This window comes from Streptococcus sp. HMSC062B01, assembly GCF_001811085.1.
GTDB classification, from domain to species: Bacteria; Bacillota; Bacilli; order Lactobacillales; family Streptococcaceae; genus Streptococcus; species Streptococcus gordonii.
Genome location: NZ_KZ672786.1, coordinates 1 through 106,970, shown reverse-complemented (window position 1 = coordinate 106,970; position 106,970 = coordinate 1). Strand labels below are relative to the sequence as shown.

General features: G+C 40.5%; 103 protein-coding genes and 1 pseudogene. 87 read left to right on the top strand and 17 right to left on the bottom strand.

Annotated elements, in window-relative coordinates:
- Window positions 1-401 precede the first annotated feature (401 nt).
- Window positions 402-1,058: a CBS domain-containing protein gene (locus HMPREF2780_RS06980; RefSeq protein ID WP_060970182.1), complete on the top strand. Its 657-nt coding sequence runs from the start codon at window positions 402-404 to the stop codon at window positions 1,056-1,058.
- Between the two features lie 62 nt (window positions 1,059-1,120).
- On the opposite strand, the gene HMPREF2780_RS06975 is transcribed toward HMPREF2780_RS06980, so the two are convergent.
- Genes HMPREF2780_RS06975 through HMPREF2780_RS06960 form a run of 4 tightly spaced genes read right to left on the bottom strand, consistent with a single transcriptional unit; the run spans window position 1,121 to window position 5,697 of the window.
- Window positions 1,121-2,356 carry an aminoacyltransferase gene (locus HMPREF2780_RS06975; RefSeq protein ID WP_060970183.1) on the bottom strand — a complete coding sequence of 412 codons (1,236 nt, stop codon included), beginning with the start codon at window positions 2,354-2,356 and terminating at the stop codon, window positions 1,121-1,123.
- 14 nt (window positions 2,357-2,370) lie between these two features.
- On the bottom strand, window positions 2,371-3,585 hold the full coding sequence (locus tag HMPREF2780_RS06970) for an aminoacyltransferase (protein WP_061595992.1): 1,215 nt from the start codon (window positions 3,583-3,585) through the stop codon (window positions 2,371-2,373).
- The gene (gene yidA, locus HMPREF2780_RS06965) at window positions 3,585-4,394 is read right to left on the bottom strand and encodes a sugar-phosphatase (protein WP_105026400.1); all 810 of its coding nucleotides are present in this window, start codon (window positions 4,392-4,394) and stop codon (window positions 3,585-3,587) included. The genes HMPREF2780_RS06970 and yidA overlap by 1 nt, the downstream gene beginning before the upstream one ends.
- Before the next feature lies 1 nt (window position 4,395).
- Entirely contained in the window at window positions 4,396-5,697 is a 1,302-nt protein-coding gene (locus HMPREF2780_RS06960) for an HD domain-containing protein (RefSeq protein ID WP_045503982.1), read from the bottom strand.
- 104 nt (window positions 5,698-5,801) lie between these two features.
- Between HMPREF2780_RS06960 and HMPREF2780_RS06955 the strand changes: the two genes are divergently transcribed.
- From HMPREF2780_RS06955 to icd, 9 genes are all read left to right on the top strand, one after another.
- Complete coding sequence (locus tag HMPREF2780_RS06955; protein ID WP_082307448.1) at window positions 5,802-6,188, top strand: YwiB family protein; 387 nt, start codon at window positions 5,802-5,804, stop codon at window positions 6,186-6,188.
- Between the two features lie 220 nt (window positions 6,189-6,408).
- Window positions 6,409-9,105, top strand: coding sequence for a cation-translocating P-type ATPase (locus tag HMPREF2780_RS06950; protein WP_105026399.1), 2,697 nt, complete (start codon window positions 6,409-6,411; stop codon window positions 9,103-9,105).
- Window positions 9,106-9,642: 537 nt separating this feature from the next.
- Entirely contained in the window at window positions 9,643-11,187 is a 1,545-nt protein-coding gene (locus HMPREF2780_RS06945) for a peptide chain release factor 3 (RefSeq protein ID WP_061595989.1), read from the top strand.
- Window positions 11,188-11,501: 314 nt separating this feature from the next.
- Window positions 11,502-11,750, top strand: a complete 249-nt coding sequence (locus HMPREF2780_RS06940) for a hypothetical protein (protein WP_008809542.1) — start codon at window positions 11,502-11,504, stop codon at window positions 11,748-11,750.
- A 31-nt stretch (window positions 11,751-11,781) separates the two neighbouring features.
- Window positions 11,782-12,528: a CPBP family intramembrane glutamic endopeptidase gene (locus HMPREF2780_RS06935; RefSeq protein WP_008809541.1), complete on the top strand. Its 747-nt coding sequence runs from the start codon at window positions 11,782-11,784 to the stop codon at window positions 12,526-12,528.
- 228 nt (window positions 12,529-12,756) lie between these two features.
- Window positions 12,757-13,665, top strand: coding sequence for a magnesium transporter CorA family protein (locus tag HMPREF2780_RS06930; RefSeq protein WP_008809540.1), 909 nt, complete (start codon window positions 12,757-12,759; stop codon window positions 13,663-13,665).
- A gap of 215 nt (window positions 13,666-13,880) precedes the next feature.
- The gene (acnA, locus tag HMPREF2780_RS06925; RefSeq protein ID WP_061598437.1) at window positions 13,881-16,544 is read left to right on the top strand and encodes an aconitate hydratase AcnA; all 2,664 of its coding nucleotides are present in this window, start codon (window positions 13,881-13,883) and stop codon (window positions 16,542-16,544) included.
- 2 nt (window positions 16,545-16,546) lie between these two features.
- Window positions 16,547-17,665, top strand: a complete 1,119-nt coding sequence (locus tag HMPREF2780_RS06920) for a citrate synthase (protein WP_008809538.1) — start codon at window positions 16,547-16,549, stop codon at window positions 17,663-17,665.
- Window positions 17,652-18,863: an NADP-dependent isocitrate dehydrogenase gene (icd, locus tag HMPREF2780_RS06915; protein ID WP_061595987.1), complete on the top strand. Its 1,212-nt coding sequence runs from the start codon at window positions 17,652-17,654 to the stop codon at window positions 18,861-18,863. Before HMPREF2780_RS06920 ends, icd begins: the two co-directional genes overlap by 14 nt.
- 28 nt (window positions 18,864-18,891) lie before the next feature.
- Here the strand turns inward: icd and HMPREF2780_RS06910 are convergent, their stop codons facing one another.
- On the bottom strand, window positions 18,892-19,290 hold the full coding sequence (locus HMPREF2780_RS06910) for an Asp23/Gls24 family envelope stress response protein (protein ID WP_008809536.1): 399 nt from the start codon (window positions 19,288-19,290) through the stop codon (window positions 18,892-18,894).
- Window positions 19,291-19,647: 357 nt separating this feature from the next.
- Between HMPREF2780_RS06910 and HMPREF2780_RS06895 the strand changes: the two genes are divergently transcribed.
- Window positions 19,648-21,219 (top strand): degradosome RNA helicase CshA, encoded by a 1,572-nt coding sequence (locus HMPREF2780_RS06895; RefSeq protein WP_105026398.1) that lies wholly within the window; start codon window positions 19,648-19,650, stop codon window positions 21,217-21,219.
- Window positions 21,220-21,523: 304 nt separating this feature from the next.
- On the top strand, window positions 21,524-22,270 hold the full coding sequence (locus HMPREF2780_RS06890; protein WP_061410449.1) for a DeoR/GlpR family DNA-binding transcription regulator: 747 nt from the start codon (window positions 21,524-21,526) through the stop codon (window positions 22,268-22,270).
- A 17-nt stretch (window positions 22,271-22,287) separates the two neighbouring features.
- On the opposite strand, the gene HMPREF2780_RS06885 is transcribed toward HMPREF2780_RS06890, so the two are convergent.
- The 3 genes from HMPREF2780_RS06885 to HMPREF2780_RS06875 form a co-directional block, all read right to left on the bottom strand.
- The gene (locus HMPREF2780_RS06885; RefSeq protein ID WP_012130671.1) at window positions 22,288-22,554 is read right to left on the bottom strand and encodes a GIY-YIG nuclease family protein; all 267 of its coding nucleotides are present in this window, start codon (window positions 22,552-22,554) and stop codon (window positions 22,288-22,290) included.
- The gene (locus HMPREF2780_RS06880) at window positions 22,544-23,290 is read right to left on the bottom strand and encodes a tRNA1(Val) (adenine(37)-N6)-methyltransferase (protein WP_048777520.1); all 747 of its coding nucleotides are present in this window, start codon (window positions 23,288-23,290) and stop codon (window positions 22,544-22,546) included. Before HMPREF2780_RS06880 ends, HMPREF2780_RS06885 begins: the two co-directional genes overlap by 11 nt.
- A 104-nt stretch (window positions 23,291-23,394) precedes the next feature.
- Window positions 23,395-25,764 (bottom strand): cation-translocating P-type ATPase, encoded by a 2,370-nt coding sequence (locus HMPREF2780_RS06875; protein WP_048777519.1) that lies wholly within the window; start codon window positions 25,762-25,764, stop codon window positions 23,395-23,397.
- 129 nt (window positions 25,765-25,893) lie between these two features.
- Between HMPREF2780_RS06875 and HMPREF2780_RS06870 the strand changes: the two genes are divergently transcribed.
- From HMPREF2780_RS06870 to HMPREF2780_RS06795, 16 genes are all read left to right on the top strand, one after another.
- A complete protein-coding gene (locus HMPREF2780_RS06870) occupies window positions 25,894-26,634 on the top strand; it encodes a lysophospholipid acyltransferase family protein (RefSeq protein ID WP_041789898.1) in 741 nt (246 codons plus the stop codon).
- Window positions 26,635-26,672: 38 nt separating this feature from the next.
- Window positions 26,673-27,200: an HXXEE domain-containing protein gene (locus HMPREF2780_RS06865; protein WP_048777518.1), complete on the top strand. Its 528-nt coding sequence runs from the start codon at window positions 26,673-26,675 to the stop codon at window positions 27,198-27,200.
- A gap of 96 nt (window positions 27,201-27,296) precedes the next feature.
- The gene (locus tag HMPREF2780_RS06860) at window positions 27,297-27,962 is read left to right on the top strand and encodes a helix-hairpin-helix domain-containing protein (protein WP_048777517.1); all 666 of its coding nucleotides are present in this window, start codon (window positions 27,297-27,299) and stop codon (window positions 27,960-27,962) included.
- Window positions 27,946-30,186, top strand: a complete 2,241-nt coding sequence (locus tag HMPREF2780_RS06855; RefSeq protein ID WP_048777516.1) for a DNA internalization-related competence protein ComEC/Rec2 — start codon at window positions 27,946-27,948, stop codon at window positions 30,184-30,186. The genes HMPREF2780_RS06860 and HMPREF2780_RS06855 overlap by 17 nt, the downstream gene beginning before the upstream one ends.
- Window positions 30,187-30,276: 90 nt before the next feature.
- On the top strand, window positions 30,277-31,314 hold the full coding sequence (gene holA / locus HMPREF2780_RS06850; protein ID WP_061602179.1) for a DNA polymerase III subunit delta: 1,038 nt from the start codon (window positions 30,277-30,279) through the stop codon (window positions 31,312-31,314).
- A gap of 72 nt (window positions 31,315-31,386) precedes the next feature.
- Complete coding sequence (locus tag HMPREF2780_RS06845) at window positions 31,387-31,992, top strand: superoxide dismutase (RefSeq protein WP_048777514.1); 606 nt, start codon at window positions 31,387-31,389, stop codon at window positions 31,990-31,992.
- Window positions 31,993-32,103: 111 nt separating this feature from the next.
- Entirely contained in the window at window positions 32,104-33,180 is a 1,077-nt protein-coding gene (locus tag HMPREF2780_RS06840; protein WP_048777513.1) for a serine hydrolase, read from the top strand.
- Window positions 33,181-33,385: 205 nt separating this feature from the next.
- Entirely contained in the window at window positions 33,386-34,174 is a 789-nt protein-coding gene (locus HMPREF2780_RS06835) for a YhfC family intramembrane metalloprotease (RefSeq protein ID WP_048777512.1), read from the top strand.
- Entirely contained in the window at window positions 34,152-34,436 is a 285-nt protein-coding gene (locus tag HMPREF2780_RS06830) for an autorepressor SdpR family transcription factor (protein WP_008809522.1), read from the top strand. Before HMPREF2780_RS06835 ends, HMPREF2780_RS06830 begins: the two co-directional genes overlap by 23 nt.
- Window positions 34,423-34,920, top strand: a complete 498-nt coding sequence (locus HMPREF2780_RS06825) for a DUF1648 domain-containing protein (protein WP_008809521.1) — start codon at window positions 34,423-34,425, stop codon at window positions 34,918-34,920. Before HMPREF2780_RS06830 ends, HMPREF2780_RS06825 begins: the two co-directional genes overlap by 14 nt.
- 76 nt (window positions 34,921-34,996) lie before the next feature.
- The gene (locus HMPREF2780_RS06820) at window positions 34,997-35,683 is read left to right on the top strand and encodes a Crp/Fnr family transcriptional regulator (RefSeq protein ID WP_008809520.1); all 687 of its coding nucleotides are present in this window, start codon (window positions 34,997-34,999) and stop codon (window positions 35,681-35,683) included.
- A gap of 259 nt (window positions 35,684-35,942) precedes the next feature.
- Entirely contained in the window at window positions 35,943-37,172 is a 1,230-nt protein-coding gene (gene arcA / locus HMPREF2780_RS06815) for an arginine deiminase (protein ID WP_012130657.1), read from the top strand.
- A 50-nt stretch (window positions 37,173-37,222) separates the two neighbouring features.
- The gene (gene argF, locus HMPREF2780_RS06810) at window positions 37,223-38,239 is read left to right on the top strand and encodes an ornithine carbamoyltransferase (RefSeq protein WP_008809518.1); all 1,017 of its coding nucleotides are present in this window, start codon (window positions 37,223-37,225) and stop codon (window positions 38,237-38,239) included.
- Between the two features lie 176 nt (window positions 38,240-38,415).
- On the top strand, window positions 38,416-39,363 hold the full coding sequence (arcC, locus tag HMPREF2780_RS06805; protein WP_061598741.1) for a carbamate kinase: 948 nt from the start codon (window positions 38,416-38,418) through the stop codon (window positions 39,361-39,363).
- 168 nt (window positions 39,364-39,531) lie between these two features.
- Entirely contained in the window at window positions 39,532-41,046 is a 1,515-nt protein-coding gene (locus HMPREF2780_RS06800; protein WP_045635089.1) for a YfcC family protein, read from the top strand.
- Window positions 41,047-41,063: 17 nt separating this feature from the next.
- Complete coding sequence (locus HMPREF2780_RS06795) at window positions 41,064-42,398, top strand: dipeptidase (protein ID WP_008809515.1); 1,335 nt, start codon at window positions 41,064-41,066, stop codon at window positions 42,396-42,398.
- Between the two features lie 36 nt (window positions 42,399-42,434).
- On the opposite strand, the gene HMPREF2780_RS06790 is transcribed toward HMPREF2780_RS06795, so the two are convergent.
- Entirely contained in the window at window positions 42,435-42,905 is a 471-nt protein-coding gene (locus tag HMPREF2780_RS06790; RefSeq protein ID WP_008809514.1) for an arginine repressor, read from the bottom strand.
- Window positions 42,906-42,916: 11 nt separating this feature from the next.
- The gene (queA, locus tag HMPREF2780_RS06785) at window positions 42,917-43,945 is read right to left on the bottom strand and encodes a tRNA preQ1(34) S-adenosylmethionine ribosyltransferase-isomerase QueA (RefSeq protein WP_008809513.1); all 1,029 of its coding nucleotides are present in this window, start codon (window positions 43,943-43,945) and stop codon (window positions 42,917-42,919) included.
- A 307-nt stretch (window positions 43,946-44,252) separates the two neighbouring features.
- Between queA and nagB the strand changes: the two genes are divergently transcribed.
- From nagB to HMPREF2780_RS06770, 3 genes are all read left to right on the top strand, one after another.
- The gene (gene nagB, locus HMPREF2780_RS06780; RefSeq protein WP_008809512.1) at window positions 44,253-44,960 is read left to right on the top strand and encodes a glucosamine-6-phosphate deaminase; all 708 of its coding nucleotides are present in this window, start codon (window positions 44,253-44,255) and stop codon (window positions 44,958-44,960) included.
- Window positions 44,961-45,099: 139 nt separating this feature from the next.
- Window positions 45,100-46,482 (top strand): DUF1958 domain-containing protein, encoded by a 1,383-nt coding sequence (locus HMPREF2780_RS06775; protein WP_020992583.1) that lies wholly within the window; start codon window positions 45,100-45,102, stop codon window positions 46,480-46,482.
- A gap of 97 nt (window positions 46,483-46,579) precedes the next feature.
- On the top strand, window positions 46,580-47,752 hold the full coding sequence (locus HMPREF2780_RS06770; RefSeq protein WP_008809510.1) for an MFS transporter: 1,173 nt from the start codon (window positions 46,580-46,582) through the stop codon (window positions 47,750-47,752).
- 47 nt (window positions 47,753-47,799) lie between these two features.
- Here the strand turns inward: HMPREF2780_RS06770 and HMPREF2780_RS06765 are convergent, their stop codons facing one another.
- Window positions 47,800-48,165 carry a hypothetical protein gene (locus tag HMPREF2780_RS06765; protein WP_048777509.1) on the bottom strand — a complete coding sequence of 122 codons (366 nt, stop codon included), beginning with the start codon at window positions 48,163-48,165 and terminating at the stop codon, window positions 47,800-47,802.
- Between the two features lie 199 nt (window positions 48,166-48,364).
- On the opposite strand from HMPREF2780_RS06765, the gene HMPREF2780_RS06760 reads away from it, so the two are divergent.
- The 26 genes from HMPREF2780_RS06760 (at window position 48,365) to HMPREF2780_RS06635 (ending at window position 71,376) form a co-directional block, all read left to right on the top strand.
- Window positions 48,365-49,798: a 6-phospho-beta-glucosidase gene (locus HMPREF2780_RS06760; protein ID WP_048777508.1), complete on the top strand. Its 1,434-nt coding sequence runs from the start codon at window positions 48,365-48,367 to the stop codon at window positions 49,796-49,798.
- 89 nt (window positions 49,799-49,887) lie between these two features.
- Window positions 49,888-50,127 carry a SemiSWEET transporter gene (locus HMPREF2780_RS06755; RefSeq protein ID WP_048777507.1) on the top strand — a complete coding sequence of 80 codons (240 nt, stop codon included), beginning with the start codon at window positions 49,888-49,890 and terminating at the stop codon, window positions 50,125-50,127.
- A gap of 109 nt (window positions 50,128-50,236) precedes the next feature.
- Window positions 50,237-50,551: a PTS cellobiose transporter subunit IIB gene (locus tag HMPREF2780_RS06750; RefSeq protein WP_048777506.1), complete on the top strand. Its 315-nt coding sequence runs from the start codon at window positions 50,237-50,239 to the stop codon at window positions 50,549-50,551.
- A gap of 90 nt (window positions 50,552-50,641) precedes the next feature.
- On the top strand, window positions 50,642-52,594 hold the full coding sequence (locus HMPREF2780_RS06745; protein WP_061596024.1) for a BglG family transcription antiterminator: 1,953 nt from the start codon (window positions 50,642-50,644) through the stop codon (window positions 52,592-52,594).
- Between the two features lie 17 nt (window positions 52,595-52,611).
- Window positions 52,612-52,929 (top strand): PTS cellobiose transporter subunit IIA, encoded by a 318-nt coding sequence (locus tag HMPREF2780_RS06740; RefSeq protein WP_048777505.1) that lies wholly within the window; start codon window positions 52,612-52,614, stop codon window positions 52,927-52,929.
- A 27-nt stretch (window positions 52,930-52,956) separates the two neighbouring features.
- Entirely contained in the window at window positions 52,957-53,442 is a 486-nt protein-coding gene (locus HMPREF2780_RS06735) for a hypothetical protein (RefSeq protein WP_048777504.1), read from the top strand.
- A 20-nt stretch (window positions 53,443-53,462) separates the two neighbouring features.
- A complete protein-coding gene (gene celB / locus HMPREF2780_RS06730) occupies window positions 53,463-54,818 on the top strand; it encodes a PTS cellobiose transporter subunit IIC (protein WP_061595980.1) in 1,356 nt (451 codons plus the stop codon).
- Between the two features lie 92 nt (window positions 54,819-54,910).
- The gene (locus HMPREF2780_RS06725; protein ID WP_048777502.1) at window positions 54,911-55,864 is read left to right on the top strand and encodes a competence protein CoiA; all 954 of its coding nucleotides are present in this window, start codon (window positions 54,911-54,913) and stop codon (window positions 55,862-55,864) included.
- Window positions 55,865-56,016: 152 nt separating this feature from the next.
- A complete protein-coding gene (locus HMPREF2780_RS06720; protein ID WP_048777501.1) occupies window positions 56,017-56,412 on the top strand; it encodes a DUF1310 family protein in 396 nt (131 codons plus the stop codon).
- 9 nt (window positions 56,413-56,421) lie between these two features.
- Window positions 56,422-56,619, top strand: a complete 198-nt coding sequence (locus HMPREF2780_RS06715; RefSeq protein ID WP_075202960.1) for a hypothetical protein — start codon at window positions 56,422-56,424, stop codon at window positions 56,617-56,619.
- Window positions 56,549-56,935 carry a DUF1310 family protein gene (locus HMPREF2780_RS06710; RefSeq protein WP_048777500.1) on the top strand — a complete coding sequence of 129 codons (387 nt, stop codon included), beginning with the start codon at window positions 56,549-56,551 and terminating at the stop codon, window positions 56,933-56,935. Before HMPREF2780_RS06715 ends, HMPREF2780_RS06710 begins: the two co-directional genes overlap by 71 nt.
- 188 nt (window positions 56,936-57,123) lie before the next feature.
- Window positions 57,124-58,926, top strand: coding sequence for an oligoendopeptidase F (gene pepF / locus HMPREF2780_RS06705; RefSeq protein ID WP_105026396.1), 1,803 nt, complete (start codon window positions 57,124-57,126; stop codon window positions 58,924-58,926).
- Window position 58,927: 1 nt separating this feature from the next.
- Window positions 58,928-59,614, top strand: coding sequence for an O-methyltransferase (locus HMPREF2780_RS06700; protein ID WP_048777498.1), 687 nt, complete (start codon window positions 58,928-58,930; stop codon window positions 59,612-59,614).
- 203 nt (window positions 59,615-59,817) lie between these two features.
- Window positions 59,818-60,747 (top strand): peptidylprolyl isomerase PrsA, encoded by a 930-nt coding sequence (prsA, locus tag HMPREF2780_RS06695; RefSeq protein ID WP_048777497.1) that lies wholly within the window; start codon window positions 59,818-59,820, stop codon window positions 60,745-60,747.
- Between the two features lie 228 nt (window positions 60,748-60,975).
- Window positions 60,976-61,461: an LURP-one-related/scramblase family protein gene (locus HMPREF2780_RS06690; RefSeq protein ID WP_048777496.1), complete on the top strand. Its 486-nt coding sequence runs from the start codon at window positions 60,976-60,978 to the stop codon at window positions 61,459-61,461.
- Between the two features lie 34 nt (window positions 61,462-61,495).
- A complete protein-coding gene (gene alaS / locus HMPREF2780_RS06685) occupies window positions 61,496-64,114 on the top strand; it encodes an alanine--tRNA ligase (protein ID WP_048777495.1) in 2,619 nt (872 codons plus the stop codon).
- A gap of 242 nt (window positions 64,115-64,356) precedes the next feature.
- The gene (gene argC / locus HMPREF2780_RS06680; RefSeq protein ID WP_048777494.1) at window positions 64,357-65,379 is read left to right on the top strand and encodes an N-acetyl-gamma-glutamyl-phosphate reductase; all 1,023 of its coding nucleotides are present in this window, start codon (window positions 64,357-64,359) and stop codon (window positions 65,377-65,379) included.
- A gap of 17 nt (window positions 65,380-65,396) precedes the next feature.
- Window positions 65,397-66,590, top strand: coding sequence for a bifunctional glutamate N-acetyltransferase/amino-acid acetyltransferase ArgJ (gene argJ / locus HMPREF2780_RS06675; RefSeq protein WP_048777493.1), 1,194 nt, complete (start codon window positions 65,397-65,399; stop codon window positions 66,588-66,590).
- Between the two features lie 11 nt (window positions 66,591-66,601).
- Complete coding sequence (gene argB, locus HMPREF2780_RS06670) at window positions 66,602-67,339, top strand: acetylglutamate kinase (RefSeq protein WP_048777492.1); 738 nt, start codon at window positions 66,602-66,604, stop codon at window positions 67,337-67,339.
- A gap of 2 nt (window positions 67,340-67,341) precedes the next feature.
- On the top strand, window positions 67,342-68,484 hold the full coding sequence (locus tag HMPREF2780_RS06665; protein ID WP_046165287.1) for an acetylornithine transaminase: 1,143 nt from the start codon (window positions 67,342-67,344) through the stop codon (window positions 68,482-68,484).
- A 146-nt stretch (window positions 68,485-68,630) separates the two neighbouring features.
- Window positions 68,631-68,960, top strand: a complete 330-nt coding sequence (locus HMPREF2780_RS06660) for a hypothetical protein (RefSeq protein WP_046165288.1) — start codon at window positions 68,631-68,633, stop codon at window positions 68,958-68,960.
- 11 nt (window positions 68,961-68,971) lie between these two features.
- Window positions 68,972-69,175: a helix-turn-helix transcriptional regulator gene (locus tag HMPREF2780_RS06655; protein WP_008809497.1), complete on the top strand. Its 204-nt coding sequence runs from the start codon at window positions 68,972-68,974 to the stop codon at window positions 69,173-69,175.
- Window positions 69,172-69,414, top strand: coding sequence for a hypothetical protein (locus HMPREF2780_RS06650; protein ID WP_048777491.1), 243 nt, complete (start codon window positions 69,172-69,174; stop codon window positions 69,412-69,414). The genes HMPREF2780_RS06655 and HMPREF2780_RS06650 overlap by 4 nt, the downstream gene beginning before the upstream one ends.
- Window positions 69,411-70,151 (top strand): DUF3169 family protein, encoded by a 741-nt coding sequence (locus HMPREF2780_RS06645; RefSeq protein WP_048777490.1) that lies wholly within the window; start codon window positions 69,411-69,413, stop codon window positions 70,149-70,151. Before HMPREF2780_RS06650 ends, HMPREF2780_RS06645 begins: the two co-directional genes overlap by 4 nt.
- An 18-nt stretch (window positions 70,152-70,169) precedes the next feature.
- Entirely contained in the window at window positions 70,170-70,703 is a 534-nt protein-coding gene (locus HMPREF2780_RS06640) for a DUF3267 domain-containing protein (protein ID WP_048777489.1), read from the top strand.
- 4 nt (window positions 70,704-70,707) lie between these two features.
- A complete protein-coding gene (locus HMPREF2780_RS06635; RefSeq protein WP_061595978.1) occupies window positions 70,708-71,376 on the top strand; it encodes a CPBP family intramembrane glutamic endopeptidase in 669 nt (222 codons plus the stop codon).
- Between the two features lie 97 nt (window positions 71,377-71,473).
- On the opposite strand, the gene nrdF is transcribed toward HMPREF2780_RS06635, so the two are convergent.
- The 3 genes from nrdF to nrdH all read right to left on the bottom strand — a co-directional run bounded on the left by nrdF (window position 71,474) and on the right by nrdH (window position 75,063).
- The gene (gene nrdF / locus HMPREF2780_RS06630) at window positions 71,474-72,433 is read right to left on the bottom strand and encodes a class 1b ribonucleoside-diphosphate reductase subunit beta (RefSeq protein ID WP_061595977.1); all 960 of its coding nucleotides are present in this window, start codon (window positions 72,431-72,433) and stop codon (window positions 71,474-71,476) included.
- A 166-nt stretch (window positions 72,434-72,599) separates the two neighbouring features.
- Window positions 72,600-74,759 (bottom strand): class 1b ribonucleoside-diphosphate reductase subunit alpha, encoded by a 2,160-nt coding sequence (nrdE, locus tag HMPREF2780_RS06625; protein WP_061595976.1) that lies wholly within the window; start codon window positions 74,757-74,759, stop codon window positions 72,600-72,602.
- A gap of 85 nt (window positions 74,760-74,844) precedes the next feature.
- The gene (nrdH, locus tag HMPREF2780_RS06620; RefSeq protein WP_008809491.1) at window positions 74,845-75,063 is read right to left on the bottom strand and encodes a glutaredoxin-like protein NrdH; all 219 of its coding nucleotides are present in this window, start codon (window positions 75,061-75,063) and stop codon (window positions 74,845-74,847) included.
- Window positions 75,064-75,508: 445 nt separating this feature from the next.
- Between nrdH and HMPREF2780_RS06615 the strand changes: the two genes are divergently transcribed.
- The 16 genes and pseudogenes from HMPREF2780_RS06615 to HMPREF2780_RS06540 all read left to right on the top strand — a co-directional run bounded on the left by HMPREF2780_RS06615 (window position 75,509) and on the right by HMPREF2780_RS06540 (window position 93,408).
- Window positions 75,509-75,772, top strand: a complete 264-nt coding sequence (locus HMPREF2780_RS06615; protein WP_006596636.1) for a phosphocarrier protein HPr — start codon at window positions 75,509-75,511, stop codon at window positions 75,770-75,772.
- A gap of 1 nt (window position 75,773) precedes the next feature.
- On the top strand, window positions 75,774-77,507 hold the full coding sequence (gene ptsP / locus HMPREF2780_RS06610; protein ID WP_060970226.1) for a phosphoenolpyruvate--protein phosphotransferase: 1,734 nt from the start codon (window positions 75,774-75,776) through the stop codon (window positions 77,505-77,507).
- Window positions 77,508-77,764: 257 nt separating this feature from the next.
- Window positions 77,765-79,666, top strand: a complete 1,902-nt coding sequence (gene glgB / locus HMPREF2780_RS06605; RefSeq protein ID WP_045503874.1) for a 1,4-alpha-glucan branching protein GlgB — start codon at window positions 77,765-77,767, stop codon at window positions 79,664-79,666.
- A 184-nt stretch (window positions 79,667-79,850) separates the two neighbouring features.
- The gene (locus tag HMPREF2780_RS06600; RefSeq protein WP_061583058.1) at window positions 79,851-80,993 is read left to right on the top strand and encodes a glucose-1-phosphate adenylyltransferase; all 1,143 of its coding nucleotides are present in this window, start codon (window positions 79,851-79,853) and stop codon (window positions 80,991-80,993) included.
- On the top strand, window positions 80,983-82,122 hold the full coding sequence (glgD, locus tag HMPREF2780_RS06595) for a glucose-1-phosphate adenylyltransferase subunit GlgD (RefSeq protein WP_061583057.1): 1,140 nt from the start codon (window positions 80,983-80,985) through the stop codon (window positions 82,120-82,122). The genes HMPREF2780_RS06600 and glgD overlap by 11 nt, the downstream gene beginning before the upstream one ends.
- Window positions 82,119-83,549 (top strand): glycogen synthase GlgA, encoded by a 1,431-nt coding sequence (gene glgA, locus HMPREF2780_RS06590; RefSeq protein ID WP_061583056.1) that lies wholly within the window; start codon window positions 82,119-82,121, stop codon window positions 83,547-83,549. Before glgD ends, glgA begins: the two co-directional genes overlap by 4 nt.
- 214 nt (window positions 83,550-83,763) lie before the next feature.
- Window positions 83,764-86,160: pseudogene (locus tag HMPREF2780_RS06585) on the top strand (glycogen/starch/alpha-glucan phosphorylase).
- Window positions 86,161-86,312: 152 nt separating this feature from the next.
- Window positions 86,313-86,813 carry a phosphatase PAP2 family protein gene (locus tag HMPREF2780_RS06580; protein WP_061595975.1) on the top strand — a complete coding sequence of 167 codons (501 nt, stop codon included), beginning with the start codon at window positions 86,313-86,315 and terminating at the stop codon, window positions 86,811-86,813.
- Window positions 86,814-87,118: 305 nt separating this feature from the next.
- On the top strand, window positions 87,119-87,319 hold the full coding sequence (locus HMPREF2780_RS06575; protein WP_045503865.1) for a F0F1 ATP synthase subunit C: 201 nt from the start codon (window positions 87,119-87,121) through the stop codon (window positions 87,317-87,319).
- Window positions 87,320-87,354: 35 nt separating this feature from the next.
- Entirely contained in the window at window positions 87,355-88,071 is a 717-nt protein-coding gene (gene atpB, locus HMPREF2780_RS06570; RefSeq protein WP_045503863.1) for a F0F1 ATP synthase subunit A, read from the top strand.
- A gap of 18 nt (window positions 88,072-88,089) precedes the next feature.
- Window positions 88,090-88,584 (top strand): F0F1 ATP synthase subunit B, encoded by a 495-nt coding sequence (gene atpF, locus HMPREF2780_RS06565; RefSeq protein WP_045503861.1) that lies wholly within the window; start codon window positions 88,090-88,092, stop codon window positions 88,582-88,584.
- Window positions 88,584-89,120, top strand: a complete 537-nt coding sequence (locus tag HMPREF2780_RS06560; RefSeq protein WP_105026395.1) for a F0F1 ATP synthase subunit delta — start codon at window positions 88,584-88,586, stop codon at window positions 89,118-89,120. The genes atpF and HMPREF2780_RS06560 overlap by 1 nt, the downstream gene beginning before the upstream one ends.
- 14 nt (window positions 89,121-89,134) lie before the next feature.
- A complete protein-coding gene (atpA, locus tag HMPREF2780_RS06555) occupies window positions 89,135-90,640 on the top strand; it encodes a F0F1 ATP synthase subunit alpha (protein WP_061585654.1) in 1,506 nt (501 codons plus the stop codon).
- Window positions 90,641-90,655: 15 nt separating this feature from the next.
- Window positions 90,656-91,537, top strand: a complete 882-nt coding sequence (locus HMPREF2780_RS06550; protein WP_008809478.1) for a F0F1 ATP synthase subunit gamma — start codon at window positions 90,656-90,658, stop codon at window positions 91,535-91,537.
- A gap of 37 nt (window positions 91,538-91,574) precedes the next feature.
- Window positions 91,575-92,981, top strand: coding sequence for a F0F1 ATP synthase subunit beta (atpD, locus tag HMPREF2780_RS06545; RefSeq protein WP_008809477.1), 1,407 nt, complete (start codon window positions 91,575-91,577; stop codon window positions 92,979-92,981).
- A 7-nt stretch (window positions 92,982-92,988) separates the two neighbouring features.
- Window positions 92,989-93,408: a F0F1 ATP synthase subunit epsilon gene (locus tag HMPREF2780_RS06540; protein ID WP_008809476.1), complete on the top strand. Its 420-nt coding sequence runs from the start codon at window positions 92,989-92,991 to the stop codon at window positions 93,406-93,408.
- A gap of 43 nt (window positions 93,409-93,451) precedes the next feature.
- Here HMPREF2780_RS06540 and HMPREF2780_RS06535 read toward each other — a convergent pair whose 3' ends face one another.
- The gene (locus HMPREF2780_RS06535) at window positions 93,452-94,315 is read right to left on the bottom strand and encodes a YitT family protein (protein ID WP_046165304.1); all 864 of its coding nucleotides are present in this window, start codon (window positions 94,313-94,315) and stop codon (window positions 93,452-93,454) included.
- Window positions 94,316-94,568: 253 nt separating this feature from the next.
- On the opposite strand from HMPREF2780_RS06535, the gene tmk reads away from it, so the two are divergent.
- From tmk to nth, 8 genes are all read left to right on the top strand, one after another.
- Window positions 94,569-95,207, top strand: a complete 639-nt coding sequence (gene tmk / locus HMPREF2780_RS06530; protein WP_105026394.1) for a dTMP kinase — start codon at window positions 94,569-94,571, stop codon at window positions 95,205-95,207.
- Window positions 95,204-96,103 carry a DNA polymerase III subunit delta' gene (locus tag HMPREF2780_RS06525; protein WP_082307475.1) on the top strand — a complete coding sequence of 300 codons (900 nt, stop codon included), beginning with the start codon at window positions 95,204-95,206 and terminating at the stop codon, window positions 96,101-96,103. Before tmk ends, HMPREF2780_RS06525 begins: the two co-directional genes overlap by 4 nt.
- A 14-nt stretch (window positions 96,104-96,117) precedes the next feature.
- Window positions 96,118-96,441 (top strand): DNA replication initiation control protein YabA, encoded by a 324-nt coding sequence (yabA, locus tag HMPREF2780_RS06520; protein ID WP_008809472.1) that lies wholly within the window; start codon window positions 96,118-96,120, stop codon window positions 96,439-96,441.
- Between the two features lie 2 nt (window positions 96,442-96,443).
- Window positions 96,444-97,298: a 16S rRNA (cytidine(1402)-2'-O)-methyltransferase gene (gene rsmI / locus HMPREF2780_RS06515; protein ID WP_061602155.1), complete on the top strand. Its 855-nt coding sequence runs from the start codon at window positions 96,444-96,446 to the stop codon at window positions 97,296-97,298.
- Between the two features lie 47 nt (window positions 97,299-97,345).
- Window positions 97,346-97,849 carry a methylated-DNA--[protein]-cysteine S-methyltransferase gene (locus tag HMPREF2780_RS06510; protein ID WP_082307476.1) on the top strand — a complete coding sequence of 168 codons (504 nt, stop codon included), beginning with the start codon at window positions 97,346-97,348 and terminating at the stop codon, window positions 97,847-97,849.
- Window positions 97,850-97,852: 3 nt separating this feature from the next.
- Window positions 97,853-98,206, top strand: coding sequence for an arsenate reductase family protein (locus HMPREF2780_RS06505; RefSeq protein WP_008809469.1), 354 nt, complete (start codon window positions 97,853-97,855; stop codon window positions 98,204-98,206).
- A 492-nt stretch (window positions 98,207-98,698) separates the two neighbouring features.
- Window positions 98,699-99,154 (top strand): hypothetical protein, encoded by a 456-nt coding sequence (locus tag HMPREF2780_RS06500; RefSeq protein ID WP_082307477.1) that lies wholly within the window; start codon window positions 98,699-98,701, stop codon window positions 99,152-99,154.
- Window positions 99,155-99,605: 451 nt separating this feature from the next.
- The gene (nth, locus tag HMPREF2780_RS06495; RefSeq protein ID WP_045773167.1) at window positions 99,606-100,235 is read left to right on the top strand and encodes an endonuclease III; all 630 of its coding nucleotides are present in this window, start codon (window positions 99,606-99,608) and stop codon (window positions 100,233-100,235) included.
- 180 nt (window positions 100,236-100,415) lie between these two features.
- Here nth and HMPREF2780_RS06490 read toward each other — a convergent pair whose 3' ends face one another.
- Window positions 100,416-100,802 carry a bleomycin resistance protein gene (locus HMPREF2780_RS06490; RefSeq protein WP_045773168.1) on the bottom strand — a complete coding sequence of 129 codons (387 nt, stop codon included), beginning with the start codon at window positions 100,800-100,802 and terminating at the stop codon, window positions 100,416-100,418.
- An 11-nt stretch (window positions 100,803-100,813) separates the two neighbouring features.
- Entirely contained in the window at window positions 100,814-101,641 is an 828-nt protein-coding gene (locus tag HMPREF2780_RS06485; RefSeq protein WP_045773169.1) for an exodeoxyribonuclease III, read from the bottom strand.
- 140 nt (window positions 101,642-101,781) lie between these two features.
- Here HMPREF2780_RS06485 and HMPREF2780_RS06480 point away from each other — a divergent pair, with 140 nt between their 5' ends.
- The 6 genes from HMPREF2780_RS06480 to HMPREF2780_RS06455 all read left to right on the top strand — a co-directional run.
- On the top strand, window positions 101,782-102,048 hold the full coding sequence (locus HMPREF2780_RS06480; protein WP_052702425.1) for a YetF domain-containing protein: 267 nt from the start codon (window positions 101,782-101,784) through the stop codon (window positions 102,046-102,048).
- 127 nt (window positions 102,049-102,175) lie between these two features.
- On the top strand, window positions 102,176-104,176 hold the full coding sequence (metG, locus tag HMPREF2780_RS06475) for a methionine--tRNA ligase (protein ID WP_105026393.1): 2,001 nt from the start codon (window positions 102,176-102,178) through the stop codon (window positions 104,174-104,176).
- A 209-nt stretch (window positions 104,177-104,385) separates the two neighbouring features.
- Window positions 104,386-104,922, top strand: a complete 537-nt coding sequence (locus HMPREF2780_RS06470) for a hypothetical protein (protein ID WP_061595968.1) — start codon at window positions 104,386-104,388, stop codon at window positions 104,920-104,922.
- Window positions 104,923-105,337: 415 nt separating this feature from the next.
- Entirely contained in the window at window positions 105,338-106,093 is a 756-nt protein-coding gene (locus HMPREF2780_RS06465; RefSeq protein WP_061595967.1) for a DeoR/GlpR family DNA-binding transcription regulator, read from the top strand.
- Window positions 106,094-106,293: 200 nt separating this feature from the next.
- Window positions 106,294-106,719, top strand: coding sequence for a galactose-6-phosphate isomerase subunit LacA (lacA, locus tag HMPREF2780_RS06460; protein WP_012130598.1), 426 nt, complete (start codon window positions 106,294-106,296; stop codon window positions 106,717-106,719).
- 16 nt (window positions 106,720-106,735) lie between these two features.
- A partial coding sequence (locus HMPREF2780_RS06455; protein ID WP_199774051.1) for an RpiB/LacA/LacB family sugar-phosphate isomerase occupies window positions 106,736-106,970 on the top strand: 235 nt, incomplete at its 3' end.

Genomic DNA, 106,970 nt, shown 5'->3' with positions numbered 1-106,970 from the left:
AGTTTTCGTCAAGATACTCGGTGGATTGTTTCAGGTTGAAGATCTCGGTTGTTAGGATAGAAATGACAGTATATCTTTCATATTCTGCTTTTTATTAATTAGATTTGAATAAGTAGGAGAAATCACAAAACTTTAAGGGACTCTAATACATTAGAAGAGGTATGTTAGTTATAAGATTATTCATAATAGAAAACATGATTTTAATAGGATAAGTGATAGCTTAACAGGATAATTTTTAGAAAGTCGATCATTCTCCAGTAGATTTTCGTTGAGTATCTCAAATTTTGCCAATAGCTGGATTTTTCTTAATTTTGAAAAAGTAAGAAAAATGATGAAAGCGTTTGAAATTGCGAAAAAAAAACAGTATAATAAAAGAAAGAAAAAATAGAGGAGAGACTCTTATGGCAGTAAAAGATTTTATGACGCGCAAAGTCGTTTATATTAGTCCTGATACGACGGTTGCTCACGCAGCAGATATTATGCGGGAGCAAGGTTTGCACAGATTGCCAGTTATTGAAAATGATAAATTGGTTGGTCTTGTGACAGAAGGGACAATTGCTGAAGCTAGCCCATCTAAAGCAACTAGTCTATCCATTTATGAGATGAACTACCTCCTCAACAAAACAAAGATTAAGGATGTCATGATTCGAAAGGTCATCACGGTATCCCAATATGCCAGTCTAGAAGATGCGATTTACCTGATGTTGAAAAATAAAGTCGGCATTCTTCCAGTCGTGGACAATGAGCAAGTTTATGGTGTGATAACGGATCGAGATATCTTTAAAGCCTTTTTAGAAGTATCTGGTTACGGAGAAGAAGGAGTTCGAGCGCGCTTTGTTACTGAAGATGAAGTCGGTGTTTTGGAACATATTGTTCGCTTATTGGTGGAAGAAAACCTGAACATTTCAAATACAGTTAATATACCGAGAAAAGATGGTAAAGTTGTCATTGAAGTTCAAATTGATGGCAAGGTGGATTTAGAATCGCTCAAGAAAAAATTTGAAGACAATCAGATTCATGTGGATAGCATCGTTCATACAGAAGCGAAAGCCTTATAAAATATACAAAAGGACTGGGAATCATGTTCCCGGTCCTTTTGTATATTTTAGATTTACGCATCTTAACGTCTTAAAATTTTCTTTATGAGCTGAATGATTTTAAATTTAAGAGGGTTAGGATAATAACGGAAAGTTCCCATTTTTCGGACGATGAAGCCGTTGAAGTTCTGCTTGAAGCGCAGAACTCCATCAGAACCATCGAAAATTCCCATAATGCCGAGGAAATTATAAAATGGAATGCCTCGCTTGATGCTTTCAGTCATAACGTATTCCTGCAGCAGAGCAGGAGCGTAGAATTTGTTAAACTCAGGATAAGAGCCGCTGAAGAGATAGGTCGCTTCCTGAGGGGTGTAGATAAATAGGCTGGCAGCCAGAACTTGGTCTTTGTCACCGTATTTGTCAATCAGATCTTGAGCCTCTGCTTTACGGGTTTCAAAGCTGTCAAACTGACTGGAAAGCTCTCGCAACTGGTTTTGCTTCTTTTCAGATTGAGGATTGTTTTCCAAGTCAGCCTGTAGTTTCTGGATTTTCTGGCCCAGTTTCTCTTGGTCTTTTTGTAAGTTCTGAAGATAGTCCTTGAAGTTAAGGCTGGCTACCATAAAGTCCGCCTGCTGTCCAAAGCTATCATAAAAATCTTGATAGTAGTCTAGTGGCTTGTCGTCATATTCCCGTCGGTCAGAAGTGGTAGCTGTGATGTCTTTAAAAATGCTGAGTTGGTCACGTTCCAGCCTTGTTAGCTTGATACCAAAGGTGTTAGCCTTTTTGACGGTCGCCTTGCCGTTTTTACTGAAGGACTTGAGCAAGTCTTTCTCCGTCAGACCAGCTAGGTCTTTGACATAATGCCAATCAGGCTCCCCGCCTGGATAGCCTGTCTGCAGGCCGTCAAAGTCAAAGCCCAAATCAGTCAGTTGCTGGATAAGCTCGACCTTTTCATCAGATGTGGGCTGGCCATTGCTGTCAAAGGTCTGATAAGTCTCGTAGGGCTTGATGATGAGCTCTAGGGCACCTTCTTTTTTAGCATAGGCTTGCAAAGCTTGATAGAAAGGAGGCAGGTATTGAGCGTCAGTAGAGACAGGACCGCAGTTGATTTCCATATGAAGGCCACCAGTCATAGGCATGCTGTAGAGGACAGCTGACACCACTACCTGTCCCTGTGGGTCAGTGTAGCCGACATACTGGGTGCTGAAGCCCCTCTTGCTCAGTAGCTCTGCCATTTCCACGGTCTGCATAAAAGAGCGTTGGGAGCTAGCTGAGGTATGCTGGATGAATTCTTCTTGACTGAGAAGTTTAAAGGTCATAGGCTTCCTTTCTTTTAATGCTTGCTACGCAGTTTCTTTCTGATAGTGTAGGCCAGATTGGAGAGGTGGTAAAGAGGATTGGTTGGCAGGTTAAACTCACCAGCAAATTCCTCAATGGTCGGATTGAACTTGGATTTAAAGCTGTAGAGACCGCCCTTAAGATCGTTTTCGATTCCACCCATATTTTGCCAATCTGCTCCGCGCTCAAAAGCATGTTTGGCTGTTTCGTACCAAGTGATGATGGCAGGCTGATAACGACGGTATTCCTCGTCCATTCCGGCATAGATATTTTCAGAGGTTTTGCCGTATTCCAAGACCAGTGTACCAGACAGGGGAACGACAGTAGCACCTTGGCTAATTTTGTCCTGCAGAAAGTCAATCTCTTCTTGGAGGCGTTTCTGTTCTTGCTGGTTATTCTCAATCTTGCCAGGCTTGGTTTTCTCGGTAAATTTCTCTGCTTCCTTGAGTGTCTTGGTCAGCTGAGCCTGCAAGTCTTCCAATCGTGCCTTTAGATCAATACTGGACAAGGTGATGTAGGAGTGGTCAGGATAAGTATCCAAGAGTTTTTGATAATAGTTTTTGCCACGCAGGTGGATGTTTTTTCTGTTTTCTGTCTTTTTCATCAGGGCTGAAAAGTCATCCAGTAATTCTGCTCCGCCAAATTGGATTTGAATACCTTTGTTACGGGCTGTACGAATAGCCTGGCGAGTACTTTTAGAAAGCAAATCCTCACTGAAATCTTCTTTATGGATGTTAGCCTGCAAGCGAGGCTGGATGGTTTCGTCCAGAGACTCAGTCCGTCCGACCCAGACAGCTCCAGCATGCTGCAGCTCTTGAATCAGCTTTACCGTCTCGGCTTTGTCTTGCAATTCGCCACCCATCTTGCTTTCTGCCAGAAAGAGGCTAGGGTCAAACTTGACAAAGAGCGCTTTTTTCTCCTTGGCAAATTTCTTGAGCGACGCCAAAACAAAGGTCAGCAGCTCCTTGTCACCATAGTCCATGATGGGACCCCGAGGGATATAAAGCATGGTCATTCCCAAGGGCAGTGGTTTGATCAGGACACTGGCTACAGCAACCAAGTGGTCGTCTTTATAGAAGCCCAAGCGCTCATTAGCCCAGTTATCTTTGATCTGAGCCCAGGCTGAACTCTGCAGGAGATTGGCCTGGGGATGAGCCGTGACAAAATCGTCGTGTTCTTGAGCTGAAATTCCAATTTTGTAACTAAACATTATTTTAAAACCCACTCTCTAATGGCGTATGCTACGCCGGATTCGTCGTTTGATTTGGTGATGTATTTGGCGATTTTCTTGAGTTCTTCCTTGCCGTTTTCCATGACAACAGGAGAGCCGACAGCTTCTAGCATGGCGCGGTCGTTTTCTTCATCGCCGATTGCCATAGTTTGCCCTTTGTTTAAGCCAAGTTTTTCAGCCAGATGCAGGACAGCAGCCCCTTTATTGACAGTCTTTTTGACAATTTCCAGATAGAAAGGAGCTGACTTAACCAGTGTATATTTTTCGGCTAATTCCGGTGGTAGCTTAGCAATGGCTGCATCCAGAATTTCTGGCTCATCAATATACATACATTTGACGATTTCTTTATCAGCCATTTCTTCAGGCGTACGATAGAAGATCGGCATGCTGACCAGATTGGACTCGTAAACAGTGTACTTGCCGATGTTGCGATTGGCTGTATAAATGCCGTCCTTGGTGATGGCATGCATGTGGACACCTAATTTTCGCCCGAGCAGTTCGATATCCAGATAGTCGTCATAGGTCAGTGTTTCTTTGATTAATTCTTGACCTGTAACAGTATCCTGCACCAGTCCGCCGTTGAAGGTAACGACATAGTTATCTGGTTGATTAAGCTCTAGTTCCTCGAGGAGTCTTTGAACGCCACCAATAGGACGACCGGTTGCAATGACAATTTTGACTCCAGCAGCTTTGGCATCCTGGATAGCAGAAAAGACTTCTGGTGTGATTTCTTTTTTGCTGTTTAACAAGGTGCCATCAATATCGATGGCGACTAGTTTAATGGACATCTTATTCTCCGTAAATAAAAGTATCGTTTTTCATATAGCTTAGAAAAGCTTGGCTATTTTCATTGAACAAACCAGCATCTGTCAGCATTTCTTTAGGAAAATAGAAACGGTTGTCCCCTTGACGTGTACCCGTAAGAGACTGGACAATTGGGGAAAGGCTAGACAGTTCAGCTAAACTACCGTCTTTTTGAATGATTTCAATCTGAGTACGTGGCTTTTCAACGTCTGGACGATAAAAATCATAAGGAAGGTCAAAATTACGGTGAATAGCGGTGTAATAATCAGGTTCAAAACCAACTTGTTTGACGAGTTGCCGTAGGACATCCAGATGTTTTTCATTTTCCTCTGAGAAAATCATGGATTTAAAAACTTTTCGGTTGACATATCGCTGAGCAAGGTCAGATAAGATGGTGTCAGGGCTGGTCATCCAGCTTTGGAAGTAGGTATTCATGACTCCATCATCCAAAGCTAAATAGTCTTGCAAACTAAATCTCTTTTCAAAGAAAGGTAGTAAATTGGGTGAAGTCAATTTGAAGAAATCCTTCTGATCTTCGTAAAGGAATTTGGCTCTTTTTAGTAAGTTTTGCAACAAAACTTCCATGGCTCGACTAGCTGGATGGAAATAAACCTGCATGTACATCTGATAACGACTGACCACATAATCCTCCACGGCATGCATACCATTACGTTGAAAAGCAATTCCGTTCTCAACTGGTCGTATAACCCGTAAAATTCTTGTCAAGTCAAATTGACCATAAGAAGCGCCGGTATAAAAGGAGTCCCGTAAGAGATAGTCCATCCGGTCCACATCAATCTGACTGGAAATCAGCTGGACCACTTGCTTGTTAGGATAGGTGTGGTTAATGACGCTGGCCACTTTTTCAGGAAAATCTGGTGAAACCTGAGTCAATACACGATTAATCTCGGTTTCAGGACTTGTGATAATCTGGCGTGTGATTTCTTCATGATCGGTATCAAATAAACGCTCAAAGCTATGAGAGTAGGCTCCGTGTCCTACATCGTGTAAAAGAGCGGTGACCATTACCAAAAGAGACTCGTGATTGTCCCAGGTTTGAAGATATTTCTCATCGAAGATTTTGGTAATCCGTCGAGCGATTTCATAGGCCCCCAGACAATGCGAAAAACGGCTATGCTCACCACCATGGAAAGTGTAACCAGATGTTCCCAGTTGCTTGATGCGGCGTAGTCGTTGAAATTCTTTAGTATTAATTAAGTCGTAAATAACTTGGTGGTCCACATGGATATAGGTGTGAACTGGATCACGAAATACTTTTTCAATCATGCTTCTATTATAACACAAATGGCTTTGTAGAGAGTAGAAGAAGAAAAAACCGATAAAATTTGTTAAAATAGAAAGGAAAAAGACTAGATTGAGAGATAAAACTTATGAAGATTCGGATGAAAAACCAGATTCAATTAGATGGTCAGACAGAATTAATTGATCAAATTTACGATGCTGAATGGACTCAAAAAGGTAATCATCATTACTTACTGTTTAAAAACGAGGAAGACGAGAAAGTGGTGCTTAAATTTCATGATACGGAATTGACCATGACCCGCTTTTCTAATCCTAAAACTCTGATGCGGTTCATCAAAGATGACAGAGCCTTGGTTGGGGTGCCTACTCCTATGGGGATGCAGACCTTGATGACGGATACTCAACGATATTATCTGGATCTAGATAAGCAAATCATTTGTCTAGATTACCAGCTTAAAACACCTGATGGAGAACGATTATTTGCTGATTACCAGATGGAGATTTCTTGGTTGTAAAAAATGTGAAATTTTTTCAAAGAAGCTAGAAGATTTTCTTGCGAAAAAAGAGAAATTTTGATACAATGATAAACAACTCAAGGGAGTAGCTAACGGAATAACCGTTACATGGTCGTCAATACGAAAGCAATTTCCGGCCTTGTATGAAATAGCGAGACTTGTTTAATAAACAGGTCTCTTTTTCTATTTTAAAGAGACCCTATAAAAAGGAGGAGACAATTTGTCTAAAGAACAGAAACGTCAGGCTTTCTATACTCAGGATCAAGACTTAGTCTTGCAAGAGATGGAGACGTCTAAAGAGGGATTGACCAGCAGTGAGGTTGCAAAACGCTTATCTGAATATGGTCGCAATGAATTGGATGAGGGTGAAAAGAAATCTCTCCTCGTGAAATTTATCGAGCAGTTCAAGGATTTGATGATTATTATCTTGCTAGTAGCTGCTGTTCTTTCAGTTGTTACATCTGGTGGAGAAGATATTGCGGATGCCATTATTATCCTGGCCGTTGTTATCATCAACGCTGCTTTTGGTGTCTACCAAGAAGGTAAGGCTGAGGAAGCTATTGAAGCCCTCAAATCTATGTCTAGTCCAGCAGCGCGTGTTCTTCGTGATGGACATGTAGCCGAAGTGGATTCAAAAGAACTGGTCCCTGGTGATATTGTCATTTTGGAAGCTGGAGATGTTGTTCCTGCGGATTTGCGACTCTTTGAAGCCAATTCTCTTAAAATCGAGGAAGCTGCACTGACAGGTGAATCCGTTCCTGTTGAAAAAGACTTGTCTGTAGAACTTGCTGAAGATGCTGGTATCGGTGATCGTGTCAATATGGCCTTCCAAAACTCTAACGTCACTTATGGACGCGGGATTGGTGTGGTCGTAAACACTGGTATGTATACTGAAGTAGGTCATATCGCAGGTATGCTACAAAATGCTGACGAGACTGATACCCCACTCAAACAAAATCTAAATAACCTTTCTAAAGTTTTGACCTACGCTATCTTGGTGATTGCAGCGGTGACTTTTGTAGTCGGTGTCTTCATTCAAGGGAAAAATCCACTGGGTGAATTGATGACGTCTGTTGCGCTTGCTGTTGCAGCCATTCCTGAAGGGCTTCCTGCTATCGTAACCATCGTTCTTGCCCTCGGTACTCAAGTTCTAGCTAAGCGAAATTCGATTGTACGTAAGCTACCAGCAGTAGAAACACTTGGTTCAACAGAAATTATTGCTTCTGATAAGACTGGTACTCTTACTATGAATAAGATGACGGTTGAAAAAGTCTTCTACGATGCAGTTCTACATGACTCAGCTGATGAGATTGAACTGGGCTTGGATATGCCTCTTCTTCGTTCAGTTGTTTTGGCCAATGATACCAAGATTGACCAGGAAGGGAAGCTAATTGGTGACCCAACAGAAACAGCTTTTATCCAATATGCTCTGGACAAGGGCTATGATGTGAAGGCCTTCTTAGAGAAATATCCTCGTGTGGCTGAGTTGCCATTTGACTCTGACCGCAAGCTCATGTCAACAGTTCACCCGTTGCCAGATGGCAAATTCCTTGTGGCAGTAAAGGGTGCTCCAGATCAACTCTTGAAACGCTGTGTTACCCGTGATAAGGCTGGAGATGTTGCAGCGATTGATGATGCAACTTCGCATCTGATTAAGTCTAACAACTCAGAAATGGCTCACCAAGCTTTGCGTGTGCTGGCTGGTGCCTACAAGATTATTGACAGTATTCCAGAAAACTTAACTTCTGAAGTACTTGAAAACAATTTGATTTTCACTGGTTTGATTGGGATGATTGACCCTGAGCGTACAGAGGCAGCAGAAGCGGTTCGCGTGGCTAAGGAAGCGGGAATCCGTCCAATCATGATCACTGGTGACCACCAAGACACAGCAGAAGCGATTGCCAAACGTTTGGGAATCATTGATGAAAATGATTCTGAAGACCATGTCTTGACAGGTGCTGAGCTCAACGAACTTTCAGATGAAGAATTCGAAAAAGTAGTTGGCCAATACTCTGTTTATGCGCGTGTATCTCCAGAACACAAGGTTCGTATCGTCAAAGCTTGGCAAAATCAAGGTAAGGTTGTTGCTATGACAGGTGATGGTGTCAACGACGCTCCTGCTCTGAAGACAGCGGATATTGGTATCGGTATGGGGATTACAGGTACAGAAGTATCTAAGGGTGCCTCTGATATGATCCTAGCTGACGATAACTTTGCTACTATTATTGTTGCCGTAGAGGAAGGGCGCAAGGTCTTCTCAAACATTCAAAAGACCATTCAATACCTTCTTTCTGCCAATACTGCTGAAGTCCTGACAATTTTCTTGGCAACTCTCTTTGGATGGGATGTCTTGAAGCCAGTTCACTTGCTTTGGATTAACTTGGTAACAGATACCTTCCCAGCAATCGCTCTTGGTGTTGAGCCAGCTGAGCCTGGTGTCATGTCTCATAAACCACGTGGGCGCAAGTCAAGTTTCTTCTCAGGTGGTGTCTTGAGTTCTATCATTTATCAAGGTGTCTTACAAGGAGCATTGGTTCTGTCTGTTTATGGTTATGCCATTGCGAATCCAGTTCATGCGGGAGATCATATAGCTATTCACGCAGATGCGCTTACAATGGCCTTTGCAACTCTTGGATTGATTCAGCTCTTCCATGCTTATAATGTAAAATCTGTTTACCAGTCTATTTTGACAGTTGGTCCATTCAAATCTAAAACTTTTAACTGGTCAATCTTGGTATCCTTCATTTTACTAGCAGCAACGATTGTTATCGATCCATTAGAAAGCATCTTCCATGTAACCAAGCTTGACTTATCACAATGGGCGGTTGTTCTCTTGGGCAGCTTCTCTATGATTATCATTGTAGAAATTGTTAAGTTTGTTCAACGTAAAATGGGATTAGATAAAAACGCGATTTAAAACTTGCTTTAATAATAAATATCATTGAGGGGGAATCGGAAAGGTTCCCTCTCTTTACATTGTATTTTGTTGCAATATACTTTAAGATAAAATCACGGAATGAGAAAATTTTTTTACATGATTTGTCCATGATGTAAGTCAATGTCAAAAAAATAGATTTTAGGCAGGAAAAGAGTGAAATGAAGATAGAAGATTTTATCCTCTATCCCTTAAAACGGAACAAAGCTGTTTTATCATGACAATCGAAGAAAAAGAAGAACTGGAAACCAGAAAAAAACGCCTGCTCTATTTACTGGGTTTAATCTTACTCTTTGCAATTTTCCTCTTTAGTAGTTTCATTGTCAGGTTTTAAAGGAAATTTTATTGACAAAATGGATAGAATCGCTCGAAAGGGCGATTTTTTATCTTTTCTAGATAATTGAAAAAAAGGCTTAAATCCGCTATAATAGGTAGGTTGAAAGGATTGGGCTATTCCGATGTAAAATAGAAGAAAAATGAACATTCACCATTATCCTAAAATGAGAGAAAGAGAAGAAAATGAATTTACAAGAAGAAATTAAGAAACGCCGTACCTTTGCCATCATCTCCCACCCGGACGCGGGGAAAACGACCATTACGGAGCAGTTGCTCTATTTTGGGGGAGAGATTCGTGAGGCTGGTACTGTAAAAGGGAAGAAAACAGGGACTTTTGCCAAGTCTGACTGGATGGATATCGAGAAACAACGTGGGATTTCGGTTACTTCATCTGTTATGCAGTTTGACTACGACGGAAAACGCGTCAACATCCTAGATACACCAGGGCACGAGGACTTCTCAGAAGATACCTATCGTACCTTGATGGCGGTGGATGCTGCGGTCATGGTCGTGGACTCTGCCAAGGGTATCGAGGCCCAAACCAAGAAATTGTTCGAGGTTGTTAAACACCGTGGCATTCCAGTCTTTACCTTTATGAACAAGCTGGATCGTGATGGACGTGAGCCACTGGACCTCTTGCAAGAACTGGAAGAAGTCTTGGGCATTGCGAGCTACCCTATGAACTGGCCAATCGGGATGGGGAAAGCCTTTGAAGGCTTGTATGACCTTTATAACCAGCGCTTGGAACTTTATAAAGGTGATGATCGTTTTGCTAGTCTGGAAGATGGGGACAAACTTTTTGGTAGCAATCCATTTTATGAACAAGTTAAGGAAGATATTGAACTTCTAAATGAAGCAGGTAATGAGTTTTCTGAGGAAGCTATCCTTTCAGGTGAGCTGACACCAGTCTTCTTTGGGTCAGCCCTGACAAACTTTGGGGTGCAGACCTTCCTTGAGACTTTCCTTAAGTTTGCTCCAGAACCACATGGTCACAAGAAAACAGATGGAGAAATTGTGGATCCTTATGACAAGGATTTCTCAGGATTTGTCTTTAAAATCCAAGCCAACATGGACCCTCGTCACCGTGACCGTATCGCCTTTGTTCGGATCGTATCTGGTGAATTTGAGCGAGGTATGAGTGTCAATCTGCCTCGTACTGGGAAGAGCGCTAAACTATCGAATGTCACTCAGTTTATGGCGGAAAGTCGTGAGAATGTGACCAACGCTGTAGCAGGAGATATCATCGGGGTTTACGATACCGGTACTTATCAGGTTGGGGATACCCTGACTGTTGGAAAAAACAAGTTTGAATTTGAACCACTTCCAACCTTTACACCTGAGATTTTCATGAAGGTTTCAGCTAAGAATGTCATGAAGCAAAAATCCTTCCATAAGGGGATTGAGCAGCTGGTACAAGAGGGAGCCATTCAGCTTTATACCAATTACCAGACGGGCGAGTATATGCTGGGTGCTGTTGGTCAACTCCAGTTTGAAGTCTTTAAGCACCGGATGGAAGGCGAGTACAATGCTGAGGTGGTCATGACACCAATGGGCAAAAAGACTGTTCGTTGGATTTCTCCAGATGACCTGGACGAGCGTATGTCATCTAGTCGAAACATCCTGGCCAAAGACCGCTTTGACCAACCAGTCTTCCTTTTTGAAAACGACTTTGCCCTACGTTGGTTCGCGGACAAGTATCCGGATGTCAAGTTGGAAGAGAAGATGTAACGTACTAAGATTGCTTGGCTACATAGTAGTCTAAGCAATCTACGCCATGTCCTATGGGACCATGGCTAAGTACCTTACTAACTGCATTTGGCAAATAAAATCGATTTGCCAAACTCCGTGTCGTAACGCATTGTTTACCTGATTTAGGCTGATTCATTGACTGAATCTGAATCAAAAGTTGCTAATCAGTTGATGGCAATCGCTATGGTGATTGTCTAGCTATCTTACTAATTTTGGCGAGTAATTTGCCTCTATTTGTTTGATTTCATGTTGTAATTAATAGAAGGAATATAATTAGTGAAGTCAACTACATTGTGGATAATGAGGAAAAAGAAATTATATGGAAAATGCCTTTTAATCCATTAAAAGACAAGGCAGCTAAAGAATATATGATTAAAGAAAATGCAGAAATGCAATTATCTTACAATATAACAGAGCAGATAGGTGGACAGTTGAAGGCAGGGTTCACTTTACTTGATATATATGAAGATACGAATGGCTCTGGTAGGCTTCATGAACTGAATATTAAAACCTATATTGCAATTAAATCAGTTAAAAGATAGAAATGGGTAAATTAAAATTTAGGGGAAATTTATGAGTCGAAAAAAAGCGATCTTCCTTTATTTATTAGGGACCCTAGGTCAAATATGGCTTATATCTATTATAGTTTTTGTATTGCGTCATTTGGGAATGGTTGTAGATTATAGGACGCCAATGGGAATGCTTGCTATTGGCATAGGTGGCCTTTCCACTGCTCTATGGGGAACTATTATTGCAGTTAGATACAAAAAGTACAGTACGAAGAAAATATTAAAGGATTTTTTCGCTATAAAGCAAAACAGGGGCAGTTATTTATTTGCTATTGTGTTCTTGTTTTTGGATTTTTGCTATGTTGCATTTGATGGGGAATTAGCGTTTAATACGTGGTATATTCCTATTATCTTATTTCTTAAAGCAATCCTTTTTGGTGGAATTGAAGAAGTAGGGTGGAGATATGTTTTTCAACCAATTATGATGGAACGCCATAGTTATATTAGTTCAACTATATTTACTTTTGTTCCATGGGGAATATGGCATTTTTCTTATTTCTACATTGAAGGCACATTGCCGCAGGTACAGGCATTGGGATTTTTGCTTGGATTGTTGACTAATTGCTTTATTTTATCCGCATTATTTATAAAGACAAACAGTTTGTGGATATGTGTGATGACACATTCGGTAATAAATGTTTTCTCACAATTAGCGGTAGGTGGTAATCAAAATATATCTTATGCTTGTAGAATAATTATTATAGTAATGGCAACTGTTCTTTCGATTAGAGAGCAAAATAAAAATGACTAGCACTAAATTCTACTGGGCTCTGACTAGCCGCTTCACTAATCAACTTTTTAGGGTAATTTTAATTCATAACAATTTATATCGTAATAGATAAGATAGGCAAACTAGCCACTTTATCAATCGTACTGAGCAAGGAAGTTGTTTTGACATAGCATATTTGAATGCAAGAACAGTTTAGGGAGTTAGGCACTTGTTCTTAAAAATCATTCTAGATGTTAAGAAAGGAGTTTCATGTTTCTGGAAAGAAAACTAAAAGGTCAGGATGTCTGGATTAATATTGATTCTGATGATGTTAAGCAGACTGCGCAGATCTATCAAGATTATGAAATTGACAAAGAAACCATTGAGTATGCTCTGGATAAAAATGAACGGGCTCACATGGACTATAATCGCGAGAATGGTACAGTTGTCTTTATCTACAATGTCCTTAATCTAGCGACAGATAAGGAACATTATGAGACGATTCCGATGACCTTTGTGGCTCAGGAGGGGAGGCTCATTACTATCAGTAATCAGGACAATGCCTATGTTGTTGATATGATGAAGGCCTATACTGAGCGCCATGAGCCAGTATCGGTCTATAAATTTCTCTTTGCGAGTCTGGAGTTGATCTCCAATTCTTACTATCCAGTCGTTGAGCGGATGGACAAGCGTAAGGATGAAATTAATACTCTTCTGCGCCAGACAACTACTAAAAAGCATTTGTTTGCCCTGTCAGACTTGGAAACCTCAATGGTCTATTTAGTTGCTGCGGCTAAGCAGAACCGCATGCTTCTAGAGCATATCAAAAGCCATGGTATTTACCGCCGTTTTGACGATTTAGAAACTGAACAGTTTGAGGATGCAATGATTGAGGCTCGTCAGCTCGTTTCGATGACTGATCTGATTGCTCAAGTTCTCAGTCAGCTCTCTGGCTCCTACAATAATATCCTGAACAACAATCTGAATGACAATTTGACTGTCCTGACTATTATTTCAGTTCTTTTGGCAGTACTTGCAGTTATCACTGGTTTCTTTGGTATGAATGTTCCTTTGCCATTGTCTAATGATAAGAATGCCTGGATTTATATTGTTATCATTAGTCTAGTCATTTGGGGACTTTTGACCAAGCTGCTAAAATGGTTGGCTAATAAGAAGTAAATTTCTGAAATCAAATTATTTTTCTATAACAAGCACCGGGATGGTGCTTGTTTTTTTCTTGATTGCTAAAGAAAATAATTAGTACAGTTTGTCTTTGTTTAAAAAACTGTATTTCTATGTTAGAAAATATAACGTATTGTCAAGAAATCTTATTGCATAAAATTACATAATAAAGTATAATATAAAACAATTTAAAATAAGTGAGGGGTAGAAATATGGCAGAATACCTAAGCGATTTAAATTACAAAGGCAATGTATACCGATATATAGATTTGAAGAAAGCCTCGGCTTTGCTAGGAGGAGATATAAAAAAACTTCCTTATTCTATACGCATATTATTCGAAAGTGTCCTTCGTAAGGAAGATGGTATAGACGTTAAAAAAGATAACATTAATTCTTTGGTGCATTATCAAGCTAAATCACCAAGCGGAGAAGTTCCTTTTAAGCCTAGTCGAGTCATTCTCCAGGATTTTACAGGTGTCCCTGTCGTGGTGGATTTGGCCAGTATGCGTGATGCTATTGTTGGCCAGGGAGGTCAGGCCGATCAAATTAATCCAGAGATTCCGGTTGATTTAGTCATTGACCACAGTGTTCAGGTGGACTTTTATGGCTGTGACACAGCTCTGGAGGCCAATATGAACCAAGAGTTTCTCCGCAATAATGAGCGTTACGAATTTCTCAAGTGGGCAGAAAAATCGTTTGATAATTATCGAGCAGTTCCCCCTGCTACTGGGATAATCCATCAGGTCAATATCGAATTTCTCAGTGATGTCATCATTGAAAAGGATGGGCAACTCTATCCAGATAGTATGTTTGGGACGGACAGTCATACGACTATGATCAATGGTATTGGTGTTCTGGGCTGGGGTGTTGGTGGGATTGAGGCTGAGGCTGCCATGTTAGGTGAGGCTTCTTATTTCCCAGTTCCTGAGGTGATTGGTGTTCGTCTCTTGGGAAAGCTGCCTAAGATTGCGACAGCGACAGATTTGGCTTTAAAGGTCACGCAAATTTTGCGGCAGGAAAATGTTGTTGGTAAATTTGTCGAGTTCTTTGGGCCTGGCTTGTCTAATCTAAGTCTGGCTGACCGGGCTACAGTGGCCAATATGGCGCCAGAATACGGAGCTACCTGTGGTTATTTTCCGATAGATGAGGAAACGCTCAATTACATGCGTCTGACCAATCGGTCAGAAGATCATATTGAGCTGACCCGTCTCTATGCTCAAAAAAATTACCTTTTCTATGATGAAAAGGTTGAGCCAATTTATACCAAGGTAGTCGAAATTGATTTGTCCAGCATTGTGCCGAGCATCTCAGGGCCCAAGCGGCCCCAAGATTTGATTGAATTAACAGCTGCTAAAGAGGAGTTTCAAGCTAGTCTAGTCAGAGAAGCGGGGGTCCGAGGCTTTGGTCTAGATGAGAGCGAGCTAGAAAAGTCAGCAGTGGTTCAATTTTCTGATCATGAGGAGAAGATTAAGACGGGCCATGTGGCTATCGCTGCCATTACTAGCTGTACCAATACATCTAATCCCTATGTCCTGATGGCGGCAGGGCTTTTAGCCAAGAAAGCAGTAGAAAAAGGCTTACGCGTTTCAAAGACTGTCAAGACTTCATTAGCTCCGGGCAGCAAGGTGGTCACAGGCTATCTCAAGAAGAGTGGTCTTCAGACCTATCTGGATCAGCTTGGTTTCAATGTGGTCGGCTATGGCTGCACTACTTGTATTGGAAATTCAGGAAATCTTCGACCGGAAGTGGCTCAAGCGATTACGGATACTGACTTGCTGGCTAGTGCTGTTCTTTCAGGGAATCGGAATTTTGAAGGACGGATCAATCCACTGGTCAAGGCCAATTTCCTAGCTAGTCCGCCCTTGGTAGTTGCCTATGCTCTGGCTGGAAATACCAATGTCGATCTGACCAGCGAGCCACTAGGTTATGATCAAAAAGGGCAGCCTGTTTATTTGATGGATTTGATGCCAGAGCACGACTTGGTTGCAGACTATGTTCAAAAATATGTGACACGCCAGCTTTTTGAAAAAGAATATGCCCATGTGTTTGATGACAATGAAAAATGGAATCAGATTCCGACAGCCTCTTCTCAAAATTATCAGTGGAATCAGGCTTCTACCTATATTCAAAATCCACCTTACTTTGATGGTTTAGCGGATGATTTAGCTATTCAGCCACTGAAAAATCTTGCAGTGCTGGCAAAATTTGGGGATACGGTCACGACAGACCATATCTCCCCAGCAGGAAATATTGCCAGAAACAGCCCAGCAGCTTCCTATTTGCTAGAACACGGAGTGGATTACCAAGAGTTTAATTCCTATGGTAGCCGTCGGGGTAATCACGAGGTCATGATGCGGGGGACTTTTGCCAATATTCGGATTAAAAATGAACTGGCAGATGGAAAGATTGGTGGTTACACAGATTATAAAGGAGAGTTGTTATCCATTTATGAGGCGGCCATGCGCTACAAGGAAGAGCAAATTGACACCATTGTCCTAGCCGGTAAAGACTATGGTATGGGGTCCAGTCGTGATTGGGCAGCTAAGGGAGCTAATCTTTTGGGTGTCAAGGTGGTGCTGGCAGAGAGTTTTGAGCGTATCCACCGGTCCAATCTGGTCATGATGGGGATTCTTCCTCTGCAGTATCTAGAGGGTGAAAATGCGGCTAGTCTAGGCTTAACAGGCAAGGAGACTTTCGACATTAATCTGCCACAGAACCCGCAAGTTGGCCAGCTGGTTGATGTGGTAGCTCGAAAAGGTGCTGAAGAAATAGCTTTTCAAGCTCGGCTGCGTTTTGATGCAGAGGCGGATATCCGTTACTACGAAAACGGAGGAATTTTGCCCATGGTCGTTAGAAAGAAATTAGAGGAGGTGTGAGCATGAGTCAGACGGACGGTTTGAAAGATACCATTGCCTGTGATACCAGGATTAGCCAGATTGTGGATGATTCTTTGTCTTATGCAGGCTACAATATCTCTGAATTGGTAGAGCACCATGCAAGCTTTGAAGAGGTGATTTATCTGCTGTGGCATTTGCATTTGCCAACTCAGATTGAGCTCAAGCATTTTGAAGAAGATCTGCGAGATAATTATGCCATTAGCGATGCGGTGGAGCAGTGCATCCTTATCCAGTCACGTAAGCACCTTCATCCCATGAGCGTCTTGCGCTCAACGGTCAGTCTTTTGGGTGTTTATAATGTCCATGCTGAGGAAACTTCTCTAGAAGCGACCTATGAGCAGAGCATCCAGCTTATGGCAAAGATGCCGACTATTATTGCGGCTTTTGCCAGACTGAGGTCAGGTCAGACTCCGGTAGAGCCGCGGGAGGATTTGGGCTTTGCGGCTAATTTCCTCTATATGCTCAAAGGACAAGAGGCTAGTGAGCTTGAAGTCAAAGCCTTTAACTGTGCCTTGGTGCTCCATGCTGATCATGAACTCAATGCATCAACCTTTGCGGCTCGTGTCTGCGCCTCAACCTTGACCGATATTTATTCCTGCGTGACAGCAGCTGTTGGAGCGCTCAAGGGCTCGCTTCATGGCGGTGCTAATGAATGTGTCTTTGATATGCTGAAAGAGATCAGAGAGGAAGGGAATTGCCAGGCCTATCTAGACCGCAAACTGGCCTCTCATGAGAAGATTATGGGTTTTGGTCATCGAGTTTATAAGACTCAGGATCCGCGTGAAAAATACCTGCGTCAAATGGCTAAGGACTTGACACAGGGGACCAAGGATGAGGTTTGGTATCAGCTTTCAGTGGAAATTGAAGCCTATATGAAGCATACCAAGCACCTGATACCGAATGTCGATTTTTATTCGGCTACGGTTTACCATGTGTTGGGCATTGACAGCAGTATCTACACCCTGATTTTTGCCATGAGCCGGGTGGCTGGCTGGATTGCTCATATTCAGGAACAGCGCAAGAACAATAAACTGATTCGTCCACGTTCTAACTATATTGGTGCTCAAGGTTTGGAGTATCTTCCCATTGGAAGGAGATAAAATGGCAGATAAGATTTTGTTTGAGAAAAGGCGGTTGCAGGTACCAGCTTCTCCTATTATTCCATACATCCAGGGTGATGGGATTGGGGTTGATATCTGGAAAAATGCCCAGCTGGTCTTTGATAAGGCTTTAGAAAAGGCTTATGGTGGCCAGAGAAAGGTTGTTTGGAAGGAAGTTTTAGCTGGGAAAAAAGCAGCAGACCAGACAGGTGACTGGCTACCGGACGAAACGTTGGCAACGATTAAGGATTGTCTGGTGGCTGTTAAGGGGCCGCTAGAAACCCCAATCGGAGAAGGACTTCGTTCCTTGAATGTGGCCTTGAGACAGGAATTGGACCTTTACGCCTGCCTGCGGCCAGTTCGTTATTTCAAGGGAGTTCCCAGTCCGCTCAAGCACCCAGAGAAGACAGATATCACGATTTTTCGGGAAAATACAGAAGACATCTATGCAGGGATTGAGTGGGAGAGTGGAACGACTGCAGTACAAAAAGTTATCGATTTCCTGCAGAAGGATATGCAGGTTGACAAGATTCGTTTCCCAGAAAGCTCTGCTATTGGGATCAAGCCTATTTCTAAGCAGGGAAGCGAGCGGCTGATACGGGCAGCCATTGACTACGCGTTAGCAAAAGGCCTAAGGCGTGTCACTCTGGTTCACAAGGGCAATATCCAGAAATTTACAGAGGGTGGTTTTCGGAAATGGGGCTATGAACTAGCTCAAAGAGAGTATTCGGATGAGTTGGCTTCTGGAAAACTAGTTATTCAGGATGTCATTGCAGATAATTTTTTGCAGCAGATTTTGCTCTATCCCGAGAAATTTGATGTTGTTGCCTTGACCAATTTAAATGGTGACTATGCCAGCGATGCCTTGGCTGCTCAGGTGGGCGGGATTGGTATTGCGCCAGGAGCCAATATTAATTTCGAGACTGGTTATGCTATTTTTGAAGCTACTCATGGGACGGCGCCAGATATAGCGGGTCAAAACAAGGCTAATCCTTCTTCTCTTCTCTTATCGGGGGCCATGCTCTTTGATTACATTGGTTGGTCAGAGGTCTCTCAGCTCCTGACTAAGGCTATTGAGAAGGCTCTCTTTGAGCAAAAAGTGACAGGCGATTTTGCCAGTCAGCTGGAAGGAGTAGCACACTTGACCACTAGTCAATTTGCTGAGGAGCTGGTAGCTAATATAGAAAAGTGTCCATAATGAAAAAAATGATGAAGAATCTGCCTATCTAGACAGTCTCTTCATCACTTTTTTGTCTTTTTCGATATTCCAGTCCCCAGCCGATGATCCAGCAAAAGACTAGCAGATAATTTTCAATCCAGCCCAGTAGATTCGCTTGATTCGCCTTTGCCAGATAGCCTAGCAGATGGTTGGTACCAAAGCCCAGCCCGCCCAGAATCAGTGCTAGCAAGGTCATACGCAGATAGAACCAATCATACTTTATGTTGGCGGCAATGGCTAAAGGCAGAATAGCCAGATTCCAGAAACCAATTTCCCGCTGCCAGTAGGGAGCTAGACCATAGATGGACTCATTGCCCAAGAGCTGGGGCTGGAATATCTGGATCATAGCCGCGCCTAGCATAGCTAAGATAAGTAAAATGAAAATCACTCGTAAAAATTTGTTCATACCTGTCTCCTTTCTTCTTTGTAGATTATAATGCTTTTGAAAATGATTTTCAAGTTTTCATTTTTTACAAAAGAAATCTCTAATAAAATATTTTACAGTCAAGTCCTATCTTTTTAACCTTATTTATGGTATACTAGATAGGTTGCAAAACTTACAGTTTTTCTATTCAGTGGGAACTAGCGACCGAGTCGGCGCTTTTTTAGTGCCTGGACTTGAGAGACCATATTTATGAAGAGAAGAGCGAATACTCTCAGAGAATCGAGATTTATCAAGCGAAAGCACTTGTCATGTTTCGATAGATGAGTATCAAAAGCCTTATAAGGTGGCTTCGCACCGCCTTTAGAAAGAAGAAGAACATTGAAATTTAATGAATTACATTTATCTGCTGAATTATTAGCAGAGATTGAAAAAGCTGGCTTTGTAGAAGCGAGCCCTATTCAAGAGCAGACGATTCCACTTGCTATGGCAGGTAAGGATGTTATTGGTCAGGCCCAGACAGGGACAGGAAAGACAGCGGCCTTTGGCTTCCCAACTATGGAGAAGATTGATACAGATAATCCTGCAGTGCAGGCCTTGGTTATCGCTCCAACCCGCGAATTGGCCGTGCAGAGTCAGGAAGAGCTTTTCCGTTTTGGCCGCAGCAAGGGCGTCAAGGTGCGTTCTGTCTACGGTGGCTCCAGCATCGAAAAGCAAATCAAGGCCCTCAAATCTGGTGCTCATATCGTCGTAGGAACACCTGGCCGTCTCTTGGACTTGATCAAACGCAAGGCGCTTAAGTTGAACCAGATTGAAACTTTGATCTTGGACGAAGCGGATGAAATGCTTAACATGGGCTTTTTGGAAGATATTGAGTCGATCATTTCCCGTGTGCCAGAAGAACGTCAGACCTTGCTCTTTTCAGCGACCATGCCGGATGCTATCAAGCGTATCGGTGTCAAGTTTATGAAAGAGCCTGAGCATGTTAAGATTGCTGCTAAAGAGCTGACAACGGAGCTGGTGGATCAGTATTATATCCGTGTCAAAGAAAATGAAAAATTTGATACCATGACTCGCCTGATGGATGTGGAGCAGCCTGAGCTGTCAATCGTCTTTGGTCGGACCAAGCGCCGGGTGGATGAGCTGACTCGCGGTCTGAAAATCCGTGGTTTCCGAGCAGAGGGTATCCATGGTGATTTGGACCAAGGCAAGCGCCTTCGCGTCCTGCGCGACTTTAAAAACGGCAATTTGGATGTCTTGGTGGCGACAGATGTGGCAGCGCGTGGATTGGACATTTCTGGTGTGACCCATGTCTACAACTACGATATTCCTCAGGATCCAGAAAGCTATGTTCACCGGATTGGTCGGACTGGTCGTGCTGGTAAGTCAGGTCAGTCTATCACTTTTGTTGCGCCAAATGAAATGGGCTATTTGCAGATTATCGAAAATCTGACCAAGAAGCGCATGAAAGGCCTTAAGCCTGCGACTGCAGAGGAAGCTTTCCAAGCTAAGAAAAAAGTTGCTCTTAAGAAGATTGAACGTGATTTTGCGGATGAAAGCATCCGTTCTAACTTTGAGAAATTTGGCAAGGATGCTCGTAAACTGGCAGTGGAATTCAGTCCAGAAGAGCTGGCTATGTATATCCTCAGCTTGACAGTGCAAGATCCAGAAACCCTTCCTGAAGTAGAAATTGCCCGTGAAAAACCATTGCCATTTAAACCATCTGGCGGTGGCTTTGGCGGAAAAGGCAAGGGTAGTCGTGGCGGAAATAGCAACCGTCGTAGCAATGACAACCGCCGTGACCGAGGTGGCCGTCGCGACCAATTTAAGAAAGGTCGTAAAGAAGAGCGTTTTGACAAAGAAAATCGCTACCGCAAGGACCACAAGAAGCCACGCAATACTTCTAGTGAAAAGAAAACCGGCTTTGTTATCCGTAATAAGGGTGATAAATAAACAATTTGAAAGACTGCTAGCAAGAACTAGTGGTCTTTTCTTATGAAAATTTATTCGAATTTTGTATTGGCTTTTTGTTTTTTGTGGGAAATGAGTCTACATTCTATGACAATTCACAACATTTTTTAACAAAAATAACTAAATTTCATATTTTTATGTGTATCTTTTTCAAAAAGTGTAGTATAATAGGCGTAGAAGACCTACTCATATTAAGATAGGCATTACATTGAATACGGATTAAACAATAATGTTAAAGATTAGGCGCTGCCATCTCATTTTAACAATAAACAAAAGGAGCAGGTAAATGAAGGAAGGTAGACATAGAATTATTCTGCAGGAGCTTGACCGGGCGGGTTTGGTATCAGTTAGGAAATTAAAGGATCTTTTGGATGTAACGGATATGACCATTCGTCGCGATTTAATTGATCTTGAGAAGCAAGGCTTTTTAGTTCGGGTTCATGGAGGGGCACATAAAAAAGTTAGAGATGGCTTAGTGGAAGTTCCTCATACTGAAAAAATCATGATCAACACGGAAGAAAAAGAAGTGATTGCTAAAAAATGTGCAGATCTCATTTCTTCAGGAGATACAATTTTTATCGGTTCAGGTACTACAACAGCTTTGATTGGAGATTTCCTTGATGATAAGACTGTTAATATTGTTACCAATTCCTTGCCAATTTTTGAAAAACTAAAGGATAATCCTCACTATGATATCCTTTTGATTGGTGGTCGTTATCGGGTTAAAACGCAAACTTTTGTAGGACAATTTGCCGTTAATTTACTCAAAGAAATCAAGGTTTCTAAGGCTTTTATTGGGGCTAATGGAATTGATGGTCACAATGTTACAACAGCTAATGAAGAAGAGGGAAATGCGGATGCTATTATCCTTAACAATGCGATTGAAAAATACATTGTTGCTGATAATAGTAAATTTGATAGTTATTCTTTCTACACTTTTTATCGCTTAGATGACGTGAATGCTATTGTAACGGATGACAATATTTCGCAGAGAATGAAAGATAAGTATCAATCTTATACAAAAGTTTTATAAAAAACAAAAATGCCAAACTAGTGTTGGGCATTTTTTTGTGCTTCAATATAAGCCAATTTTTCTTGGCGAGTTTTCTGTTTGAAGAGAGCTTCTGCTGACATGGCAGAAGATTTGTCAGGGTATTCTTCCTGATAAAGCAGTTTAACAGGAAGTCTGGCACGAGTATACTTTGCACCTTTTCCTGCATTGTGGACAGCCAAACGCTTTTGCACGTCCGTGCTATAACCGGTGTAGAGAGTACCATCAGTGCACTCTAAGACATACATATAGGCTTTAGTTTCCATGGTAGATCTCATATATTTCTGGAGTATAGCTACCGTCTTCCTCGTGAAGAATCAGAGGTGGTAGTATCTTTAAGCCGTCCCTTGAGCCATCTTTAATAGCCTCAATCAAAAGCATATTGGCTCCTTTACCCATCTTGGGATAGACAAATTGGATTCTTTTTGGTGCCAGGTTATGAGCTTTCATAGTATCCAAAATATCTAAGAAGCGGTCGGGTCTATGAACCATAGCAAGGCGACCGTTTGATTTGAGGACACGCTGGGCGACAGTACAGATTTCTTCAAGATTAGTTGAAATCTCATGTCGGGCCAGAAGATAGTGCTCGCTTTCATTGAGATTGGAATGTTTGTCAACCTTGAAATAGGGGGGGTTACAAAAGATCATATCCACCTTACTACAAGGAATATAGTGAGGGAGATTTTTTAAATCATCGTGAATGACTTGCATTTGCTGGTCAAGTTGATTGAGCTGGATGGAGCGTTGCGCCATATCTGCCAGCCGTTCCTGGATCTCAACTGCAATAATCTTAGCCTGAGTGTGGGCACTGGCAAATAAGCCGACAGCACCATTGCCGGCACAGAGGTCTACAATCAAGCCATTCTTGGGTAATTTTGGAAAGCGAGAGAGCAGAACACTATCAACAGAATAGCTGAAGACCTCTCGGTTTTGAATGATTTTAACGTCAGTAGAAAAGAGCTGATCCAGCCGTTCTCCTTCTTTTAATACTGCTTTTTCCATAGTGTTATTATAGCACGAGTCAAAGGACGAATTCAATCTTGAATAGAAAAAAGTTCTAACTAGAAAAAAGTTAGAACTTTAATGAATGTTTCTTAATTCTATCTTCAATTGCTGAATTGGCCATTATCGGATTTTTCATTTTTTTCTTGGAGATAATTGACCAAGATAAAAATAAGGCTGAAAACAAAAGCTAGGATAAGGAAGATAGGGGTAGTTTGACTGGTCAAGGTTCCAATTTCGATAAAGGAACGAAGGAGGTAGGCTGTTCCGAAAAATCCTCCAATAGACCAGATGATGAGAAGAATTCTCCAAAGATTGAGCGGAATACAAGCGCGTGCTACAGAAAGAAAACCAATGGTTCCTAGTAAGTAGTAAGAGACTGTAGACATATCAAGAGAACTCCAGCCATTATAAGAACCGAAAATTCGGACAAATAGTACACTGAAGACAACCATGAGTCCGCTTGGCAGGGCTTTGAAAATTGCTTTTTTAAGGAACTTAGGCTCTACCGGACGGATATTGCGCTCGAATGTCAGCACAAATGGAGGGAATCCTTCAACAAATTGGTCAAAGAGAGTGATTTGCACTGGAATGAAAGGAAAGACAAGAAGCCATTCTTTATTTCCTAACAAGACACTGGCGATACAAATCATGGTCAAGATAAAGGAGTAGATGGTCTTCACCAAGAAAATAGGAGCGATACGGGCAATGTTATTTACCACGCGCCGACCTTCAAAGAGAATCTCAGGAACATCATTGAAATCTGAGTTGAGAAGAACGAGATTAGCAATCTGCCGTGTCGCAGGATCTCCTTCAGCCATAACAATCGAGCAGTCTGCTTCGCGCAGGGCTAGAATATCGTTTACCCCGTCTCCAGTCATGGCTGTTGTATGACCTGCTTTTTTCAGGGTTTGAATAATGAGCTTTTTCTGATGAGGAGATACACGGCCAAAGATAGCTGTTTCTTCAGCAGTAGCAATCAAGTCAGTATCTGAGACAGTCGAACAGTCAAGATAGCTTTGATAATTCTCAAAGCCTGCCTTGGCGGCAATATTTGAAACAGTAATTGGATTATCACCAGAGATGATTTTCAGATTAACGTCTTGGGATCGCAAGTATTCGAGTGTATCAGCAGCCCCTTGCCGGATAGGATCTGTAATTTCTAAGACAGCCAGAACTTCAATCTGTTGTGGCAGAGTCATGTGCTGGTGGTTAAGTTTATCAGTGCTAGAAGCTAGGGCCAGAACCCGCGAGCCACGTTCTTGGGCTTCTTGAACTGATTTTAGATTTTGCTGATGGAGCAAGATTTCGGGTGCTCCTAGGAAGATAGTCCCAAAGGGTTCCATTTCCATAGCTCCCCATTTTCGATCACTGGAGAAGGGGATGGTATTTGACGTTTGGTATTTTGTTTGGCCTGAAGGAAATCTTTTACGAATGGCCTGAGCAGTAGGGTTTTTATCATCGCTGTTGGCCATATAGTTAGCTAAAATATTTGAGATAGTCTCTGCTGAAATAGATTCTGACAAGGGATAAACTTGCTCGACTTTCATCTTACCTTCAGTAATGGTTCCTGTTTTATCCAAGCATAAAGTATCCACATGAGCCAGGGTTTCAACTGAGTACATTTCTTGTACCAGGACTTTGCGCATCCCCAGTTTAATAACAGCTGTTAAGAGCGAAGTGATAGTCAACAGTGCAATTCCTTTTGGTAGCATACCCAAAAGGGCTGTTGATGAATTGATAACAGAGTCTTTGACAGGAAGCTGTTTGATGAGTAAGGCTTCAAAGAAGAGCGCTAAACCGCAGGGAATGATGATTTTTCCAGTAAAAGCAGCGATTTTATTCAAAGAATCCAAGATGCGAGAGTTGAGTGGCTTAAGGGTCTTGGCTTCTAACATTAGTTTTGCAGCGTAGTTATTAGCCCCTACTTGAGATACTTGGGCTAAGACTTGCCCGCTAGCTAAGAAACTACCCGACAGCAATTGATCGCCAACTTCTTTAAGCACAAGATCACTTTCACCAGTAAGCATGGCTTCATTGGCTTCTGCAAAGCCATCTAGTACAATGGCATCACTGGGAACCTGTTCTCCAGCTGACAACTGAATTACGTCCTCTAAAACGATTTCTTCAGGATTTATCTTTTCTTCCAGTCCATTTCGAATCACGCTAATCTTTTCTCTAGTCATAAGATTCAGCTTGTCGATCATCCTTTTAGCCCGAAGCTCAGTCATAATACCGGTTAAGGCATTGAATGATATGACTGCAAAGAATACCATATTACTCCAGGCTTGAACAAAAGCCAGTGCAACAGCAATAACAAAGTTTAGGGCGTTAAATAGTGTGAAGACATTGCGTTTAATAATATCCCAAGTACTGGAGCTGGTCTTAGCCGTAAAATCGTTGGTTAAGCCTTGTTGGATTTTTTCAGACACCTGGTTAGATGTTAAACCAGTAAATTTTTTCATATTTTCCATGTCGCTATCATATCATTTTTTAGGGAAAATTTCTAATGGAATCCGCCTCCAAGCAAAAATGAAAAACATTGCAGTTGATAGAAGGTTGAGGTATAATGGAAAAGTGAATGTATAGAAAGGTTTATGATTATGTTTTATACCTATTTAAGAGGATTAGTAATGTTTATTCTATGGGCTTTAAATGGAAATGCCCATTATCATAATTTGGATAAAATTCCTTCTAAGGATGAAAATTATATTTTAGTTGCACCACACAGGACCTGGTGGGATCCTGTTTATATGGCTTTTGCAACCAAGCCAAAGCAATTCATCTTTATGGCTAAAAAAGAATTGTTTAAGAATCGTATTTTTGGCTGGTGGATTCGGATGTGTGGTGCCTTCCCTATTGACCGTGAAAATCCTGGACCTTCAGCTATCAAATACCCAGTTAATATGCTGAAAAAGAGCAATCGTTCCTTAATCATGTTTCCAAGTGGTAGTCGCCATTCAACAGATGTAAAGGGCGGTGTCGCTGTTATTGCCAAGATGGCAAAGGTTCGGATTATGCCCGCTATTTACGCTGGCCCCATGTCTCTTAAGGGACTAGCTTCTGGTCAACGGGTGGATATGAATTTTGGTAATCCAATTGATATTTCTGATATTAAACGGATGGATGATGCCGGTATTGAAGAAGTGGCAAGACGGATTCAAGCTGAATTTGACCGGTTAGATGCTGAGGTAGTGCCTTATCAAAAAGCTAAAGCGCCAAACATCTTATGGCGCGTATTGCGCTTGTTGGCCTTTGTTCCAGCAGCCATCATTGGTCTTTTAACCATTCTTTTTAGCTTCCTAGCTAGCTTCGTCTGGGATCCGGATAAACATAAAAAGTAGGTTTAGTTATCATTTTCTTTTAGGAGAAAGGAGAGGCTATGTCACTAGCCTTGTTATCTTTTATCGTCCTATCGCTTTTTATGATACATGAGTTTGATGAAATTATACTTGTCAAACCTTGGATCAAACAGAATCAAGATTACCCTGCTTATCAGAAGGAAATGTTCATTGCAGGAAAGTCAAGTTATCCTTCGACCGAGAGCTTAGCCTTGATGATTGCTGAGGAATTTATTTTAGCTTTCCTCCTGCTCTTAGTAGCAATTCTCTGCCGATTTTCTGAGTTAGCCTTAGCAATTACCATCTGTCATACCTTGCATTTGTTAGGCCATATTAGTCAGGTTATAAAATTTCGCTCTTTGGTTCCAGGTGGACTAACAGCAGTTCTAACCTTTCCAATCTTGTTAGTGATTTTAGCAGTCTATTTATCTCGGAATTCGTTTTCTTGGACTTTACTTATTCTGCTTAGCATTCTTGTCATGCTGGCTCTCTTAAGTAATCTGCTTTTTCTACATAAACAGGCTCCAGAGATTCATGCCTGGATTTATAGAATCAGTAAAAGGAATTAATAAGTATCTTAAAATGATCAAAAGTCAAGTTTACTTGGCTTTTTTTCTTCTTTTACGAATAAATAGGTGATACTTAATTTTGTTAAAGGAGAAATGATGATAGAAGATTTGATAGAAAAAGCAAAGCAATATAAAATAGCTTTAGGTCTAGGCTTATTAGGAGCGATTGTAGCAGGCTTTATTTTACTACAGGGAAGAGACCAAGGGGGGACAGATGTCCAGCAATTGACAGAGCAAACTTCTTCCTCTAGCTCATATAAGGATGAAAAAAGTAACAAGAGCAATGAGATCAGTCAAGCCGATACAGAAGATCAGTTGGTTACAGTTGATGTCAAGGGGGCGGTAAAAAAGCCGGGTGTTTATCAGTTACAATCTAATAGTCGTGTTCATGATGCTTTAGAGAAGGCAGGTGGCATGACGGAAGAGGCTGACTTAAAATCCATCAATCAGGCTCAGAAACTGAGCGATGAGGCGGTAGTATATGTAGCCAAGGTCGGAGAAAATGCTGTAGATGTTACGACGAGTGCCCCTGCAAATGCAACATCGGGCACCGGTCAGACAAAGTCAGCACTTGTCAATCTTAATACAGCAACAGAAGCAGACTTTCAAACTATTTCTGGTATCGGCCAAAAACGTGCTCAGGATATTATTGCTTACCGAGAAGCCAATGGCAGATTTAAGTCTGTAGATGATCTGAAAAATGTATCAGGTATTGGGGCCAAAACTCTAGAAAAATTAAAAGAATATGTCACAGTGGATTAAAAAACTTCCCCTTTCACCAATCTACTTGTGCTTTCTTTTGGTTTGGCTATACTTTGCTATTTATAGTGGTGAAAGGCTCGCTTATCTAGGTTTTTCCCTGCTTATAGCTCGCCTAATCTGGCATTATCCAAGAAAGAAATGGTTGCCAACTTTAGCTATTCTAATTGCTTTCTCTATCTTTTTTTATGCTAGACGTGAGTTGACGGAACAAGCTTTTCAGACTCAACCAGCTCCAGCAAGGCAAGTTCTTGTTTTACCAGATACAATTAAAGTGAATGGAGATTCCCTGTCTTTCCGTGGTAGAATGGACGGAAGACTTTATCAGCTCTACTACAAATTAGCAAGTTCAAGAGAGAAAAAATCATTTCAGAAACTAGCAGACTTGGTCACTTTAGAAATAGAAGCAGAGTTTAATCTAGCAGAAGGTCGGCGAAATTTTTCTGGTTTTGACTATCAGGCTTATTTAAAAAGTCAGGGAATATATCGGACAGTTAAAATCAGTAGGATTATGTCCAGTCACTCTGGTCAATCTATCAATCCATTTGATTGGCTGTCTGTTTGGCGTAGGAAGGCCTTGGTTTTCATTAAGACTACGTTTCCAAGTCCAATGAGTCACTACATGACAGGACTTTTGTTTGGAGATTTGGATATTGACTTTGCAGAGATGAATGACTTGTACTCAAGTTTAGGAATTATCCATCTTTTTGCTTTATCAGGAATGCAGGTTGGATTTTTTATGGATGCCTTTCGGAAAATTCTTCTGCGCATAGGCTTAAGGATGGAAACGGTAGATTGGTTGCAATTCCCGTTGTCCTTTATTTATGCAGGTTTGACTGGATTTTCTGTGTCAGTAGTGAGAAGTTTAGTGCAAAAATTATTGTCTCAATTTGGAGTGAAGCGCTTGGATAATTTTGCGATGACCATGATAGTCTTGATGTTTCTCATGCCGAGTTTTCTCTTGACAACAGGTGGAGTTCTATCTTGTGCTTATGCATTTATCATCACTATGTTGGATTTTGAGGATTTTAGTGGCTTTCGTAAAGCCGTGCTAGAGAGTTTAAGTATCTCGTTAGGCATTTTACCGATTCTTATCTACTATTTTGCAGAATTCCAACCTTGGTCTATCCTCTTGACCCTCCTTTTTTCAATCGTCTTTGATACATTTATGTTGCCTCTCTTGAGTCTAATTTTTCTCATTTCGCCTTTGTTTGTCTTCACTCAAGTTAACATCTTCTTCCAATGGCTGGAAATGGTGATTCGTTGGGTAGCTAGTTTGTCAACAAGGCCGATAATTTTAGGACAGCCAAATCTGCATTTGCTTATTATTCTCCTGCTGGTCTTAGCCTTGCTCTATGATTTTAGAAAGCAAAAAAAGATTAGGGTTGGCCTGAGTCTCTTAGCAATCTTACTATTTTTCCTAAGTAAACATCCTTTACAAAATGAAATCACAGTGGTAGATATTGGACAGGGAGACAGTATATTTCTTAGAGATGTCAGAGGTAGGACTATCGTGATTGATACAGGAGGACGGGTGGAGATTGGTAAAAAAGAGGCTTGGCAAGAACGAGTTAGAAAAAGCAATGCGGAAACGACCTTAATCCCTTATCTAAAAAGCCGAGGAGTGGATCGATTGGATAAATTGGTCTTGACTCACACCGATACAGACCATATGGGAGATATGTTGGAGTTAGCTAAGCACTTTTCTATCCGAGAAATTTATGTTTCCAAAGGAAGTATGACTCAAGCTGATTTTGTAGACAAGTTAAAGAAGATGAAAGCTAAAGTTCATGTGGTCGAGGTAGGAGATCGGCTTCCTATTTTTGATTCTGCCCTTGAAGTGCTCTATCCACTCGGTCAAGGAGATGGTGGTAATGATGACTCGATTGTCTTGTATGGTGAATTTTTCCAAACAAAGTTTCTTTTCACAGGAGATTTAGAAGCTCCAGGTGAAGGTCAGATGGTGACAGCCTATCCAGATTTAAGGGTAGATGTACTCAAAGCTGGGCATCATGGTTCTAAAGGATCTTCTAGTCCAGAATTTCTAGAGCATATTAAGCCTAAGTTGGCCTTGATTTCAGCTGGTAAAAACAATCGCTACCAACATCCCCATAAGGAAACTTTAGATAGATTCGAAAAAATCCAGACCAAGATTTTACGAACAGATGAGCGGGGTGCTATTCGATTTAAAGGCTGGAATTCTTGGAAGATAGAAACGGTTCGTTAGTCACTTGAAGAGGAGTCGTGGCAGGCATTATCCTAAGCTCTGTGGTATAATATAGAAAACTAAAATCAGACAGACTAGGAGAAGGATTTCTTGTTAGCAATTGAAGCCATCAAAAAAATAAATTTATCCAATCTACCTCCCCTTTCGCTATTAACAGGAGATGATTTGGGACAGTTCGAATTGCTGAAAGAACAGTTGTTGAAGCAAATTGAATTTAATGCAGCTGACTTGAATTATGCGCTATTTGATATGAAGGAAGCGGATTATCAGCAAGTGGAATTAGACTTGGTGAGTCTTCCTTTTTTCTCAGATGAAAAAATTATTATTCTAGATCATTTTATAGATATCACAACTGCTAAAAAGCGAAATTTATCAGATGATGAATTGAAGTCTTTTGAGGCGTATTTGGAGCATCCGGTTGAGACAACCAAGCTAATTATCTTTGCGGAAGGAAAGTTAGACAGCAAACGTAGAATTGTTAAGCTTTTAAAACGAGATGCAGAGATTTTTGAAGCATCAGAGCCGAAAGAACAGGATTTAAGGTCCTATTTTAGTAAAGTGGCTCAAGTAGATAATCTTCAGTTCGCTCCGACAGTGTTTGATCAGCTCTTGATTAAATCGGGGTTTCAATTTAGTGAAATTAGTAAGAACTTATCTTTTTTAAAGGGGTATAAGCCAGATGGTCAAATTGAGCTTGAAGATATTACAGAAGCTATTCCAAAGACCCTGCAGGACAATATTTTTGACTTGACTCAGTTAATCCTAAAGCAAAGGGTTGATGAAGCTAGAAGTCTTGTTAGTGACCTAAGGCTACAAGGAGAGGATGAAATCAAACTGATTGCTATCATGTTAGGGCAGTTCCGTATTTTTACCCAGGTCAAGATTTTGTCGGAAAATGGCAAGGCAGAAAGCCAGATTGTATCGGACTTATCTGATTATCTGGGACGCAAGGTCAATCCTTATCAAGTCAAGTTTGCCTTAAAGGATGCCCGTCCCTTGGATCTATCCTTTTTGAAAAAAACGATGGCTTGCTTGATTGAAACAGATTATCAGATTAAATCTGGACTTTACGAAAAGGATTATCTATTTGATCTTGCATTGCTTAGGATTGCAACTGGAAATCTGTAAGCAAAATAGTTGAAAAAAAAACATGATTGCGTTATCATTTTCATAATAAATAAAGAAAAAGAGGTTTTGCAAATGGCAATTATTTTACCTGATCTTCCTTACGCTTATGATGCATTGGAGCCATATATCGATGAAGAAACTATGCACTTGCACCATGACAAACACCATAATACTTATGTAACAAATGTCAATGCGGCACTTGCAAAACACCCTGAAATTGGCGAAGATTTAGAAAAATTATTGGCTGATGTCGAGTCTATTCCAGCTGATATCCGTCAAGCAGTTATCAACAATGGTGGTGGACACCTTAACCACGCTCTTTTCTGGGAATTGATGACAGCAGAAGAGACTGCTCCTTCTGCAGAATTGGCAGCTGACATTGATGCTACTTTTGGTTCATTTGAAGAGTTCCAAGCAGCTTTCTCAGTTGCAGCAACAACTCGTTTTGGATCAGGCTGGGCTTGGTTGGTTGTTAATAAAGAAGGAAAATTAGAAGTGGTTTCAACTGCAAACCAAGATACTCCAATCTCAGAAGGTAAGACTCCAATCTTGGGCTTGGATGTTTGGGAACATGCTTATTATGTAAAATACCGTAATGTTCGTCCTGATTACATCAAAGCTTTCTTCTCAGTGATCAACTGGAATAAAGTTAACGAACTTTATGCAGCAGCTAAATAATAGAAACTAGGAGCGAATCACTTAGATTCGCTTTTTTAGTCACTTTTTTGCCTTTTAGACTTGTTATTTTTCTCATATTTTTTTATAATACTAAAAATTAGGAGAAAAAATTTGTCTAAAAAATATATAACAATTGCCGTTGCTGTCATTTCCAGCCTCTGCCTGATCGGTTTGTTTATCTTCTTTGCTATTGAGTGGAAGATGGCCTATGAAAAACAAAGTCGGATGAATGCTGAAGCTACAAGCTCTGCTAGTCATCAGAGTCAAAAAGAGAAAGAAGAGGCGACAAAAGAAAAGCCAGAAGAAACCAAGCTTGTTCAAAAAAGTCCTGAAGAAAAGCAAAAAGTCATGGAGGCGGATGGGCCAACTATGGATGCTTTAGGTTTACGTTATGACTATGCCAATTTAGATTTGACTCAGGTAGTTCAGGCTTATTTAGCAGAAGCGGGAATTGAACAATCGCAGATTGCCTTTTCTTATAAGGACTTGACGACAGGCCAAACATTTGCCATGAATGATACCCAGCCTATGACAGCCGGCTCAACTTATAAACTACCACTCAATATGTTGGTAGTAGATGAAGTGGCTGAAGGGAAATTGTCTATGGAAGAGCGCTTTGATATTACCCAAACTCACTTTGAGTATCAAGGAGAGCATGATAATTATGTTGCAGCCTTTAATGGTGCTATGTCGATTCCTGATATGCAAGAGTATTCCTTGGTTTATTCTGAAAATACACCGGCTTATGCTTTGGCAGAGCGTCTGGGCGGGATGGACAAGGCTTATGAGATGTTCAGCCGATATGGTCAGTCCAAGGGTGATCTGAAAACTATTAGTCGTGAAAATAATAAGACCACAACGGATTACTATATCCAAGTACTAGAATATCTGTCCAAAAATCAAGAGAAATATAAGGATATTCTTTACTATATTGGCGAATCCTTCCCTGGTGAATATTATAAGCGCTATCTACGTGATATTACTATTTACCAAAAGCCAGGTTATGTTCGTGAAGCGCTAAATGTTGATGCTCTAGTTATGGAGGAGAAACCCTATATTGTAGCTCTCTATACGGCTTACTTAGGGGGCAGTACTGAATCTAGTGATGAAATCAGCGGACTTGGAATTGAGCAGGTGGGCCAACTAGCCTATGTTATCAATGAATGGCATCGGGTTAATAAGAATTAATTGACAATGAATTATAAAATTTTAAAAGTATGCTTAGATACAGATCTGAGCATATTTTTTCTTATAATGAATGATACTTTAAATAGTATAAGTAAAACTCATAAAAGAATCTATTTAGAAAAACATCGAAATATCCTTGACGCTTAAAAGATAGAGGTGTATAATTCTATTTAGAAAATAATCAAAATAGTTTGGGAGAATGACTATGATTACTACACATATTATGATTTCCATGTTGCTTATTCTAGTGGCAGTCTTAGTTCCTGTTATTTATTTCAAAAAGAGCAAGCACATTTCTCTAGTAGTCTTTTTTTTAGGAGGAGTTGGTTTTTATTTATCGAGCCAAGTTCTTGAAAAAATCTTGCACAGGATTGTTTTACAGCCTAAGGCTGATGGGAGTATAGCTTTGCAAACGGAAAATCCTTGGCTATATGTCCTTTATGGTGTTGCTGTGGCAGCTATTTTTGAAGAAACAGCCCGATGGATCGTCTTTTATTTGTTACAAAAGAAGCGCCCGATGACAGTTAGCGATGGCCTGGCTTATGGCTTGGGGCATGGCGGTATTGAGGCTCTGTTTATTGGCATTGTCAGCCTCTTAAACTTTTGGATTATAGCTCAAGCAGTGACTCAGGGGAATGCGCAGTTAGTGACTAAAATTCCTCAAGCAACGATTGACTATATTAAGTCTCTGAGTGCTGGAAGCATCTATCTTTTGGTTTTTGAACGTATCGTGGCAGTAATCTGTCAAGTCTTACTAAGCTTTTGGGTTTGGAAGTCAGTCAAAGAAAAGGCCCTGATTTATTTTCTAGCTGCTCTAGGACTCCATGCTTTGATTGATCTAGCTCCTGCATTGGGACAGATTCAGTTGCTTTCACCTCTAGTTGTTGAAGCGATATTCTTTGTTGAAGTAGTTGGTCTAGCTTATCTGACCAAGAAAATAATGAAGAGTTATCTGAAAGAAGGTTCTTATCATGGGAATCAATCAAACACTTAAAGCCTTAGCGGATCCAGTCCGGAGAAATATTTTAGAAATGCTTAAACAGGGCCCTAAGTCGGCGGGAGAGATAGCTCAAGCTTTTGAGTTAACTCCTGCCACAGTGTCCTACCATTTATCGCAACTGAAAAAGGCTGGCATATTATTAGAAGAAAAAAAGAAAAACTTTATTTATTATAGTTTAGATATCACAGTTTTTGAGGAAATTTTAGTTTGGTTCCAATCTCTCGGAGGAGGAGGAAATGGAAATGAAAAAAAATAACAGACAAGAATTGATCCTGGCATCTGCTCTTATGTTACTACCTGTTTTATATGCTATCTATTTCTATCAAAGATTGCCAGAAAATATGGCTATTCATTTTGATTTGTCTGGGAGGGCTGATGCTTTCTTACCCAAATTTTTGGTAGTTTTTATTTTTCCTATTATAATGATGGTTCTTGAAGCAATTATTTATTGGTCGACAATGGTTAAAGATATAGTCAATAGCAACTTTAAACAGATCATCCGCTGGTTCATTCCCTTCATCTTTGTTTTGTTGTATATGGCTACAATTTATCGGAGCATAGATGAAAACTTTAATATTCGTAAAATAGTACTTATTATAGTTGCTTTCGTTTTACTGATTATAGGAAATTATTTGCCTAAAAAAGTACAAGAAAACAGACGACCCCTGAATAGAAAACTGGCTTATCTTTTTGTTGGAATAGGATTTTTATTGTTTGTAATTGCTATCTTCTGTTTGTAAGCAGAATACATAGATATATCTTTATTTGTAAGCGTATTTATGATATACTGTCATTATCAAATATAAAAGGGTTATTATGATTAATAAGGAACATTATCAGTTTATCCGCCAGCATCCTGCATTTGAGAATTTTCCAGTAGAGTCTTTTGATAAATTAGCCATTGAAATTCAATTTCATAAGGTTTCGAAAGGTCAAATTATCTTTTTTTCTGGAGATCGGCGTGATCGCCTTTTCCTTCTCTATCAAGGATATGCTCGAATAGAACAGTATGATGCTACCGATACTTTTTCTTATACTGATTATATAAAAAAGGGGAATGTTTTCCCTTATGGTGGCATCTTCTTTGATGAGCGCTATCATTATACTGCAAGTGCTGTGACACAGGTGGAATATTTTAGTATTCCTATGAAATTGTTTGAAGATTTTTCTAAGAAAAATGTGAATCAGCTGTTGTTTATTACGCAGAAACTATCCAGAATCTTGGAGTTTCAAGAATTACGCTTGCGAAATGTTGTTGCGGTCAGTGCAACAGACAGAGTTGTTCAGTCTCTTTCAATCTTATGTATGGATTTATGCAAAACAGGGGATGTTTTGCCATTTCCAATTAGTATGAAGGAGTTGGCTAAACTAGGAGCTACAACCCGTGAAACAGTTAACCAGGTTCTCAAAAGGTTGAGAGAAGAAGGACGTATCAGCTATGAGCACAAACAGTTGGTTTTTACTGATAGAGAATATTTTATGAAATATTTCAAAGAAAGTTAGTCTACTGGACCGACTTTCTTTTTTTAGCAAAAACAAAGATTTTATAAAAAAATAAATATTCGCAAAAATCATAAAAGATATAAAATATGCAAAGAAAACGCTTCAAAACATAAAAATATTTAAAAAAAATCTAAAAGTGATAAAAATTTGGCATTTAGAGTGTCAGTTTTTTTGTGTAAGTGTTTTCAAAAAATGCTAGAATAATATATGTAAACGGGCTTAGGAAAACCTAAACCGCAAAGAACAAGGAGGAAAGTAGATGTCTACACATCCAATTCATGTTTTCTCAGAAATCGGAAAACTGAAAAAAGTTATGTTACATAGACCTGGTAAAGAGTTGGAAAACTTGATGCCAGACTATCTCGAACGTCTTCTCTTTGATGATATTCCGTTTTTGGAAGATGCACAAAAAGAACACGACAACTTTGCTCAAGCGCTTCGCAATGAAGGTATTGAAGTGCTATATCTAGAAAAACTGGCTGCTGAGTCTTTGACTTCACCAGAAATTCGCGACCAATTCATCGAAGAATATCTTGATGAAGCAAATATCCGCGGACGCCAAACTAAAGTGGCTATTCGTGAGTTGCTTCAAGGTATTAAAGATAACCAAGAATTGGTTGAAAAAACAATGGCTGGTGTACAAAAAGCTGAATTACCAGAAATTCCAGAAGCAGCAAAAGGCTTGACTGACTTGGTAGAATCAGATTATCCATTCGCTATTGATCCAATGCCAAACCTTTACTTCACACGCGATCCATTTGCTACAATTGGTAACGCAGTATCACTCAACCACATGTATGCAGATACACGTAACCGCGAAACTTTGTATGGTAAATATATCTTCAAATACCATCCAGTTTATGGTGGAAATGTTGAGCTTGTTTACAATCGTGAAGAAGATACTCGTATCGAAGGTGGAGATGAGTTGGTTCTTTCTAAAGATGTATTGGCAGTTGGTATCTCACAACGTACTGATGCTGCATCAATTGAAAAATTGTTGGTAAACATCTTCAAGAAAAACGTTGGCTTCAAGAAAGTATTGGCTTTCGAATTTGCTAACAACCGTAAATTCATGCACTTGGATACAGTCTTCACAATGGTAGACTACGATAAATTTACTATTCACCCAGAAATCCAAGGCAATCTTCGCGTCTTCTCTGTAACTTACGAAAACGAACAATTGAAGATCGTTGAAGAAAAAGGTGATTTGGCAGAACTTCTTGCTGAAAACCTTGGTGTTGAAAAAGTAACATTGATTCCATGTGGAGATGGCAATGCTGTTGCTGCAGCACGCGAACAATGGAACGATGGTTCAAACACTCTTACAATCGCTCCAGGTGTTGTTGTTGTGTATGACCGCAATACAGTTACTAATAAGAAATTAGAAGAATACGGCTTACGTTTGATTAAGATCCGCGGAAGTGAATTGGTTCGCGGTCGTGGTGGACCTCGTTGTATGTCAATGCCATTCGAACGTGAAGAAATCTAAATGTTCAATATCTTAAGAAATTCTAATAGATAGAAAGAGGAAATAAAAGAATGACAAATTCAGTATTCCAAGGACGTAGCTTCCTTGCAGAAAAAGACTTTACCCGTGCAGAGTTAGAATACCTTATTGGTCTTTCAGCTCATTTGAAAGATTTGAAAAAACGTAACATTGAGCATCGTTACCTTGCTGGTAAAAATATCGCTCTCTTGTTTGAAAAAACATCTACTCGTACGCGTGCAGCCTTTACTACAGCAGCTATCGACCTTGGCGCACATCCAGAATATCTTGGTGCTAATGATATTCAGCTTGGTAAAAAAGAATCAACTGAAGATACAGCTAAAGTTTTGGGCCGTATGTTTGATGGTATTGAATTCCGTGGTTTCAGTCAACGTATGGTTGAAGAATTGGCAGAATTCTCAGGTGTTCCAGTTTGGAATGGTTTGACTGACGAATGGCACCCAACTCAAATGTTGGCTGACTACTTGACAGTTCAAGAAAACTTTGGTCGCTTAGAAGGCTTGACATTGGTATACTGTGGTGACGGACGTAACAACGTTGCTAATAGCTTGCTAGTGACTGGTGCTATTCTTGGTGTTAATGTTCACATCTTCTCTCCAAAAGAACTCTTCCCAGAAAAAGAAATCGTTGAATTGGCAGAAGGATTTGCGAAAGAAAGTGGCGCTCATATCTTAATCACTGAAGATGCTGACGAAGCTGTGAAAGGTGCTGATGTACTTTACACTGACGTTTGGGTATCAATGGGTGAAGAAGATAAATTTGCAGAACGTGTTGCTCTTTTGAAACCGTACCAAGTAAACATGGATTTGGTTAAGAAAGCTGATAACGAAGACTTGATCTTCTTGCACTGCTTGCCTGCTTTCCACGACACAAATACTGTTTATGGTAAGGATGTTGCTGAAAAATTTGGCGTAGAAGAAATGGAAGTAACTGACGAAGTGTTCCGCAGTAAATATGCTCGTCATTTCGACCAAGCAGAAAACCGTATGCATACAATTAAAGCAGTTATGGCTGCAACCTTAGGTAATCTTTACATTCCAAAAGTATAACCTTAAAAACAATTAAACTGTAATACCAACAGCTATGAGGGCTGCGACTAATAGCTTTAGTCCGCCCTCATTTTTAATAGTCAAACAGTTTGTCTTTTCTAAATTGAAAAACAAACTGGAGGACATTATTATAATCAAAATTAAAACGCATTTACTTTGCGTTGAAGGAGAATTATATGGCAAATCGTAAAATCGTTGTAGCCTTGGGAGGAAATGCCATCCTTTCATCTGATCCGTCAGCAAAGGCCCAGCAGGAAGCCCTGGTAGAAACTGCCAAGCATTTGGTGAAACTGATTAAAAATGGAGATGACCTTATCATTACTCACGGGAATGGTCCTCAAGTAGGAAATCTCTTGTTGCAACATTTGGCAGCTGACTCTGAAAAGAATCCTGCTTTTCCACTCGACTCTCTCGTAGCCATGACAGAAGGAAGCATTGGCTACTGGTTGCAAAATGCTTTGCAAAACGCTATCTTGGATGAAGGAATTGACAAAAACGTTGCTTCAGTTGTAACACAAGTAGTTGTAGATAAGAACGACCCAGCTTTTGTTAACCTCAGCAAACCAATCGGTCCTTTCTATTCAGAAGAAGAAGCAAAAGCAGAAGCTGAAAAGAGCGGAGCAACTTTCAAAGAAGACGCTGGACGTGGTTGGCGTAAAGTCGTTGCTTCACCAAAACCGGTTGACATTAAGGAAATCGACACAATTCGTACTCTTTTAAATGACGGCCAAGTGGTGGTAGCTGCTGGTGGTGGCGGTATTCCTGTCATTAAGGAAGACAACGGTCATCTTTCAGGAGTTGAAGCTGTTATCGATAAAGACTTTGCATCTCAACGTTTGGCTGAGTTAGTTGAAGCTGACCTCTTCATCGTGTTGACAGGAGTAGACTATGTCTTTGTAAACTACAATAAACCTGATCAAGAAAAATTAGAACATGTGAATGTTGCTCAGTTGGAGGAATATATCAAACAAGATCAATTTGCTCCAGGAAGTATGCTTCCAAAAGTCGAAGCAGCTATTGCCTTCGTTAACGGTCGTCCAGAGGGTAAAGCAGTTATTACTTCACTAGAAAATCTGGGTGCTTTGATTGAGTCTGAAAGCGGAACAATTATTCAAAAAGACTGAAATCAATTTTGAACTATAGACTAGTTTAAAAGATTTGCTCTAAAAAACACTGGTATTTTTCATGTCAATATGATAAAATATTGGTGATAAATAAACATTTTCTTGGATATTTATTCAAGAAGAGAGCTTGGTTTTTTGCACTTTGTTAGATTTTAGGAGGAGAAAACAATGAGTGAAGAAACAAAAAAAGGGTTTAGGATGCCTTCTTCCTATACCGTGTTGATTATTATCATTGCTGTTATGGCAGCACTAACTTGGATTATTCCAGCTGGTCAGTATGATGTCAACAAAGAAGGAAACCTGATTGCTGGAACATATAAACAGGTTGCTTCTAACCCTCAAGGGATTTGGGATGTTCTCATGGCACCGATTCGTGCGATGCTTGGACACGAACCTACAAAGGCAGCGATTGACGTTTCCTTCTTTATCCTGATGGTAGGTGGTTTCCTTGGTGTTGTTAATGAAACTGGAACCTTAGATGTAGGGATTGCTTCTATCGTGAAGAAATACAAAGGCCGTGAAAAAATGTTGATTGTCATCCTTATGCCTCTGTTTGCCCTTGGTGGTACAACTTATGGTATGGGTGAAGAAACTATGGCTTTCTACCCACTTCTTGTTCCTGTTATGATGGCGGTTGGTTTTGATAGTATTACAGCCGTAGCCATTATCTTACTTGGATCTCAAATTGGATGTTTGGCATCCACTCTAAATCCATTTGCAACAGTTATCGCTTCGGATACAGCAGGCGTGCCGACAGCAGATGGTATTGTGCTACGTCTTATCTTCTGGTTTGTAATGGTTGCAATGAGCACTTACTTTGTTTATCGTTATGCGGATAAGATTCAAAAAGATCCTACCAAATCTTTGGTATATAGCCAAAGAGAAGAAGATTTGAAACACTTCAATGTAACAGATAACGATGATGCACCTTCTGTCTTGAGTAAGAAACAAAAACATGTTTTATATCTCTTCATTGCAACATTTGTTATCATGGTTGCCAGCTTTATCCCTTGGACAGACCTTCATATCAATCTTTTTGAAAACTTTAATTCTTGGTTAACAGGTCTTCCTGTAATTGGTAAAATTATTGGTTCTTCAACTGGGGCTTTAGGTACTTGGTACTTCCCAGAAGGCGCAATGCTCTTTGCCTTTATGGGTATCTTGATTGGTATCGTTTATGGTCTTAAAGAAGACAAGATTATCTCAGCCTTCATGAATGGTGCTGCTGACTTGCTCAGTGTTGCCCTTATCGTAGCGATCGCGCGTGGTATCCAAGTTATCATGAACGATGGTATGATTACTGCAACTATCCTTCACTGGGGTGAACAAGGACTTAAGGGTCTGTCATCTCAACTATTCATTATCTTGACTTACATTTTCTACTTGCCAATGTCATTCTTAATCCCATCTTCATCTGGTCTTGCCAGTGCAACAATGGGTATCATGGCACCTCTAGGAGAGTTTGTCAACGTTAAAGGAAGCTTGATTATCACTGCTTACCAATCAGCTTCAGGTGTTCTTAACTTGGTAGCACCAACTTCAGGTATCGTTATGGGAGCTCTTGCTCTTGGACGTATCAGTCTTGGTACTTGGTGGAAATTCATTGGTAAATTGATTGTAGCCATTATCGTTGTCAGCATTTTGTTGCTTCTCTTGGGTACCTTCATTCCAGCTATTGGTTAAGTGATTGAGGTGCTTCCATGAAAAATTATCTAACAGAACAAGTAAAAAAAGAATTTCTCGAATCTTTGAAAACTCTTATTTCCTACCCATCTGTTCTTAATGAAAATGAAAATGGAACACCTTTTGGACAAGCTATTCAAGATGTCCTAGAAAAAACTTTAGAAATTTGTCGAGGAATAGGCTTTACAACCTATCTCGATCCTAAAGGTTATTATGGATATGCAGAAATCGGTCAGGGAGAAGAACTCCTGGCCGTTCTCTGTCATTTGGATGTTGTTCCATCAGGTGAAGAAGCAGATTGGCAAACACCGCCGTTTGTGGCAACTGAAAAAGATGGCTATCTCTTTGGACGCGGTGTTCAGGATGATAAAGGACCGTCAATGGCAGCTTTGTATGCTGTTAAAGCATTGCTAAATAGTGGTGTTCGCTTTAAAAAACGAGTGCGTTTTATTTTCGGGACAGATGAGGAGACACTCTGGCGTTGCATGGGTAGATACAATGAATTGGAAGAAAGGGCGACTCTTGGTTTCGCTCCTGATTCATCCTTCCCATTGACCTATGCTGAAAAGGGGCTTTTACAGGTCAAGTTGCATGGACCCGGGTCCGATTTTATCAAACTTGAAGCTGGTGATGCTTTTAATGTTGTACCAGCTAAAGCTAGTTACCAAGGCCCTTTCTTAGAGAAAGTAATTGCGGGTCTAAGAGCGACAGGCTTTGATTACGAAGTATCGGCTAATCAGGTGACGGTCCTTGGTGTTCCAAAACATGCTAAAGATGCTGCTGAGGGAGTCAATGCAATTGTTCGACTGGCTAAAGTACTCCAAGTTCTTGCTCCCCATCCTACTTTAGCTTTTATTGCTGAAGCGGTAGGAGAAGATGCAACAGGAGCCCACTTATTTGGACCAGTTTCGGATGAACCATCCGGAAGTTTATCCTTTAATATTGCCGGATTGACAGTCGGTGCCGAAGAATCTGAAATCCGAATTGATATTCGAATACCTGTTTTAGCAGACAAAGAAAAATTAGTTCAAACATTGACCAACAAGGCATCTGATTATTGCTTGGCTTATGAGGAGTTTGATTATCTAGCACCTTTATATGTACCAAAAGATAGTGAGTTGGTCAGTACTTTGATGAGTATTTATCAAGAAAAAACTGGTGACGATAGTGCAGCTATGTCATCAGGAGGAGCAACCTTTGCTCGTACCATGCCAAACTGTGTTGCCTTTGGTGCTCTTTTCCCTGGTGCTGAGCAGACGGAACATCAGGCTAATGAACGAGCTAAACTAGATGATCTTTACCGAGCGATGGATATCTATGAGGAAACGATCTTCCGTTTGGCTGGAGAATAAAAATAAAAAGGAGTTGAAATTTTCAACTCCTTTTGCTTATTTACTAAAGAAAAATGGTGGGGCAAATTCTTTAAGCTTATCAAAACATTCAATGGCAGATGAATTGTCTTCGCAGATGATCAAACAGACATCATCTCCACAGACAGTTGCAACGATTTGAGGTAATTCCAGTGCATCCAGAATCGCGCCAAAAGACTGGGCTAGTCCGGGGAGAGTTTTCATGACCACTTGATTCTGAACCGGTCGTAGCATGATGAGGGCATCTTCCATATAAAAACGCAGGCGCTTCTCCCAGCGGGAAGGAGCAATACTATTTATAACATAGTAAGAAATATTGTTCTCAGTGACCTTGACCAGGTTGAGGGCCTTCATATCACGAGACAAGGTTGATTGGGTAACAATAACGCCGTTGGCTTCAAGGAGTTCCTGAAGTTCTTGTTGAGTATGGACTTTTTTCTCCATAATCAGGGAACGAATTAAACGATGTCTACTTTCTATTTTGTTCATAAAATTACCTACTATTTGATAAACATAGCGTCTCCAAAACTGAAGAAGCGGTAACGCTCAGCAATAGCGTGTTCATAAGCCTTTAAGGTTAGGTCTCGTCCAGCAAAGGCTGAGACTAGCATAACTAAAGTTGATTTAGGTAAGTGGAAATTGGTTGAAAAGGCGTCAACAATTTGCCACTGGTAGCCTGGTTTGATAAAAATATTGGTCCACCCAGAATCAGCTTGAATGTCGCCTTGGAACTTATTTCCGATGGTTTCTAGAGTTCGGATTGAAGTTGTTCCGACAGCGATAACACGGTGACCATTTGCCTTAACCTCACGGAGGGTAGCGGCAGCTTCTTCAGACAAAGTGTAAAATTCAGAATGCATTTCGTGGTCATCTAAATTGTCAACAGAAACTGGTCGGAAGGTGCCAAGTCCAACGTGAAGGGTCAGATAAACCAACTTAACTCCCTTGGCTTCAATTTGTGCAAGCAGTTCTTTGGTGAAATGAAGTCCAGCTGTTGGGGCAGCAGCAGAGCCATTCTCTTTAGCATAGACAGTTTGATAACGTTCGCGATCTGCTAATTTTTCATGGATATAAGGAGGCAGGGGCATTTCACCCAAGCTCTCTAGCACTTCTAAGAAGATCCCTTGATAGTCAAAGCGGACAATCCGTCCACCGTGTTCTAGTTCTTCTACAACTGTAGCTGTCAGTCGACCATCCCCAAAGGAAACTTGAGCACCAACTTTCAGACGTTTAGCTGGTTTTGCTAAGACCTCCCAATGATCTCCCTCAATGTTCTTTAAAAGTAAGAGTTCAACGTGACCACCAGTCCCAGGTTTCTCACCGTAGAGACGAGCAGGCAGGACCCGAGTGTTATTCATGACAAGGGCGTCGCCAGGCTGAAGTTGATCAATAATTGAGTCAAAATGCTGGTCAGAAAATTCTCCGCTTGATCGGTCTACAATCAATAAACGGGAGGCATCGCGTTTTTCAAGAGGAGTTTGGGCGATAAGCTCCTCTGGTAAGTGAAAGTCAAAATCGGCAGTGTTCATTATTTCTCCTTAAACAGTCCATATAATCCATAAAAAGTAAGCACAACATAAAATCGGAAGGCTAGTTAGTAAAATCCCAATACAAAGAGCAATCATTCTTAATGTTTTGATGGCTCTAAAAAATAGGCTGAGTACGAGAAAGACAACACCCAGTAAAAATAAAAGTAATAAATACAGTAACATTCTTATATTATATCACGATTTTATCTTTCTTTGCTGGCAAAATTTAAAATATGAAAATTTCTATCTTGACAAAAATTGGTCTATACCATATAATAATATTAGAGAAAAGTTCAGGAGGATTCTGATGAAAATTATTCAAGTAGCTGACCAAAATGAAGGCGGGAAAGTAGCAGTAGAAATCTTAAGAAGCAAGCTAGCAGAAGGCGCTAAAACACTTGGTTTAGCTACTGGTAGTAGTCCGCTTAGTTTCTATAAGGAATTAATTGAAAGCGATATTGATCTCTCTGATTTAGTCAGTGTAAATCTAGATGAGTATGTTGGCTTAGAGGCTGATGATCCCCAATCTTACCATTACTTTATGAATGAAAACCTTTTTTCTCATAAACCTTTTAAAAAGAGTTTTTTACCAAATGGCAAAGCTGAGGATGCTGAAGAAGAGACAGCAGCTTACAACAGAATTTTAGCGGAGAATCCAGTAGATTTCCAAATTTTAGGAATTGGAACTAATGGTCACATTGGTTTTAATGAGCCAGGAACAAGTTTTGAGAGTCAAACCCACCTGGTTGATTTGACTCCATCCACAATCGAGGCAAATGCTCGTTTCTTTGAAACAATCGACCAAGTTCCGACCCAGGCAATTTCCATGGGGATTGCAAATATTATGGCTGCCAAGTCAATTGTCTTGTTTGCTTATGGGAAAGGAAAAGCTCAGGCAATTGCTGGAACAGTAGCAGGACCTGTTACTGAGGAGTTGCCAGCCAGCGTACTCCAGAGACATGAGGATGTTACGATTATTGCAGATGCAGAAGCACTTAGCCTATTAGATAACTAAAAATTCCTGCCTGTTTATCAGGTGGGATTTTTTTGAAAAAATATATCTACTTTTCAGATGTATTTTCTAAAATATTTTCTATTTTGTTTGGGAAATATGATATACTAATTAGTAACGATGAAAAATTAGGAGGCTTCTGGTGAAGAAGAAATGGTTAGCACTTGTTTGCTTGGTAACATTATTATTTGGGGCAGCCACAGTTAGTGCAGATGAGCTCATGGATATTACTCGGAAAGCTTATCCAGACGTAAAAGATATCAACCGTCCCAGATCTTCACTGATTATAGATGGGAACACGGGAGATGTCCTTTGGCAGGATAACATTGATGAAGTTCGAGATCCAGCGAGCATGAGTAAATTGATGACACTTTATCTTTTGTTTGAGGCTATGGGGCAAGGAAAGCTTTCAGAAGATACCATCATCAAAGCTAGCCAGACAGACCAGAATATTGCTGGAATTTATGAAATTTCCAATAACAAAATTGTAGCGGGTGTAGATTATACAATATCTGAGTTGATTACTATGACAGTCGTTCCTTCTTCTAATGCAACGACAGTTATGATCGCAAATTACTTATCTAATAATGATCCAGACGCTTTTTTGGACCAAATGAATAGTAAGGCTAAAGAACTTGGAATGACCAATACACATTGGTACAATGCGAGTGGAGCTGCGGCTTCATCTTTTAAAGGCTTGTATACTCCTCAACGATATGATAATAATGCGGCCAACCAGACAACAGCTCGTGATCTAGCGATCCTTGCTTATAATTTTGTTAAGAAATATCCTGGTATTCTAAAATATACAAACAAGCCAGTAGTTACTGTCAAAAAAGGAACACCTTATGAAGAAACTTTTGAGACTTACAATTACTCAGTTCCAGGAGCCAAGTATGGATTGGAAGGAGTAGATGGCTTAAAAACAGGTTCCAGTCCTAGAGGAGCCTTCAACTATATTGCAACTGTCAAACGTGGTGAACAACGTATTATCAGTGTGATTATGGGGGTTGGAGATTGGTCTGATCAGGATGGTGAGTACTATCGTCATCCATTTGGAAATGCTTTGATTGAAAAAGCCTACGCAGATTACGAATATAAGAAACTCCTGACTGCAGGAGAGCACAAAATTGATGGAAAAACCTATAAACTTGAAAAAGATTTTTATGGGACTGTCAAAAAAGGAACAAATCCAAAGCTAGTTGTGAAGGATGGCGTTTTGGAAGTTGATAATGGACTTTTAACCCTGTCTACATTAATTAGCGATGGAATGAAAGTAGAACTGGCTGACGATGGAGACTCACCAGTTATGGATTCTAAAAATGATCAAGGAGCAAATTCTTCAAATAAGGCAAAATCTGGACTTTTATTAGATCCCAAATTGCTTTTATTAGTTCCAGTCTTGGTACTTTTTGCGATTGTTTTTCTTGAATCTGGTCGAAGAAAAAAACGGAATCGACCTCTTGCTGGACGCGATAACCTGGAAGATGATTCTCAGAATTATTCGCGTCGAAATGGGCGATAATGTATAGTGGCTGGGATTTCCCAGCCCTTTTGTAATGTTAGAAATACACTCCAATGTTTTTTAATAAGATTTAATATTAGTAAAGAATGAGAGAACGATGTTTAAAAAGTTTTATAATAGCTATCTAGCTTATGTCCTGGTTTATACTTTTTATTTTTTATCCTTTGCCTTGTTTTCAAGCTTGATTTCAGTTTATATGTTGGGGTTGGGCTTTTCAGCTGGTCAGACATCTGTGGTCGTATCGGTCGCTTTTTTTGCTTCGATGCTGGCTCAACCGGTTATGGGAATTTTGAATGACCGCTTGAGTATCAAGAAGGTGACCCTGTTTAGCTTTGGAGCCATTATCTTTATTGCAATCTATTTTATGCAAGTCAGAGATTTGTTAGGCTTAACTATTGGATACAGTTTGGTGGTTATGCTGATTAATGGTGTCAATCCAGTTATGGATGTACTTGCTGCACGAAGTCCCTATACTTATGGAAAAATTCGAATCTGGGGAACGATTGGCTATGCTTTAGGTTCTCAACTGGCTGGTGTACTGTACCAGTATGTTTCTCCTATGGCTATTTTTATTGCTTTCATCGGAGCAATGATCATTACAATTGTCGGTGTCCTTTCCATTAAAATCCGCTCTGAATCTCCCAAATCAGATGAAGCCCCAAAAACCAAGAAAGACTCTTATATCAGTCAGATTTTGACCAATAAAACCTATCTCTACTATTTACTGATTGTTGCTCTTTATTCAGGAGTTGGAAATGCAGGTCATACTTATATTCCTGCCATGTTGCAACATAGTGGTTTGAGTGTTGGAATGGCCTCAACAGTTGTATCAATTTCTGTTATCTGTGAGTCACCTCTGATCTTTTATTCTTATCTTTTTATGGATAAGCTGTCTGCTAAAAAGCTCTTATTGTGTCCTTTACTGATTATGTTAGTCCAATATACAATTTATGGACTCAATCTGGGACTAGCCTCGAAAATCATTTTGACCTTGGCTTCTAAGCATGTTTCAGGTATGCTTCTCATTATGGTCACCTTAAAGATTGTTTCAGCCATTGTGGACTCTAAGTACTTAGTGACCGCTATTGCCTTAGTACAGACTGTTAGAAGCCTTGGCTCCATTTTTATTCAACATTTTGCTGGGGCTGTTATTGATGCAGCGGGATATGAGATGATGAGCTTCTTTCTAGCAGGTTTAATGGTCTTGGTAATAGTTTTAGCTTGGTTTTTAAAGGTACCCGAAAAAGAAGACCAGAAGTTGTTTTCATAAAAAAGGAGCTAGGATTTACCCTAGTCTCCTTTTTCTATTCTTAATGTTTAGAATCTGATTGCTGCAGAAGCAACTTTCATTGTTTCTGGTACAGTAACAAGCACTTGACCAGGATTCAGATGATATTCTTTTTCTATCCAGTTTTGAAGGTCTCTGTCTGAGAGTTTTGAGAATCCTTTGAAGTAATTAGCTTCAGGGAAATATTCCCATTTACCTGTTTTAAGGAAGTTTGGATTGTCTAGTAAGGGAGGAATGCTGTCCAAATGCTCAAATCGAATCAGAGTATAGTAGGCATTCCCCCGCGATAGTATATTGCTTTTTAAGAGAATAGATAGCTTAAAAAAGCCATAACAAATAGCAGATACCAGAATGACCATGCCTAAAAAACTAAATAAAAATGTTAAGAAAGACATAAATTTAAACCACCTTTCCTTTAGTCTATTTATATTGAGAGCATTATAGCACTTACTGAAAGCGTTGTCAAATTTTTGTTCTATTTTTTAAAGAATAAAATAAAACCCTTTTTCCGTTTCGATATGGAAAATCTTGCTATTCAAAATAGCGCTTTCTTTTCCTATAATGGAAGTAGTAAAAACTAGGAGGAAATGCAAAATGTCAACATTTAAAGATGGATTTCTCTGGGGTGGAGCTGTTGCAGCCCACCAACTGGAAGGTGGCTGGCAGGAAGGTGGGAAAGGTATTAGTGTAGCTGATGTTATGACTGCGGCTCGCCATGGAGTGCCTCGGGAAATTACCCCAGGGGTCCTAGAAGGCAAGTACTATCCTAATCACGAGGCCATTGATTTTTATCATCGTTATAAGGGAGATATCGCTCTTTTTGCGGAAATGGGCTTTAAGTGTTTTCGGACTTCTATTGCCTGGACGCGGATTTTTCCTAAGGGAGATGAAACGGAGCCTAATGAAGCTGGTCTCCAATTTTATGACGACCTTTTTGATGAATGCCTCAAGTATGGTATTGAGCCTGTTATCACTTTGTCTCACTTTGAAATGCCTTATCATCTAGTAACCGAGTACGGTGGTTGGAAAAATCGTCAGGTGATTGACTTCTTTGTTCGTTTTGCAGAAGTTGTTTTTAAGCGTTATAAGGACAAAGTCAAATACTGGATGACTTTCAATGAAATCAATAACCAAGCTAATTATCAGGAGGATTTTGCTCCCTTCACCAACTCTGGGATTGTATACAAGGAAGGCGATGATCGCGAAGCAATCATGTATCAGGCAGCTCACTATGAATTAGTGGCCTCAGCGCGTGCAGTTAAGGTTGGTCACGAAATCAATCCTGACTTCCAAATCGGTTGTATGATTGCTATGTGCCCTATTTATCCGGCTACTTGCAATCCTAAGGATATTCTCATGGCTATGAAAGCTATGCAGAAGCGTTATTACTTTACAGATGTGCATGTCTTTGGTCGCTATCCTGAGCATATTCTCAAATACTGGGAAAGAAAGGGAATCAAGGTGGACTTTAGCGAGCAGGATCAGGAAGACTTGCTGGCGGGCACTGTTGACTATATTGGATTTAGCTACTACATGTCCTTTGCTATTGACTCCCATCGGGAAAATAATCCTTACTTCGACTATATAGAGACTGAAGACTTGGTTAAAAATAACTTTGTCAAAGCTTCTGAATGGGAATGGCAGATTGACCCAGAAGGTCTGCGCTATGCTCTCAATTGGTTTACGGATCATTATCATCTACCGCTTTTCATTGTGGAAAATGGCTTTGGAGCTATTGACCAGTTAGAAGAGGACGGTATGGTTCATGATGATTACCGAATTGACTATCTGGGTGCCCATATCCGCGAGATGAAGAAGGCCGTAGTAGAAGACGGTGTAGATCTCATGGGGTACACACCTTGGGGATGTATTGACCTAGTGTCAGCAGGTACGGGCGAAATGCGCAAGCGCTACGGATTTATCTATGTAGACAAGGATGATGATGGCAAAGGAACCTATGAACGTTCCCCTAAGAAGTCCTTTAACTGGTATAAGGAAGTCATTGCATCAAATGGAGCTAATCTTTAGTCAGCTATAAAATTACGACAAAATGTAGAGGAGGAGATGGCAAATGTGCTGTTTTCTGCCTCTTTTTTTAGAACAATTAGGAGAAAAACATGATTGGAAGTATTGCAGCAATTTTAACAACCTTCGCCTTTTTGCCACAGGTCATTAAGGTCATCAAAACCAAGGATACTGAATCTATAGCACTTGGTATGTATCTGATGCAGGTTCTAGGAATCGCCTTATGGTTGGCACATGGTCTAGCCATTCAGGATTTACCGCTCATTTTAGCTAATAGTGTTTCTTTTATTCTTTCAGGAATAATTTTAGTCTATAAAATAAGATATAAGTAGCTGTTTAGAAACCATTTCCGTTTCGATACGGAAAAAGGTTAAATGGAGATTGGTAGCGTTTTCATATATAATTGAGTTATCAAAAATAAGTTTTAAAAGGAGAATGATCATGTCAAAAGCATTAATTATCTGTGCAGCAGGAATGTCTTCATCACTGATGGCAAAGAAAACAACAGAGTTTTTGAAAGCAAAAGGAGAAGATGTTGAAGTAGATGCCATTAGCGCGACTGAAGGTGGTAAAGCTATTGCAGATGCAAAATTTGATCTTTATTTAATTAGTCCTCAAACTAAAATGTATTATAAACAGTTTGAAGATGCTGCCGCTAAAGTAGGAAAACCAATCGTTCAAATTCCTCCTCAAGCCTATATCCCAATTCCTATGGGGATCGAAAAAATGGCTAACTTGATTAAAGAAAATATTTAAGTGGTAAACTAGAGGTAGTGACAACTGATTTTGTAAGGAAGGAGGATAAGTGTTTTGCATCAAAAGGAAAAAATAATTCTACAGTATTTAATGGATAATGCTGACCAATACATAACTAGTATGCAATTGGCAACACACTTATCCTGTTCGGATAGAACTGTTAGAAACTACCTCAAAAGTTTAATCGGGATGCCTACTAGTCAAACAGGCTGGAAAATTATTGCCAAGCAGGGGCATGGCTATCGATTCGTTATTGATAATAAAGACGTATACCAAAAATTTCTTCAAAAAGAAGTATTGGGAGAAGCGTCAACAGAGGCTATTGAAGGTATCGATGATCGCTATAATTATATCCTAAATAAGCTCCTCTTTGAGCAGGAATCCATTTATTGTGATGATTTGGCTGACGAATTATATGTTAGTCGTTCTACCCTGTCTTCTGATTTTAAAAAGATTCGACATGATTTATCCAAGTATGACTTACAAATCGAAAGTAAGCCTAATCGTGGTGTCTATGTCACAGGAGATGAGCGTAATATTAGACGGTTTATTATTGATTTTTTCTTTCATGACAAATTTTTCCAAATTCTTCATAATTATATCAAGATAGAGGTTTCTGGTAGACCAATTAGTCTTGAAGAATTAACGATTATCGTCCTTGATGAATGTCGGGAAGGTCGGTTAAAACTCTCTGATTTTGTCATTCAAAACTTAGTCATTCATATAGCTCTTTCTCTCAAAAGAATTGGAGAAGGCTTTCATATTAAGCAGTTAGATAGTTGGTCAATGGATGAATATAGGGAAGAAGGCAAAATTGCAGAGAAGATCTTAAAACGCGTCTATCATTCAACTGGCCTCGAATTTCCAAAAGAAGAAGTGGATTATATAACTCTACACTTGGTTTCAAAGGGAAATGTTCCAACAAACAAGTGTGAGAATGAGGATGTCGCTCAGCAAATCAGAAAACAATTATTATCGGTTCTAGAGCAAAATAATTTTACTCATAAATACCCTTTTAAGAATGATTTTCAATTGATAGAAGGTTTGGTTGCTCATTTGTCTACCCTCTTTGTTCGGCTGAAAAATCATGTCAAAATGGATAATCCTCTTTTGGCAGAAATCCAAAATCAGTATGCGGGAATCTTAGAAATGACAGGCAATATTTTATCGGCTATGCCAATATTTGCTAACGAAAAATTGTCTGACGATGAAGTGGCTTATGTAGCTCTACATTTTATGACTTCTTTGGAGCGCCTGAAAGAAAAACAAAAGTTTAATATACTAGTCATCTGCGCAACTGGCTATGGTTCAGCCCAAATGCTTAAACATCGAATCGATAATGAGCTGGGCAATCTAGTTCGTATTGTTGATGTGATTGGTTACTATGAAATAAATGATGAACGTTTGAAGGATATTGATTTTATCGTATCTTCTATAGATCTATCAAACCTGGTCTTTAATATTCCGGTTTTTACTGTCAGTATTTTTCTTAATTCGGATGAAATTAGGGAAATCAGACATAAAATTTCTCTTTTAAAACCGATAAAAAAATACGGGTTAGGACAAGAAACTGATGTAGTTAACTCAGATCAAGAGAGAATATTCGATGGATATTTCTCACCTGAATGTTTTGCTGTACTTCATAATGTCAGTAAAGGTCAAGTAATAGATAGCCTTTTGCAGAGAATGTCCCAGGGTGAAGATGAACAATTTGTACCTAAAATGAAGGACTTGATTGAGCAAAGGGAAATGATGAGTTCGATTGTTTTTTCTGACACTGTTGCTGTTCCCCATCCAATCAAAGCTTATGCAAATGGCCATAAGATTGGAGTTGCGCTCATACCTGAAGGAGTAGTTTGGTCTCCAGAGTATCCAAAGATAAAACTGGTATTTCTGCCTTCACCTTCCATTTTTGGTAACGAAGAATTGGCTGATTTGACTTCCAAAATTGTCCTCTTGCTTGAGCAAGAAGAGCTACAAAAACAGATGATCAACTGTCAAACTTTCACAGACTTTAAAAAACTATTTCTCAGAATTCGATAAGGTAAAGGAGGCTTTTTATGAATCAAGAAGAGCTACAAGTGGCCGCTTTTGAAATTATTTTGAATAGTGGCAATGCTAGAGCGACTGTCCATGAAGCATTTTCGGAAATGCGTGAAGGTCATTATGCTGAAGCAGAGAAGAAATTAGAGCTAGCTAATACGGAATTAGTAGAAGCCCATCGAGCTCAGACAAAGTTACTGCAGGATTATGCAAGTGGAATTGAGATGAAGATGGAAATCATTATGGTTCATGCTCAAGACCACCTTATGACAACTATGACGCTTCGGGAAGTGGCTCTTGAGATGCTGAATCTATATCGTAAGATTGAACAATAAGACAAACTGGATGAAGGGGAGCGAAACATGCAAACACAAGAGCAAAAACGGAAAGAAAATAGCTTGAAATCGACTTATTTCAACCGTTATTTGATGCTTAGATATTCTTTAGCAGCCATGTTTTTTGGAAATTTGTACTGGTTGCTTGTCCAGCTCTTTAACTGGACTTTATACGCAGTAATTCCTATCATTTTACTGATTTATTCTATACTAGCAATAGCTGAGCAGTTTAAAATGTATGGCACAAAAGAAGTTTATTTGACTAAAACAAGATTGTTTTTCAATTTACAATCAATCGTTCAAATTCTATTGATCGCTCTTGTATTATGCACTGATCAAATCTCAATCATCTTCCCTATCTTCACTGCTAAGCTAAATAGCAAGTTGATTATTGCTTTCGTACTGGGGTTAGGTCAGTTGGTTAGTCTTTTTAGTCTTCATAGAATAAGATTAATTTTGGAAGGTCGAGATCGAGCTTTGTTAAGACTTCAGCAATTAGAAAAAATAATGTAAAAATATAAGGAGGTTTCGTTATGGAACAACAAGGAGGACTATTTGGTTTCTTAGAGAAATATTTCATGGGACCAATGGGAAAAATTGCTCAGTACAAAATAGTGCGGGCAATCACAGCTGCAGGTATGGGGGCAGTACCATTTACCATTGTTGGCTCAATGTTTTTAGTATTTAGTGTGCTGCCACAATCCTTCTCATTCTGGCCAATCGTTGCAGATATTTTTGCGGCTTCATTTGATAAGTTCCAATCGCTCTACATGATTGCCAATTATGCAACAATGGGTGTCTTATCACTTTATTTCGTTCTAGCTATGGGCTATGAATTGACAAAAATTTATGCCGAAGAAGAAGGTCTAAACATGAATCCGCTCAACGGAGCAATGTTGTCTCTCTTTGCTTTCATCATGACCATTCCTCAAATTGTCTTTGAAAAAAGTGCTATGACAGCAGTGACTAGTCTCAAAAAAGGTGCTGTTATTGCTGATGGTTGGGCAATTAGTAATGGAGTGACTCGTTTTGGCACAACAGGTATTTTCACAGCGATTATCATGGCAGTAGTAACAGTTCAGCTCTACCGTCTCTGTCTCAAGAAAAACTGGGTCATTAAGATGCCTGAAGCTGTTCCAGAAGGTGTGTCTCGTGGTTTCTCTGCATTAATTCCTGGTTTTGTAGTTGCCTTTACAGTTCTCTTCATCAATGGAGCTTTAGTTATGATGGGGACAGACATCTTCAAAGTAATTGCGATTCCTTTTAGCTTTGTAACTCACTTGACCAATTCCTGGATTGGTTTGATGATCATTTATTTCTTGACCCAATTGCTATGGATTGTTGGGATTCACGGAGCAAACATTATCTTTGCCTTTGTTAGTCCAATTGCCCTTGCAAATATGGCAAGTAATGCATCAGAAGGAGCGCGTTTTATTGTAGCCGGCGAGTTTTCTAATATGTTTGTTATTGCAGGTGGTTCTGGTGCGACTCTAGGTCTATGTATCTGGCTTGCTACTCGTGCAAAATCTGAGCAATTAAGCGCTATTGGTAAGGCTTCAATCGTTCCTGGTATTTTTAACATCAACGAACCTCTTATTTTTGGTATTCCTATCATCTACAACCCTACACTAGCCGTACCATTTATTTTGGCGCCAATGACCTCAGCGACCATCTACTATTTAGCAATGGAGCTAAACTTGATCAAGGCAGTCTTTGCACAAGTTCCTTGGCCAACTCCTGTCGGAATAGGAGCCTTCTTGGGAACAGGTGACCTAAAAGCGGTAATAGTAGCCCTTGTCTGTGCTCTAGCAGCCTTCTTAGTCTACTATCCATTCATCCGTGCTTATGACAAGAAGCTTCTCAAAGAAGAACAAGGAGCAAGTCTTTAATAAGCGCAGTTAAATATAGAAAAAGAGAAACTTGATAACGAGTTTCTCTTTTCTTTTACGAATAAAGAAGGTAAATGTTTTAGGAGGTGCTCATGTTTTCAGCGCGTGATAAGGACGGGAAAGTCCTTCATTTATTAAAGGAGTCATCCGTTCCAAAAGGAGATTATTTTTGCCCAGGGTGCGGAGGGCCTGTCCGTTTGAAAAAGGGGAAAATCATGCAGCCTCATTTTGCACATATTCGCTTATCAGACTGTCATTATAGTGTTGAAAATGAAAGCAAAGAGCATCTGAACCTTAAGGCTGCCCTTTTTCGCTGGGCCAATCAAACGACAAGAGTAGATGTCGAAGTGTTTTTGCCAGACTTGCAGCAGGTAGCGGATGTCTTAGTTGATGAGCGTCTTGCTTTAGAAGTTCAGTGTAGCAGTCTTTCTCAAGATAGACTTTGGGAGCGGAGTCATAGATATCGACAAGCTGGCTATCAAGTCCTCTGGCTCCTGGGAAAGAAACTCTGGCTCAGGCAAACTCTGACACCCTTGCAGAAGCAATTCCTATATTTCAGTCAAAACATGGGTTTTCATATCTGGGAATTGGACGAGGAAAGAAAGACACTAAGGCTGAAGTATTTGATTCATGAAGACCTCTTTGGGCGACTCCAGTATAAAGAAAAAGAATTTCTTTTTGAAAAAGGGAAATTGTTAGATATCTTACGCTTGCCTTTTAGCAAGCAGGAAATGAGTAGTTTCTTAGTGAAGTCAGATCCTGATATTTGCCATTATATCCGACAGCAACTCTATTATCGAAATCCCAAGTGGATGAAAATACAGGCCAGCTATTATCAAAAAGGAAAAAATCTTTTAACCATGTCCAGAGAAGAATTTTATCCGCAAGTGCGCCCGATTCGATCAGACCAGCCCTTGTGTCAGATTTCCCAAGACCTATCTGCTTATTATGAAAACTTTCAGCGCTATTATCAACATTCTCCAGATAAAAAGTACCAGATTGTCTACCCACCAGCCTTTTACGCAAGTTTAGATCAGTCTTGCTGAAAATTGGTCTAGCCCGGTTGTCTATTTTTGGGGCATTCTAGAATTTATCAAAATCGTGTATAATAAAATAAACTTACTACCAAATGGATTAAGACGTTAGACTTTATATTAAGTCTCCGCCTAAAAGGGTATCAGAAGTAAAAGGAGTCAACATGAAGAAAATAATTATCATCTTTCTGAGTATTCTAACGGTCGGTTCAGGCATGGTTTTAGGAGGTTGTAGTATGGTAAACAGTCGTTCAGAAAAAGAGAATGAAAATATGCAAATGATTAAACTTGTAGAAAGTAAAGAGGCTAAAAAAGCATTTTATCATTGGTTTACTTATGTTGATCCTCAAGCATTTAAAAAAGAGGGCTTTATACAAAGTTATGAAATAGATAGAAGCTCAGTTTCAAAAAATCCAATGAGTGGGATAGACTTCGATATTATAATAAATGGAAATTCTGATTTTATTATTAGTTGCAATATAAATAAAAATAGTGATGGAGAGATAGAAAGCACTAGTGCCACTTATTCTGATAAGTTATCCCAAGCATTGGAAAGATAGGAGTTTTGCATGGTATTAATAGATGATGGACAATTAAATGATAAGCAACATGTGGATATTGCTTTAAGAGAATATCATATTGATTCAAAAACTAAAGATGTGGTAATTGGGGAAGAGGGAAACGAAAGGAGCCATCATGAAGAAAATAATTGTCATCTTTTTGAGTATCATAACGCTCAGTTCAGGCATGATTTTAGGAGGTTGTAGTATGGTAAACGGTCGTTCAGAAAAAGAAGAAATGCTTCAGATTGTGGAGGGGAAGAAGGGGCGGAGAGCAATAGCAGAATTACTAAGACAGGAAGACTCTAAAGCATTGACAGAAAAGGGGATAATAAAAAAATATACAATAAATGAAAAAAATCTTAAATATAATCCTATGGGTGGCTTAATAGTTGAGCTTATAATAAACGATGACCCGGAATTAACAATTACCACAACATTGATGGAAGAGTCTGATGGAAACCTAGAACATACAGGTTATGTAATCTCTGGTGAACTCGCAAAGAAATTGAGAGGAGAATAATATGACGTATGATAAATAATTTAGTGATAAGAAAAACGACCTCTTTGGATCCGAGTCCTACATCGTAGGGAAACGGATCCAAAGATTTTTTAATATGCTTTATCAATTGAAATATACAGTCATTTTCAAACTTGAGTTTTATATAAACAAGGAATTTGTGATAAAATAAAAGGAATGGAGGATTTTTTATGGCTAAACAAAGAAATGAAATTGAAGAAAAATATACATGGGATTTAAGTACGATTTTCCCTACAGATGAAGCCTTTGAGACTGAACTTGCACAGGTTTCTGAAGAATTAAAAAATGCAAGCAATCTAGCAGGGCATCTGCTGGATTCGGCAGAAAGTCTTTTGACAACAACGGAAATTCAATTAGACTTGATGCGCCGTATTGAGAAACTTTATTCCTATGCTCACATGAAGAATGACCAGGATACTCGTGTAGCAAAATATCAGGAATACCAAGCTAAAGGAATGACTATTTACAGTGAGTTTGGTCAAACTTTTGCTTTCTATGAGCCAGAATTCATGGAAATTACAGAAGACCAATACCAAGCTTTTTTGGCTGAAAAACCTGAACTACAAACTTATCAACATTATTTTGATAGGCTTTTGCAGAAGAAGGAACACATCCTGACCCAGCGTGAAGAGGAGTTGTTGGCTGGTGCTGGAGAAATCTTTGGTGCTGCCAGTGAAACCTTTGCTATTTTGGACAATGCGGATATCGTCTTTCCGGTGGTTCACAATGAAAAGGGCGAAGAAGTCAAGTTGACACATGGAAACTATATTTCTTTAGTAGAGTCTAAAAATCGGGAAGTTCGTAAGGAAGCTTATGAAGCTCTTTATAGCGTTTATGAACAGTATCAGCATACTTATGCCAAGACCTTGCAAACAAATGTTAAGGTTCAAAATTACAATGCGAAAGTCCGCAAGTTCTCATCTGCTCGTGAGGCGGCCTTATCGGCCAACTTTATTCCAGAGAGTGTCTATGATAGCTTGGTTTCTGCTGTAGACAAACACCTTCCGCTTTTACAGCGTTATATTGCCTTGCGAGCAAAGATTTTGGGTATTTCTGATTTGAAGATGTACGATTTGTACACACCTTTGTCAGAAACAGATTACAAATTCACTTATGAGGAAGCCTTGGCTAAGTCTGAGGAAGTCTTGGCAATTTTGGGTGAGGATTATTTGAGTCGAGTGAAGACAGCCTTCTCAGAGCGCTGGATTGATGTTTATGAAAATCAAGGTAAGCGCTCAGGGGCATACTCAGGGGGATCTTATGATACCAATGCCTTTATGTTGCTCAACTGGCAGGATACACTAGATAATCTTTTTACCTTGGTGCACGAGACAGGTCACAGTATGCATTCCAGCTATACTCGTGAAACCCAGCCTTATGTCTATGGAGACTACTCTATCTTCCTAGCTGAGATTGCTTCAACGACTAATGAAAATATCCTGACAGAGAAGCTCTTGGAGGAAGTAGAAGACGATGCTACCCGCTTTGCGATTCTTAATCACTTCTTGGATGGCTTTAGAGGTACGGTCTTCCGTCAAACTCAGTTTGCGGAGTTTGAGCATGCAATCCACAAGGCTGATCAAGAAGGACAAGTGTTGACAAGCGAGTTTCTCAATGAGCTATATGCTGATTTAAACGAGAAATACTACGGCTTGAAAAAAGAGGACAATCCGCAGATTCAGTACGAATGGGCACGCATTCCTCACTTCTACTATAATTATTATGTTTTTCAATACTCTACAGGATTTGCAGCCGCTTCGGCCTTGGCTGAAAAGATTGTCCATGGTAGCCAAGAAGACAAGGACAAATATCTGAACTATCTCAAAGCTGGGAACTCTGACTATCCGCTCAATGTCATTAAAAAGGCGGGTGTGGATATGGAAAAAGAAGACTATCTAAATGCTGCCTTTGCAGTCTTTGAGCGTCGTCTGGATGAATTTGAAGCCTTGGTAGAAAAGTTGGGATTAGCATAAGATGGTCGAGACTTATAATCAAAACTCTAATCCCAATATGCGCCGGCCAGTAGTCAAGGACGAAATTGTAGACTTTATGAGACAGCGTCTCCAGCCGGTCGCTGGTGGACTCAAGGAGCTGGAGGATTTTGCCAGAGCTGAAAATGTGCCCGTGATTCCCCATGAGACAGTGGCTTACTTTCGCCTGCTTCTCGAAAGCCTACAGCCTGAGAAGATTTTAGAAATTGGCACGGCTATTGGTTTTTCGGCTCTTTTGATGGCGGAGCATGCGCCTCAGGCTCAGATTACGACTATTGATCGCAATCCAGAGATGATTGAGCTAGCCAAGGCTAATTTTGCTAAGTATGATAGCCGCCAGCAGATTACCCTTCTGGAAGGTGATGCAGTGGATTTACTTGAGACGTTAGAGGATTCCTACGATCTTGTCTTTATGGACTCTGCCAAGTCCAAGTATGTGGTCTTTCTGCCTCAGGTCCTCAAACGCCTCAATCCTGGTGGCCTGGTCCTTATCGATGACGTCTTCCAAGGCGGAGATGTTGCCAAGCCTTTTGAGGGAATTAAACGTGGCCAGCGGGCTATTTACCGTGGATTACATAGTCTTTTTGATGCAACTTTGGACAGCCCAGATCTGACTGCGAGCCTATTACCGTTAGGAGATGGTCTTCTGATGCTTAGAAAATCAAAATAAGCTGTAGATTTATAGGATTTTATCTAATTTTTAGAAAAATTTAAGCCATCAAATTTAATTTGTGGTACAATAGGAAAAGTGAGTGAACCAAGCTGTGTAGTTCATTTTTAGAGAATAAAGAACGCAGCAACTCAATCAAGAGTAGAGACAATGGAATGAATTGTTTCAAGTCTAACAATTTTTACAAAGGAGTTTTCATTAAAATGAATAAAAAAATTGTCGCTGGGGCAGTAACCCTTTTGTCAGTAGCTGTTTTAGCAGCTTGTGGAAAAACATCAGGTTCTGACAAGGACATTATTACTATGAAGGGTGATACTATTACAGTATCTGAGTTTTATGATAAAGTAAAAAGCAATCCTTCTGCTCAGCAAGTTTTGTTGAATTTAACAATTAAAGAAGTATTTGAAAAACAATACGGCAAGAAAGTGACTGATAAAGAAGTCGAAGAAGCTTATGAAAAGAGCTCAAAAGCTTATGGAGATAATTTTGCTCGTGTCTTGGCTCAAGCAGGTTTGACAGAAGATGCTTATCGTGAACAAATTAGAACCAATAAGCTTGTAGAGTACGCTGTTAAGAAAGCTGCAGAAAAAGAGCTTACTGATGAAAATTATAAAGCTGCCTATGAATCTTATACACCAGAGGTAACTGCGCAAATTATCAAGGTGGACAGTGAAGATAAGGCTAAGGAAGTGTTAGCAGCTGCTAAAGCTGAAGGAGCTGATTTCGCACAGTTGGCTAAAGATAATTCAACAGATGGCGATACCAAAGATAAAGGTGGCGAAATCAAGTTTGACTCTGCAGCTACTAATGTGCCAGATGCTGTAAAAAAAGCTGCTTTTGGATTAGAAGCTAATGCAGTTTCAGATCTTGTAACTGTTCGTAGCAATCAAGGACAAGCTAGCTATTATATCGTTAAGTTGGTAAGCAAAACAGAGAAGTCTTCTAAGTGGGAAGATTATAAAGATAAATTGAAGCAAGTTATCTTAACTACTAAGCAAAACAATACAAGCTTCATCCAAAGTGTTGTAGCAAAAGAATTGAAAGATGCAAACATCAAAGTTAAAGATGCTGCTTTCCAAAATCTCTTTTCTCAATACACCCAAACAAATACTTCATCTTCTTCATCAAAATAAGTTGACGAAGAAAGCATAAGCAAGTATAATGAAATGGTGAGAATTGATTTTTCAAGTTCTTAGTTCAGAGAATTGGCGGTGCTGCAAGCCATCTGAGACGAAAAATCATGCTACTCATCCTGCAAAATTGAATATAAAATGAGAATGACAAGTTCATTGAATGAAGGTGGTACCGCGGTTTTTCGCCCTTCGTGATATGGACTTGTCTTTTAATTTTTGGAGGTGTTTATGAAGACATTTCTTGTGAAACAAAAGTTTCGTTTTGGAGGCGAACGCTTCGATATCAAGGATGATAGAGGAGTAGTAAACTATCAGGTGGAGGGATCTTTTTTCAAAATTCCTAAGACCTTTACCATCTATGACGCCCATGGTGAGAAAGTCAGTGAAATCAGTAAAGAAATTTTTACCTTGCTTCCTCGCTTTAAGATTCAGCTACGTGACGGTTCGAATTTCTTTATTCGGAAGAAGTTGACCTTCTTGCGTGATAAGTATGAGTTTGATAGACTAGGGCTTCGAATTGAAGGTAACATCTGGGATTTGAATTTCAAATTGTTGGATGACCGAGATCAACTTGTCGCCGAAATTAAGAAAGAGATTTTCCATTTAACCTCAACTTACACTGTAACTGTCCTTGAGGACTCTTATGCAGATCTAGTCATTTCCCTCTGTGTGGCTATTGACTACGTCGAGATGCTGGAAAGTTCATCATCATAGGAAAAATATTGAAAAGATTTAAGGAGAAAAATAAATGAAACAAATGTCAAGTGCTCAAATTCGTCAAATGTGGTTAGATTTTTGGGCAAGCAAAGGCCACTCTGTAGAACCATCAGTCAGCTTGGTTCCTGTAAATGACCCAACTCTTTTGTGGATCAACTCAGGTGTGGCAACTCTTAAGAAATATTTTGACGGAACTATCAAGCCTGAAAACCCACGTATTACCAATGCGCAAAAAGCTATCCGTACCAACGACATTGAAAACGTGGGGAAGACTGCTCGTCACCACACCATGTTTGAGATGTTGGGGAACTTCTCTATCGGGGATTACTTCCGTGACGAAGCCATCACTTGGGCTTATGAGCTTTTGACAAGCCCAGAATGGTTTGATTTTCCTGCTGAAAAACTGTACATGACCTACTATCCAGATGATAAAGATTCTTATAACCGCTGGATTGAAGTAGGAGTGGACCCAAGCCACTTGATCCCAATCGAAGACAACTTCTGGGAAATCGGTGCTGGACCTTCTGGACCTGATACAGAAATCTTCTTTGACCGCGGAGAAGCATTTGACCCAGAAAACATCGGTGTTCGTCTGCTTGCAGAAGATATCGAAAACGACCGTTACATCGAAATCTGGAACATCGTTTTGTCACAATTTAACGCTGATCCAGCTGTTCCTCGTAGCGAATACAAGGAATTGCCTCACAAAAATATTGATACGGGCGCTGGTTTGGAGCGTTTGGTAGCGGTTATCCAAGGGGCTAAGACAAACTTTGAAACTGACCTCTTCATGCCGATTATCCGTGAAGTTGAGAAATTGTCTGGTAAGGTCTATGACCAAGATGGCGACAACATGAGCTTCAAGGTTATTGCGGACCACATCCGTTCCCTTTCATTTGCTATCGGTGATGGTGCTCTTCCAGGAAATGAAGGTCGTGGTTATGTCCTTCGCCGTCTTCTCCGTCGTGCTTCTATGCACGGTCAAAAATTGGGCATCAACGAACCTTTCCTTTACAAACTCGTTCCAACTGTTGGAAAAATCATGGAAAGCTATTATCCAGAAGTGCTTGAAAAATGCGACTTTATCGAAAAGATTGTCAAGAGCGAAGAAGAGTCATTTGCCCGTACCCTTCATTCAGGTCAACACTTTGCAGAAACCATTGTAGCTGACTTGAAAGAAAAAGGTCAAAGCGTCATCGCTGGACAAGATGTCTTCAAACTCTATGATACATACGGATTCCCAGTAGAATTGACTGAAGAAATCGCTGAAGAAGCTGGTATGACTGTAGACCGTGAAGGTTTTGAAGCAGCCATGAAAGAGCAGCAAGAACGTGCGCGTGCGTCTGCTGTTAAGGGTGGCTCAATGGGAATGCAAAATGAAACCCTCCAAAACATTACAGTGGAAAGTGTCTTCAACTACAATGCTAGTCAATTGCCTTCTAAGTTGGTCGCTATCGTAGCTGATAATGCTGAAGTAGAAGCTGTATCTGAAGGAGCTGCCTCTCTCATCTTTGCGGAGACTCCATTCTACGCTGAAATGGGTGGACAGGTCGCTGACCATGGACAAATCTTGGATGTTTCAGGAAACGTTGTGGCTACTGTAACAGATGTTCAAAAAGCACCAAATGGCCAACCACTTCATACTGTTGAAGTCCATGCTCCGCTTGCCTTGAACCAAGAATACACACTTAGCATCGACACCAATCGTCGTCTTCGTGTGATGAAGAACCACACGGCGACTCACTTGCTCCATGCAGCGCTTCACAATATCCTCGGAAGTCATGCAACCCAAGCAGGATCTCTTAATGAAGTCGAATTCCTCCGTTTTGACTTCACTCATTTCCAAGCAGTGAGTCCTGAAGAATTGCGTGCTATTGAACAGCAAGTTAATGAGAAAATCTGGGAAGCTATCGCCATCAAGACAGTTGAAACAGATATTGACACTGCTAAAGAAATGGGAGCCATGGCTCTCTTTGGTGAGAAATATGGTAAGGAAGTACGCGTTGTGACGATTGGTGACTACTCAGTGGAGCTCTGTGGTGGTACCCACGTTGGCAACACCTCTGAGATTGGTCTCTTCAAGATTGTCAAAGAAGAAGGGATTGGTTCAGGTACTCGCCGTATCTTAGCAGTAACTGGTAAGGAAGCCTTTGAAGCCTACCGTGAGCAAGAAGACGCTCTGAAAGCTGTCGCAGCAATATTGAAAGCACCTCAGTTCAAGGAAGTGCCTCACAAAGTCGAAGGACTTCAAGAGCAGCTCCGTCAACTCCAAAAAGAAAATGCAGAATTGAAGGAAAAAGCCGCAGCCGCAGCTGCAGGTGATGTCTTCAAGGATGTGAAGGAAGTCAACGGACACCGTTACATTGCTAGTCAAGTTTCTGTATCAGATGCCGGTGCCCTTCGTACTTTTGCAGATAACTGGAAACAAAAAGACTACTCTGACTTGCTTGTTCTAGTTGCAGCGATCGGTGACAAGGTTAACGTTCTTGTAGCTAGCAAGACAAAAGATGTGCATGCAGGAAACCTGATTAAAGAATTGGCTCCAATCGTCGATGGACGTGGTGGTGGTAAACCAGACATGGCCATGGCAGGAGGAAGCAACCAAGCGAAGATTCAAGACTTGTTGGATGCAGTAGCTGAGAAGTTATAATATTAGATAATAGATAGATAAAAGGTCTGCTCTTTTGGCAGATCTTTTTCTGTACTCTCAGCTTCATTACTCCTCTGTATGAGAAGAAGATATTCTGCTTTTAGGCAAGCAATCATGCATGTTCTTTCAAATCTTTAATGCTATCTTCAAAAAATATTGTATAAAAATACAAAAAACGCTTGACAAAGTGAAGAAATATACGTAAAATAAAACGCATATTTATACGGAGGTGTTTTAAAAATATGCGAATTTCGATTGTAGGAATTACTGGTTACTCAGGAATGGAACTCCTCCGTATTTTACTGCAACATCCGCAGGTGGAGGTCGTTTCCCTTCATGCCAGCCGAGATATGGAGGCTCCTGTTTCAGAGCTTTATCCTCATTTGAAGGGGATTTGCGACTTGAAAATAGAAGCTTTTGACAGTCAGGAAATAATGCGACGAGCAGATCTTGTTTTCTTTGCAACGTCAAGTGGAGTGGCTAAAGATTTGTCAAAAGACTTTGTAGAAGCAGGATTTCCAGTCATTGACCTATCAGGAGATCATCGTTTATCAGGGAATATTTATAAAAAATGGTATCAGAAAGAGCCAGCTGAAGACTATGTCCAAAAAGAGTTTATTTATGGGCTGTCTGAGTTTACAGATGTCAGAGGGAAGCGATTTATTGCTAATCCCGGCTGTTATGCGACAGCTACAGAGTTGGCCTTGATTCCCTTGCTACAGGCTCAGGCTATTGAGCTGGACTCCATTATTGTCGATGCCAAGAGTGGTTTGACAGGGGCTGGGAAAAATCCAGTTGCATCCAGCCATTTTGTCCATGTGCACGATAACTATGTGACTTATAAGCTGAATCAGCATCAGCATATTCCAGAGATTGTGCAGCAGTTGCAACGTTTTGATGAGGGATTGCAGCAGATTCAGTTTTCAACTTCCCTTATTCCGCTCAATCGTGGTATCGTGGCGACAGTTTATTGCAAGTTGAAAGAACCTTTGACTCGAGAAGAGCTGGTTGCTATTTACCAAAATTGCTATCAGGATAAGCCTTTTGTCCGTATTCAAGCAGCTCTGCCGAATTTGCACCAGGTTGTCGGTACTAATTATACAGATATTGGTTTTGACTATAATCCTGTGACAAATATTTTAACTATAGTGGCTGTGCTGGATAACCTGATCAAGGGGGCTGCTGGTCAGGCAGTTCAAAATATGAATCTGATGCTGGGCTTCCCTGAAACAGATGGCTTGCTCAGTCAACCGTCCTATGTCTAGATGAGAAAGGGTTAGTTATGAAGATTATTGATGGAACGATTGCCAGTCCGCTAGGCTTTTCGGCTGACGGTTTACACGCCGGCTTTAAGAAAAAGAAGTTGGATTTTGGTTGGATTGTCTCTGAAGTGCCAGCCAGTGTGGCAGGAGTTTATACGACTAATAAGGTCATTGCTGCTCCGCTTCTAGTGACCAAAGCATCAATCCAAAAGAGCCAGAAATTGCAGGCAATAGTGGTTAATTCTGGTGTTGCCAATTCCTGTACAGGCCAGCAGGGGCTGGACGCCGCCTATGAGATGCAGCGATTGACTGCCCAAAAGCTACAGATTGAGTCCGACTTGGTTGGTCTGGCTTCTACAGGAGTCATCGGCGAGCAGCTTCCAATGGATGCTCTAAAAAATGGTCTGTCACAGATTCTGGTGAGTGGTAAGGCAGAAGATTTTGCTGAGGCTATCCTGACGACAGATACTTGTACAAAGACCTGTGTAGTTACAGAAGAGTTTGGCTCAGACCTGGTAACGATGGCGGGAGTGGCTAAGGGCTCGGGCATGATTCATCCGAATATGGCAACTATGCTGGCCTTTATCACCTGTGACGCTAATATTTCTAGTGCTACCTTGCAAAAGGCTCTCAGTCAGCATGTAGAGTCAACTTTCAACCAAATCACGGTGGATGGAGATACATCTACCAATGACATGGTGCTTGTCATGGCTAATGGCTGCCGACAAAATGAAGAAATTCTGCCAGATACGGAAGAATTTGAAAAGTTTTCTAAGATGCTCCGCTATCTTATGGCTGACTTGGCTAAGAAAATTGCCAAGGATGGCGAAGGAGCGACCAAGTTGATTGAGGTCAATGTTCGGCATGCCAAGGATGAACGGAGTGGCCGTATGATTGCTAAAAGTGTCGTTGGCTCTAGCTTGGTTAAAACCGCCATTTTTGGCCAAGATCCCAATTGGGGCCGAATCTTAGCAGCTATCGGCTATGCGGGAGCAGATGTCTCAGTAGATAATATTGATATTTGGATTGCGGGGATTCCAGTTATGCAGGCTTCTAGCCCTGTGGCTTTTGACCACGAGGAGACTGGTGATGCCATGGCTGGAGAACTGTTGACCTTGACCATTGACCTACACGATGGGGACGCTGAAGCTCAGGCCTGGGGTTGCGATCTATCCTATGATTATGTGAAAATCAATGCCCTCTATAGAACCTAAGGAGAAATGCAATGAAAGATGTAATTGTTATAAAAATTGGTGGTGTTGCTGCGCAAAAGCTGTCTGATAAGTTTATCAAGCAGATGCAAGAGTGGATAGTAGCTGGTAAGAAAATCGTAGTCGTTCACGGGGGCGGTCTGGTCATAAACCAACTCATGAAAGAGCGTCAGCTGCCTACTCGCAAGGTTAAGGGGTTGCGGGTAACAGCCAAGTCTGACTTACCCATTATTGAGCAGGCCTTGCTAGGTCAAGTTGGCCGGACACTGACACAAAAACTGAACGATTCAGATATTGAAAGTCTTCAGCTGGTTTCACATTTGGGAAAGACAGTTTCGGCAGATTTTATTGATAAAGATCTCTATGGCTATGTCGGTCAGGTGACGGCCATTCAAACTGCTTATCTAGAGCAGTTGCTGGCTGCGGATATGGTCCCGGTGCTGGCTTCGCTAGGACAAAATGCAGCTGGGGAGCTCTTAAATATCAATGCAGACTATCTAGCTGCGGCAGTTGCCAGTAGCTTGCAGGCAGAGAAGCTGATCCTGATGACAGATATAGAAGGGGTTCTGGAGGATAAAAAAGTCCTGCCCCAGCTTCTGACCAGTCAGGTTTCCAAGAAGATTCAGACAGGTGTCATCAAGGGCGGCATGATTCCCAAAATTGAGAGTGCTGTTCAGACTGTGCTTTCTGGTGTCGGGCAGGTTTTGATTGGCGATAATCTTTTGACGGGCACCTTGATAGCAGAGGGATAATTATGACTTATTTATTTGAAAACTACAAGCGGGCACCTATTGAGTTTGTTAAAGCAGAGGGCACCTATCTGATTGATAGTGAGGGAAAGGCTTATTTGGATTTTTCATCGGGGATTGGCGTAACCAATCTTGGCTTTCACCCTCAGGTTCAGCGGGCTTTGATCCAGCAAGCAGGGCGCATCTGGCACAGCCCCAATCTTTATCTTAGCTCCCTGCAAGAGCAGGTGGCTCAAGCGTTGGCAGGTTCTTATGATTATTTGGCATTTTTCTGTAATAGCGGAGCGGAAGCCAATGAAGCAGCTATTAAGCTAGCTCGTAAGGCTACTGGCAAGCAAGGCATTATCACCTTTCAGCAATCCTTTCACGGTCGTACCTTTGGCGCTATGGCCGCAACAGGACAGGATAAGATCAAGGAAGGATTTGGTGATGGGGTGCCTCATTTCAGCTATGCAGCTTACAATGATTTGGCCAGCGTAGAAGACTTGGTCAATCAGGATACAGCAGCTATCATGCTGGAATTGGTCCAAGGAGAATCAGGAGTTCGTCCAGCAGAAGCAAGCTTTGTCAAAGTTTTGGCTGATTTTTGCCAACGAGAGGGGATTTTGCTGATTGTTGATGAGGTACAGACAGGTATGGGGCGCACTGGTCAGCTTTATTCCTTTGAGCATTATGGGATTATACCGGATATTGTGACACTGGCTAAGGGTCTGGCCAATGGCCTGCCTGCAGGTGCTCTATTAGGAAAATCCAGATTGGCTTCCGCTCTTGGACCTGGCAGTCATGGTTCTACCTTTGGTGGCAATAAATTAGCCATGGCAGCTGCCTTGGAGACCTTGCATATTATGAAAGAGATGGGCTTTCTGGAAGAAGTCAGGTCTAAGAGTGCCATCTTACTGGAGCAGCTACAGCTTGCTTTTCAGGACCATCCAAAGATTTCTGCTGTTCGCGGTCTGGGCATGATGATTGGGATTGAGACAAGCGCCAGTCTGTCAAAGATTGTTGAAGGTGCTCGTCAGAAAGGCTTGATTATCCTGACCGCCGGTGAGAATGTTATCCGTCTCCTGCCGCCTTTGACTATCAGCAGGGAGGAAATCCAGCAGGGGATTACTGTTTTAAAAGAAGTATTTTCAGAAGTAGATGAATAAAGGAAAAGGATTCAGTTTGAGCTGGATTCTTTTTTGTCTATGATAATAGTACTTTTGACAAGGATTGTTATTTTTTTGACAAAGATACTTGTCAAAAAGAAAAGAATCTGTTACAATGTTTTTGAACAGGAAATGGAGGGACGCTTATGAATGTATTCTTATGGTTCTTGTTTCCGATGACTTTTATGGTTTTTATCTTTGGGATTGATTCTTTCAATAAGTTAAAACGGATGCAGGGACGGATAAAGTCTTTAGAAAGAAATAGAAAAGGAGAGAAAACAATGTCACGATTTTTAAAAGAGATGATTGGAAAGAAACCAATGATTACAAGTGAATTGATTGGGACAAATGATTGGCTTGTAGTGGATGTGGACGAAGACTGGGTTAAGCTTAGTAAAACTGATAAAAAAGGCCAGAAAAAAACGAAGCTTATGCGCATTGAAGATATTCGGTCTGTTGAGTTACTGGAGAATTGAGAGGAAATTTCATGAAATTAAAGAATCGTCTCAAGGAGTTGCGAGCACGAGATGGCCTCAATCAGACAGAGTTAGCAAGGAGAGCAGAAGTATCCAGACAGACTATCAGTCTCTTGGAACGAGGCGAGTACACTCCCTCTATCATCATTGCGTTGAAAATTGCTCATATTTTTGGAGAAACTGTCGAGAACGTTTTTAGAATCGAGGAAGAATGAAACAACTTAAAAATAATCGTCAACTTTTGCTTTTATCTTTGTTTATTGTTTATGTCTTGTCTTATGTTTTAAAAGATGCAGGGCTACTTCAAATAGAATTGCCCCTGAGGTTAGAATGGGCTGTTGTGTTTTATCTCACTCTAGCAGCTATCCTAGATAAAAGAATAAGCCATAAACGAAAAGCTAGCGGTAAGTCGAGTATAAACTCTAGATTGAGAGATAGGAAAGGAAAATCATGACAACGAAAAAAAGAATAATGAGAAATGTAATTTTCTTAATTCTAGCCATAATCATTGGAGGAGCAATCGGCTTCTTTGCTGCTCGCATTGAACATGTCTCTTGGCCAAGTTTTTTGAATGTAGGACTACTACAAAACATAGGACGTGTTTGCTTGACCATTCTTTATCCTTTAACCTTTTATTTAATCTACCAAGCAAATAAGTATCATCTGTCTATGGAGAAAGAAGAGGATGAGGATAAGGAGTATGAACTTTATCGTCAAACCTTTAAAACGTTAGAATCTGTGACGATCTTATTTAATGTCACCTCTGCTTTGACTTTATTTACCTTATTTGTTGGTGTAAACTATGTTTTTCCATTATTAGAAGCTGGTGCGGTGTTTTGGATTAATCTATATGATGGAGTTATTCTTCTAGCCCTTGTAATTGCCCAAATAGTATTGCTCAAGACGACACAGAAAATTCGAAAATATAAACTATCGATAGCACCTACCGTTGAAGAAATGAAGAAATTTGCTTTTTCCTTTGACGAGGGAGAACTACAAGCTAACTATGAACAGAGCTTTTTGATCCTCTTTAATCTAAATCAACGGGTCATTCCTAGCCTTTATGTTCTGATGTGGTTAGTGGGCTTACTGACTCCGATGAATGTTGTTTCAGCTTATATCGTACTGACCATTATTTTCATTTATATCAATGTCATGTTCTATCCTATGGTTAAAAAGTACTTTAAATAAAAGAAGAGAGGATTGACTATGAAATTACTGCGAAAGATTGATTTTTTAACGGATAAGAAAACGAACCTTTGGCTTAATATAGGAGCTCTTTTATTAATTCTCCCTTTTCTCTTTTTCTTTGCTTGGGTAGCACTTGAATTGTTAGAAGAAGACGAGGGGCTGTTCGTCTTTACAGACTTTTTATACTTGTTCGCCTTGCTGGTTGTGCATGAGTTGATCCATGGCTTTTTCTTCAAGATCTTTGGTAATGAAAAAACGAAGGTCAAATTTGGTTTTAAAAACGGTATGGCCTACGCGACTAGCCCTGGGAGTTTTTATAGCAGGGGTAAGATGTTGATCATTGCTCTGGCACCCTTTGTTTTGATCAGTCTCTTTTTAACAGTCTGTTGTGAACTTGAATGGCTATCCAGCCCTTCCTACATTGCTCTGGCTAGCATTCATGCAGCCTCTTGTATCGGTGATTTTTATTTGTCTTATATCCTCATTAGTCAGAAGGAAGAAATTCTTGTTGAAGATACCGAAGTTGGTCTAAATATTTATCGAAAGGATTAGAAATATGAAGAATACAAAGAACATCAAAACCTTCCTTGTCCATTTAGGACTTTATTCTTTAGTTATATTGTCTTATTTTGTTATTTTTTCAAGCATCATTTCTAGTGTTTTAGAATCTCTGATGATGGGAACCTCTCAATATATTGCTCTCCCGATCCTTTTATTCTTATCGGCTTTATATATTATTCCTTTGTGGAAATGGTATCAGCATGATTTTAAATTAGAGGTGAAAAAAACAAGGATAATCTCTTCTGTTTGGCTACCGGTCATTCTTTTGATTGCTTTTATAATTTTCCAAGAATTAATGCCCACGAATCCGTCGGAAAATCAAAATAATGTAGAAATGCTGATTGCTTATCAGCCTGCATTTGCTTTTATTTTTGTGGTTTTCCTTGCTCCGATTGTTGAAGAGCTGCTGACTCGAGGTTTTATGGCTAAGTTCTTTTTCTCAAACCAAGTGACTTCCTTACGAAAGTTACTCTATATTCTTGTCTCCTCTACTCTATTTTCTCTACTTCATAGGCCAGCAACCCCAGGCCAATTTCTAACGTATTTTATTATGGGAGTTATCTTTGCCTTAGGATATTTATGTAGAAAAGATTTACGTTATGCGATTGCTTTGCATATGGCTAATAATTTGCTTGCCTTTCTTCTTCTCATTTTCCTTCGTTAAAAAGTGAGAACCAATACTATTGAATGATCTTTTCAAGATTTGTTATTTAAAATAGTATATAAAAAACCCATTCCAAATTTTGGAATGGGTTTTGTTTTTATAAGCCATAATTGTAGTCTTCATCTTGCATAGCTTCCACTTCACCAAGTAGGTAGCCATTACCAACTTGGGAGAAGAAGTCATGGTTGGAAGTACCAGTTGAGATACCGTTCATAACAATTGGGTTTACATCATCAGCGGTATCTGGGAAGAGAGGATCTTGGCCTAGGTTCATCAAGGCCTTATTGGCGTTGTAGCGTAGGAAGGTCTTGACTTCCTCTGTCCAGCCAACACCGTCATAGAGACTTTCTGTATAACCTTCTTCATTTTCATAGAGGGTGTAGAGCAGATCGTACATCCATTCTTTGAGTTTTTCTTGCTCGTTTTCTGGTAATTCGTTAAAACCTAGCTGGAACTTGTAGCCGATGTAGGTTCCGTGGACGGATTCATCACGGATAATCAGCTTGATAATCTCAGCGACGTTAGCCAGTTTATTATTCCCCAGATAGTAAAGTGGAGTGAAGAAACCAGAGTAGAAGAGGAATGTTTCCAAGAAAACGCTGGCTACTTTCTTTTCTAAGGCTGTACCATTTAAGTATATCTCATTGATAATTTCAGCTTTCTTTTGCAAGTATGGGTTTGTATTGGTCCAAGCAAAGATTTCATCGATTTCTGACTTGGTGTTAAGCGTAGAAAAGATAGAAGAGTAAGACTTGGCGTGAACGGACTCCATGAATTGAATGTTGTTGAAGACAGCTTCTTCGTGGGCTGTACGGACGTCCTTACGTAGGGCATCTACACCAGATTCAGACTGGAGGGTATCCAGCAGGGTCAGACCACCGAAGACCTTGCCGACCAAGTCCTTTTCCTTGTGAGACAGCTTTCTCCAGTCATCCAGGTCATTAGACAGGGGAATTCGGGTATCCAGCCAGAATTGTTCTGTCAATTTTTCCCAAGTTGATTTATCGATAACATCTTCAATAGCGTTCCAGTTAATGGCTTTGTAGTAAGTTTCCATTTGAAATCTCTTTCTATGTGTTGTGATGTGATAAAGAATCATTATTATTTTATCACAATTTTATAAGGGGATCGAACAAAAAGTCGGCGAACCGACTTTTGAGTTGTTAGCTGATAATAGTAATCGAGTCAGTAAGTAAAAACGAGATGACTGATTACTAGAAGAACTAGATCACACAGCTTTCACATTGGTTGGCACCGACTTCGCCACCATCATCAGTGAAGGTACGGACGTAGTAGATGGACTTGATACCCTTGTTGAAGGCGTAGTTACGCAGGATAGACAAGTCGCGGGTAGTTTGCTTGCTTTCTTTTTTCCACTCGTAGAGGCCTTTAGGAATATCGCTGCGCATAAAGAGAGTAAGGGAAAGACCTTGGTCCACGTGCTCAGTTGCCGCTGCATAGACATCGATAACCTTGCGCATGTCCATGTCGTAGGCGCTAGTATAGTATGGGATGGTCTCAGTTGATAGACCAGCAGCAGGATAGTAGATCTTACCGATTTTCTTTTCCTGACGTTCTTCGATCCGTTGAGTAATTGGGTGGATTGAGGCAGAAACGTCATTGATGTAGCTGATAGATCCATTTGGTGCAACGGCTAGGCGGTTCTGGTGGTAGAGACCATCAGCCTTGACCTTATCTCGTAACTCTGCCCAATCCTCTGCAGATGGAATAAAGATTCCTGCGAAAAGTTCCTTCACACGTTCAGACTTAGGTACAAATTCACCCGTTAGGTATTTGTCAAAGTAAGTTCCGTTAGCATAGTCAGATTTTTCAAAGTTGTGGAAAGTCACGCCACGCTCGCGAGCGATATTGTTAGACTCAACCAAGGTCCAGTAGTTCATGAGCATGAAGTAGATGCTGGTGAACTCTACAGCTTCCGCTGATCCGTAATCGATCAACTGCTGAGCTAAATAACTGTGTAGCCCCATAGCACCTAAACCAAAAGTATGGGCTAGGCTATTTCCGTGATCAATAGAAGGCACAGCTGTAATGTGTGAACTATCAGTAACGAAAGTAAGAGCGCGTGTCATAGTTCGGATAGACTTTCCAAAGTCAGGAGAAGTCATCATGTTGACAACGTTGGTAGAACCTAAGTTACATGATACATCTGTTCCCAGGTGAAGATACTCTTGGGCGTCATTCAAAAGACTAGGTTCTTGCACTTGCAGGATTTCAGAGCAAAGGTTACTCATGATGATTTTACCGTCAATTGGATTTGAACGGTTGGCTGTATCGATATTTACGACATAAGGATAGCCAGATTCTTGTTGGAGTTTAGAAATTTCTGTTTCCAAATCACGAGCCTTGATCTTGGTTTTAGTGATATTTGGATTAGCGACCAACTCATCATATTTTTCAGTGATGTCAAGGTAGGCAAATGGCACACCATATTCGCGTTCAACAGAATATGGGCTGAAGAGGTACATTTCTTCATTCTTACGTGCCAATTCGTAGAATTTATCTGGAATGACAACACCGAGTGAGAGGGTTTTAACCCGAACTTTTTCGTCAGCATTTTCTTTCTTAGTTGAAAGGAAAGCGATGATATCTGGGTGGAAGACGTTGAGGTAAACAACTCCAGCTCCCTGGCGTTGTCCCAGCTGGTTAGAGTAGGAGAAGCTGTCTTCAAAGAGTTTCATAACAGGCACAACGCCAGATGCAGCTCCTTCATAACCCTTAATAGGTGCTCCAGCTTCCCGTAGATTGCTGAGGGAAATACCGACTCCGCCTCCGATACGAGATAGTTGAAGGGCAGAGTTGATAGAGCGACCGATTGAGTTCATATCATCTGTTACTTGGATGAGGAAGCAAGATACCAATTCACCGCGACGAGCTCGACCTGCATTAAGGAAGCTTGGTGTAGCTGGTTGGTAGCGTTGGTGGATGATTTCATTGGCAATATCCTTAGCAATCGCTTCATCTCCATTGGCAAAGTAGAGGGCGTTAAAGAGAACACGCTCTTCCATGCCTTCTAGATAGTATTCACCATCATTTGTCTTTAGTGCATACTGGTTGTAGAATTTGTAAGCCGCCATGAAAGATTTAAACTTGAAATCTTGCGCATGGATAAAAGCAGCCAGCTCTTCGATGTACTCAGGAGAATAAAGCTGGATAAATTCTTTTTCTAGATAGTTTTCTTCTATTAAATATTTAATTTTTTCTGTAATTGAAGAAAATTGTTTAGTATTCGGCTCAACGTTTTCTTTAAAGAAAGCTTCTAAGGCTTCTTGGTCTTTATGAAGCATGATTTGACCGTTGACAGGACGGTTAATCTCATTGTTAAGACGGAAGTATGTAACGTCTTCTAAGTGTTTTAAACCCATAATCGTTTCCTTTATAATTCTTTTCTACAAAAGAAAGTGCTCCTATATACTATAGAAGCTCCCCTTCTTTTTTGTCTTGCTATTCTTATGACAGTTGTTTTAATTTATTTGGTTGGAAACCAGAGAAAGCATCAGTTGCTGTTTGAATAACTGGAGCAGCATTGAAGCCTAGGCTTTTGACGTGCTCGATATATTCTGGCTGTTCGTCAAGATTAATTTCTCTATATTCCACATGATTTGTATCCAAGAATCGTTTGGTCATTTTGCATTGAACACAATTATTTTTTGAGTAAATCGTTACCATAAAAGGAACTCCTGTTTATTAAAATTTAATTCTTTCTTAGTATATCTCAAAGAAAAAATCTTGTCAATGGATTAGACTAAATATTGTGTTATGTTTTATTATAACACAGTATAGAATACAAGATATGGTGTTTTGCAGTAAAGGTGAAAAGAGAGAAAGTATCTTAAAGATTGATAAATCAAGGTTTTTACATGGGTGGTAAAATTCTTTTCTAATTTTTTTGAAAATAGAGTTAACAATTCTCAAATAAAAAGTTATCTGGAGACATAGCTAGATAGAACTTATAAAATAAGGTGTCTGATAAGATTTTAGATTGAAAAATGCTGTTGAAATTTGAAAAAACTGATACTGATTCTTGAAAAAGATTTCAAAAAATGATATAATCAGAAATTGTAAGGGTTATCAAAATATCCTAAAAAAGAATTATTTAAAGGAGAGTCTAATTATGGCTTCTAAAGATTTCCACATTGTGGCAGAAACAGGTATTCACGCTCGTCCAGCAACTTTGTTGGTTCAAACTGCAAGTAAATTTGCTTCAGATATCACTCTTGAATACAAAGGTAAATCAGTAAACTTGAAATCAATCATGGGCGTAATGAGCCTTGGTGTTGGTCAAGGTGCAGACGTAGTTATCTCTGCTGAAGGTGCAGATGCTGACGACGCACTTGCAGCTATTGCAGAAACAATGGAAAAAGAAGGATTGGCATAATATGACAGAAATGCTTAAAGGAATTGCGGCATCTGATGGTGTTGCTGTTGCTAAGGCATATCTATTAGTCCAACCGGATTTGTCATTTGAGACTGTTTCAGTCGAAGATACGAATGCAGAAGAGGCTCGTTTGGATGCAGCTCTTGAAGCTTCACAGAACGAGCTTTCTGTTATCCGCGAGAAGGCAGTAGGTAGCCTTGGTGAAGAAGCAGCCCAAGTATTTGATGCTCACTTAATGGTTCTCTCTGACCCTGAAATGGTTGGTCAGATTAAAGAAACAATCCGTACGAAAAAAGTGAACGCTGAAGCGGGTCTTAAAGAAGTAACGGATATGTTTATCACAATTTTTGAAGGTATGGAAGACAATCCGTACATGCAGGAACGTGCAGCGGATATCCGTGACGTTACAAAACGTGTTCTTGCAAACCTTTTGGGTAAAAAATTGCCAAACCCAGCTTCTATTAATGAGGAAGTGGTTGTCATTGCACATGACTTGACTCCATCTGATACAGCACAGCTTGATAAAAACTTTGTTAAGGCTTTTGTAACAAATATCGGTGGACGGACTAGTCACTCAGCAATCATGGCTCGTACGCTTGAAATTGCAGCTGTTCTCGGTACTAATAATATTACAGAATTGGTAAAAGATGGGGACATCATTGCAGCGAATGGTATCACTGGTGAAGTGATTATCAACCCAACTGAAGAGCAAATCTCAGATTTCAAAGCAGCTGGTGAAGCTTATGCTAAACAAAAGGCTGAATGGGAATTGCTTAAGGATGCCCCAACTGTAACAGCAGATGGCAAACACTTCGAGTTGGCGGCTAACATTGGTACACCAAAGGACGTTGAAGGTGTAAATGCAAATGGTGCAGAAGCTGTTGGTCTTTACCGTACTGAGTTCCTCTACATGGATTCTCAAGATTTCCCAACAGAAGACGAGCAGTATGAAGCATACAAAGCTGTTCTTGAAGGAATGAACGGAAAACCAGTGGTTGTTCGTACGATGGATATTGGTGGAGATAAGGAACTTCCTTACTTCGATATGCCACATGAAATGAACCCATTCCTTGGCTTCCGTGCTTTGCGTATCTCTATCTCTGAAACTGGTAATGCAATGTTCCGTACACAAATTCGCGCTCTCTTGCGTGCGTCTGTACATGGACAGTTGCGTATCATGTTCCCAATGGTAGCTCTTCTGACAGAATTCCGTAAAGCTAAAGCGGTTTATGACGAAGAAAAAGCTAAACTGCAAGCTGAAGGCGTTGCAGTAGCAGACAATATCCAAGTGGGGATCATGATTGAAATCCCAGCAGCAGCTATGCTAGCGGATCAATTTGCTAAGGAAGTTGACTTCTTCTCTATCGGTACCAATGACTTGATTCAATACACCATGGCAGCGGACCGAATGAATGAACAAGTTTCTTACCTCTACCAACCTTATAACCCATCTATCCTTCGCTTGATCAATAATGTTATCAAGGCAGCTCATGCTGAAGGCAAGTGGGCAGGTATGTGTGGAGAAATGGCTGGTGATCAAACAGCTGTACCATTGCTTGTTGGTATGGGCTTGGATGAGTTCTCTATGAGTGCGACATCTGTTCTTCGGACTCGTAGCCTCATGAAGAAGTTAGATACTAAGAAGATGGAAGAATTGGCTCAACGTGCATTGACAGAATGTGCAACGTTGGAAGAAGTCTTGAAGCTTGAAAAAGAATATCTGGACTTTGATTAATTAATTTTATAGAGCGGGAAACCGCTCTTTTTTAGAACCATTTTCAAAATGGTTCTTTCTTTAAATTTCGTTCGTCAAAACAGCGACTTATATATGGATGAAAATGAATCAACAGGAAATTGGTATATAAGAAAACGGAGAGAGGTGAATCGTTCGGTTTTTGGAAAAATTTGCCAATATTTATGAAATTTACTTGAAAAAATGTCGAAATTAAGATAAAATAGAAACATAGAAAACGCTTACAAAGAGGTGATTGCATGGACAAAAACGAAGCATTAAGAACCTTTACAACTGGTGAAAACTTTCATTTGCAACACTATCTAGGAGCACATCAGGAAGAAGTAGATGGTAAGGTCGGCTACTCTTTCCGTGTTTGGGCTCCCAATGCTCAGAGTGTTCATTTGATTGGTGATTTCACTAATTGGTATGAAAATCAAATTCCTATGGCACGTAATGAAGCAGGGGTCTGGGAAGTATTTACAGACCTACCAAAGGAAGGAGATATTTACAAGTACAATGTCAAACGTAGCAGTGGTCAAGAAATTTTGAAAATTGACCCACTGGCTATCTATTTGGAAGAGCGTCCTGGAACTGGAGCAGTTATCCGTACTATTCCTGAAAAGAAATGGAAAGATGGTCTCTGGCTAGCCCGTCGGAAGCGCTGGGGCTTCTTCTCACGACCTGTCAATATCTATGAAGTGCATGCTGGCTCATGGAAACGCAATGAAGATGGCAGTCCTTATAGCTTTTCTCAGTTAAAAGAAGACTTGATTCCTTATCTAGTGGAGATGAACTACACACATGTGGAATTTATGCCACTTATGGCTCACCCACTGGGACTTAGCTGGGGCTATCAGCTTATGGGCTACTTCGCCTTTGAGCATACCTATGGTACACCTGAGGAATTCCAAGATTTCGTCGAAGAGTGTCACTTGAACAATATCGGGGTCATTGTAGACTGGGTACCAGGTCACTTCACTATTAATGATGATGCTTTAGCCTACTATGATGGCACACCGACTTTCGAGTATCAGGACCACGATCGGGCTCATAACTATGGTTGGGGTGCTCTCAACTTTGATTTGGGCAAGAATCAGGTTCAGTCTTTCTTGATTTCCAGCATTAAATTCTGGATTGATTTCTATCATCTGGACGGGATTCGGGTTGATGCTGTCAGCAATATGCTCTATCTGGACTATGATAGCGGACCTTGGCAACCAAACAAAGATGGAGGCAATCGCAATTATGAAGGGTATTACTTCCTGCAACGCCTCAATACGGTTATCAAGCTAGCTCATCCAGATGTCATGATGATTGCAGAGGAAAGTTCCTCAGGCACCAAGATTACGGGTATGAGAGAGCTGGGTGGCCTAGGTTTTGACTACAAGTGGAATATGGGCTGGATGAATGATATCCTTCGTTTCTACGAAGAAGATCCGATTTATCGTAAGTACGATTTTAATCTGGTAACCTTTAGCTTTATGTACGTATTCTCTGAAAACTTCCTACTGCCGTTCTCACATGATGAAGTGGTTCACGGCAAGAAGAGTCTCATGCACAAGATGTGGGGCGACCGTTATAATCAATTTGCAGGGCTCCGCAACTTGCTGACCTACCAAATCTGCCATCCGGGCAAGAAATTGCTCTTTATGGGATCAGAATTTGGTCAGTTCTTAGAATGGAAGTCAGAAGAGCAACTTGAGTGGTCTAATCTGGACGATCAGATGAACAAGAAGATGCAGGGCTTTACTGCTGCACTCAATGCCTTCTATAAAGACAATCGTCCGCTTTGGGAGATTGATCTGAGCTATGATGGCATCGAAATCATAGATGCAGATAATGTTGATCAAAGTGTCCTCTCCTTTATTCGTAAGACTGAAAAAGGAGATATGTTAGTTTGTGTATTCAATATGGCGCCGGTAGAGCGGAAGAACTTTACCATTGGTGTTCCAGTGGAAGCCATTTATGAAGAAGTATGGAACACTGAATTAGAAGAATGGGGAGGTGTTTGGAAGGAACATAACGAAACAGTTCAGTCTCAAGAAGGACTTTGGAAGGATTATCCGCAGACCTTGACCTTCACACTGCCAGCTCTTGGAGCCAGCATCTGGAAGATTAAGCGTCGTATTAAATCAAAGTCGACTAAAAATAAAAAATAGGGTTATCCCATTTGTTGTAATTGAACTTGTATTAAAATATCGGAGAAAAATACGCAATTTGCGAAATGAAATGAGCCATAAGTTCGGATGCTGTAAGGTATAAGTCTTCCTTGGAGTACCGTTCCGTCAACACATTTCCTGTTTTTGATGTTTAATGCACTCGAACCTTAGCAAGGAGTAGTCTATGAAGAATGAAATGCTAGCTTTGATTCTTGCCGGTGGGCAAGGAACACGTCTTGGAAAGCTTACACAGAGTATTGCAAAACCTGCAGTACAGTTTGGTGGACGATATCGTATTATTGACTTTGCCCTGTCTAACTGTGCTAATTCCGGCATTCACAATGTCGGTGTCATTACTCAATACCAGCCTCTGGCTTTGAATAGCCATATTGGAAATGGGTCCAGCTGGGGATTAGACGGCATTAATACAGGGGTGTCCATTCTTCAGCCTTATTCTGCTAGTGAAGGAAATCGCTGGTTTGAAGGAACTAGTCATGCAATATTCCAAAATATTGATTACATTGACAGCATCAATCCAGAATATGTCTTGATCTTATCTGGAGACCATATTTACAAGATGGATTATGATGATATGCTCCAGTCTCACAAGGACAATAATGCCAGCTTGACAGTAGCTGTTTTGGATGTACCTCTCAAAGAAGCCAGCCGTTTTGGTATCATGAATACAGATGCTAATAATCGGATTGTTGAATTTGAGGAAAAACCAGAAAATCCTAAGTCAACTAAGGCTTCTATGGGGATTTATATCTTTGATTGGCAACGCCTGCGCAATATGCTGGTGGCAGCTGAAAAGAGCAATGTAGATATGTCCGATTTCGGTAAAAATGTTATCCCTAACTACTTAGAATCTGGCGAAAGTGTTTATGCTTATGATTTTGAAGGCTATTGGAAAGACGTTGGTACGGTTGAGTCTCTCTGGGAGGCTAATATGGAATATATTAATCCAGAAAATGCTTTGGATAGCCGTAACCGTCGCTGGAAGATTTATTCTCGTAACTTGATTTCTCCGCCAAACTTCCTCAGTGAAAATGCCAAAGTAGAAGATTCTCTGGTTGTTGATGGTTGCTTAGTTGATGGGACTGTTAAACACTCCATTCTTTCTACTGGGGCTCAAGTTAGAAAGGGTGCTGTTATTGAGGACTCTGTCATCATGAGTGGTGCTATTATTGGTCAGGGTGCTAAGATTAAGCGGGCTATTATCGGAGAAGGTGCCATTATTGCAGAAGGTGTAGAAATAGATGGCACAGAGGAAGTATTTGTTGTCGGATACAACGAGAAAGTGGGGGTACCAAAAGATGAAGATTGATAAATATTCAGCGATTTTAGGAAATACTGTCGGGTTCCACGATATGTCTACTTTGACGGATCATCGTCCAGTGGCCAGCCTTCCGTTTGGTGGAAAATACCGCTTGATCGACTTCCCTCTTTCAAGTCTGGCTAACGCAGGAATTCGTAGCGTCTTTGGTATCTTCCAACAGGACAACATTAGCTCAGTATTTGACCATATCCGTTCAGGTCGTGAATGGGGGCTATCTACTCTCCTCAGTCACTACTATTTGGGAATCTACAATACTCGTGTAGAAAGCTCTACAGTCGGTGAGGAATACTATGATCAGCTCTTAACTTATCTCAAACGTTCTGGTTCTAACCAAACTGTTGCTCTCAACTGTGATATTTTGATTAATATAGATCTCAATCAGGTTTTCCACTTACACAATACAACGCAGCAACCGATCACAGTTGTTTATAAGAAACTGCATAAAGAAAATATTTCTGAAGTAAACTCTGTTTTAAATATTGATGAAACAGACCACGTCAGAGGTCATAAGCTCTTTGATGAGCGGGAAGATGCAGAACTCTTCAATATGTCTACGGATATCTTTGTTGTGGATACTCCATGGTTAATTGAAAAGTTGGAGGAAGAGGCTAAGAAAGAACATCCTCAAAAACTACGCTATGTCCTACGTGATTTGGCGGTTGAAGAAGGGGCTTTTGCCTATGAATATACTGGCTATTTGGCCAATATCCACTCTGTAGAAACATACTATCAGGCTAACCTCGATATGTTAGAAAGCAAAAAATTCTATTCACTCTTTAGTCCAAATCAAAAAATATATACCAAAGTTAAGAATGAGGAACCTACCTATTATGCTCCTTCTTCAAAGGTGTCTCGCGCCCAATTTGCGTCTGGAAGTATTGTCGAGGGTGAGGTTGTTAATTCAGTGATCTCACGTAATACAAATATCAAAGCTGGTAGTCAAGTGAAAAATAGTATTCTATTTCCTCGGGCTGAAATTGGTGCAAATGCAACAGTTGAATATGCCATTCTTGACAAGGGTGTTGAGGTTGCAGAAGGTGTTGTAATACGTGGAACAGAAGATAATCCAATTGTTGTTAAAAAAGGTCAAAAAGTAACAGAGGACATAATTCGATGAAGATTTTATTTGTAGCAGCAGAAGGAGCACCATTTTCGAAGACAGGTGGTTTGGGGGACGTTATAGGCGCTCTCCCAAAATCACTTGTTAAACATGGTCACCAAGTTGGTGTTATTCTTCCTTATTATGATATGACGGATGCTAAATTCGGCAATCAAGTAGAGGATCTCTTCTACTTTGAGATCAGTGTTGGTTGGCGACGTCAGTATGTCGGGGTTAAGCGCCTGGTCTTGAACGGTGTGTCCTTCTATTTCATTGATAATCAGCATTATTTCTTCCGAGGCCATGTTTATGGGGACTTTGATGATGGGGAACGTTTTGCCTACTTCCAACTAGCAGCTGTTGAGTTGATGGAGCGGATTGATTTCATTCCAGATGTCCTCCACGTTCACGATTACCATACTGCGATGATTCCTTTCTTGGTTAAGGAAAAATATCGCTGGATTCAAGCATATCAGAATATCAAAACCGTCTTGACCATCCATAATTTGGAGTTCCAAGGTCAATTCCCGGACAGTATGCTCTGGGAGCTCTTCGGAGTAGGCTATGAGCGCTATGCAGACGGAACCCTTCGCTGGAATGACTGCCTCAACTGGATGAAGGCTGGTATTCTCTACGCAGACAGAGTGACCACTGTATCTCCTAGCTATGCTGGTGAAATTCGGACTCCAGAATTTGGTTGCAATTTGGATCAGATTCTGCGGATGGAATCTGGTAAGCTAGTGGGTATTGTTAATGGTATTGATACAGAGATTTACAATCCTGAAACAGATCCATTGCTAGCCCATCACTTTGACAAATCTGACTTATCTGGTAAACTAGAAAATAAGAGAGCTTTACAGGAACGTGTAGGCTTGCCTGTTAGAGACGATGTTCCACTTGTTGGGATTGTATCGCGTCTGACTCGTCAGAAAGGTTTTGACCTAGTGGTTGAAGAGTTGCATAATTTTCTTCAGCAAGATGTACAAATCGTCCTTTTGGGTACAGGTGATTCAGCATTTGAGCAAGCCTTTGCATGGTTTGGTCAAGCTTATCCAGACAAGCTTTCGGCTAACATTCTCTTTGATGTGGGATTAGCTCAAGAGATTTATGCTGCCAGTGATATTTTCCTGATGCCTAGTCGCTTCGAACCTTGTGGTCTATCTCAAATGATGGCTATGCGTTATGGAACCTTGCCTTTGGTACATGAAGTTGGCGGTCTGCGCGATACAGTAGAACCTTATAATGTTTATACAGGTCAAGGAACTGGATTTAGTTTTAATAATTTTTCTGGTTATTGGTTGAGCTGGACTTTTAAAGAAGCTCTTAACCTCTATACCCACGATAAGGAGGCATGGAAATCCATGCAAGAACAGGCCATGGAAAGAGATTTTTCTTGGGACACGGCTAGTTTGGCGTATAGTGATTTGTACCAATCACTTCTATAACATTTACTTTGGAATCAGTATAAGCAAATCCTCTCTTGACCTTGGGACAAGGGAGGATTTCCGTGAGAATTACTTTTTTATATATTATCATGCTGTTTTGGAGCTTTGTTTTTAGCCGGTAGCTGAAGCGAGTGTTTCCCATCTTGATTGAAAAAAGTATTTCTACATTAAAAAACTGTTTCCCGCTATCAAGAAAGGGAGATTATCGTCCACAATGGAACTGACAAAAGAGCAATTTATCCGAGATTTTAAGGATATTTTACATGAAAGACAATTAATAAAAGTAGCTGATGCAACGCCGAGAGAACTCTTCCAAGCTCTAGCTAATACTGTCCGTAAGTATATTACTCCACTATGGTTGGAACGTCGTAAAAAGTTGGTCGAACACCGCCAAAAAACAGCTTATTACTTCTCTATTGAGTTTTTACCGGGTCGTATGTTAGAAACTAACCTACTCAATCTTGGGATCCTTGATACTGTCAAAGATGGTTTTGCAGAAATGGGCGTGGATTTTACAGCTGTAAAAAATGCTGAGCATGACATGGCTCTTGGAAATGGTGGTCTCGGTCGTTTGGCTGCTGCCTTTATGGATTCTCTTGCTACAACGGGCTATCCTGGTTTTGGAAATGGGATTCGCTATCGCTATGGCCTCTTCAAACAACGGATTGTAGATGGATACCAGGTTGAAATTCCCGATGACTGGTTTGGAAGACTGGGGAATGTCTGAGAGACTCGAAAGGATCATGATATTGTAGACGTTAAAATTTTTGGTAATGTTTATCTTCGTGCTAACGAAGAAGGAAGAATTGTACCAGTTTATGAGAATTCTAAAACCTTGCGTGCGGTGCCTTATGATGTGCCTCAGATTGGTTTTGGCAATGACAATGTCAATAACCTGCGACTTTGGGATGTTGAGATTCCAGAAGAATATGAGTTGGACTATCCGACGATCGAAGCTCGTCGCCGTGTACAGGATATAACAGCTATTCTCTATCCAGATGATTCTAGTCATGAAGGTAAAGAACTCCGTTTGATTCAGGAATACTTTATGACCAGTGCAGGTTTGCAGACAATTATCACTTCTTATTTGAAGCAAGGCCTACCTTTAAAAGATATTCATGAGAAGGTTTCTGTCCATATCAACGATACCCATCCAGCTGTTGCACCGGCTGAATTTATGCGTCTTTTGATGGATGAATATGGTCTTGAATGGGCAGATGCTTGGAATGCAACGGTTAAGACCATGAGTTATACTAACCACACTATTTTATCTGAAGCTTTGGAAAAGTGGGATGCTGAACTCTTTAAGAATGTCCTGCCTCGGGTCTATCAAATTATCTTGGAAATTGATAACCGCTATGTGACAGAAATGGCTAGTCGCGGGATTGCTCCGCAAATCATTGAAAATACTCGGATCGTCAAAGACAATCAAATCCACATGGCTCATTTGGCGATCATTGGCGGTCATTCGATTAACGGGGTTGCCAAACTCCATACTGAATTGCTCAAAGAAGATACCTTGCGTGACTTTTATGCTATCTATCCAGAGAAATTTAACAACAAAACAAATGGAATTATCCAACGTCGCTGGTTGCAGATTGCGGATGAGCCTTTATCAGCTGAGATTGATAAGCTAATTGGTAAGGGCTGGAGAAGTGATATCCATGAGCTGCGTAAGCTTTTGGAATTCAAGGACAATCAGCAAGTGCTGGGTGATTTCTACCGAGTGAAGCAAGAAGCCAAGGCTCGTCTGGCTGACTTCATCAAGGAATCAACAGGAGTAGAAGTTTCTACAGAAGCTATCTTTGATGTGCAGGTAAAACGCCTCCACGCCTACAAGCGTCAGCTCCTTAATTTGCTTCATATCATCAAGCTCTACTGGGACCTTAAGGACAACCCTGACAAGGATATGGTGCCACGTGTCTTTATCTTTGGTGCCAAGGCTGCTCCAGGCTACCACTTTGCCAAGTCTGTTATCAAACTGATCAATGAAGTGGCCAATCTGGTCAACAAGGATGAAAGCCTACAAGACAAACTCAAGGTTGTTTTCCTAGAAAACTACCGGGTCAGCCTGGCTGAGCTCATCATTCCAGCAGCAGATGTGTCTGAGCAGATTTCTCTGGCTTCCAAGGAAGCTTCTGGTACTTCCAACATGAAGTTCATGATGACAGGTGCCATTACCCTAGCTACTCTGGACGGAGCCAACATCGAAATCAAGGATGAAGTCGGTGACGACAACATTGTTATCTTCGGGATGGACAAGGATCAAGTTTACGAACACTATGCCCGCCATGATTACTACTCACGCGGTGTCTATGAGAGCAATCCAGACATTCGTCGAGTGGTCGACACCTTTGTCAACGGAACCATTCCAAACGTTCGTGAAGAAGGATCTGAAATCTACGAAGCCCTCATCACCCACAATGATGAATATTTCCTCTTGGAAGATTTCCATGCCTATGTAGAAGCTCAAGAGAAGATTGATGCTCTCTATCGTGACAAAGAAAAATGGGCTCGCATGAGCTTGATCAATATCGCTACATCTGACAAGTTCACCTCAGATGATACCATTGAGCAATATGCCAAGGAAATCTGGAACTTAGAGAAGTAGTATTCTTTGGCAATTATGAATATTAAGAGATTGAGACTTTGTGCTTAGTCTCTTTTGGTATTCAACTGGGCTCTCATTTTAAACTGCCAAAATTAAAACCGAAATTAGAAAGAACATATGAGCTTAACTTATTTGAAAAACGGTGATAAGGTTTGAAAGACTACACAATTTTCTATCAACAATTAACGGCTCCCTTTCGTAGTCGACCTCAATGGGTGAAGGGATTTGTTTATTTTAATCGGGCGATGACACTTTTCATGCCTTTAGTCTATGGACTAGTTCTGCTTAGTGCCTATATTAATAAAGGGTGGAAAGGACTGCTTGCTTTTTGGCTCCTACCAGCTATTGGATTTTGTCTTTTATCAATTATTCGAAAAAGGATAAATCAGCCTCGTCCTTACGAAAAATGGGCTATTCAGCCTTTGCTGGATAAGGATACATCAGGCAAGTCCATGCCCAGCCGCCATGTTTTCTCAGCAGCCTTGATTTCCATGTGCTTGCTCTACTTTTTCTGGCTACCGGGGCTCCTCTGCCTCTTGCTTTCAGCAGGCTTAGCTGCGGTGCGCGTGATTGGCGGGGTACACTATCTAAAGGATGTGCTAGTCGGCTATCTTTGTGGAATTTTCTGGGGAAGTATTCTTTTCTTATTATAAAATGCCTAAGGGACTTTCGATTTTTCTACCGCTAATTTAACTAAAAATACTTAGTAGCAGTTGTCAATTTATTATTGTTGATTTGACAAAGAAGAACAGTTTTAGCACTTTTGTCCTATTTGATAGTTATTTTTTAGAAAAACCAAGAAAGAAATGGCGAAAAAAAGCTGGTTTTATTTACCATATTTAATGAAGAAAAGGCTAATAAATTAAAATCGCTTACAATGTGTAAAAACATTTGACAAAACAGTTTTTTAGGACTAAACTAAGGAAGTAATTTTAAAAACACAAAAGGAGAATTCATCATGAATTTAACATATTTAGGACTTTGTTTGGCCTGCTTTGGCGTATCGCTTGCTGAAGGTATGATTATGAGTAATCTATTTAAGGCGGCGTCTCGTCAGCCAGAAATTATCGGTCAATTGAGAAGTCTCCTAATCTTGGGAGTAGCCTTTGTTGAAGGTACTTTCTTTGTAACGTTGGCTATGTCCTTTGTTATCAAATAAGAAAGTATTCTCTTTAGAAAAGGGGGTGTCATCTGTTGGAAGAAAGTATTAATCCAACTATCAATGTGGGTCCTGTGACCTTTGATTTGACCCTGCTGGCCATGACTCTGCTAACGGTGTTTGTAACTTTTGGACTTGTTTATTGGGCAAGTCGAAAAATGACGATTAAACCGTCAAGAAAGCAGAATGCTCTGGAATACATCTATGATTTCGTTATAGATTTTACCAAGGGAAATGTTGGTGAGCATTATATGAAGAATTATTCGCTCTTTCTATTTTCCCTCTTTCTTTTCGTAACGGTGGCTAATAACTTGGGATTAATGGCCAAGGTTCAGACAACCAATGGTTTCAATCTCTGGACATCGCCGACCGCCAATCTCGCTTTTGACTTGGGCTTCTCTCTTTTAGTGACGGTATTCTGTCACGTTGAGGGAATCCGTCGTCAAGGAATAAAAGGATATCTAAAAGGTTTTGTGACTCCAGGTATCATGACACCCATGAATATCTTGGAAGAATTTACCAATTTTGCTTCGCTAGCCTTGCGGATTTATGGAAACATTTTTGCAGGTGAAGTATTGGCTGGTTTGCTCTTGACTTGGGCACATCAAGCAGCGTATTGGTATCCAATTGCCTTTATTATGAACATGGTTTGGACTGGTTTTTCCATCTTCATTTCCTGTATCCAAGCCTATGTTTTTACCATGCTAACATCTATGTATCTTGGTAAGAAAATTAATGGTGAGGAAGAATAAAAAGAAAGGATAGATAAAATGAATATAACCGTAGGTGAAATTATTGGCAACTTTATCCTGATTGCCGGCTCCTTTCTTCTTTTAGTATTTCTCATTAAGAAGTTTGCTTGGGGCAATATTATCGGGATTTTAGACCAGCGTGCTCAAAAGATTTCAGACGATATTGATGGAGCAGAATCTGCTCGTAAAAAGGCAGAAGATTTAGCGCAAAAGCGTGAAGAAGCCTTGGCGGGAAGCCGTGAAGAAGCTGCTACTATTGTTGAAACAGCTAAAGAAACTGCTGAGAAAAACAAAGCGAGTATTTTAGCTGACACGACTGAAGAAGTTAGCCGATTGAAGCAAAAGGCAAATCAAGAAATTGCTCAATCAAAAGCAGAAGCTTTAAGATCAATCAAGGGTGATGTGGCAGATTTGTCAATTGATTTGGCTAGTAAGATTATTGGCCAAACCTTAGACAAGGAAGCTCAAAGTCAATTGATTGACAGTTATATCGACAAGCTAGGAGATGCCTAATGGACAAGAGAAGCGATGCGATTATTGAAAAGTATGCTGCTCCATTTGTCCAAATAGTGCTTGAAAAAAATCAGCAAAGAGATGTATTTAGAGAACTAAGTCAGATTAAGGGGATTTTTGAAGAAACCCATCTTGCTGACTTTTTATCGCATATTGGCGTCAGTCAAGCTGAAAAAAGTAAGGTTCTTCGTTTGTTTCAAACATGTGATTCGGTCTTGGTGAATAACCTGATTGAAGTCCTAATTACAAACGGACGAGAAAACTTCTTTTATCCAATCTTACTCGATATCTTGAAGAAAATCGAGAAGGAAACCAAAGAGTTCGAGGTAACCATCCACTCAGTGGAGGGATTATCAGAAGAGCAGAAAGCTCGCCTCATTCCTCTTATTGAAAAGAAGATGAATCTCAAGGTTCGTTCTATCAAGGAAAATTTGGATAGGAGCTTGATTGGTGGCTTTGCCATTACAGCCAATCATAAGATAATTGACACAAGCATTAAGCGTCAGTTGAAAGCAGTTAAAGAAAAATTGAAATAGAAAGTGGTGTTCTTTTGGCAATTAACGCACAAGAAATCAGCGCTTTAATTAAGCAACAAATCGAAAATTTCCAGCCGGATTTTGATGTTACTGAGACAGGTGTAGTAACCTATGTCGGTGACGGAATTGCGCGTGCGCATGGGCTGGATAATGCCATGAGTGGAGAGCTTTTAGTCTTTGAAAATGGCTCTTACGGGATGGCGCAAAACTTAGAATCAAACGATGTTGGGATTATTATTTTAGGAGATTTTACTGACATTCGTGAGGGGGATACCATCCGCCGTACAGGTAAGATCATGGAAGTTCCTGTAGGGGAAGCCTTGATTGGACGTGTTGTGGATCCTTTAGGTCGGCCGGTAGATGGTCTGGGCGAGATTGCAACAGATAAAACACGGCCAGTTGAAACGCCTGCTCCAGGTGTTATGCAACGGAAATCAGTTTCTGAACCTTTGCAGACTGGTCTCAAGGCGATCGATGCCTTGGTTCCGATTGGTCGTGGCCAACGGGAATTGATCATTGGGGACCGTCAGACTGGTAAGACAACCATTGCTATTGATGCGATTCTAAACCAAAAAGGCCAAGATATGATCTGTATCTATGTAGCTATTGGTCAGAAAGAATCAACAGTTCGTACACAGGTAGAAACGCTCCGCCAGTATGGTGCACTTGACTATACTATTGTCGTGACTGCATCTGCTTCACAACCTTCTCCATTGCTTTACCTTGCTCCTTACGCTGGTGTAGCAATGGCGGAAGAGTTTATGTACAATGGCAAGCACGTTTTGATCGTCTATGATGATTTGTCAAAACAGGCGGTAGCTTATCGTGAATTGTCCCTCCTTCTTCGTCGTCCACCAGGTCGTGAAGCTTTCCCAGGGGATGTCTTCTATCTTCACAGCCGTCTCTTAGAGCGTTCAGCTAAGGTTTCTGACGAATTAGGTGGAGGTTCTATCACAGCTCTGCCATTTATTGAAACACAGGCAGGTGATATCTCAGCCTACATCGCAACAAACGTGATTTCAATCACTGACGGACAAATTTTCCTCAGCGACAGCCTTTTCAATGCTGGTGTTCGTCCAGCGATTGATGCGGGTTCTTCTGTATCACGGGTTGGGGGATCAGCTCAGATCAAGGCTATGAAGAAGGTAGCCGGAACCTTGCGGATTGACTTGGCTTCCTATCGCGAGCTAGAAGCCTTTACCAAATTTGGTAGCGACTTGGATGCTGCGACTCAGGCAAAACTAAACCGTGGTCGTCGAACAGTAGAAGTATTGAAACAGCCAGTTCATAAGCCGCTTCCTGTGGAAAAGCAAGTAGTCATTCTCTATGCTTTGACTCATGGCTTCTTGGACAGTGTTCCGGTTGATGACATTCTTCGCTTTGAGGAAGAATTATTTGCCTACTTTGATGCACATCAAGAAGGTATTTATGAAACAATCCGAACGACTAAGGATCTTCCGAGTGAGGAAGTTCTGGATGCCGCTATTACTGAGTTTGTCAATCAGTCTAGCTTTAAATAAGAATAGAGGTGTCAGATGGCAGTTTCATTGAACGATATCAAAAATAAAATTGCATCCACAAAAAACACCAGTCAAATCACTAATGCAATGCAAATGGTATCAGCAGCTAAGTTAGGAAAATCTGAGGAAGCAGCTAAGAACTTTCAAATTTATGCTTCCAAGGTTCGGAAACTCTTAACGGATTTGCTTCATGGACATGAGGCAGAAAATGCTAAACACCATCCAATGCTGACAAGTAGACCAGTCAAAAAAACAGGTTACATTGTTATCACATCTGACCGTGGCTTGGTTGGTGGCTACAATGCCACCATTCTCAAAGCCATGATGGAGCTGAAGGCAGAATACCATCCAAAGGGAGATGATTTTGAGATTCTCTGTATTGGAGGTGTTGGTGCGGACTTTTGTCGAGCTAGAGGGGTTCAGCCAGTTTATGAACTGCGTGGTTTACCCGATCAACCAAGCTTTGATGAGGTTCGTAAGATTATTAGCAAAGCCATCGAGATGTATCAAAATGAACTTTTTGATGAGCTCTATGTCTGTTACAACCATCATGTCAATAGTCTGACTAGTCAGATGCGGATTGAGCAAATGCTACCAATTATTGACTTGGATCCAAATGAAGCTGACGAAGATTATACCGTTAATTTGGAATTAGAATCTAGTCGGGAAGCTATTTTGGACCAATTGTTGCCTCAGTTTGCTGAGAGCATGATTTATGGGGCTATTATTGATGCTAAGACAGCTGAAAATGCTGCCGGCATGACAGCCATGCAGACAGCGACTGATAATGCTAAAAAAGTCATCAGTGATTTGACGATTCAGTACAACCGCGCTCGGCAGGCTGCCATTACGCAGGAAATTACTGAAATTGTGGCGGGTGCTAGTGCCCTAGAATAGGCCACTGATTAATTAGAAATTAAACGAGGGAAATAACATGAGCTCAGGCAAAATTACTCAGGTAATCGGGCCAGTCGTAGACGTTGCGTTTGCAGCTGGAGATAAGCTACCTGAGATAAATAATGCACTTGTAGTCTATAAAAATGATGAGAAAAAATCAAAAATCGTCCTTGAAGTAGCTCTTGAGCTTGGTGATGGAGTGGTTCGGACTATCGCCATGGAGTCAACTGATGGTTTGACACGTGGTCTGGAGGTTCTTGACACAGGTCGTCCGATTTCTGTACCGGTTGGTAAAGAAACCTTAGGTCGAGTTTTCAATGTCCTTGGGGACACTATTGACTTGGATGCACCGTTTGGGGATGATGCAGAACGTCAACCAATTCATAAGAAAGCACCGACCTTTGATGAGTTATCAACTTCATCTGAAATCCTGGAAACGGGAATCAAGGTTATCGACCTTCTAGCACCTTATCTGAAAGGTGGGAAGGTTGGACTCTTCGGTGGTGCCGGAGTTGGTAAAACCGTCTTGATCCAAGAATTGATTCACAACATTGCCCAAGAGCACGGTGGGATTTCTGTTTTTACAGGTGTTGGAGAACGGACTCGTGAAGGGAACGACCTTTACTGGGAAATGAAAGAATCTGGCGTTATTGAGAAAACTGCCATGGTTTTTGGTCAGATGAATGAACCACCAGGAGCACGTATGCGTGTTGCCCTAACTGGTTTGACAATTGCTGAATACTTCCGTGATGTAGAAGGCCAAGACGTGCTGCTCTTTATCGATAACATCTTCCGCTTTACTCAAGCTGGTTCTGAAGTATCTGCCCTTTTGGGTCGTATGCCTTCAGCAGTTGGTTACCAACCAACACTTGCAACAGAAATGGGGCAACTCCAAGAGCGTATCACATCAACTAAAAAGGGTTCTGTAACCTCTATCCAGGCTATCTATGTGCCAGCGGATGACTATACTGACCCTGCGCCAGCAACAGCCTTCGCTCACTTGGATTCAACGACAAACTTGGAACGTAAGTTGGTACAATTGGGGATTTACCCAGCCGTTGATCCACTCGCTTCAAGCTCTCGTGCCTTGGCACCTGAGATTGTCGGAGAAGAGCACTACGCAGTAGCTGCTGAAGTTAAGCGAGTCTTACAACGCTATCACGAATTGCAGGATATCATCGCAATTCTAGGTATGGACGAATTGTCTGATGAAGAGAAAACTCTGGTTGCTCGTGCACGTCGGATCCAATTCTTCCTATCACAAAACTTTAATGTGGCAGAGCAATTTACAGGTCAACCTGGTTCTTATGTACCAGTAGCTGAAACTGTTCGAGGCTTCAAAGAAATTCTTGAAGGAAAACATGACAAGTTACCAGAAGATGCCTTCCGTGGAGTGGGTTCTATTGAGGATGTTCTGGCTAAAGCAGAAAAAATGGGATTCTAAGAGGTGAATGATGGCTCAAATGACAGTACAAATCGTTACTCCGGACGGTCTCGTTTATGACCACCATGCTGCATTTGTTTCCGTAAAGACCATTGATGGAGAGTTGGGGATTTTACCTCGTCACATCAATACCATCGCTGTTTTAGAAGTAGATCAGGTCAAGGTACGCCGGGTCGATGATGATAAACATATCGACTGGGTAGCAGTCAATGGCGGAATCATTGAAATTGCAGATAATGTCATTACGATTGTGGCGGACTCAGCTGAGCGTGAGCGAGATATTGATATCAGCCGGGCTGAGCGAGCTAAACTTCGAGCTGAGCAAGAAATCGAAGAAGCACACGACAAGCACTTGATTGACCAAGAGCGCCGGGCTAAGATTGCTCTGCAACGGGCAATTAACCGGATTAACGTTGGAAGCAAATAAAAAGGAATCCAAATTTTGGATTCCTTTTTGTGTGGATCTATTGTTAACGAGCGATTGGTTGTTTGTTTTCGTCTAATGTAAATCCTTCCCCTAAAATCTCGTGAGCCTCTGTAATTGTGATAAAGGCATGAGGATCAATTCGATGGATAATTTCTTTCATCTGTTGCATTTCATTTCGAGCTAAGACGCAGTAGATGACTTTGTAGTCTTGCTTTGTGTAGTAACCAGTACCATTTAGCAAGGTCACACCTCGATCAAGTTCCTCAACAACAGCCTGTGCTAATTCTTCAGATTTTCCAGTAACGACTAAGAAACCTTTACCAGCATAACCACCTTCGGCGATCAGATCAATAACACGAGAAGCAATAAAGACAAATACTAGTGTATAAGTTACAAGACGCAAGTCTTTAAAGACAATCACGACTAAGAAAAGAACAAAGAAGTCAACGGCAAACATGAGTTTTCCGATAGAAATATGGGTGTATTTATTTAAAATTCGAGCAATAATATCGGAACCTCCGGTTGTTCCACCGGCGTTGAAAATGATTCCTAGTCCGGCTCCGAGGATGATACCAGCTATCAAAGACACAATGACCAAGTCTCCGTCTAAATCTACTACAAAGGGAATTTTTTCAAAAATGGCCAGCCAAGCAGATACAGAGAATGTTCCTATCAGGCTGTAGAAGAAAGATTGTTTCCCCAGAATCTTCCAAGCAAAGAAGAAGAGAGGGAAGTTGATCACTAGGTTCATAACGGAAACCGGAAGTTTAAATAAATAGTAGGTAATGAGGGTAACCCCAGTGACTCCACCTTCAAATAAATGATTGGGAATAGCTAAATAATTGATCCCAAAAGAAAAAAGGCCTGCACCAAATATAATCCAAAGTATGTTTTTTAATCTCAGCATAAGAATCTCCTCCAAAAAATTTCCTTTTTATATTGTATCAAATGTTTCTAACTTATGTAATGAATTTAATGATTTTTTTTGATAAAATAGTAAAAGAATTGTAAAAAAATAGAACGAGTATTGCTTTCTGGCAGTAAGGAGTCTGTAAGTTTCTCATATTTGCATACAAACTAGAGGAAAGACGAACGGGCTGCCAAGTATGTAAGGGCATTATAGGAACATTCCTTGCTCTATAAGCATAGAAAAGGAACATATGAAAAGAGGATTATTAGTTTCGCTAGAAGGACCGGATGGAGCTGGAAAATCTAGCGTTTTAGAAGCTCTGGTACCGATTTTAGAAGCCCAAGAGCATCAGGTAGTGACAACTAGAGAGCCTGGTGGAGTCCCAATTTCAGAGGCTATTCGAGAAGTGATATTGGATCAGAATAATACAGAGATGGATGGGAAGACAGAACTTTTACTTTATATTGCCAGTCGTAGGCAGCATTTGATAGAAAAAGTGCTTCCTGCCTTAGAAGCTGGTAAATTAGTTATCATGGATCGTTTCATTGATAGTTCTGTTGCCTATCAAGGTTTTGGTCGTGGTTTAGATGTGGCAGATATTGAATGGCTCAATCAATTTGCAACGGATGGTCTTAAGCCAGATCTAACCTTGTATTTTGATTTAGATGTCGAAGAAGGTCTTGCTCGCATCGCTAAAAATAAGAATCGTGAGGTCAACCGTCTTGACTTAGAGGGACTGGAAATGCATCAACGAGTCCGTCAGGGTTATCTCTATAGCTTGGAAAAGGATCCAGAACGCCTAGTTAAAATTGATGCCAGCCAGGCTTTGGAAGATGTTGTAAAAGATAGCCTAGCTGTCTTAAACCAGCATTTAAATAGTAAATCATGAACATTAATGAATTAAAGGAACTTCAACCTAAAATTGTTGATCGTTTTGAACGAATTCTAGAGCAAGATAAGCTGAACCATGCTTATCTTTTTACAGGAAATTTTGCCAGCTTTGATCTGGCCCAGAAATTAGCTCAGAGCCGTTTCTGTCAGAATAAGATGGGTGTTTGGCCATGTGGTGAATGCCGGTCTTGTCGACTGATTGCTGAGGAAGATTTTTCAGATGTTACAGTGGTTCGCCCACAAAATCAAATCATCAAGACAGAACGTATACGAGAGCTACTCAAGAATTTTTCACAGAGCGGAGTAGAAGGTAATGAGCAGGTATTTATCATTTGTGAGGCAGAAAAAATGCACCTGAATGCAGCAAATTCTCTCTTAAAAATGATAGAAGAACCTCAAAGTGAGGTATATATTTTCCTTCTGACCAGTGATGAAAATTTGATCTTACCTACGATTAAAAGTCGGACTCAGGTCTTTCATTTCCCAAAAAATGAAGATTATTTGGTAGCGAAATTGGAAGAGTCTGGCTTGCTTAAGGACCAGGCGCAGCTTCTTGTAGCTTATAGCCAGACTTTGGAGGAAGCTCAAAACTTGCAGACTAGCAAATCCTTCTTTGATGTAACACAAGTCTGTCAGCGCTTTGTTGATCTTTGTCTTGCTAAGAATGATTTGGCCTTTTTACAGGTTGCTAGATTAAGCAGTTTGGCTGATGATAAAGAAAAACAGGACCAGATTTTTAGGATTCTAGAGATTTTATTTTCTCAACATATAGAGAAAGAAAGTGGTCGGACTTCTTTAGATAGATTGTTTCAATCTCGAAAAATGTGGCGGGCAAATGTGAGTTTCCAAAATGCTTTGGAATATATGATCATACAGCCAGCAAAGCGTAGCTAAGGAGAAAAATAGATATGGATAAAAGAGAAATATTTGACGCTTTAGATGATTTTTCACAAAATCTAATGCTAACTCTGGCTGAAGTAGAAGCAATTAAAAAAAATCTAAAGAGTGTTATTGAGGAAAATACAGTTCTGCGCTTGGAGAATGACAAGCTAAGAGAACGACTCGGAGAAGTGGAAAAAACAGGACCAAGTAAAGGTGGCGGTCAAGGACGCGAGAATCTTGAACGGATTTATTTGGATGGTTTTCATATATGCACAGACTTCTATGGTCAAAGACGAGATAATGACGAAGAAGAATGCGCCTTTTGTAATGAATTATTGTTCAGGGAGTAGCCATGCAAATTCAGAGAAGTTTTAAAGATACGTCATCCTATGGTAAGCTCTATCTGGTGGCGACTCCGATTGGTAACCTGCAGGATACTAGCACTCGTATGTTAGAAACTCTTGAGAAAGTGGATTATATTGCGGCAGAGGATACACGTAATACTGGTCGCTTGTTGGATTATTTCGATATTTCGACCAAGCTAATCAGTTTTCATGACCACAATTCCAGAGCCAGGATCCCAGAAATCATTGCTCTTTTAAAAGAAGGTCATGATCTTGCCCAGGTATCAGATGCAGGTCTCCCCTGTATTTCGGATCCAGGCCACGACTTGGTAAAAGCTGCCATTGCAGAAAACATCATTGTCGTATCAGTGCCAGGTCCCTCTGCCGGAATTTCAGCTCTGATTGCTAGTGGTTTGGCTCCTCAACCCCACATTTTTTTTGGTTTTCTTCCTAGAAAAAAAGGCCAGCAAAAAGAATTTTTTGAAAGCAAGAAGGCTTATCCCGAGACGCAGATTTTTTATGAATCCCCCCATCGGGTCAAGTCGACTTTGGAAAATATGCTGGAAGTTTATGGAGACAGACAGGTAGTTCTAGTTCGCGAGTTGACAAAGATTTATGAAGAATACCAGCGGGGACTGATATCTGAATTACTGGAAGCCATTGGTGATGAGCCACTCAAGGGTGAGTGCCTACTGATTGTAGACGGTGCTAGTGAGGAGAAAGCTGATAAATCAGAAGAGGAATTATTGGCTGAAATTGATTTTCTCATTGAAACCGGCAGTCAAAAAAGCAAGGCTATCAAAGAAGTTGCGAAAAAATATGGTTTGAATAAGAGTGACTTGTACTCAACCTATCACCAGTAATCATACAAGTGACTGAGAGCTAAAAGACAAGAAAGGGACTAAAAAAGTTGACTTATTATAAAATGATCTATCATTCTCCTTTGGGTCCTCTTTCTTTGGTTGCGGATGAAAGCGGACTGAGAGGTGCTTGGTTTGTTGGTCAGAAATATTTTGAGCGTGGTCTAAGTGGACAAGTAATTGAAGCAAGCAATCCCTTTCTCGAGCAGACTGCTCAGCTTCTTGATGCCTACTTTGCTAGTCAGGATGTAGATTTCTCAAGTTTGACTTTAGCAGATGCAGGGACTGATTTTCAAAAGCGCGTTTGGAACTATTTGAGTCAGATTCCTAAAGGGCAGACGGTGACTTATGGGCAAATTGCCAGAGACCTTGATGTTGCTTCTGCTCAAGCGGTCGGAGGAGCTGTTGGTCGGAATCCATTTTCCGTTATCATTCCCTGCCATCGCGTTTTGGGAAGTCAAGGACAAATGACAGGATATGCTGGTGGTTTAGATAAAAAGCTCTGGCTTTTAAACCATGAAGCAAGAGAGATTGATAGAAAAAAATTGAGGTGAACTATGTTACAATTTATCGAATACCCAAAATGCTCTACCTGCCGTAAGGCCAAGGCTGAGCTCAATCAATTAGGAGTGGACTTTGAAGCGGTAGATATTGTCCAAAATACACCTAGCCGGGACCAACTTCTAGACTGGATCCAGAATTCTGATTTTGAGATCAAGTCCTTTTTCAATACCAGCGGACTCAAATACCGTGAACTAGGACTCAAAGAAAAAGTTCCACATATGACAGCTCAGGAAGCTGCAGATTTATTATCAACAGACGGTATGCTGATTAAACGACCGCTCTTGGTTCGAGATAACCAAATCTTGCAGATTGGCTACCGGAAGGCGTATGAAGAGTTGGGGCTGTGAGAAGATAAGGCTTGATAAAAAGGCTATTATATTCATCTGTAGTCAAATAGAACGACAAAATGAAATAGAGAACATCCAATTGTGTTAGATAATAAAAAAACAGACTGAAATCAAGAAATAGGAAAGATTTAGTCACAAGTAAAGAGGCGAATGGATTGGAAGCCTCTTTTTTTCTAACATAGAATTTTTTACCAGTTTGTTGAAGTTGTGGATAAGGCTTCTAAACAATTTCATTTGATATTTTGTAAGATGATCTTCCACCTTGCCGGGAAAGTGATGTCGAAAAACATATGTAGGTAGGTAAGTAAGCCCAAGAATTTTTGGGTCTATATTATTAAAGATGAGGAAGAATTATAATGCTTCTATTTTTTAAAATATGATATAGATCTTTTAGAGAAGGTTAGTGAAAAAATATTATATTTATGTGAATTAGTTGTTGATTTAGATACAAATCAAATTGTACACCTTGATTTTCTTAATAGGTAGGAAAATATGTTTAAAATAATAAAGAAAGAGTATAATCAGCAAGAGGAGTTAATATATAAAACAGATACAAAGGAATTAATAGCTACTCCAACAATAACTAGCGATATTACTTTTAGTTTTATATATTTATTTTTAGGTTTTAATTCAGAAAATATGGAATCCACCCAACTTTGGGGGTATCATAACGACTTTTCTTGGTTAAAAACAAGTTTGGTGCCTCCTAAATCTGATAAAGGTGTTATTGTTGTTACAGATAATGATATTAATGGGGGAGATAGTTTTCGCATTGACTATGCTTACAATTGGGAAACATATTATGATGTGCAATCGGGTTGGCTTAAAATTGGCTCTAAAATTTTAAGGGAAGATCTTAACCATGTTGAATTTTTCAGAAATACTATTGCTGGTATTGATGGGCATGGCAATATCCAAGAATTTTGGCTCAAACCTAAATTTAAATGATTTGAAACTAATATAGTGTTTCCTAGAATATAGGTTTCTTTGTGACGAATATTTGATCCTCTATTTCGAACTGGTTGACAGGTTTGTCTTGGTTACAGACTGGTATCTATACTTTTATTTTCAAAGATTATGATTTCTTTTTGATTGATGATGAAGAAGAACTGTAAACCTTTAAATAGTGAAGAACTTCTTCTTGATGGAAATAGGTATAAGGAGTATCAAGTGGGATGGAAAAAATAAATTCCAGTCCCATCAACAGGAAATCTGCATTGAAAAGAGAAATATTTAGGAAAGAATATACAAGATGTCATGATTTTTCTTTTAGAGAATGTGGTTCAAGTAGATTGTATAATCGAATCTGGGTTAGAAAGCGTGTCAGTAGAAGCTCCTAATGACATTAAAAAGCTTTTCATGATATAATAAATCTATCTCAATCTTAGAAAGAAGAATCATGGTTTTATCAAAAAAACGGGCTCGTCATGTGATTGAAGAGATTATTGCTCTCTTCCCTGACGCTAAGCCTAGTCTGGATTTTCGCAATCACTTTGAGCTTTTGGTTGCGGTCATGCTGTCGGCTCAGACGACAGATGCTGCGGTCAATAAGGTAACGCCGGCTCTGTTTGAAGCCTATCCAAGTCCTCAAGACATGGCTATGGCTGGTGAAGCAGACATTGCTAAATATATCTCCCGCCTAGGGCTCTATCGCAACAAGGCCAAGTTTTTGAAGAAATGTGCTCAGCAGCTTTTGGACGACTTTGACGGCCAAGTACCACAAACGCGGGCAGAATTGGAAAGTCTAGCGGGAGTCGGCCGCAAAACGGCCAATGTTGTCATGAGTGTGGGATTTGGCATTCCAGCTTTTGCTGTCGATACCCATGTGGAGCGGATTTGCAAGCACCATGATATCGTTAAAAAGTCCGCAACGCCACTTGAAGTAGAAAAGCGAGTAATGGATGTTCTCCCACCGGAACGTTGGCTGCCTGCCCATCAGGCCATGATTTACTTTGGCCGGGCCATCTGCCATCCTAAAAATCCTGAGTGCGATCACTATCCGCAACTCTATAACTTTAAAGACATTTAAAAGAGAGTGGGACAGAAATCGGTAATTCGTTAGAATTCGATTTCGTCGTCCCACCTCCGCACAGTTGAGTAGGGCTGTAAAAGCTGATGGAATCAGCGTAGTAGAGCCCACTCAACCACTGCGTCTTGCTCGACAATCCAAAGACAATTGAGAGGCTAGGACTTTTGTCCCAGCCTCTTCTTATTCACTAAATCTTAAAAAATAACCATCTGGATCCAAAATTGCAAACTCATGAGGGTAGATAAAGTTATCTCCCACTCGAAATTCTCTTTTTGTCAGCGGACGATAGATGGGATAGTCAGCTTCCAGCAGTTTTTGGTGGAGCTGAGGAACATCCTCAATGCCAAAGGAAATATTGACACCACGTCCGAAAGGATAGGCCAGATGGGCTAATTCTTCTGTGCTGCCTTCTTCTAGCATAAGTTGGCAGTCTTCAAGTGAGAGGAAGAGAAATTTCTCCTCTGGACGTTCGTATTCGACAGAGAATCCCAGCAAGTCACAGTAGAAGTGGCGCGACTTTTCGATGTTGGATACCACAAATTCGGGAATGACGGCTTGATAGTCCATTCGTTTTCTCCTTAGAGTTCAATCTCCATGACAATGGGTGTGTGGTCTTGGCGCGCACCGGAGTCAATCATATCAGATTTGGTCACCTTGTCAGCCACGCGGTTGCTGGTCAGCCAGTAGTCGATTCTCCAGCCTGTGTTGTTAATTTTAGAAGTCTTGCTACGTTGTGCCCACCAAGTATATTGGTTAGGGATATCGCCGTGTAAATGGCGGAAGGTATCGGTAAAGCCTTTAGCCAGCAGGTTGGTGAAGCCAGCGCGCTCTTCATCGGTAAATCCTGGTGAACGGCGGTTGCTAGCTGGATTGGCCAGGTCGATTTCCTTGTGGGCCACATTGTAGTCGCCAGTAGCGAGGACTGGTTTTTGTTGATCTAGTGTTGCCAAGTATTCAGCGTATTTGGCATCCCAGACTTGACGGTCATCCAAGCGTTTGAGGCCATCGCCAGCATTAGGTGTATAAACCTGAGTGACGAAGAAGTCGTCAAATTCCAGCGTAATGATGCGTCCTTCGACATCCATGGTTGATGGAGCACCGATTTCTGGGAAGGTTACGGTTGGCGTCAGTTCTTTTTTGTAGAGGAACATGGTTCCTGCATAGCCCTTGCGAGCCGGCTCTTGGGAGGAACGCCAAGTGTTTTCGTAGCTTGGGAAAAGATTTGTCAAAATTTCCAAGTGTTTTTTTGTCGGACCTGTCGCAGATAGTTTTGTTTCCTGAATGGCGATAATATCTGCATTTTCTGTTTGCAAGGTCTGAAGGACGGCTTGAGAGAGCTGAGCGCGGGCAGAATCACTGGTCAATGCAGCGTTGAGAGAGTCAATATTCCAAGAAATGAGTTTCATAAAATTTCCTTTTCTAGTAGAAGTTTGCTGAGTTTATTATAACAAAATTTAGAACTGATTTATAGCAAAGTGATTTCAAGAAGCTTGGGAAGTAAGAAAGATTTTCTATATTTATGTTTTGAGTCAGACCAGTCAGAAAAATGGGGTTTCGCTTGCATCTTCTAGCACTAGCAAGTCAAGCGGGTCTGTCTGGAACGAAACAGCTAACTCATCGTCGAATAAAGAGGCGTAAAAAAACTAAATCCACCTTATCACCAAATAATCTTGTTCAAATTAATATTATAAAGTCTATTGGCAAAACAGAGGAATGGCTGGTGGAAAGGCTGTCTAAAGACGGCTATACTGATATTTTGAATACCTTCATCGCGGAGTATGAGAGTCGGAATTTGAATGTTGTGACCTATTAAACCTAGAATAATTTCTGGTTTTTTAATTATATTTACTGTGGGTGACTGTCTTTTCTCAAACCTTGCAAAATATGGTATAATGAGGTGTTATCAAAAAAGGTTTCATTAGCCTTGAAAGGATTAAAAAATGACTGAAAAACAATCGTTTTATATTACAACCCCTATCTACTATCCGAGTGGTAAACTCCATATCGGGTCTGCTTATACAACTATTGCCTGTGATGTTCTGGCTCGCTACAAGCGTCTCATGGGCTACGATGTTTTCTATTTGACGGGTCTAGATGAGCACGGTCAAAAGATTCAGCAGAAAGCTGAAGAAGCCGGAGTTACACCACAGGCATATGTTGATGGAATGGCAGTTGGGGTCAAGGAACTCTGGAAATTGTTAGACATTTCTTACGATAAATTTATCCGGACAACTGATGACTACCATGAAAAAGTAGTAGCGCAAGTCTTTGAACGCTTACTTGCTCAAGATGATATCTACTTGGGTGAATACTCTGGTTGGTATTCAGTTTCAGATGAAGAATTCTTTACAGAAAGTCAGCTTGCGGAAGTTTTCCGTGATGAAGCTGGAAATGTAACGGGCGGTATCGCTCCATCAGGTCACGAGGTGGAATGGGTTTCAGAAGAGTCTTACTTCCTTCGCCTCAGCAAGTACCAAAATCGTTTGGTCGAATTTTTCAAATCACATCCTGACTTCATCACTCCTGATGGTCGTCTTAATGAAATGCTGCGTAACTTCATTGAGCCAGGTTTGGAAGACCTAGCCGTATCTCGGACAACCTTTACTTGGGGAGTTCCAGTACCATCCAATCCGAAACACGTTGTCTACGTTTGGATTGATGCCTTGCTTAACTATGCGACTGCTCTTGGCTACGGTCAGGATGATCATGCTAACTACGATAAATTCTGGAACGGAACAGTCTTCCACATGGTAGGAAAAGACATCCTTCGTTTCCACTCTATCTACTGGCCAATCCTGCTCATGATGTTGGATATTAAGCTACCTGATCGCTTGATTGCCCACGGCTGGTTTGTCATGAAAGATGGCAAGATGTCCAAGTCTAAGGGAAATGTGGTCTATCCTGAAATGCTGGTAGAACGTTATGGACTAGACCCTCTTCGTTACTACCTCATGCGTAGTCTCCCTGTTGGTTCAGATGGAACCTTCACTCCTGAGGACTATGTGGGTCGTATCAACTACGAGTTAGCCAATGACCTTGGAAACTTGCTCAACCGTACTGTTTCTATGATTAACAAGTACTTTGACGGTCAAGTGCCAGCCTATGAAGAAAATGTAACAGACTTTGATGGAGCGCTGGCTCAGGTGGCAGCTGAATCCATTGCTGACTACTACAAACACATGGACGCAGTGGACTACCCACGCGCCCTAGAAGCAGTCTGGACGCTTATCTCTCGTACCAATAAATACATTGATGAAACGGCTCCTTGGGTTTTGGCTAAGGATGAGGCCCTCCGCAATCAACTTGCAAGTGTTATGAGCCACTTGGCAGCCAGTCTTCGTGTTGTGGCACACATGATTGAGCCTTTCATGATGGAAACCAGCAAGGCTGTCCTCAGCCAACTTGGCTTGCCTCAAGCAACTTCGCTGGAAAACCTAGCAATTGACCAGCTCCCAGCAGGTCTGACAGTCGTAGAAAAAGGAACACCAATCTTCCCGCGTCTCGATATGGAAGAAGAAATTGCCTATATTAAAGAACAAATGGAAGGCAACAAACCTGCACTTGAAAAAGAATGGAATCCAGAGGAAGTCGAGCTCAAACTCAACCGCAAGGAAATCAAATTTGACGACTTTGATAAGGTTGAAATCCGAGTTGCTGAAGTCAAAGAGGTTTCTAAAGTTGAAGGATCTGATAAGTTGCTTCAATTCCGCTTGGATGCTGGTGATGGTGAAGACCGTCAAATCCTCTCAGGAATTGCGAAATACTATCCAAACGAGCAAGAACTGGTCGGTAAGAAAGTCCAAATCGTTGCCAACCTCAAGCCACGTAAGATGATGAAAAAATATGTCAGCCAAGGAATGATTCTCTCAGCTGAACATGGCGACCAACTGACTCTTCTTACAGTGGATGAGAAAGTACCAAATGGAAGTTTGATTGGATAGAAGGATTGAAGTTTTAACTGATACTTGTCTTATCTATTGTGGAAATAAGAAAGACCGCGAAGGCGGTCTTTTATTCTTTCTTCCCAGATATAACCAGTTTTCTATATTAGGGGATATGGCTTTGATTAGGTCGGTTTTATCCTAGCATTTTACCAAGATGAAGAATTAAGGTATACTAGGTGTAAGATTTTTTATTGGAGGTATGAGTGATGATAAAAAAATGGGACAGAAAAACAGTCTTAACCTTACTATATAGTTTTGTCGCACTGGCTTTAGCGGTGACAGTTTGTTTTCTTCTTGTGTCTAAGTTTAGTCATAAGGAGCAGCCAAAACAAGCGAGTTCTTCTACATCAGTTTCGACATCTAAGTCTGACAGCTCAGAGCAAAAAGTTAGCATTTCAGGTGAATATGTAGCGAATACGGGTGATAAAGCTAAAATTGACGGTGGCAATAAGGAATGGAAGATTAATTACCAAACTCCTGATGGTGCTGTTTCAGCAGAATTTACGACAGAATGGAAATCAGAAGGAGAGACTTTAATAGCGACTGATAAGATGAGAAAGTCAGATGGCAATAGCGACTTTACCATTACTATCCGTATCTTCAAGTATAAGACTGCCAAGCAACCTCTCATAACGATTACCATGTCAGACGGCAATCCTGCCCATGAAATGGTTTTTGCTAATCAAAAAGATTTTTTTGAACCGAGCGATGAGAATGGTGAAGGAACACAGACTACAGAATAAATTGATTGAGAGATAGAATTACGAGAGAAGATTTAATTTGTGTTGGTGGAAAAGTGAATAACACTAAGCTCCTCTCACCTAATTCTCATTCTAGCAGTCAATTTCCTACCCTAAATGTTCGGTCTGGGAATACGGGATATCTAATTGCTCTATTAAAAATTGGATTTCCTAATCCTTACGGAGACCTTTCAGATTCAAGCAAAGCTAGATTGGCACTGGGGCAAAACATTGGAAATCTTCCTGCTGATCAGTATTATTATAGACAATAGAAGAGTCAGAGACGAGAAGGGTGAATAACTCTATTCTCGTTTTTTTAGTTAACAAAACAAAAAAATGTTTGAAATAAACAGAAATATGTGGATAAAATGAGAGAAATGAGTTATAATGAACAAAACCAAGCTAGAGAGGATGGAGTATGAGTAAGAATCAAAGACAAGATGAAATTCTTAAATTTGTGGATCGAGCTGGAACTGTAACGGTTGCGGAGATCATGGAGACCATGAAGGTTTCCGATATGACAGTTCGCCGTGATTTGATAGAGTTAGAAAACCAAGGAAAGCTTACGCGAGTATTTGGTGGGGCGAAGAGTAATAAGGTGCAACAATATCGAGAGCTACCGCATGAAGAAAAGCTTTTTAAAAATATTGAGGCCAAGCGAACTGTTGCCAAGAAAGCTGTCCAGCTTATCGAGGAGGGAGACACTATCTTTCTAGGTCCTGGAACATCGGTCGAAGTGCTAGCTGAGGAAATATCAAATCAACATCTGCGCGTGATTACGAATTGCTTGCCTATTTTTAACGATCTACTCAAGAAAAAATCAGATACCTTTAAAGTTTTTCTGTTAGGTGGAGAAATGCGTGATGCTACTCAAGCTTTTGTCGGTGAAATGACCAATGCTCTTATGGATCGTATGTATTTTAGTAAGATGTTTTTCAGTGGAAATGGCATCAAAGATGGTCAAATTATGACATCTTCCTTTGAGGAAGCTTATACTCAGAAGCTAGCCTTAGACCGTTCAAAAGAAAGCTATCTTCTTATCGATTCATCTAAAGTTGGCAAGGAGGATTTCACTGCTATCTGCTCCTTATCGGAGATAACAGCCTTAATCACGGATCAGACTTCAGAAGCTGTTCAGGGAGAGTTGGAAGTTTATACAAAAGTAATTTCCTAGTTTAATCTAATTAAATAAACAGTTAGTCAAAAGCCCTTTAAAGGGCTTTTTTGTTTATTTAAATCAATAGATAGAGTTTCTTTGAAAAAAACAAACAAATAATGTTGACAAAAAACGATGAATTTAGTATATTATTAATATATTAAAAGAAAGCGTTTTACTATAATTCTTTCTGATATATTAAACAAAGGAGAATGCTCATGGCAATTATTATAGGTGCAGATGCTGCTGGAAATAAGTTGAAAGATGTGGTTAAGGAGTTTCTCATTGGAGAAAACTTTGAAGTAGTCGATGTGACCAAAGAAGGTCAGGATTTCGTTGATGTGACATTGGCAGTTGCAGCTGAGGTGAATAAGCAAGAGGAAAATCTTGGTATTGTCGTTGATGCTTATGGGGCTGGTCCGTTCATGGTAGCGACTAAAATCAAAGGCATGGTTGCAGCAGAAGTATCAGATGAACGTTCAGCTTACATGACTCGTGGTCACAACAACTCTCGTATGATCACAATGGGAGCTGAAATTGTTGGAGAAGGCCTGGCTAAGAATATTGCCAAAGGTTTTGTCAATGGTAAATACGACGGCGGACGTCACCAAATCCGGGTCGACATGCTCAACAAAATGTGCTAAGAAAAGGAGAAGTCAAATGAAAATTGCAATTGGATGTGACCATATCGTTACCAATGAAAAAATGGCTGTTTCAGATTTTTTGAAATCAAAAGGCTATGAAGTCCTTGACTTTGGTACTTATGACCATACTCGTACTCACTACCCCATCTTTGGTAAAAAAGTAGGGGAAGCAGTTGTTAGCGGACAAGCTGATCTTGGGGTATGTATCTGTGGTACAGGTGTTGGTATCAATAACGCTGTTAACAAAGTTC

Excerpts from the sequence above, each read along its gene's own strand:
- HMPREF2780_RS06615 (WP_006596636.1), top strand. The coding sequence starts at position 75,509 with ATGGCTTCTAAAGATTTCCACATTGTGGCAGAAACAGGTATTCACGCT.
- HMPREF2780_RS06800 (WP_045635089.1), top strand. The coding sequence starts at position 39,532 with ATGAGTGAAGAAACAAAAAAAGGGTTTAGGATGCCTTCTTCCTATACC.
- tmk (WP_105026394.1), top strand. The coding sequence starts at position 94,569 with ATGAAAAGAGGATTATTAGTTTCGCTAGAAGGACCGGATGGAGCTGGA.
- HMPREF2780_RS06820 (WP_008809520.1), top strand. The coding sequence starts at position 34,997 with ATGATTAATAAGGAACATTATCAGTTTATCCGCCAGCATCCTGCATTT.
- HMPREF2780_RS06715 (WP_075202960.1), top strand. The coding sequence starts at position 56,422 with ATGGTATTAATAGATGATGGACAATTAAATGATAAGCAACATGTGGAT.
- HMPREF2780_RS06700 (WP_048777498.1), top strand. The coding sequence starts at position 58,928 with ATGGTCGAGACTTATAATCAAAACTCTAATCCCAATATGCGCCGGCCA.
- HMPREF2780_RS06465 (WP_061595967.1), top strand. The coding sequence starts at position 105,338 with ATGAGTAAGAATCAAAGACAAGATGAAATTCTTAAATTTGTGGATCGA.
- glgA (WP_061583056.1), top strand. The coding sequence starts at position 82,119 with ATGAAGATTTTATTTGTAGCAGCAGAAGGAGCACCATTTTCGAAGACA.
- glgB (WP_045503874.1), top strand. The coding sequence starts at position 77,765 with ATGGACAAAAACGAAGCATTAAGAACCTTTACAACTGGTGAAAACTTT.
- celB (WP_061595980.1), top strand. The coding sequence starts at position 53,463 with ATGGAACAACAAGGAGGACTATTTGGTTTCTTAGAGAAATATTTCATG.
- HMPREF2780_RS06860 (WP_048777517.1), top strand. The coding sequence starts at position 27,297 with ATGATAGAAGATTTGATAGAAAAAGCAAAGCAATATAAAATAGCTTTA.
- ptsP (WP_060970226.1), top strand. The coding sequence starts at position 75,774 with ATGACAGAAATGCTTAAAGGAATTGCGGCATCTGATGGTGTTGCTGTT.
- arcA (WP_012130657.1), top strand. The coding sequence starts at position 35,943 with ATGTCTACACATCCAATTCATGTTTTCTCAGAAATCGGAAAACTGAAA.
- HMPREF2780_RS06470 (WP_061595968.1), top strand. The coding sequence starts at position 104,386 with ATGATAAAAAAATGGGACAGAAAAACAGTCTTAACCTTACTATATAGT.
- nrdH (WP_008809491.1), bottom strand. The coding sequence starts at position 75,063 with ATGGTAACGATTTACTCAAAAAATAATTGTGTTCAATGCAAAATGACC.
- argF (WP_008809518.1), top strand. The coding sequence starts at position 37,223 with ATGACAAATTCAGTATTCCAAGGACGTAGCTTCCTTGCAGAAAAAGAC.
- argC (WP_048777494.1), top strand. The coding sequence starts at position 64,357 with ATGCGAATTTCGATTGTAGGAATTACTGGTTACTCAGGAATGGAACTC.
- HMPREF2780_RS06870 (WP_041789898.1), top strand. The coding sequence starts at position 25,894 with ATGTTTTATACCTATTTAAGAGGATTAGTAATGTTTATTCTATGGGCT.
- HMPREF2780_RS06920 (WP_008809538.1), top strand. The coding sequence starts at position 16,547 with ATGAGTCAGACGGACGGTTTGAAAGATACCATTGCCTGTGATACCAGG.
- HMPREF2780_RS06825 (WP_008809521.1), top strand. The coding sequence starts at position 34,423 with ATGAAAAAAAATAACAGACAAGAATTGATCCTGGCATCTGCTCTTATG.
- HMPREF2780_RS06745 (WP_061596024.1), top strand. The coding sequence starts at position 50,642 with ATGGATAATGCTGACCAATACATAACTAGTATGCAATTGGCAACACAC.
- HMPREF2780_RS06945 (WP_061595989.1), top strand. The coding sequence starts at position 9,643 with ATGAATTTACAAGAAGAAATTAAGAAACGCCGTACCTTTGCCATCATC.
- HMPREF2780_RS06535 (WP_046165304.1), bottom strand. The coding sequence starts at position 94,315 with ATGCTGAGATTAAAAAACATACTTTGGATTATATTTGGTGCAGGCCTT.
- queA (WP_008809513.1), bottom strand. The coding sequence starts at position 43,945 with ATGAACACTGCCGATTTTGACTTTCACTTACCAGAGGAGCTTATCGCC.
- HMPREF2780_RS06875 (WP_048777519.1), bottom strand. The coding sequence starts at position 25,764 with ATGGAAAATATGAAAAAATTTACTGGTTTAACATCTAACCAGGTGTCT.
- HMPREF2780_RS06935 (WP_008809541.1), top strand. The coding sequence starts at position 11,782 with ATGAGTCGAAAAAAAGCGATCTTCCTTTATTTATTAGGGACCCTAGGT.
- HMPREF2780_RS06930 (WP_008809540.1), top strand. The coding sequence starts at position 12,757 with ATGTTTCTGGAAAGAAAACTAAAAGGTCAGGATGTCTGGATTAATATT.
- HMPREF2780_RS06720 (WP_048777501.1), top strand. The coding sequence starts at position 56,017 with ATGAAGAAAATAATTATCATCTTTCTGAGTATTCTAACGGTCGGTTCA.
- HMPREF2780_RS06855 (WP_048777516.1), top strand. The coding sequence starts at position 27,946 with ATGTCACAGTGGATTAAAAAACTTCCCCTTTCACCAATCTACTTGTGC.
- metG (WP_105026393.1), top strand. The coding sequence starts at position 102,176 with ATGACTGAAAAACAATCGTTTTATATTACAACCCCTATCTACTATCCG.
- HMPREF2780_RS06830 (WP_008809522.1), top strand. The coding sequence starts at position 34,152 with ATGGGAATCAATCAAACACTTAAAGCCTTAGCGGATCCAGTCCGGAGA.
- HMPREF2780_RS06575 (WP_045503865.1), top strand. The coding sequence starts at position 87,119 with ATGAATTTAACATATTTAGGACTTTGTTTGGCCTGCTTTGGCGTATCG.
- nrdE (WP_061595976.1), bottom strand. The coding sequence starts at position 74,759 with ATGGGTTTAAAACACTTAGAAGACGTTACATACTTCCGTCTTAACAAT.
- HMPREF2780_RS06890 (WP_061410449.1), top strand. The coding sequence starts at position 21,524 with ATGAAGGAAGGTAGACATAGAATTATTCTGCAGGAGCTTGACCGGGCG.
- prsA (WP_048777497.1), top strand. The coding sequence starts at position 59,818 with ATGAATAAAAAAATTGTCGCTGGGGCAGTAACCCTTTTGTCAGTAGCT.
- HMPREF2780_RS06525 (WP_082307475.1), top strand. The coding sequence starts at position 95,204 with ATGAACATTAATGAATTAAAGGAACTTCAACCTAAAATTGTTGATCGT.
- HMPREF2780_RS06645 (WP_048777490.1), top strand. The coding sequence starts at position 69,411 with ATGACAACGAAAAAAAGAATAATGAGAAATGTAATTTTCTTAATTCTA.
- atpF (WP_045503861.1), top strand. The coding sequence starts at position 88,090 with ATGAATATAACCGTAGGTGAAATTATTGGCAACTTTATCCTGATTGCC.
- HMPREF2780_RS06600 (WP_061583058.1), top strand. The coding sequence starts at position 79,851 with ATGAAGAATGAAATGCTAGCTTTGATTCTTGCCGGTGGGCAAGGAACA.
- HMPREF2780_RS06690 (WP_048777496.1), top strand. The coding sequence starts at position 60,976 with ATGAAGACATTTCTTGTGAAACAAAAGTTTCGTTTTGGAGGCGAACGC.
- HMPREF2780_RS06795 (WP_008809515.1), top strand. The coding sequence starts at position 41,064 with ATGAAAAATTATCTAACAGAACAAGTAAAAAAAGAATTTCTCGAATCT.
- HMPREF2780_RS06740 (WP_048777505.1), top strand. The coding sequence starts at position 52,612 with ATGAATCAAGAAGAGCTACAAGTGGCCGCTTTTGAAATTATTTTGAAT.
- nrdF (WP_061595977.1), bottom strand. The coding sequence starts at position 72,433 with ATGGAAACTTACTACAAAGCCATTAACTGGAACGCTATTGAAGATGTT.
- HMPREF2780_RS06760 (WP_048777508.1), top strand. The coding sequence starts at position 48,365 with ATGTCAACATTTAAAGATGGATTTCTCTGGGGTGGAGCTGTTGCAGCC.
- HMPREF2780_RS06665 (WP_046165287.1), top strand. The coding sequence starts at position 67,342 with ATGACTTATTTATTTGAAAACTACAAGCGGGCACCTATTGAGTTTGTT.
- arcC (WP_061598741.1), top strand. The coding sequence starts at position 38,416 with ATGGCAAATCGTAAAATCGTTGTAGCCTTGGGAGGAAATGCCATCCTT.
- HMPREF2780_RS06970 (WP_061595992.1), bottom strand. The coding sequence starts at position 3,585 with ATGTTTAGTTACAAAATTGGAATTTCAGCTCAAGAACACGACGATTTT.
- acnA (WP_061598437.1), top strand. The coding sequence starts at position 13,881 with ATGGCAGAATACCTAAGCGATTTAAATTACAAAGGCAATGTATACCGA.
- HMPREF2780_RS06845 (WP_048777514.1), top strand. The coding sequence starts at position 31,387 with ATGGCAATTATTTTACCTGATCTTCCTTACGCTTATGATGCATTGGAG.
- glgD (WP_061583057.1), top strand. The coding sequence starts at position 80,983 with ATGAAGATTGATAAATATTCAGCGATTTTAGGAAATACTGTCGGGTTC.
- HMPREF2780_RS06540 (WP_008809476.1), top strand. The coding sequence starts at position 92,989 with ATGATGGCTCAAATGACAGTACAAATCGTTACTCCGGACGGTCTCGTT.
- HMPREF2780_RS06710 (WP_048777500.1), top strand. The coding sequence starts at position 56,549 with ATGAAGAAAATAATTGTCATCTTTTTGAGTATCATAACGCTCAGTTCA.
- HMPREF2780_RS06650 (WP_048777491.1), top strand. The coding sequence starts at position 69,172 with ATGAAACAACTTAAAAATAATCGTCAACTTTTGCTTTTATCTTTGTTT.
- HMPREF2780_RS06725 (WP_048777502.1), top strand. The coding sequence starts at position 54,911 with ATGTTTTCAGCGCGTGATAAGGACGGGAAAGTCCTTCATTTATTAAAG.
- HMPREF2780_RS06505 (WP_008809469.1), top strand. The coding sequence starts at position 97,853 with ATGTTACAATTTATCGAATACCCAAAATGCTCTACCTGCCGTAAGGCC.
- HMPREF2780_RS06790 (WP_008809514.1), bottom strand. The coding sequence starts at position 42,905 with ATGAACAAAATAGAAAGTAGACATCGTTTAATTCGTTCCCTGATTATG.
- HMPREF2780_RS06660 (WP_046165288.1), top strand. The coding sequence starts at position 68,631 with ATGAATGTATTCTTATGGTTCTTGTTTCCGATGACTTTTATGGTTTTT.
- rsmI (WP_061602155.1), top strand. The coding sequence starts at position 96,444 with ATGCAAATTCAGAGAAGTTTTAAAGATACGTCATCCTATGGTAAGCTC.
- HMPREF2780_RS06640 (WP_048777489.1), top strand. The coding sequence starts at position 70,170 with ATGAAATTACTGCGAAAGATTGATTTTTTAACGGATAAGAAAACGAAC.
- lacA (WP_012130598.1), top strand. The coding sequence starts at position 106,294 with ATGGCAATTATTATAGGTGCAGATGCTGCTGGAAATAAGTTGAAAGAT.
- HMPREF2780_RS06750 (WP_048777506.1), top strand. The coding sequence starts at position 50,237 with ATGTCAAAAGCATTAATTATCTGTGCAGCAGGAATGTCTTCATCACTG.
- HMPREF2780_RS06835 (WP_048777512.1), top strand. The coding sequence starts at position 33,386 with ATGATTACTACACATATTATGATTTCCATGTTGCTTATTCTAGTGGCA.
- HMPREF2780_RS06490 (WP_045773168.1), bottom strand. The coding sequence starts at position 100,802 with ATGGACTATCAAGCCGTCATTCCCGAATTTGTGGTATCCAACATCGAA.
- HMPREF2780_RS06955 (WP_082307448.1), top strand. The coding sequence starts at position 5,802 with ATGAAGATTCGGATGAAAAACCAGATTCAATTAGATGGTCAGACAGAA.
- HMPREF2780_RS06770 (WP_008809510.1), top strand. The coding sequence starts at position 46,580 with ATGTTTAAAAAGTTTTATAATAGCTATCTAGCTTATGTCCTGGTTTAT.
- HMPREF2780_RS06655 (WP_008809497.1), top strand. The coding sequence starts at position 68,972 with ATGAAATTAAAGAATCGTCTCAAGGAGTTGCGAGCACGAGATGGCCTC.
- nth (WP_045773167.1), top strand. The coding sequence starts at position 99,606 with ATGGTTTTATCAAAAAAACGGGCTCGTCATGTGATTGAAGAGATTATT.
- alaS (WP_048777495.1), top strand. The coding sequence starts at position 61,496 with ATGAAACAAATGTCAAGTGCTCAAATTCGTCAAATGTGGTTAGATTTT.
- atpD (WP_008809477.1), top strand. The coding sequence starts at position 91,575 with ATGAGCTCAGGCAAAATTACTCAGGTAATCGGGCCAGTCGTAGACGTT.
- HMPREF2780_RS06880 (WP_048777520.1), bottom strand. The coding sequence starts at position 23,290 with ATGGAAAAAGCAGTATTAAAAGAAGGAGAACGGCTGGATCAGCTCTTT.
- HMPREF2780_RS06910 (WP_008809536.1), bottom strand. The coding sequence starts at position 19,290 with ATGAACAAATTTTTACGAGTGATTTTCATTTTACTTATCTTAGCTATG.
- argB (WP_048777492.1), top strand. The coding sequence starts at position 66,602 with ATGAAAGATGTAATTGTTATAAAAATTGGTGGTGTTGCTGCGCAAAAG.
- HMPREF2780_RS06865 (WP_048777518.1), top strand. The coding sequence starts at position 26,673 with ATGTCACTAGCCTTGTTATCTTTTATCGTCCTATCGCTTTTTATGATA.
- HMPREF2780_RS06980 (WP_060970182.1), top strand. The coding sequence starts at position 402 with ATGGCAGTAAAAGATTTTATGACGCGCAAAGTCGTTTATATTAGTCCT.
- HMPREF2780_RS06500 (WP_082307477.1), top strand. The coding sequence starts at position 98,699 with ATGTTTAAAATAATAAAGAAAGAGTATAATCAGCAAGAGGAGTTAATA.
- HMPREF2780_RS06960 (WP_045503982.1), bottom strand. The coding sequence starts at position 5,697 with ATGATTGAAAAAGTATTTCGTGATCCAGTTCACACCTATATCCATGTG.
- HMPREF2780_RS06485 (WP_045773169.1), bottom strand. The coding sequence starts at position 101,641 with ATGAAACTCATTTCTTGGAATATTGACTCTCTCAACGCTGCATTGACC.
- HMPREF2780_RS06735 (WP_048777504.1), top strand. The coding sequence starts at position 52,957 with ATGCAAACACAAGAGCAAAAACGGAAAGAAAATAGCTTGAAATCGACT.
- HMPREF2780_RS06885 (WP_012130671.1), bottom strand. The coding sequence starts at position 22,554 with ATGGAAACTAAAGCCTATATGTATGTCTTAGAGTGCACTGATGGTACT.
- HMPREF2780_RS06755 (WP_048777507.1), top strand. The coding sequence starts at position 49,888 with ATGATTGGAAGTATTGCAGCAATTTTAACAACCTTCGCCTTTTTGCCA.
- HMPREF2780_RS06560 (WP_105026395.1), top strand. The coding sequence starts at position 88,584 with ATGGACAAGAGAAGCGATGCGATTATTGAAAAGTATGCTGCTCCATTT.
- yidA (WP_105026400.1), bottom strand. The coding sequence starts at position 4,394 with ATGTCCATTAAACTAGTCGCCATCGATATTGATGGCACCTTGTTAAAC.
- HMPREF2780_RS06480 (WP_052702425.1), top strand. The coding sequence starts at position 101,782 with ATGGGGTTTCGCTTGCATCTTCTAGCACTAGCAAGTCAAGCGGGTCTG.
- HMPREF2780_RS06550 (WP_008809478.1), top strand. The coding sequence starts at position 90,656 with ATGGCAGTTTCATTGAACGATATCAAAAATAAAATTGCATCCACAAAA.
- HMPREF2780_RS06635 (WP_061595978.1), top strand. The coding sequence starts at position 70,708 with ATGAAGAATACAAAGAACATCAAAACCTTCCTTGTCCATTTAGGACTT.
- pepF (WP_105026396.1), top strand. The coding sequence starts at position 57,124 with ATGGCTAAACAAAGAAATGAAATTGAAGAAAAATATACATGGGATTTA.
- nagB (WP_008809512.1), top strand. The coding sequence starts at position 44,253 with ATGAAAATTATTCAAGTAGCTGACCAAAATGAAGGCGGGAAAGTAGCA.
- HMPREF2780_RS06975 (WP_060970183.1), bottom strand. The coding sequence starts at position 2,356 with ATGACCTTTAAACTTCTCAGTCAAGAAGAATTCATCCAGCATACCTCA.
- HMPREF2780_RS06765 (WP_048777509.1), bottom strand. The coding sequence starts at position 48,165 with ATGTCTTTCTTAACATTTTTATTTAGTTTTTTAGGCATGGTCATTCTG.
- yabA (WP_008809472.1), top strand. The coding sequence starts at position 96,118 with ATGGATAAAAGAGAAATATTTGACGCTTTAGATGATTTTTCACAAAAT.
- argJ (WP_048777493.1), top strand. The coding sequence starts at position 65,397 with ATGAAGATTATTGATGGAACGATTGCCAGTCCGCTAGGCTTTTCGGCT.